Consider the following 91,632-nt stretch of genomic DNA (forward strand, 5'->3'; position numbering starts at 1 on the left):
AAACTGCTCTTAAGCTCAACGCAAAAGGTCATCATGTTATCATGCTCAACCGAAATGAGCAAAAGACTAAAGCGCTCCAAAAGGAGTTGGTTCAGCCGGCTCAAAGCACGTTTATATTTTGCGATTTAGCCGATCTCAAATCGGTGAAGAGTGCGGCTGAAAAAGTGAAAGTTGGCTTTGAAAGTGTAGATGTTGTCCTGAATAACGCTGGCGGAATTATCCCTGACAGGCAAACGACCAAAGATGGATTAGAACTAACTTTTCAAATGAATCATCTGGGTCACTTTTTGCTCACGAACGAATTGATTCCTCTGCTGGAAAAAGGCAAAGAGCCCAGGATAATCAATGTGAGTTCTGAAGCTCATAAGCAGGGAAACCCAAATTTTGACGATCTACAACTCGAAAATGGGTATTCTTCAATGAAGGCATATGGTAATGCTAAGCTTTTCAATATCTATTTTGCTCAATCGCTTCACGATAAACTAAAGGATAAGGGCATTGCAGCTAATGCTTTACATCCGGGAGTTGTTGACACAAAGTTTGGAAGTGACTTCAAAGGATTTTTAAAAGTTCTTTTGAAGCTATTCAAGCCATTCATGATCAAACCTGAAAAAGGAGCTGAAACCTCAATTTTTCTCGCTACAAGCGATGAAGGCTACGAGCAAAGTGGTTTGTACTGGAAAAAGAAAAAACCTGCTAAAACGGCTTCTATAGCTCAAAATGAAGAGAACCGCAAGAGGTTATGGAAAGAGAGCGATAAGTTGGTAAAACAGGTTCTGACCGAAAGTGATGCCGCATAAAAAGCCACACCTTCCGGTCAAAACGTGTCCAATTTGCGGCAGGCTTTTTACCTGGCGCAAAAAATGGGAAAAGAACTGGGAAAACGTTATTTACTGCAGCGAAAAGTGCCGCAGAAATAAAAATTAATCCTCATCATTTGCTGATGTTACACTGATATTCATGATGTCACGATCAAATAGATAAAGACCGCTTCCCTGCTTATCACCAATCAGTTTTAGTTTGTCGAGAACCGCTCTTGCGAGAGCCTCTTCTTCAATTTGCTCGCTCACATACCACTGCAAAAAGTTGTGAGTAGTGTAGTCTTTTTCCTCTAAGGTGATGTGAACCAGTTCGTTGATTCGGTTTGTTATTTCCTGTTCGTGCTCGAGAATATCACTAAATACCTGATGCATGTTCTCAAATTTAACAGGAGGTTTAGCCAGTTCAGGAACTTCTGCCACGCCACCGCGTTCATTGATAAACTTGAGAAGCTTGAGCATGTGCGTGCGTTCTTCTTCTGACTGCTTGTACAAAAAGCCTGAAACTCCTTCAAAACCTTCTACCTCTGCCCATGAAGCCATCGCCAGGTAGAGTTGTGATGAAGCAGCCTCTGCTGCTAATTGTTCGTTTAACTTTTTCTCTATGCTTTTCGAAATCATTGTTGACAACTTTTTATCTTGTGAACATTTAACTATACTAAGAATGCTGAATTTTGATTCAGCCTCAAAATAATAATTTTTCTTCGTTTATATGGCAAAGAATAAAAAGCCTAAGGGCAAACCCAAGAACTCGGGTAAATTTCCAAAGAAAAAACTTCAACGGGCTATAATTGATATTATCAGTCAGAACCCCAATAAACCACATAACTACAAACAAATTGCTGCTACTATGGGTGTGTCAGATCCACACACAAGATCACTCATCATGAAAACGATGAATGAAATGGCAGCGAAGGAAACGCTCAAAGAAGAGCAGCGTGGGAAATTCAAAATGGGAAAAAACAGTGCTTTCATCGAAGGCGTTGTGGATATGACTCAAAGCGGATCCGCTTACATCAAAACAGAACAACTCGATGAAGATATTTACATCCCGCCAAAGTTCGTGGGACATGCACTTCATGGCGATACTGTAAAAGTGTTTTTACTGGCTCGCAAAAAGCGGAGAAAGCCTGAGGGGCAAATCACTGAAATTGTAAAACGAGCCAAAACAGAATTTGTAGGAGTTATTGAAGTATCTAAAAACTTTGCGTTTCTCGTTCCCGATAATCGCAAAATGCTCGTTGACCTCTACATTCCGCTCGATAAATTAAAAGGAGCCGAAAACGGTCAAAAAGCAATCGCCAAAATGACCGATTGGCCAAAAGATGCCAGTAGTCCGTTTGGTGAAGTGATCGATGTATTAGGTGATCCACTCCAAAATGAAGTAGAAATGAGTTCTATTTTATTTGAATACGGATTTCCGCAAAAGTTTCCAGAGAAAGTAGAGCAGGCCGCAGCAAATATTCCGGTTGAAATTTCAGATGATGAAGTCAAAAAGCGCAGAGACATGCGCGATGTGGAAACATTCACAATCGACCCGCACGATGCTAAAGATTTTGATGATGCTATTTCATTCAGAGAACTCAAAAACGGGAACTACGAAATAGGCGTTCACATTGCTGATGTCACCCATTATGTGCAGGAAAACGATATGGTTGATAAAGAGGCTGTAGAGCGCGCAACATCAGTTTACCTGGTTGATCGCGTTGTGCCGATGTTGCCTGAAATACTCTCCAATAAAGTTTGCTCGTTGCGTCCCAACGAAGAAAAACTCACTTTTTCCTGTGTCTTTGAGCTCGATAAAAACGGCCATGTTCAGAACCATTGGATTGGCCGAACAGTTACCGAATCTGATAACCGATTCACCTACGAGGAAGCCCAGGAAGTTATCGAAAGTGGCGAGGGCAAGAACAGTGAGGCTCTGACCGTGATCAACAGCATGGCAAAGCAAATGAGAAACCGCAGGCTACAAGCCGGGGCAATTGCTTTTGATAAAGTTGAAGTGAAGTTTAAACTCAACGATAAAAATGAGCCGGATAGTGTTTTATTCAAAGTGCAAAAAGATGCTCACAAACTCATCGAAGAGTTCATGTTGCTGGCTAACCGCACGGTTGCAGAAGATATTGGAAAAATAACGAAGCAAAACCCCAAGCCCAAAACATTCGTCTACCGAATTCACGACACACCCGATCCTGAAAAGCTGGCTGATTTCAGTGCTTTCATCAAAAAATTCGGTTACAAATATTCGTTTGCAAAAGAGGATGAGGTTTCGAAAAATATCAATCAACTACTCGCTGAAGTTCAGGGAAAACGCGAAGAAACGATGGTTGAAACGCTCGCTATCCGCACGATGGCAAAAGCAGAGTACAGTACTGACAACATCGGGCACTACGGACTCGGTTTTCGCTATTACACGCACTTTACTTCACCCATCAGGCGGTATCCTGACATGATGGTACACCGTTTACTCGATCGCTATGCAAAAGGAGGAAATAACGCCAGCCAGGATCATTATCAAAACCTCTGTAACCATTCCAGCGAAAAAGAACGCGAGGCAGCGAATGCAGAACGCGACTCGATCAAATACTTCCAGGTGATGTACATGAAAGAAAGCGTTGGCGAAACGTTCAACGGTGTTATTTCAGGTGTTACCGAATGGGGACTTTACGTGGAAATAATTGAGAATAAATGCGAAGGGATGATCCGCCTGCGCGAAATCGATGGCGACTACTTTTATTTTGACGAAAAAAATCACCGAATTGTAGGCCATAATTACGGAAGAGTGTTACAATTGGGCGATGAAATTCAAATTAAGGTTAAAAATGCTGATCTGTACAACCGCAGGTTAGAGTTTGAATTAGTTGATGAAGATGATGAATAGACTTTTAGTTGCCGTTTTTTCCCTTTCGCTTTTGACATCCTGCCTCGATGAGCTGGGACCTACGGGAGATGAAAAGCCATTTGAGAACACGTATAATATCGCTCAGGATACAGCAAAACTCGTGAATCAAAATACAGATTTGTACAAGATTGCTGTGAGGGAAGGTAAAAGAGATACAGCGCTCATCGAAAAGCCTGATTGGAGCAAAGAGTTGCTCCCATTCATTGAAGCTGAAAATTTCAATACGCTGGGTAACAAACCAAAATACCAAATTGACTCAGCTTATTTACCGCTAAGTAAAATCAAAGTTTATCGCTATTATTCTGACAAAGAGAGTGCTAAAATCAAAGAAGCCGTTTACGAATATCAAAACGGCAAATTGAAACGCGCTCATTTTGAGGCGAACAAAGAAAATATCGTTTACAAATTTGATCAAAACCTCACTTACACAGCCGGCAGAGGCTACTCGATTACGTCATCTCAAAATGTGAAGAAGGTTTTGGACGAAGCTTTTTCTGTCAGATCCGTTTTCATGAACGACTCAAAACCGTTCAGGCTCACGTTTCACTTACCGGATGAGAAGAAGTTAATGGTCAGAGCCAGCCTCAAAGCAGACTCACTAGTGATTTTCAATAATCTCGAACGAATAGCTATTCCATTGACACAAAACGGAGACTCCACAATTGCGGAGTTGCCGGTTTTTCAAAGTGAACTTCACTTAAAGATAAGCGATAAACGAGTTGACGGCTATTGGCTCAACCTCGACAAAGGATCGGACTATCGAATTCCGGTTACAGGAGTTCTCGAAATGCCTGAACCATATCGAAAAGCAGAAGTTGATTTTTCCGGGAAGTGGGAATTGCAGATCATCGAAGAAGACACGACCATGCCGGCTATTGCATTGTTTGAACAATCGGGGTCTCAGCTTTACGGAACAATTAGGACAGAAGTTGGGGACTACCGCTATTTATCGGGAAGTGTAACGGGAGACTCGTTTAGGCTTTCCACTTTTGATGGCAGTCACGCCTTTTATTTTGAGGGTGCTCTTTCTGGATCTGACCAATATGAAGGCTCATTTTACAGCGGTATTCATTACAAGTCTGAACTTAAAGCCATCCGCAATGAGAATGCTGAGCTTCGTGATCCGGACGAGTTGACAAAGTCGACTGAAAAACAAATGAATTTTACTTTTCCCAATCTGGCAGGTGAAAAAGTATCGCTCGATGATGAGCGTTATAGTGGAAAAGCGGTTGTCGTAAATGTAATGGGAACATGGTGCCCGAACTGCATGGACGAAACGCGGTATTTGAAAAAGCTCTATGAGAAGTATAATGATCGCGGATTGGAAATTATCAGTCTGGCATTTGAGCGCGAGAGTTCTTTTGAGAAAGCAAAGCCGATTGTTCAAAAGGCAGTTCAGGACCTGGGAATTCCGTACGAAGTTTTGCTAACAGGATACACACCCCAAAACGCGGAGAAAGCTATTCCCGAATTAGATAAAATCATGAGTTTTCCCACGATGATTATTCTCAGCCGTGACCACAAGATTGTTCATGTACATACCGGTTTTAACGGCCCCGCTACAGGTAAAGCTTATGATAAGTTTGTAAAAGAAACAGAGGGTGTTGTTGAGAAAGCACTTAAATAATAAATCACTGCTTGTATTCAACAAGGTTTCGTAGCATTCCCCTGAAGATAAATGCATGAAAGGGTAACATAGTGTACCAGTAAAGTCTGCCGGCTAATCCGCGCGGACGAAATGTTGCTGTTTGTACGAGTTTTTCACCTTCCATATTGAATTCGAGCCAGGCTTCACCGGGTAGTTTCATTTCAGCGTAGAGTAGCAAGCGTCCTTTGTCTCTATTGGCAACGATCACACGCCAAAAATCGATTACATCGCCTTCATCTATTCGGGTTTGGTTGGTGCGGCCTCGCCTGAGTCCAACTCCGCCCACTAGTTTATCCAAAAGGCCACGAAGCTGCCACAATGAGTTTCCGTAATACCATCCGCGGTTTCCGCCAATGGCAAATACATTGTTGATCGTTTTTTTCCTGTTTGGAGCGGTTTTTTTCTTGATGTCCTTAAAGCATCCGTATTGAGGAACTTCAACAAAATCTTGAAGATCATAGGTGGCATTCCCGGCTACAAAGGAATCCTTCCAGCTGCTGGCTACAAGGTTCTGACCAATACGGGAAAAAGCTAAGTCGATACTTTCTTTGTAGGTAAGCAAGTCTGTTTGAATGATTTCTCGAATGCGGTTTTCCTCGCAAATGACCTCCACTTTCATACTGTCGACAAGATTTACTGCCAAATTGTAAGTGGTAGAGGTTACGAAATAGAGCCATTTGCTTGAAAGTCGCGGAGTCATAACTGGAACAGTAATTATTCTTCTGTTTAGTCGTCTCGATTTTGCATAGCCGAGCAACATTTCACGATAGGTGAGAACTTCAGGACCGCCAATATCGTAGCTGTTTCCCTTACACTCATCGTGCTCGATGACTCCTGTCAAATACTGAATCACATTTCGTATTGCGATTGGTTGGCAGCGAGTGTTGATCCACTTTGGCGCAACCATTACAGGGAGCTTTTCTACCAAATCCCGGATGATCTCAAATGAAGCGCTTCCGCTACCTACGATAATGCCTGCTTTTAATGTTGTGAGTGGAGTTTTTGCTTTTTTGAGAATCTGTTCCACCATTTTGCGTGACTCAAGGTGTTTAGAGAGCTTATCCTGGTTTGTGAGTCCGCTCAGGTAAATGATTTGTTTACAATTTGCTCTATCAGCTAATTCAGTGAAATTATGTGCACAGGTTCGTTCTTTTTCTTCAAATCCTCTTGTATTTCCACTCATTGAATGGAGTAGGTAGTAGGCCTTATCAAAATTGAGTGATTTGTTTTCTGGAAAGGGCTCTAAAAAATCGTGTTCTACAACCTCAATCTTTGATTCGTGCCCTGTTGGTACGATGAATCTACTTTTATCCCGCACTACACAAATCACCTCATGATCTTTTTTGAGTAGTTCGGGGAGTAATCTTTTTCCGATGTAACCGGTAGCGCCTGTTAGTAGAATCCTCATACTAATTGAAGGAGTTGGAGCATTAAAAGTTTAAAAATAGGGCATAAAAAAAGCGGGCCCTTTCACCAGCCCGCTTCAATCTGTCACAGAATATAAATTATTCTGCTGCCGCCACCTGGCGCTTTTCGATAGCCCAGGTGTGACTTCCTTTAAGTTCGTTGTTGTCGTATTCGATTTCTAACAGCGTGCTGCCGTTATCTTTCCAAACGAACCAAATACCATCCTTTTTACCGTTGTTGTAATGTGCCATTTGAGTCACATCACCATTTTCGTTATAGCTAATCCACTTTCCGTGTAGTTCGCCATTTTTTAGCGTTCCTTTTTCAGTAATGTTACCATTATCATCATGATAAGTAACTACCATTAAATCGCCATCCTGGCTCAATTCAAAATCTTCAATATCGTTGCAAACATAAAATTGGTCAGAACCATTTTGAAGGTTGTTTTCGCCAACAAATTTAGCGCTTACAACATCACAATCCTTTTGATTGTTTGGCCCTTGAGCCATTGCTTGCAATCCTACTACAACTAATAATCCTACTAAAATTCCACCTATCTTTTTCATAATCTTCCTTATTTCTCTTCAAATATACGAATAAAATTTACATTGAGTTAACATTGGGGTAACATTAGAGATGAGAAAACAACAGGCTTGGACCGTAGAGCTCTATTATACAGGCGTTTGCACCGTGTTAAGATTTGGATAATATTACATTAACAAAGGAAGTTCTTACTTTTTAAAAGGACACTCCTCTAAAGTAAGCTCGGAACCATCAAAAATGGCATAAGTGAAATCTGAGATCCAATCACCGAGGTTGATGTATCGGCTGTTTTCACCAACGGTCAGATCCAGGGGCAGATGACGATGGCCAAACACAAAATAATCGTAGTGTTTTTCCTGCAGTTTTTCTTTTGCATAGATAGCGAGCCATTCGTTTTCCTCACCCAGATAGGTTTTGTCATTGTCTCCAGTTGCAGCTCTGCTACTCTTAGAAAAGTAGTTTGCCAGCCCTATTCCAAAGTTTGGATGTAACCTCGCAAAAAGCCACTGACATAGTTTATTCCTGAAAACTTTCTTGATGAATTTATAGCCGTGATCTCCCGGTCCCAGCCCATCACCGTGACCGATGTAGAACTGCTTACCGTTGTATTCTCTTTCAATAGGTTCGTGATGTAGTTCCATCCCTATTTCTTCAGGGAGGTAATCGAAAACCCACATGTCGTGGTTACCGGTGAAAAAGTGAATTTTTATTCCGCTGTCTGACAGTTCTGCGAGCTTGCCCAATAGCCTTACATGTCCGCGTGGCACAACCGTTTTGTACTCAAACCAAAAGTCGAAGAGGTCACCAACGAGATACAGGATCTGACAGTCATTTTTGATTTTATCGAGCCACTGAATGAAGTGAGTTTCCCGCTTTTTGCTTTCGGCAGGATTTGGTGCCCCAAAATGTTGGTCTGAGGCGAAATATATTTTCTTTCCGGGCTCTAAATTCATCAGTTGTCATTGGCAAACCACTCGGCAAAACTGGTTTTGGTTTCTCTTAAACGTGCGCTGTGGAGTGAAACGTTTTTTATGCCTTTTAATTGGCTCTGAATGATTTCAACGTATTCGAGGAGCATCATTTCACAAGTTGGTTGATAATCTGTGAGGATGAGGCGTTCGTTATCATCTTCAGTTATTTTATCCAAAAAGCGAGAGTTGTTGCGGAGCACAAGTGCGTGATCAAATCGTTTTACGATGTTGTCTTTGACAATGGATTTGAGATCAGAAAAATCGATAACCATTCCGTCTTTTGGATTTCCGGGATCATCGATTGGAGTGCCCAGGAAAGTTACTGATAGCTCATATGTGTGACCGTGAATGTTGTGGCATTTTCCATCGTGCCCATCGAGGGCGTGCGCCATTTCCCAGTCGAACTGTTTGGTAACTCTAAGCCTAGCCATGAACTTTTGCTTTTTTCTCTAATGCTTCCTCTACGTAATCGAAAGTAGAAAGGATATCCGGTTTTCCGTCTACGATGGCTACATCGTGCTCAAAGTGTGCTGATGGTTGTTTATCACGCGTGATGATCGTCCAACCGTCATCGAGTTGCTTGATTGCTTTTGTTCCCATGTTGATCATCGGCTCAATGGCAACTACGAGTCCTTCTTTGAGTTTTTTGCCACGACCGCGTTTTCCGTAATTCGGAACCTGTGGTTCTTCGTGCATTTCTTTCCCGATTCCGTGACCAACGAGTTCACGCACGACTCCGTAACCGTGTTTTTCAGCATGGTTCTGAATAGCAAACCCAATGTCACCGAGGCGGCTTCCTGCTCGGCACTCTTCAATTCCCAGGTAGAGGCACTCTTTGGTGACATCTAACAATTTTTGTGTTTCATCATCTACTTCACCAACAGCAAAAGTAAATGCGTGATCTCCGTAGTATCCGTTGAGAATTGCGCCACAATCTATTGAAACGATGTCGCCTTCTTTGAGAGGTGTATTGTCAGGAATGCCGTGAACAACCTGCTCATTTTTTGAAATGCAAAGTGAGTTTGGAAAGTCATAAAGACCTAAAAATCCCGGAACAGCATTTTGCGAACGGATGTAGTCTTCAGCTAAACGATCGAGCTCTAGCGGAGTAACACCCGGCTCAATTTTTTCAGCTACTTTTCCAAGTGTGCGCGATACAACTTGTGCTGCTTTGCGGAGCAGTTCAATTTCCTCTCTTGTTTTGTATATAATCATTTCTTCTTTCGCTTCTTAAAGAGAGACATAATCCCTCTTTTTTGATTTTGTTTTTGAAGCATTTCCAATTGCTGTCCATTACCTTCAATTTCCTGGAATATCTTTCCCCATCCCGGGAAACCACCAAAGTTGCGGTCATCGATGAAAACATCAGCGTGAATCTTGCGGCTCGACTGGCTCTGATCGAAAACTTCCTCTGGAAAACTCTTGTTTACCGTGTGAAATTCGATGCCGTTTTCTCTGCAAAACTCAACTGCTTCATCGAGTCGTTTACCGTGCCTGTAAGTCCATAAAATGAGCTTGTGATGCTTTTGCTGGAGCATCTTTAGCGTATCAAAAGCAAACATTTTAGGCTTACCGATGCGCGGATAATCATCGTCAACGATGGTTCCGTCAAAATCAACAGCTATTGTTAGTTGATTCTCAAACATGGCGGCAAAGGTAATGAAGTAAGGGAAAAGAAAGGTTTTGGTAGAGGGCGAAAGATCTTCCGCCCTCTTTTATCTAAAATAAGCGATACAGTTCTTCAACTGCATCCTGAACATTATCGTGCACCTCAGTGATGGAAGCATCCATCATGTAACAGGGGGCAGTAACAATTTTGTTTTCTTTATCGGTCAGAACCTCACGGATGGTTTTCATCTCAACCGCTGCACCGGTTTTTTCCATTCCCTGCGAAATGCCGGCAATGTCGTAAGGAGATTTTTCTTTGTCGGTTCCTACTGTAAGTTTAGCGTGAACATCGCTTCCTTCAAGTGCTTTTGCGATTGTTGTTGGCCCCATGCACAATCCAAGGATCGGTTTTTTGTTTTCCACAAAATGCAGAATTGCTTTTTTTACTTCGGGTAGGATTTCACCATCAGGACCGCTAAACGCCCATTTTGTGTGGTTTTTGGCTGTTCCAAAACCACCCGGAATAGCCAATGCATCGAGTTGTGAAAGGTCAGCTTTTGCAACATCTTCTATTTCACCTCTCGCAATACGAGCAGATTCGATGAGTACGTTGCGTTTCTCATCCATTTCGTCACCATTTGTGTGATTGATGACGTGATGTTGGTCAACATCAGGAGCCAGACAAACAGTTTCTGCTCCCTTTTGAGCCAATGCCAGTAAAGTAAAACTGGATTCGTGAATTTCGCTTCCGTCAAAAACGCCATTTCCAGATAGTAGTACACCTATTTTCTTTGCCATAATTTTATTTTTTTGCGTATCCGTATGCTATGTATTTCCAGCTTTTTGGGGTGATGGAATTTAATAATAATCCATCGATTTTCCCAAATGCATTTTTCATGCTTTCGTTGAGCCCAAAAGCACCTGCAAAACCACCTCTTTTGATTTTCACTTGAGAGAATGGCTCAAAGTATTCACCTAGATCACGATGATCGAGATAGCGCCAGGTATCGCCCCATTTGCGTAATTTTTCCCGAGCTGTTAAGTGTAATTTTGAACCCATTAGGTTTTCAGCAAAAAGTAAATATCCACCGGGTTTTAAGGCTTTGTGAATCTCTTTTAAAATCTTTTTGTGTGATTCTTTGTATTCTTTATTGTCGCGATCAATTCCGCCTAAAATGGACTTGAAAATTACGACATCAAACTCATTTTCATAATGAATATTGAGTGCATCAAGGCTCTCGTATTTTACCCGATCTGAGACATTTTCTTTTTCGTGAAAGGCTCTGGCTTGATCGAGAAAGTCTTTATTGATATCTGTGCAGAGAACATCAAATCCTTTTGAAGCTAAATATAACGATGGACCACCGCGTCTGCCTCCCAGCTCAAGCGCTTTTCCGGGATTGATGTTTTTAAGTGCTTCATCCCATAGCTCGAATGATTTAGACCAGGATTCAGTATCCCATTCAAAGACTTTCTTTTTTAGCTCCTTTTCTTTCATTGCACCAAAAAGTTGAGGTTTTCAGTGGATTCAATTTCATAAGGCTGTTTGCCTTTTTCAAAAATCCTTACAGAATGATCTCCAAAGATTTTGATATCGTTCCCTTTTACGATCAGAGCAGAACCTTCTCGCAAACCAACTACCGGTTGATCGTTGTAAGCGTGGAATTCTTTAATTCTCGTTTCACGTGTTTCACCCATGTGTTTGCTCCCGGGATCGGGATCGAGGTAGTGCGGATTAATATTGAACGGAACGAGTTGTAGGGCATCAAATGTTGGCGGATACATAATGGGCATGTCATTCGTTGTGCTGATTGTTGTTCCTGTAATGTTTGATCCGGCACTTGATCCCATATATGGTTTCCCTGACTCAACTGCGTTCTGAATGTGTTCAATAAAACCGAGTTTGTAGAGCTGTGTGAGGAGAACGAATGTGTTTCCGCCTCCCGTAAAAAGGCCGTCAGCCCAGTTTACAGCTTCTCGTGCAGATTCAAATGTGTGTGCACCGCGCACTTCAACACCAATTTTATCAAATGCATCTGATGCTATTTTGGTGTATTCATCGTGCGAAATGCCGCCCGGTCTTGCAAAAGGGATGAATGTTACTTTTTTGCAGTTTTTGAAGTGTTCAGCTACCTGATCCTGGATGTACTCCATGTAGCCGCTTCCGTGAACTTTTGAAGTTGATACGATAAGTAGATTTCTGTTCGTCATCATTACATTTTTTGCCATTCCCAAAGTCCGTACTTTAGGTCGTTTGATAATTTTATTCCTGATAATTTGAGTGTCAAAAGAATATTACCGCGATGGTGAGCTTCGTGGTGAATAAAATATCCAAGAAGAGGAATTAATCCGCGTTTCCACCCTTTTTTCAGTTGACCTTCATTGTGTGCAGCATCGCTGAATACTTTACACAAAAAATCGGTTGATTGTTCGTGCAGGTCAACCAGCAATTCTTTTGTTTTTTCATCACTGGCTTTTACAGTGGTCAGATCCTGAATGAGCGACTTATCGAGGTTTTCGAGCTTCCAGTAACGCACATTGTACATGTGTGCCAGTTGATGACCAATTTTACCGCCACCGCGCTTTGAGGTTGTGAGATCGAGCCACTCATCCTCTAGCTCATTGATGAGTTTGAGGTTTGTTTTGTGGTTGATCATCCACGTATCGAGGACCTGTTTTTCGAGAATTTTGTCGCCTGTCATGCGGTCTGTTTGGTTCTGACCGAAATTACAACAAGCTTACGAAACCTCCCAACTAGTTCCTTCTTTACTGTCTTTGAGCTGAACGTTCATCTCCGTTAGTCGGTCGCGAATAGCATCGGCAGTGTCGTAATCTTTAGCTTGTTTGGCGCGGGTTCTGAGGTCAATGATGAGCTCCATGAGTCCGTCAACCAAATCGCTTGAATCGTTGCTGTCGGTATCAATACGTTTTAGTCCGAGCACGGTGAAAAGCATGTCTCCAACGAAGGTTCTGAACTGATTGAGATCCTCTTCATTGAGTGTTGCATTTCCCTGATCGAGCGCATTGATATGCTTTACAGCTTCAAACAAATGGGCGATTAAAACGGGAGTGTTAAAATCATCATTGAGTGCACTTAGGCAGTTCTCTTTGAACTTTTCGAAGTTTAAATCAGACTTTGATTCCTTTCCCGGCTCAGTTTTTTCCAGAATTGAATAGGCTTTCATTAATCTGCTAAACCCTTTCTCTGCCGCCTGTAATGCTTCGTTAGAAAAGTCGAGCGTACTGCGGTAATGCGCCTGAAGCATAAAAAAGCGGACAGTCATTGGATGATATGGCTGCTCGAGTAATTTGTGATCTCCGTCAAAAAGCTCTTTTAACGTGATGAAATTGCCGAGCGATTTACCCATTTTCTTGCCCTCAATGGTGAGCATGTTGTTGTGCAACCAGTAATTGCAGGGCTCTTCACCGTAAGATCCGTTGTTTTGTGCGATTTCAGCTTCGTGGTGAGGGAATTGTAGATCCATTCCGCCACAGTGAATGTCGAAGTGATTTCCCAAATATTTTGTGCTCATTGCTGTACACTCGAGGTGCCAGCCCGGAAAGCCCTTTCCCCATGGAGAATCCCATTGCATGATATGCTCCGGCTTGGCTTTTTTCCATATTGCGAAATCTACGCTACTGTGCTTCTCGGCCTGACCTTCGAGTTCGCGAGATCCTTCGAGCATGTCTTCCAGTTTTTTACCGGATAGCTCTCCGTACTTGAAGTCTTTGGCGTATTTCTGTACATCGAAATATACTGAGCCATTTGATTCGTAAGCGTAACCGTTATCGAGTATTTTCTTGACTATATTAATCTGCTCGATTATGTGTCCGCTCGCTGATGGCTCAATAGATGGTGGGAGCGAATTGAGTTCGCGCATGCGGTCGTGATATTCGATCGTGTAGCGTTGAACGATTTCCATGGGCTCCAGTTTTTCAACGCGAGCCTTTTTTGCCACTTTGTCTTCGCCTTCATCAGCATCGCTTTCGAGGTGTCCAACATCTGTAATGTTGCGAACATAGCGAACTTTGTACCCGAGGTATTGTAAATAGCGAAAAACGATATCAAATGAAACGTTACTGCGAGCATGACCAAGGTGCGGATCTCCATAAACCGTGGGACCGCAAACATACATTCCGATGTGTTCAGGGTTTATCGGTTTAAAAGTTTCCTTTTCCCGGCTGCGCGAGTTGAACATTTGAAGTTGTGACATAAATCGAAAAATTTTGGCTCAAAGATAAACCGCATTTTACACTTTAATGTTCGTGTCAATGATGAATCCTTCAGGTTTTTGCGTCATATTGCGCGGTAACTTTTCCAGAATCGTGTTTTTGAGCGAGTCAATCAGTCGTTTTTTGAGAAATTGACGACTCACAACCAGACTGATTTCTCTGTAAGGATTGACATCGGGAATTTTCTTGAGCATATCCATTTTTCGTTTTGGAATATTGTCTGCTGCCAATTCCGGAATGAGCGTCATGCCGTTTTTGATTTCGACAATTCGTTTTAGAGACTCTATCGAATGACTCTCGTAGCGAAAATGGTTTTTGAACTCCTGTTCTTCGCGGTCGCTGCAAATATTAATGACCTGATTCCTGAAACAGTTTCCTTCTTTCAAAAGCCATAATTCATCAACACGCAAGTCGTTTCTCGATAGTTCATCCTTGTAATAAGCGGGATGACTTGGCGATACATAAGCGTAGAATTTTTCGTAATAAAGTGGAATGAAAATAACGCCTTTCGTATCTACCGGAGTTGCAATAATTCCGGCATCCAAATCACCATTTTTGATTTTTGATATTGTCTCTTCAGTAATTTCTTCGCGAACATTGATGTTGACTTTTGGATGCTTGCTATTGAAATCGTTAATGAAATGCGGAATTAGATAAGGTGAAATTGTGGGGATTATGCCCAGTGTCAAGTTTCCTTTTATATCAGTGTTGAATTCTGAAACGATATCGGGAATTTTTCTCGATTGCTGAACCACTTCTTTGGCCTGTTCAATAATTTGAGCGCCTACTTCAGTTGGGATAATGGGCTTTCGAGTTCTGTCAAACAACACTACATCGAGCTCTTTTTCCAGGTTTTTGACTTGCGTGGTCAGAGCCGGCTGTGTCACAAAGCTCCTGTTTGCAGCTTCAACGAAACTACCTGATTCAGCTATGGCGATTACATATTCTAGTTGTACTAATGTCATAATGCATAAGATAAAATAATGGTGCGATAAAACTATTCAATTTCTTTTATACTTCAAGGATGGTTACCTTTGAAGTGAAATAAAAAAAGAAATTATGAAGCAGTATATTAACTTAAATGGCGACCATTCTAAAACAATTGAAAAACTGAATGAGTTGCTTTCAACTTACCAGGTGTATTATCAAAACATAAGAGGATTTCACTGGAACATTAAAGGACAAAACTTCTTTGAGTTGCACGTGAAATTTGAAGAGTATTACACAACAGCAGCCGCAAATATTGATGAAGTTGCTGAGCGTATTTTAACAGTTGGCGGAGTGCCTCTTCACTCATTTAGCGATTACATAAATACATCAAGTATTGAGCCTATCAAAGATTTAAACGATGGTCAAAAAATGATGGAAATCGTTTGGAACATGCACAACGAGCTACTAGGGTTGATGCGCTCAACTGTTGAGGTTGCCGATGAGCAGGACGATGAAGGAACTCAGGACTTACTCGCCCCAATGATTTCAGATCTCGAAAAAACGAACTGGATGGTTGGAGCCTGGTTGAAAAAATAATTTTTTCGGTCAGAGCCGGAATTGAAAGGTTTTCGGTTCTGACCGAAACTTATTGAATGACGAGTCGCGTTTTATCGATGCCGTAATTCGATGTGGTTTTCACGATGTAAACGCCTGCCTGCCATGCTGTGGTGTTGATTGAGAAGTTGCGGAAATTGCTCAATTCGCCACTTTCAAATATTAATTTCCCCGTTAAATCGTAAACTTCTACTTCCTGAAGTCCGCCACGGGGATTTCCGATTTTTATATTCAAACTTTCATCAGCCGGATTGGGAAAAACAAATGTTTTAGAAACATCCTGTTTTTGAACGATTTCGTGATCGGCTAAAAGCACGATTTCAGGATCAAATTCAATTTTTTGAACAGCAAACGGAATGTCTATTTCAAATGACGACAGTCGGGATTCGGGCGTAATTTTTATGATGGAATCAGATTGTGAACCAATCAACTTTAATTCAACCTGAGCTTCAAAAAACTCAACAGATTCATGCGAAGTGAATTGTTCTAAATCTAAACTCAGCACACTTCCATTTTGCTCCCATTCAATAACGTAAAACGGATAGCCTTCTCCATAAACCCAGTCATTGAAAAATTCAGTTAGATCGCATGAGCAGGAGTTTTCAAAATGGCGTTTTAAATCAGATGTATTCGCATAAGAAAAAGCAAGTGCAGTATCATTGAGGTAGTTGTTGAGCGCATCGAAATAAGTTTTGTGACCAATTTTGTTGCGGAGCATATGCAAGACAAAAGAGCCTTTGTGGTAACTCAGGCGAGTGTCAAAAATGCGTGATGGATTGAGAGAGTCCTGAACAATGAGGCTGCCATCGGGCTTTCTTAAAATACTTTTTCGGGTTACATCTTTCCATTGCAACCACAGCTCGCCATCGTAAAAGCGTTCAAATAGGAGTCCCTGAAAAAAAGTAGCGATTCCTTCATTCAGCCAAATGTGCTTCCACGATGAACATGTTATGTAGTTGCCAAACCACTGGTGAGCTAACTCATGCACATAAAGAGGAAAGTCGAAGTTTCCCATAAACGAGTTTGTTGAGTGCTCCATTCCGCCACCTCGCAACATTTGGGTGTGGCCGTATTTTTCATTGAGGTAAGGATAGGGAACATTGAGTAGCGTATCAAACCAGTTGAACGATCTTAACCCGAAAGTAGCATCTTCCCTAAATTTTGAAAACTCATTTTCCAGTATATAGTTTTCAATTTTCAGCTTTCCATACGGAACATTGATTTGCTGTTCCTGTATTTGATACGGTCCAACAGCAAAAGCGATCAAATATGCTGGTATGGGGTATTTGTGTTTAAACGAGAAAACAGTTGTTGAATCGAGCTCTTTTTGGTTGATGAGCAGTCCGTTAGAAGAAGCTGTAAGTTCATTGGGAACTTCAATTTTAAATGAAACACTATCGGCCTTATCATCGAGTGGTTCGTGAGTGGGCCACCAGTTTTTAGCTACAAGTGGCTGGCTTAGTGTCCAGTAAAGAGGTTTATTGTTGTGCTCTGCAATGACGAAAGGATCCTGAAAGTTGGTAGTGGCTTTTGCGGTGTAGTAGATTGTGATTGAATCGGTATTGGTCAGATCCGGAGTTTCGCTGAGTTGTATAGCTAATGTGTCGTTGAGATGGCTGAAAGATTGGCTCTGACCGTGAAAAATTGCTGAGTCAATATTCAGCGTTTTGTTCGATGCCTGAAGAACGAAAGAATTAATGGAGCTATCAACTTTAAAGTGGTGAGTAACATTTCCCTTTAGAAGGCTATCCTGCACGCTGAGATCAAAACGCCAATACGTGTAATCGATTGTGGAAGAGGTTTGACTCAAAACTGAGGAGCAAACAACCACCAGAAAAAGTGAAGCAAGTGCTTTTTTAATACCTTCCATCGATAATAATTGATTGACGACTAAACGATTGTGTCGGTTTTTGCGTTATATAACTAAAACGCGATGATGAATAAGGAAGGTAAAATTAATGAAATTATCGCGCAGTTTTTGAAGCGGCCCAAGATTAAGCCAAAAGATATAAAAGCTGCTATTGAGAAGCAGCTTAATATCAAAATTGACACTGCGGCTTTGAAAAACCGCATTAAGTCATTGAAGCTTCATTAATTGCGTGGGATCAACTCATTAGGAGGAAATCCAAAATAGTTTTTGAACGAAAAGGAAAAGTAAGAAATGCTGTTGAAGCCTACAGAGTAGGCTACTTCAGAGATATTTCCACCTTTTTGTTCCAGTATTTGTTTTGCCTGTTCCAGTCTAAACTCGCGTAAAAGTTGGTTGAAGGTTTTATCAGTTATGTTCTTTACTCTGCGCTGAATCGTACTTTTACTCAATCCCATTTCAGAAACCACATCTTCAATAGCAAAATGTGAATTTTCAATGTTTTCGAGGAAAAAGTCTAAAAGGTTACGCATGAAAATGTCATCAGTTGATTCAACTGTTGTTTGACGAGATTCGAGAAGAGCACGGGCTTTAATCTGTTTCCTTCTTTCTATCAGGTTGTTTACTCTTGCAAGCAACTCTTTACTTTCAAATGGTTTAGTGATGTAGTCATCAGCTCCAATTTCAAGCCCTCTGATTTTGGAATCAGTCATGGTTTTTGCCGTCAGCAGGATGACAGGGATGTCTTGAAGAGCATAATCTTCACGCATTGTCTTTACTAAATCGTAACCATCCATTTCAGGCATCATAATATCTGAAATAATAAGGTCAGGATTTCTTTTCTTTGCCATGGCCAAACCTTGTTGACCGTTTTCGCTTGAAATGACATTGTAGCCTTTGAAGGAAAGAATCTCTTCCAGGTTTTCTCTTACTACAGAATCATCTTCAATGACTAAAATTGTTGACATAAGTAAAATTTTGTATTTTACAGAGTTTCAGGTTGTGACAAAGATAGTATTATGGCGGAAAAGACAGTTTCGCAAGTTTACGAAGAAGCATTAGGAGATGGGGGGTTCTTGCAATCTAATGTATTGCAAAAACTTTTACGATTCTCATCTAATGGTGTCAACTGGAAAACATTTGTTCAAAATGCTCTTCAGGCATCTGCAGATGTTCTCGAAGCAGACGTTTCTGGAGTATATACGTACACTTTTTATCGTTTTGGGGAAGTCAAAATAAAACCACTTTTAAACTATTTTAGACTTGAAGATCCGCCAACTCTTAAATGGAACGCAGAGCTGGCTCAGGATGCAAGTGTTGCAAACGAGGTAATTCAACAGTTTCAACGAAATAATCCTATTCACGGTCCTGTCAAAAACCTGAGAAGCGAAGAGTTAAAAAAACTGCTGAGCTCATTGGGTTACAAGTCAATCCTCTATGTTCCCATCTGGTCCAATGACAGGCTTTGGGGCTGTATGTGTTTTCACGACAAAACGATTGAACGAATTTGGCCTGGTAGAGATGTAGACTTTTTACAGTCTGTTGCCAGGCTTATTGGTCAAAGTGTAACATTAGATCAACTCAAAGATGAAGTAAAGCGCAAGGATAAGGTTCTCAACATGGCAATGGAAAAGAGCCTTGATGGGACCTGGGAGCTGGATTTATCGAATAACGTGCTCACCTTTTCTGACAGTTTTAAGAGGATGCTCAATTATGAGCCTGCTGAACTTCAGGAAAGTATTGGGGCCTTTGAGCGGTTGATCCATCCTGATGAACGAAAAGAAGTTCTCGAAAAATTAGATCCTTTTGAAGTTGCAGAGACCGGTTCAATTGAGCTGCAATACCGTTTGCGAAATAAGTTTGGTAAATACATTTGGGTTCTGACCAAAGCCAGTGTCCTTTTTGATAAAGCGGGAAAACCACAAACTTTCAGAGCCTCAAATATCGATATCACGTCTAAAATCCTTTATCTCGATAATCTCAAAAAGAAAGAACAGGAATACCGGAATTTGGTAAACACTGTTCATGAAGTGATCTTTAGAGTTGACGAAGACGGTGCGTTTACTTTTGTGAATCCGGCCTGGGAATTATTGACAGGATTTAGCGCAGAAAAAAGTCAGGGTCAAAAATTCATCAATTACGTTCATTCTGAGGATCGGTTTACGATTAAGGAATTGCTGTTTTCAAAGAGCGATAGAGATCGATCAGCTTATGAAAACATGGAAATTCGCTTCTTAACCACGAATGGGAATTACCGCTGGATGGAGGTTTTTACAACCATCACGTACCACCCCAATGGGAAATACAAAGGTGCGTTTGGCACGATGACCGATATTCATAAGCGGAAGGAAGCAGAGTTGGCTCAAAAGGAAACGGAGGAACGCTTCCGGTTTATGTCTGAGTCGATGAGTGACCTCGTGAGTTTACACTCTATAAACGGGGCTGTTTATTATGTGTCGCCATCGATTAATGATATTTTGAATCTCGAGACTTATGATGTGATTGGTCACAATTCTTCTGAGTTTTTGAATGCGCGTGATTTGATCAAAATCAAAAATGAAATCATTGAACCGCTCAAAAAAGGAGAAATTGAAAAAGGTGTAACTCAAATTGAGCTCAGACGCAAAGATGGTTCTGCAGTTTGGTGTGAAACGGTTATTCAGCCATTGGGGAATGGAGAAAAGATAGACTCAGTGATGGCTGTTACACGTGACATTACTGAGCGAAAAAAGGCCGAGGAAGAGATGCAAAACGCGCTCATAAAAGAAAAAGAACTCAATGAATTCAAATCGCGTTTCATTTCAATGGCTTCTCATGAATTTCGCACACCGCTAACTTCCATAAAATCCAGTGTTGATATGATGGAAATGTACGCTGATGAACTGGATGTCAATCGCAATAAACCGTTTATCAAGCATTGCGATAAAATTGGTGTGCAAATCAGCCGACTCACAAACCTGATGAATGATGTGTTGATTTTAGGTCGCACCGAGGCGAATAAAATGCCGTTTACTCCTGAGCCTATAGATCTGGTTGCCTTTATCATGCATTTTATTGAGCAAAACTACCTCAACCTTGAAGATGGAAGAACGGTAACGCTTTCAGTTGAAGGTTCAAGGCGTGATGTACGTCTTGATGAAAACCTGTTTAGTCATATTTTGGGAAATGCTATTTCCAATGCTTTCAAGTACTCAAAAGACAGACCAAACCCTGAAGTTAAAATCCATTACGATGATGACTTTTACAGCATCACGATAAAAGATCACGGGATCGGAATACCCAAAAAAGAGCAGGCAAATTTATTTGAATCGTTTTTCAGAGCCGAAAACACAACCGGAATTGAAGGAACAGGCCTCGGCCTTGTTATCATGAAGCAATTTGTTGAAATGCATCAGGGAACTATCAAAATTGAAAGTGCTAAAGGAAAGGGAACCTCAGTAATCATCACATTTCCTTATCAACCGAGTTAAGCTTTGGTCAAATCCGATAATCCCTGTAGCAACTTATCGAGATCTGACTGAACGGTATATACATTGGGTGTAATTCTCACTCCATCAAATCCGCGGTATTCAATCGCCACGCAATGAATTCGGTACTTACTGAGCAAGTGTCTTTCGATATCCCTTCCGGTTTTTCCTTCTATAGATACATGTGCCAGCGCTCCTGATAATTCTGGCTCTGAAGGTGTGTTAATTGTAACGCCCGGCATCTCTTGTGCCTGAGAAGCCCAGTAATTTTTGAGGAAATAAAGTCTCTCGGCTTTTCGGTCAGATCCTATCATGTTGTGGAAGTCGATAGCTGAACCGATGGCTATTTCAGCCGGAATTGAGCGTGTTCCGAGATTCTCGAATTTTCTAATGTCGTTTCGTTTGGGGTCATGATCAGGAGTGAGCGGCCAGGTTTTCGTAATTCTTTTTTCATTCATGTACAACATACCAGTGCCAAACGGAGCGCAAAGCCATTTGTGCAAGGAAGTGCCAAAATAATCACAGTTGAAATCAGCAACTGAAAAGTTGAGGTGGGCAAAAGTGTGAGCGCCATCCACGATGGTGATAATGCCTCTTTTATTCGCTTCTTCACACAACTCTTTAACCGGAACTACCTGTCCGATCCAGTTGATCAAATGCGTAATGTGCAACACCTTCGTTTTTGAACTTACTAGGTCGAGATATTGCTCAATTATTTTTTGTTTATTGCTCTCAGGAAGTTTTAAGTCAACCCATTTGAGTTTAATGCCATCTCGCATTTCGCGTTGTTTCCAGGCGCTCATCATATTGGGGTAATCGAAGTGTGATAAAACGACTTCATCTCCTTTTTCCAAATCTAAACCAAAAATAACTGTGTCAAGGGCTTCTGTTGTGTTGCGGTTTATGGCAATTGTCTCAGGGCTTGTTCCTGCCAAATCAGCCAGTCCGGTTCTGACTGCCTCTCTGTCTTTATCCAAAACCCGCCACATGTAATAAGAAGGAGTTTCGTTACTAAATGAAGTGTATTTCTTAACTGCTTCCTGAACGACATCTGGTTGCGGGCTCACGCCACCGTTATTTAAATTTATAAGGTTGGGCGATACGGTATAAGCTAGCTGAATCTGTTTCCAGAAAACATCCTCTTTTTCCGGGTTTGGAGACTTTTTTATTTGATCAATTGCTGAACTCAAAGTTTCGGCTCTGCTGGCTATAGCACTTGCTGAGAGGAGTAATCCACCCGATGCGGTTAGGTTCTGAATGAATTTTCTACGAGATGTCATTCGCTAAAAATAAAAAAAGCCGGATAAATACCCGGCTTTTGAATCGTTACTTGAAAAGAGTGATTACATCTTGCTCTTCCACTTTTTAATATTCTCTTTATTGATTTTGATATATGGCTCATATTCAGCTTCCTCAGCTAATTTCATGGATTTTTCAGCAGTTTTAATAGCGTCTTTATAATTACCTGCAGCTGCGTAAGCCTCTGAAAGCGTTCTCATGTTCCAAAACTTTGGATTCATCTCAACAGACTTTTTAGCATATTCTACAGCCTTATCAATATCCATGTTATTTGCAATGTAGAAATCTGCTGCGTTATCGTAAAGTCTGTATTTGTTTTCATACTTTTTAAACTCAGCTTCGATGTTTTGCATCGCCAATTTCTTGTAATCAACTGTTACAGGAATAGAAATACCGGTCTCAGCCCAGCGAAGAATTAAATTAGCACTGCCGTCTTTTAACTCATCAAAGTAGAACATCATGTTTTCCATGTGTGGCATATCCATTGATTCAACTTCAATGCGTGCAACATCATTTTCTTCACTGTAATCTCCAGCTCCCCATGATTCAGTTGTTGTGTTTAAAATGACAGTCCATTCATCTTTTGACGGAATAGTGAAAATGGCGTAACTGCCCGCTTCAACCTTTTCTCCACCAAAAGTAACTGGTGTGTCAAATGTGATTTTTGTCGCTTTGTTGGCACCCGTTCTCCATACTTTACCGAATGGGACGAGACCGCCAAAAATATCTCTTTCCTTAACTCCGGGTCTTGAATACTCAATTGAAATATTGGTCAGACCCACAGTTTGAGAAACCTCTGCATGAGGACTCGGTTTTGGAAGGTCCTGCGCTTTTACTGAAAATGTTGCCAGTGCAAATAGCAAAACTGCTGATAGTGAATAAAGTGTTTTCATGATTTTATTTATTTGATTGGATCATCAAAACAACGAAAAAATAAATTGGTTTAATTGATTTAAAGAGGAATTTAACAACGAATGTCATTACACCTTTTTGATTCTTGTTGGAAAATGATATAATCAAACGATTACTATCGCGTAATAAAAATAATTTTACCTTTACCACACGTAGGGGATATATCAACTTTATTATTGCAGGAATGAAGCGTGTATTAGTTGTTGAAGACGATAAAATCAATGCTTTTATCATAAAAAAGTTTCTCAGTGCTGACTATGATATCATTATTATGCAGGAAAGTAATGATGTTTTGAATTCGGCTGAGAAAGGAGAAAGCTATGATGCGGTCTTGATGGATATTAATCTCGGTGAAGATGATATCGATGGAACAGAGTTGCTACATAAGATTAAGGAATTTGATCAATTTGCAAATACACCTGTAATTGCGACTACTGCCTATGCCATGTCTGGAGATAGAAAGCGGTTTATTGATGAGGGCTTTACAGATTATTTGGCAAAACCAATAAGCAAGCCCGAGTTGACAAACATGCTCGAATCTGTCACATAATTCTACACCAAACATCTTTTATACCTTTGAACTCAAATTCGAAAACAAAAAAACAGAGTTCAATGGCAGATAATTTTGGAATTCAAGAAGCCTTAAAAACCCTCGGTGTTGACGAGGTGAATGATGGAACATTTTCTGGAAAAGAACACTGGGCAAGTGGCGACCCTATCACTTCAGTTTCTCCTGTAAATGCAGAAGAAATTGCAAGTGTAAAGACCACTACTCGTGAAGACTACGAAAAAGCAATAGGTCAGGCACAAGAAGCCTTTCAATACTGGAGATCACTTCCTGCTCCGCAGCGTGGTGAAATAGTACGTCAATTCGGTAATAAACTACGTGAATACAAAGCACCACTCGGTAAGCTCGTTTCTTATGAAATGGGTAAATCTTACCAGGAAGGTCTTGGTGAAGTGCAGGAAATGATCGATATCTGTGATTTTGCAGTCGGTCTTTCTCGCCAGCTTTACGGACTTACAATTAAGTCTGAACGCCCGATGCACGCAATGCAAGAGCAATGGCACCCGCTCGGAATAGTTGGAATTATTTCAGCGTTCAATTTCCCGGTTGCCGTTTGGGCATGGAATACTGCAGTAGCGCTCGTTTGTGGTGACGTTACAGTTTGGAAACCATCTGAAAAGACACCTCTTACAGGAATCGCTTCTCAAAACATTTTAGCTGATGTTCTCCGCGACAATGATATGCCTGAAGGCATTTCAACTCTTGTTACAGGAGATTACACAGTTGGGGAAATGATGACTAAAGATAATCGTGTTCCACTTGTAAGTGCTACAGGATCTATCAGAATGGGTAAAATCGTTGGACAAACTGTTGCATCACGACTCGGAAAAACGATCCTCGAGCTTGGCGGTAACAACGCAATCATCGTTACCCCTGAAGCGGATCTGAACATGACACTCATGGGAGCTGTGTTTGGAGCTGTTGGAACTGCAGGTCAGCGTTGTACTTCAACTCGCAGACTCATCGTTCACGAAGATATTTACGATAAAGTAAAAGAATCTCTCGTAAGTGCTTACAAGCAAATCAAAATCGGAAATCCACTTGATGAAAATAATCACGTAGGTCCGGTTATCGATAAAGATGCAGTCAACAACTACCTTAAAGCTCTTGACAAGGCAAAAGAAGAAGGTGGAAACATCATTGTTGAAGGTGGCGTTCTCGAAGGAGAAGGTTTTGAAAGCGGTTGCTATGTAAAACCGGCAATTGTTGAAGCTGAAAACCACTTTGAAATTGTACAGGAAGAAACTTTTGCTCCTATCCTTTACCTGATCAAGTACAAAGGTAACGTTGATGATGCACTCGCACTTCAAAACGGAGTGAAACAAGGTCTTTCATCGGCAATTATGTCTAACAACATGCGCGAAACACAAAGATTCCTTTCTGAAGCGGGATCTGACTGTGGTATTGCGAATGTCAATATCGGTACTTCTGGTGCTGAGATTGGCGGAGCCTTTGGCGGTGAAAAAGAAACCGGTGGAGGTCGCGAAAGTGGATCTGATGCCTGGAAAGCTTACATGCGAAGACAAACAAATACCATTAATTACGGTTCAGAATTACCGTTAGCACAAGGTATTAAATTCGATATTTAAAATCACAAAAGCGCTCCTCAAAGGGGCGCTTTTTTAATGAAATAATTATGATAGAATTAAAGAACGAAGCAATAGGTGGAGGGCTTATTCTCATCGGTCACAGAAACGTGGAAATCCACCATGCCGATGATGAAGCCGCTTCATATTTTAAGCGAAGAATGGATGCGGATGAGCAGGGAATAGCGAATGTTCCTCACGGTGATGAATTCACATCTTTTTCATGGTACACGAATGAAGGAAGTCAATCTGTATTGCTAGAAAAGGCGAGAAAAGCAGGTGCTAAACTTCATCAGGCTGTGAATAGCGACAAGATTTCTCAAATAACGGTCAGATCCCTTGGTGATATTACCAAAGAAGAGGTTCTCGCCTTTGTTGAAGGAATCATTTTGCAGAGCTATTCTTTTGAAAAATACAAAAAGAACAAGGTCGAATCTTCACTCAAAGAAATAGGCGTTGTTGTCGATAATGTAGATCAGCAACTGCTCGATGAAGTTCGCAACACAGCAGAGGCCGTTTTCCTCGCTCGTGATCTGGTAAATGAACCGGTTATTACGCTAAACGCTCAGGAATTTTCACAACGCATAATCAGAGCCGGAGAGGACTCAGGGTTTGCGGCTGAGGTTCTGACCGAAGCAGTGATAAAAGAGCTCGATATGGGTGGACTACTAGGTGTTAACCGGGGAAGTATAGATCCGCCAACTTTCAATGTCATGGAATGGAAGCCTGAAAATGCGAAAAATGAACAACCGATTGTTCTGGTTGGAAAAGGAGTTGTTTACGACACGGGCGGAAATAACCTAAAAGGCGGCAAAAACATGTCTTCAATGAAAAGTGATATGGGTGGCGGTGCTGCCGTAACAGGTGCAATGTATGCGATTGCGAAAAATAAACTGCCTGTTCACGTAGTTGGACTAGTACCTGCTACTGATAACAGAATCGATAAAAATGCACTTGTCCCTGATGATGTTATTACGATTAGTGACGGGACTACAGTTGAGATCCAAAACACTGATGCTGAGGGACGTTTAATTCTTTCAGACGCGTTAGTTTACGCGAAAAAATACGATCCTCAACTGGTAGTCGATTTTGCTACATTGACTGGCGCTGCTGCGGCAATTACTGGTCCGTTTGGTGTAGCAATGGTGGGAACTGCAGATGACGACATTAAAAAGACACTCAACAAAAGTGGTGAACAGGTTTACGAACGCATTGCAGAATTACCTTTCTGGGATGAATACGGTGATTTACTCAAATCTGACATCGCAGATATGAAAAATGTTGGTGGTCCCATTGGCGGAGCGGTAACAGCAGGGAAATTCCTTCATCATTTTACTGACTATCCGTGGATTCACCTCGATATTGCAGGTCCGGCATTCCTTGATTCACCTGACGAGTACAAACCTGTTGGAGGTACTGGCGTAGGTGTAAGGCTTATGTATGATTTTGTGAAATCATTAGCTTGATTTTATTAAAGGCACAGCAAATCTTTGCTGTGCCTTTTTTCAAAACATTGATAAAACCTGAGCCGTTACTCGAATATGGAAAAGCTCAAAGTCACTTTAGTTCAGTCAGAGCTCAACTGGCATGATAAAGCTTCAAACTTCATGTTGTTTGATCATTTGCTGGAGAGCAACATCAGTGAAACAGATCTCATCATTCTTCCTGAAATGTTCACTACCGGCTTTACGATGAAAGCTGAAGACTATGCTGAGAAGATGGAAGGTGATACGGTATCATGGCTGAAAGATCAGGCAAAGCGGTTTGATTCCTGCATTACGGGAAGTGCTATAATTGAGGAAAATGGAAGTTATTACAATCGCTTGCTTTGGGTAACTCCTGATGGCAATGTCCAGCATTACGATAAGCGACACCGCTTTTCTTTAGCCGGTGAGCAAAACTATTATTCGGCTGGCTGTGACCGAAAAGTTTTTGAGCTAAAAGGTTGGAGGATCTTTCCACAAATTTGTTTCGATTTGCGTTTTCCGGTTTTTAGTAGAAACGACCTGGAATACGATTTAGCTTTTTACATAGCCAACTGGCCCGAGCGCAGATCACACGCATGGCGAACCTTATTACCGGCAAGAGCGATTGAAAATCAATCTTATGTAATTGGGGTTAATCGTGTTGGTAAAGATGGAAATGATGTGCTGTATCGTGGTGATTCTGCTTTAATTGATCCGTTGGGCAAAATGGTTTCCAAAATCAAGCCGCACGAAGAAATTGTTCAAACTTTCACGCTGGATGCTGAGGAACTAAAAAAGGTACGTGAAAAATTTAAGTTTCTCAACGATCGTGATCAGTTTGAGATCAAACTTTGATCTTCAACTGTCCAGTCGAGTTCAACTTCCCAGTTTGCTCGAACATCAGCAGTTTTAGGGTAATAAAAAACAGCCTCAGGTTGTTGTTTTTCAAAGAAGTTTCCCGTGTCCCACTTTCCGTTTTTGTTTTCATCCACGATGATTTTAAACTCGTATTTTCCAGGCTCTAAGAGAGGAAAAACAATTTTTTCATCGGGTTGTACAACCATTTTTTTCGCTACATTCTGTTTGTCATCGAGAAGTAGGTAAAGGTATTGTCCTTTTGTATCTGGAAGATTCAGGTTGAGTGCCAGCTTTCCGTAATCCTCAAATTTTTTGGTCTTTATTTGTATTTCCAGCGTGTCGTGAGAAAGTTCAAAAATGTCTTTTATCGAAGAATCGGGAATTGTAATTGAATAGGATGCAGCGGGTTTCCAGTCGTAGAGCAATGAAAAACTGCGCAGGCTGTCATCCGGGCTCTGACCGAAACGAATAATATCGTTTTTCAAAAGCGAATCCCATGAAAGGGTGTCATCATTTACACTGAAAACCCAATTTTTCTTGTCGATTGATTGAATTGGATGATCAGAGTAAAACCACAGAGTGTCAAAATAGCTGAAACGGCCCAAATCGTAACTGTTTTTGAGTCTGAATTTTACTGAAGGTTCATTCGTTTTTTTGTTGATGAATTTTTCTTTTGGTTTCAGGACAACCTCGGCTGTGTCTAAAATTGTATCGGTCAGAACCTGAAACCGGATGGTGTCGTGATCAGCGTAATCAGGGAACCACATCGTGAGGCTATCCTTTGTGTCATTCCATCGAGAAATGTAGTTGACAGTCTTGCCAATTGGTTTGAGCGTGATATTCTCAGCAGTTTTTTGAAATTTTAAAAACGCCTGACCGTAGTGAATTCCGCCAGTTTTGAGCAATCGCTGTGCGGTGTCTTGTTCAGTAAAAGTTTTCATTTCCAGGTTGACAGAATCTCCCGGATTTACAATGCCTTCAAGGTATGCAAACTCTTCAGCAAATGGGTCGTATTCATAGTCTTGATCTTTATCGCCCACCGCATAAATCTTAAAAGGTTTATTGGGCAGATAGGGAATCGTGAAGTTCCCGCTTTGGTCTGTTTTACCGATGTAATCTGGCCGCGTTTTGAGAACGGCAGAGTCATTATGGTTGAGATAAAGATAGAGTGAAATGTCTTTTACAGGCTCCAGTGTCCAGCCATCTTTTAGTTGGCCGCTTATCGTGAGTGAGTCGAGGACTGGGCCTGTAGAGAAAACGAAAAGATTACTGTCTAATGGGTTGCTTTCATTCAAATCGACAATTGCCTCGCCAAAATTGAAGTTATAAGTTGTATTTGGTTTTAGCGTGTCCTCGATGGAAATAATGACCGACTTTCCTTTGATGATATGCTCAAGCGGATATTCGAGTGGTGGCGAAACGATGACGTTTTGAGTGAGGCTTTTTACCTGAATAAACTCATCAAAAGTAAGAGCGATTTTATTGCCTTTGTAGTTGGTTGAAAAATTGCGCGGACTACTTTCTTCGATTTTTGGAGGAGTCGTGTCTTTTTCTCCGCCAGTTAGCGGCATTTGTTGAGCACAGCTCCAGGCCAGCAAAACCGATGCGATTAGGAGAACGGTATATCTGTTAATTGAGCGCTTCACGTATTTCGTTGAGTAGATTTTCTAAAAATTGAGAGTCGGTTTCGTCAAATGTCTCGAGTTGGTCACTGTCTATGTCGAGGACTCCTGCTATTTGGTTCTGACCGTTGTAAAAAGGCAAAACAATTTCACTTTTTGATTGAGCACTACAGGCTATGTGACCGGGAAACTGGTCAACATCAGGAATCAACATTGTTTTATTTTCGTTCCAGGCTGTTCCGCAAACTCCTTTGCCCTTCGCTATTCTGGTGCAGGCAACAGGGCCCTGGAATGGTCCCAAAACGAGTTGATCGTTTTCAACCAAATAAAAACCGATCCAAAAGAAATCAAAGACTTCTTTCAGAGCCGCACAAACGTTTGCCATGTTGGCGATACGGTTTGTTTCACCGTCAACCAATGCTTTTACCTGCGGAATAAGCTGGTTGTATTTTTCCTCTTTGCTGAGGTTGTTGACAACTGAAATTGTTTCTGCCATGCGTGCAAATATAGCAAGATTGAATGCGCTACTTGCGTGCGTGAGCAATTGTGAAAATATTTAACTCTACATTTTTTGCCTGTAGCAGTGTTTGGCCTGCTGCTTCTAGCGTAGCCCCCGTTGTTACAACGTCATCGATGAGCAATACGCGTTTTCCTTCAATATCTTGCGGACGCTCTAAATTGAATACCGATTTTACATTGAGCCAGCGATTGAATTTTGATTTCCTCGTTTGAGAAGCGGTATCATCTGTTTTGGTCAGAGCCACTTCATTCACTCCAGCATTGAGTGGCTCAGCAATTCCCTTAGCGATAAAAGTGCATTGATTGTAGCCTCGCTTTTTGCGCTTTCTAGGATGCATGGGGATAGGAATAACCAAATCTACTCCAGAGAAACGCTTTGAGTTGGCTAGCTGAAAACCTGCAATTTTGCCTAAATCAACACCCACTTCAGTCCGATCCTTATATTTGAGTTGGTGCATCATATTTTGAATGAGTCCGCGTTTGTAAAAGTAAGCTAGACAACTCGCTGCTTCAACCGGAACGCGACCCCAAAAGATCTTTTCGATCATATTGTGAGGGTCATCGTGAAAATGAGTAAAAGGGAGTTTGGTTTTACAGTGTAAACAAATTGTATTTTCGTGTTTTAGAAGCGGGCGTGAACAGCCCGAACACACATTTGGGTAAATTAGTGAAACAAAGTCGTCAAGCATAGTGGCGGTTTAGGATATAAAGTTAATAAAAGTCATGGAAAACAAAGAAGATAACAAAGACAACAAAAAGAATAACTCCAGTATTTCGATATTGATTACGCTGTTAGTCTTTGCTCTATTGGGAGCCGGATACTTGTTTTATTCCAATATGCAGCTGAAAGATCAACTGGCAGATTGCTCTTCTATGAAGCAAGATGTTCAGCAAGAGCGCGATCGTGTTGTGGGTGATCTCGAGAATATGCTTGTGAAATACGACTCTTTGGATACAGATAATGACTCCATTAAAACACAACTCGAGGAAGAAAAAGCAAGAGTGAAAGAACTCATTACCCAGGCCAAAAATAATGAGTGGACGATTTACAAGTTGCGCAAGGAAGCTTCTACTCTCCGTGACATCATGAAAGGCTATGTAAAAACTATTGATTCTCTGAATACGGAGAACATTGAGCTCAGAGCCAAAAATGCTGAGGTAACTCAAAAACTCACTGAAACGGAAAAGCGAAATGAAAACCTTGAAACGGAAAAAACAGAACTCGAAGAAAAAGTGAAAATTGGCGCAAAACTGAATGCGCTAAACATGGTTTCATTTGCTCAGCGTAGTAATATCATGGGCACGATGAAAGAAACGAGCAGAGCGGGACGTGCTGAAAAAATCAAGACTTGCTTTACGCTTGAGAAAAACGATATTGCCAAAGAAGGCGAACGAAACGTTTACATCAGGATTATCAGTCCAAATGGGCAAGTGCTAGCTGAACGTACTGATGAGTCAAACATGTTTGAATTCGATGGTACAAAAGGGCTTTACACTGTCAAGAAGATCGTTTACTACGAAAACCGCGAACTCGATGTTTGCATGTTTTGGGATGTAAAAGACGAACTCGATGAAGGCATTTACACCATCGAAGCGTATGCCGATAAAATGAAAATCGGTTCTACGACATTTGAGCTGAAATAGTTTTTAGCTGGTATATCTCAAAAACTCATTTCTGAGCGTGTCATTCTTTTTGAAGTCACCGCTGAAGTGAGATGTAATCGTTGAGCAATCTTTGTCTTCAATGCCACGCATGCTCACACACATGTGGTGTGCATCGATTACGACAGCCACATCTTCAGTTTTGAGAATGTTTTTGAGCGCCTCGGCAATTTGCTCAGTCAACCTCTCCTGAACTTGAGGGCGTTTTGAATAATAGCGAACGATGCGGTTTATCTTGGACAAACCTATAACATGACCATTTGAAATGTAGGCCACATGTGCTTTTCCGGTAATCGGAACAAAGTGGTGTTCGCAATGAGAATTCACGGTGATATTCTTTTCAACAAGCATTTCACCGTATTTGTATTTATTCTCAAAAAGTTTGATAAGTGGCTTATTCTCTGGGTTCAAACCCTCAAAAATCTCTTTGATATACATTTTAGCTACACGATGAGGTGTGCCTTTTAGACTGTCGTCATTCAGATCCATACCCATCGTTTTCATGATCTCTGTGAAGTGGTGTTCAATTTTTTGAATTTTCTCTTCATCAGTAAGATCAAAAGCATCACTTCTCAACGGAGTTTCTTTAGACGTACTCACATGCTCGTCACCAATACTCTCGATTTCCTCTTTCTCGTGTCCGTTTTTAGTCTCCGCTGTATTCAACAAAGTTTCTTGGAGTTTCATAAAGTGTAACTTTTAACGCGAGTTCACTTTTAAGTTTGTCGCGAAGTTTATTCCAAATCACCACTACAATATTCTCAGCGGTGGGATTTAAATCTTTGAATTCTTTCGTATCGAGATTGAGGTTTTTGTGATCAAAAGGCTCCTCAACCTCTTCCTTAATCAGGTTTTTCAGCGTCTTGATATCGATAACATAACCCGTTTCTTTATCAATTTCTCCTGTTACAGAAACGACCAACTCATAATTGTGACCGTGGTAGTTTGGATTGTTGCACTTTCCAAAAACCTCTTTATTTCGGTCAGATCCCCATTCAGGGTTATGCAGCCTGTGGGCAGCATTAAAGTGAGCTTTTCTGTTTACGGTAACTTTCACTGAATTATATTTTCACTTTTCAAGGTGGTTGTACACCTTTTCAATAGCCATCTTAAACCATTCGGTGTAAGAATCAGGCTCCTTATTAACGTCTTGCAACAAAGATTGTTGATCAATCCATTTATAATTTTCAACTTCTTCAGGATTGATGTTGGGACTCCCGTTGAATCGGCCTAAAAACACATGATCGTATTCATGTTCACTCAACCCTTTATCGAGCTCTGCTTTGTAAGCAAATTCAAACGCTTTTTCTATTTCACAGTCAAATCCCATTTCCTCAATTAACCTACGATGCGCTGCTTCTTCATTCGTTTCTCCTTTTCGCGGGTGACTGCAACAAGCATTAGTCCATAAACCACCGGAGTGGTATTTATGTTTAGCTCTTTGATGGATCAACATTTCCCCTTTGTCATTGAACACAAAAACGGAAAAAGCTCTGTGGAGTAAGCCTTTTTCATGAGCCTCCATTTTTTCCATCAAACCTATCTCTTCGTCATTTTCATTGACGAGAATTACTTTTTCTTGACTCAAAGCTCGATATGCATTAGCGTTTTGTGGGAAAAATCCCAATGCAAAAGAAACAAATTCGCTTGAAATTATAGAAGGTTGAAACTGTGCTGTACGTAAGATCTCAACAGCAGGGCTAATTTTTTACTGTTTTGGATTCTAACGCGTTTATTCAGAATAGTATTGGTTGGCGTGTTTTGTATTTTTTTGAGTAGCGAATAAAAATATACGTAAGCCACATAAACACCAAAACTCGATGATTTAGGGAGCTTTTTAATCCCCTCAAACCCTACTTGAAAATCTTGCTTGATGTCTTCTTCAATCTCTCTTTTGCATTCCTCGTTAAATTCCTTCATCTCAATACCCGGAAAATAAACTCTTCCCATTTCACAGTAATCTTCGTGTAAATCGCGGAGGAAGTTGATCTTTTGGAATGCAGAACCCAGTTTCATCGCATAAGGTTTTAGCTCATCATAAAGAGCTTTATCATTATTGACAAAAACCTTTAGGCACATCAAACCCACGACTTCCGCAGATCCTAAAATATATTCTTCGTACTTATCTTTTGAATATTGCTTTTTGTGCAAATCCATCTCCATGCTCTTGAGGAATGTGTCGATAAGTTCGAGGTCTATATCATAGGCTCTGACCGTTTGCTGGAATGAGTTGAGAATTGGGTTGAGCGAAATTCCTTCTTCAATTGCCTGATGTGTATCAGCCTTGAATTTGACCAGTAGATCATTTTTGTTGTAATCATGAAACGTATCCACGATTTCATCAGCAAAGCGAACAAATCCGTAAATTGAATAGATGGGGTCACGAAAATCCTTGTTCAAAAACAAAATGCCCAGCGAGAAAGAAGTGCTGTACTTCTTAGTCACCATTCGCGAACTCCTGATGCTGATTTCGTCAAATAAGGCTTTCATAATGTGTTAATTTATGCTCTTTGCAACTTCTTTGGCAACAACCTGCCCCGAGATTAAAGATGGTGGAACACCAGGCCCGGGAACTGTAAGTTGTCCAGTGAAGAGCAGGTTTTTTAATTTTTTACTGTGCATCGCAGGTTTTAAAATAGCAGTTTGCCTCAAAGTATTTGCTAATCCGTAAGCATTTCCTTTGAAGGCGTGGTAATCATTTTTAAAATCTTTGTGCGCGTAGCTTCTTTTATAAATAACAGAGTCGGCTATTTTTTGTTTTGTCAATCGCTCTAGCCTGTTCATTACCAGTTCGTAGTAATGTTCTCTCATTTCCTCGCTGTCTTCGAGTCCGGGAGCAGTGGGTATTAATATAAAAAGATTTTCCTTTCCCTCCGGAGCAACTGTTTCATCCGTTACGCTTGGGGCGCACACATAGAAAAGCGGTTTTGATGGCCATTTTGGATCATCATAGATTTCTTTGGCATGAATCGTAAAATCTTCGTCAAAAAATAAATTGTGATGATTTAAGTTTTTGAGCTTTTTGTCAACGCCCAAATAAAATAAGAGTGAAGATGGAGCCATAGTCCTTTTGTCCCAATAATCTTCAGAGTAATTGCGGTATTGTTTATCCACGAGCTTTTGCTCTATGTGGTGGTAATCACCGGCACCAATAAAAACATCAGCATCGTAATGGTCAGAGCCGGAAACAGCGGAAGTGATTTTTCCATTTCGGTATTCAAATCGATCGATCTCAACCCCGGTTTCAATTTTCACGCCTTGTTCGCGGGCAATTTTTTCCATTGCCTCAACGATCCTGAACATTCCACCTTTAGGATACCAGGTTCCAAGCTTTAGATCGGCATAGTTCATCAAGCTGTATAAAGCAGGAGTACTTTGTGGTTTTGCTCCAAGGAAGAGTACAGGAAATTCTAGGAGTTCTATGAGTTTAGGATTTTTGAAGAGTTTTCTTATTTCACTGCTAATACTCTTGAAAAGATCCATTTTGAAAACTCCGGAGACAATCCTCCAATCTAGAAATTCTGTAAGTGATTTGCTGGGTTTGTACACCAAATCGTTAATTCCAACCTGGTATTTGTACTCAGCCTGACTGAGGAATTTTTTGAGGTTCTGACCACTACCTTCTTCAATCGATTCAAATAAATCGACTAGCTGTTCAAATTTAGCAGGAACGTCAACGTGATCGTTTTCGCCAAAGTGCACTCTATATCCGGGATCTAAACGCTCTAACTCATATAGATCACTTGTGGTGTAGCCAAATAGATTGTAGAACTTTTCAAAAACATCGGGCATCCAATACCAGCTAGGCCCCATGTCAAATGTGAATCCGTTTACTTTGAATTGACGAGCTCTACCGCCAATTGATTCGTTTTTTTCCAGTATGGTTACATCGTAACCTTCTTTCGCCAGGCAGGCTGCAGAGGAGAGGCCGGCAAAACCTCCTCCAATGACGATTACTTTCTTATTCAATGTTATCGATAGTCTTTTAATACATCCATCAATTTCTTTCTAGCTAAAAAGATACGACTTTTTACTGTTCCGATTGGAAGGTTGAGTTCATCAGCAATTTCTTTGTATTTAAATCCCTGATAATGCATTTCGAAAGGTACTCGATACTCATCTTCTAAAGCGCTGACTTTTTTCTTGATCTCTTTGTATGCATAGGTTGTCTCCGGAGCATTTTTATCGCTCTTGGGAGCCGCATTCAAATAGTAAAGATCTTCAGTTTTATCAATAATTGTATTGGCTTTTACGGCTCTCCTGTAATTATTGATAAAAGTATTTTTCATGATGGTATACGCCCATGCCTTGAGATTAGTTCTTTCCTTGAACTTGTCTTTGTAAGCAATAGCCTTAACCATTGTTTCCTGAAGCAAGTCGTTTGCATCTTCTTGATTTGATGTTAACTGTAGGGCGAAATAGTTTAGTGGTCTTCTCAAAGAAAGAAGTTCTTTATTGAAATTATACTTAGACATAATCTATATTGTTTAATGTTTCTCTCAAAAGTTTAAACAAACATAGATAAAAATATTTGTCGCTACACAAGTTTGTTTAATTATTTTTAAAAATAGTTAAACAAAAATACTAATACTGTCTATAAGCTTTGATTATAGAGCCCTAAAGGAAATTGAGATTTACTTGATTAATTCCAGGAGCTTATCGATTGAATTGAGTATAGTGAGATTTGCCGGGAGGTCAACATTCTCAAGTAACTCAGGCCGAGAGCCAACCCACAGTTTTTTTGTTCCAAAATCGCTGTGAAGTTTTTCTATATACTCTCCGGCATTGTTAGGTTGAATGCTGGTAACAAAGAAAGTGAGTAATATATCAGGATTGGCGATTTTACTAACTTTCAGCAAATCAGTGTAAGGAACATTTTGTCCAAGATAATAGGTTTTGAAACCTTCTTTACGAATAAAATACTGTGCAACAAGGAGTCCTAATTCGTGCAATTCGTCTTCTGGCAAGAATAAAACAACCTTTTCTTCTCGCTCAGGTTTAGTGGGCAAACGGTCAATTTCAACAATGACTTTTTGCCTGATGAGATTTGAAATAAAATGTTCCTGAGCGGGGTTGATCTCATTAATGCCCCACATGATTCCAACTTTTTCTAAAAACGGATAAATGATTTTAGAAAGTGTTTGATAAAAGCCAACCTCGGTCAATGCCGAGATGTAGATATTGTTGAACCGCGATTCATCCAGTTCAATCATGGAAACTGTTAAGCCGTTAACCTTGTGCTCATTGGCCAGGTCACGGGCTTTGGATTGTTCGAGTAAGTGTTTTTCTATTTCACGATTTAGTTCGTCATCTGTCATGTGGCTGATACGGGATATTTTAAACCCCAATCCCAGCAAAATCGACACATTTAAGATAAACTTTAGTTGATCATCATCGTAAAATCTGATATTTGTATCGGTGCGTTGGGGTTCTAATAAACCGTATCGCTTCTCCCATATACGAATGGTGTGAGCCTTTACGCCTGATAGTTTTTCCAGATCTTTGATCGAATATCGTGACAAAACAATTGGTTTAATTTGTTTAACTAATGGAGCTGCAAACTTAAACAACGAGATTGATTAGGAATGGTTCTGACCGAAATAAAAAATGAACAAAACGGATAAAATAAAACGAACGCTTGAAAATTTACCTCAAAAACCGGGGGTTTACCAGTTTTTTGATGCAAATGGTAAAATCATTTATGTGGGCAAAGCAAAAAAGCTGAAAAACAGAGTTTCGTCTTATTTCAATAAAAACCGCTATGACAGCGGTAAAACGCTGCTTTTGGTAAGGAAAATTGATGCAGTTGATTACATCGTGGTAGATACTGAGTACGATGCTCTTTTGCTGGAAAACTCTCTAATCAAAAAGCACCAGCCACGCTACAACATTCAATTGCGTGATGATAAAACGTATCCGTTTATTTGCATTAAAAATGAGCCTTTTCCGCGAGTTTTTGCCACACGGAACGTCATTAAAGACGGTTCTGAATATTACGGGCCATACGCATCAGTGAGGATGATGCGCACTATTTTGGATCTCATTCACCGCATGTACAAAACGCGTACTTGCTCGTTGAATCTCACTGAGGATAATATCAAGTCAGGTAAGTTTCGTATTTGTTTGGAATATCACATTGGTAATTGTCTTGGTCCTTGCGAAAACAAGCAGAGCGAAGAAGACTACAACAAAAGCATTTCACACATTAGGCAAATCATTAAAGGAGATATTAAAAATGTGATTGGTCATCTCGAAGATCAGATGGAGGAACATGCTCAAAATCTGGAATTTGAACTTGCTCAGGAAACCAAAAAACGAATCGAAATATTAGAAAAGTACCAATCGCGTTCAACGGTTGTAAACCCCAGAATTCACAATGTAGATGTTTTTTCCATCATTTCAGATGGTGACTTCGGCTATGTCAATTTCATGAAAATCAATAGTGGTGCTATTATTCAGAGCCACACGGTTGAGGTGAAACGCAAATTGGATGAGTCACCGGCAGAGATGCTGGAACTCATAATCGGTTCAATGCGTGAGCGATTCAAAAGTACTTCACGAGATATTTATGTATCTGAACCGCTAGAGCTGGAAATTCCCAATGTTCAGATCCACGTTCCGCAGCGAGGTGACAAAAAGAAACTCGTTGATTTGAGTAGGAAAAACGCGCGGTATTACATGAAGGACAGGCACAAGCAAATTGAACGCGTAGATCCTGACAGGCACGTAAAACGCCTGATGGCTCAAATGAAAAAGGATTTGCGCATGACAGAAGAGCCTCGCCACATCGAATGTTTTGATAACTCCAATTTTCAGGGCTCTTTTCCGGTATCGGCCTGTGTTGTTTTTAAAGATGGCAAACCGAGTAAAAGAGATTACAGGCATTTCAACATCAAAACAGTTGAAGGCCCTAATGACTTTGCTTCGATGGAAGAAGCTGTTTACAGGCGTTACAGGCGATTGTTAGATGAAGGCGAAAAGCTTCCGCAATTGATTGTTATTGATGGTGGAAAAGGTCAGCTAAGTGCATCTGTGAAAGCATTGAAAAGACTGGGGATTGAAAAGGAATTGACCATTGTGGGGATTGCCAAAAAACTCGAAGAAATATTTTTCCCGGGAGATTCTATTCCCATCTTTCTCGATAAGCGATCAGAGACATTAAAAGTGATTCAAAACTTGAGAAACGAAGCTCACCGTTTTGGTATCACATTCCACAGGAACAAGCGCAGTAAAGCTGCTGTTGGATCTGAGCTTGAAAGAATAAAAGGGATTGGAGAAAAAACAGCCCAGGAATTACTTCGTGAATTTAAATCAGTAAAGCAAGTGAAAAAAGCCTCTTTGAGCCAATTGCAGTTTGTAGTTGGCGAGAGCAAAGGAAAAGTAGTTTACGACTACTTCAACTCTAAAAAATGATTTTTGGCGACTGCCAGGTGAAGGAAATAATGAGTTTGTTATTTGAAATCACTGGCTCTTCAAAACTACCGCCCTGCTTGGTTGCTAACCTTTGTGCGATCGAGAGCTGAGGTATCTTTTTACCATCATCGAGTGTGCGTACCCTGGTAAGATTGTTAGTTGTATCGGTTTTCCCTGATGGTACCTCAATGATAAAACGCAACAACTCTGTTTCAACAAGGCTACATCTTATTTTGATTGATCCCGGTTCACGGTGTTCGTATTCATTCAGTATAAAATGAATGATATTCGTGAAACAGGTGTAAAACTGAACTGTTGAAATTTGAGCAGTAGGCAATTCATCAAGCACTTCAAATGAATCTATTTCGTGTTTATTCTCTTCGATGATCTCGCCCAGTATTGTTGCTAGGTAAATGTTTTCAAGCTCAGTCTCTGAAGGCTCAAGATCGAGATTTTTAAGTTTTTTCAGCGTCTCTTTCAATTGTTCAACCCGAGATTTAAAAGAAGAAATCTCTTTTCCCTTCTCATTCCCCTGAGAAATGGACTTAACTTTTTCAGAAAGAGCTTTTACAGTTGGTGTCAAAACCTGTATCACGGCATTGACATAAATTGAAGTTTCCTGTCTCGATCTCGATAACTCTTCATTTTGTTCGCTGAGGCTATTGTAAACATTCGTCAACTTTTGATCGAGGAAACGCACTCTCTTCTCCGTTTTTTTGTGAGCTTGCTTTTCATCACCCAATTCAGTTTTGAGGTGCGTAAGTTCATCCTGTATAGTTCTCAACTTATCGGTTCTGTTGCTCAATTTTCTTGAAATCCAAACAATGACGATAATCAACAACCCCAATGTAGCTATAAATGAAACAGTCAGCAGGTTCCACAATGAATCGTGCATTTTCTCGCTCTCATCCTTAAGAATAGACTTGAGCTCTTTTTGCTTGTGAATCATTGATGTTTTTTCACGTGCAATTTGATCAAGAGCAATCATTTGGTCAGATCCTGAGAGCTCTTCATTGGTCAGAACCTGAAGAGCGCTGCTCACGAGTCTCAGGTTAGTTGATAGCGTATCCAGGTTTGACAGGTAAACTTCCCTGTTCTGTTTTTCAGATATAAAGGCGAGGTTAGATGTATCAACCGATAATCGATCGGGGATGGATGCTAGAGATTGGTCATTAACGAATTGCCTGGCTAACTTTTTGATTTTTGCTGTGTCTGTGTAGTGTATTGTTGTTAAAGGTGTTAGAGAGTTTTGGAAATTTTCAAGAGAGTAAACATTCTCTAATTGTTGATCGAGTGAGTCATGGTTTTTTTGGAAAGTGTTCAGTCTTGTCATCACTTGCCAAAAGATGAATCCAAGGGCTATAAATGTTATAGCAATTACAAGCGTTTCCGGATTGATGTATTTTCTTTTCATAGCTAGCAGTTGGCAAATTAGCTAATTGATTGATATCTGAACACGACTAATTAAATAAACATTTCTCAAAGTAATATCACAAATCAATTCGCTACTTTCGTTTTTATGGGAAAAATTGCTGTTGTCGATAGCGGTTCAACAAAATCAGACTGGGTTGTTTTTGATGATAATACAGAGGAACGGTATGTTTCTGAGGGTATGAATCCACGCGTGAGAACGCTGATTGAGCTTCAGGATATTGGAAAAAAAGCAATTCCCCGTGAAATTGCTGAAAACGTATCTGAAATCTATTTTTACGGTACTGCCTGTAGCGCAAAAGAGAATATTAAAAAGGTTGAAAGTGCTCTTCAGTCTGTTTTTCGAAATGCCGGAAAAGTGGTAGTTGATCACGATTTGATGGGAGCTGCTCGCGCTACGTGCGGCTCTGACCGTGGAATAACAGTGATTTTGGGAACAGGTTCAAACTCCTGTTTATTTGACGGGAATCAAATTGTCGACAATGTTAAATCGCTCGGCTACTACATGGGCGATGAGGGAAGCGCCACGCATATTGCAAAGCTTCTCGTTCAGGGCTATTTTTACCGTGAAATGCCTCGAGCAGAAAAAGCAGCTTTTGAAAAGTTTACAGATACTCAGTCTTTGATAGAGCGCGTTTATGCCAGCAGTAAACCCAATTTTGAACTCGCCATGTTGGCTGGTTTTGTTGCGCAGCAAGATGGTTCTGAATATGTTCAATCAATCGTGAAAAGTAGTTTTGAGGAGTTTGTATCAAGACAGTTGGGTCATTATAAAAACTTTAGTTCATCGGTAAGAAGTATAGGATCAGTAGCATTTTACAATAGGAAAATTTTGAGTGAAGTTCTCAATGAATACGGCTTTCAGCTCGACAAAGCTGTTCAAAAACCGATTGACGAACTGGTAAAATATCACAGAAATGAAGCAAATCAATAAGATTGGTGTATTTACATCGGGCGGAGATTCTCCGGGAATGAATGCCTGTGTGAGGGCTGTAGTGCGGACAGCTCACAAGCATGATGTTGAGGTCATCGGAATAAAGGAAGGTTACCGGGGAATGGTTGCCGGTTATTTTGAAACACTTACAAGTTTGGATGTAGCCGGAATCATTCAACGCGGGGGAACAATTCTCAGATCTTCTCGATGCCCGGAGTTCAAAACAAAAGAAGGTCGTCAACAAGCTTACGATAACTGTAAAAAGCACGGCATAGATGCTTTAGTCGCGATTGGCGGAAACGGCACTTTTACAGGTGCTCTCTATTTTGAAGAAGAATTTGGGATTCCAACAATTGGTTGCCCGGGTACTATCGATAATGATTTGTTTGGAACAGATTATACAATTGGATTTGATACGGCCTGTAATACGGTGGTAAAAGCGATTGATCAAATCCGTGAAACAGCAGCTTCACATAACAGGCTTTTTTTGGTAGAAGTAATGGGGCGCGATAGTGGTTTCATCGCTTTGAACGGATGTGTGGCTGGAGGTGGAGAAGCAGTCATGCTTCCTGAGCAACGTGATGATCTTCCCAGGCTCATGCAGTTTTTAGATGAAAAATCGCAGCACAAAATTTATTCGAATATCGTTGTGGTGGCTGAAGGCGATGAAGCCGGGGGAGCTATAGAACTCGAGAAAGTGATCAGGAAAGAATATCCTCAATATGATGTTCGTTCAACGATTTTGGGTCACTTGCAGCGGGGAGGTTCTCCAACCTGCCGTGATCGCATTTTAGCGAGCCGATTGGGTCATCATGCTGTTGAAGCTTTACTCAAAGGGGAAAGGAATATGATGGCAGGAGAAATAAACAATAAAGTAGAGCTCACTTCATTCCGCGATTCCATCGAAAAAACAAAAGCTCTCAATTCTGATTTGTTACAATTGAGCGAAATTCTCGTAGCTTAAATATGGATTTATCATTTCAGGAATTTGTTTCATCAATTTCAGCTAAGCTCAGTAATCCGTTACCGGGAGAGCAGAGCCAGCTCATCATGGCTCCTTACAACCGCAGCCGAAAAGAAGAGGCACTTGCAAAAGATCCCAGTCCGAGAAAAAGTGCTGTATTAGTGCTCTTTTTTCACAAATGGTCAGAGCCACATGTACTCCTCATGAAACGTTCCTCCTACAATGGCACGCACAGTGCTCAGGTCAGCTTCCCCGGTGGAAAAGTTGAAAAAACCGATACCGATCATTTCCACACAGCACTTCGCGAAGCCAATGAAGAAGTTGGAGTAGAACATAATTCGGTTGAGATAATTGGTGAATTGAGCGAATTATATATTCCGCCAAGTCGGTTTTTGGTGAATCCCGTTGTTGGGATTTATCAAAATAAACCAACCTGGCAACTCGATCCAAGAGAAGTGGAGGAAGTTATTGAACTTCCAATTTCTTTGCTCCTCGATGACTCGTGTTGTAAAAATGGAGAAGTATTGGCTTCTTCGATTAATCAAAAAATTAAAGCTCCTTATTTTGATGTTTACGGACATCGTGTTTGGGGAGCCACAGCAATGATGCTCAGTGAACTAAAATATATTATCAATGCGTATTAAACTCATTTTTGCTTTTTTATTTGTAGCCAACTTTCTCGCGGCTCAACCTTATAAAAACATTAAAATTCATGAAGGTCCATCAGCTGGCGGACCAGAAGAACCATCTATCTTTATTTCTCCAAAAGACACGAATATCGTGGTGGCCGGAGCGAATATCAACAACGTTTATTACTCTAAAGACGGTGGCAGAACATGGGTAAATGACAAACTCGAATCGCGCTACGGAGTTTGGGGAGACCCGGTGATAATTGCCAACGAAAAAGGACATTTTTTCTTTTTCCACCTGTCAGATCCAACAGGAGAAAACTGGGACAGCGAAGAAATACTCGATCGGATTGTAGTACAGCGATCAAAGAATGGCGGAGAGTCCTGGAATCGAGGTTGGGATATTGGTGAGAATCATCCAAAAGATCAGGATAAGGAATGGGCCGATGTTCATCCAAACTCAAATAACCTCATATGCACATGGACAGAGTTTGACGATTACGGTAGCAAAGACACAGCAGATCACTCACGCATTTTATTTTCAAAATCGTGGAGCAATGGTCGTTGGTGGTCAAAGCCTGTAACTATCAGCGATAACCTGGGCGATTGCCTCGATGACGACAACACGACTGAAGGAGCTGTGCCGGCCTGGGGTTTGAACGAAGAAGTTTACGTTGCCTGGTCTTATGACAACAAAATTTGGTTTGATCGCTCCCTCGATGGCGGAAAAAACTGGCTCGAAAATGATAAAGTAATCGCGCAACAACCGGGAGGCTGGTCCCAGGAAATACCTGGTATTATGCGCTGCAACGGTTTTCCTGTAACAGTTGTAGATAGAAGCGAAGGGCCAAATCGCGGAACAGTTTACGTAACCTGGACTGACCAGCGAAACGGTGAAGACGATACCGATGTTTGGATTATCTCATCTGCCGATAGCGGCAAAACATGGTCAGATCCTGTTCGAATCAATGACGACAATGTTGCGGCCCATCAGTTTCTCACCTGGCTTGATGTAGACAACTCAACCGGCTACTTGTACAGCATTTTTTACGACAGGCGTAACCATCAGGACAACAAAACGGATGTTTACATGGCTGTTTCAAAAGATGGCGGCAAAACGTGGAAAAACCAAAAAATAAGTGAATCACCTTTTACCCCTAAAAAGGGCGTTTTCTTCGGTGACTACAATAACATTTCAGCTCAAGACGGCATGGTCAGGCCCATTTGGACGCGCTTAGAAAACAACAAAATAAGTGTGTGGACAGCCATTATTTACGGGGAAAAGTAAAAAAGAAGTGCTTTTCTTGTAAGTGACTTGTTGTGAGCGCTTTATTTTTCGTCTATGCACAAAGTGGGGGTGAATTCTAGCAAATCTTGTAACAGAGTGGGGGTTGTTTTTGTGAAAACGTGTAACAAAGTAGGGGGTGTTTGTTATTTACTTCAAATAACGAACACCTTCAGCTTTTTGTGCTAACCAGTTGAGCGAGTACTCGTTGAATTCAGCAGAACGTTCGATGTTTACCACATGTCCGCATTTTTCAATAATGTGCAAAAACTCCATTTTCCCGCGTTTAACCAACTCAGCAACCGGACCTAAAAACATGTGATCTTCGCTTCCCATGATGTAGAGAGTTGGAATATGCATGTGCTTTTCTTCCAGGTAACGCAAAATCGGGTTGACTTGTGCTGTTAGTTTGAACCAGCGTAGAAATTCTTTTTGACAGAGCTTTTTGGCTTCATTCACAAACGTGATGCGTGATTCAGTATGTGTTTTGTAAGGCATGATCACCCAGGCAAAAAGTTTGTAAAGCCACATGTAAGGGACAATACGTTTGAAGGCATTTCCCATGTTTACGAAAAACTGCGATTTGAAATTGAGTCTGCTGATGGCTCCTGTTAGGATCATCGATTTCACGAGGCTTTCACGCATATCGGCAATTTGCCTGATGATGATGGTTCCGAGTGAAACACCTACAAAGTGAGCTTTTTCAATTTGAAGATGATCCAGAACATTGATGACATCCTCAGCAATCGCACTGAAAGAATATGTTTTCTTAGCCCAGTCTTCAGTCTCGGCAGATTTTCCGTGACCGCGCAAGTCGATCAGTAACAAATTGTAAGCGCTCTTGAAAGGCTTGATTTGCTTGTGCCAAACGGCAGAGCTTCCTCCGGCACCGTGGACAAACACTACCCAATCTGCATTGGGATCTATTTCAAATTTCTTGTAAAAAAGCATAACAATAAGGCGGTTATCAAACGCCAATAATATTCTTTTTGTTTGTCACTATACCACCTTTTGATTGAAAAAGTTCGATAAATTTTTCAAAATCACCGTCATTTATCGCTTTCGTGCAGTCTTCAATCAAGATAGTTTTGAACCCTAAATCCAAACTGTCAGATGCTGTGGATTTCACGCAAACATCTGCCGCCAACCCGCAAACGTGAACTTCTTCTATTCCGAGTCCAGAAAGGTAATGACGCAAGCCTGTATCTCGTTTTCTCTTGTTGTCAAAAAAGCCACTGTAACTATCGACCAGTTCATCCATGCCTTTCCTGAAAATTGCTTTTACAGGTGCAGTATTTAAATCTGGGTGAAAGTTTGCTCCTTCAGAGTTCTGAATGCAGTGATCTGGCCAAAAAATTTGATTCTCTCCATCGAGTTTGCCATTTGAAAAAGGCTCAGCACCGTGTTGCGAGGCAAAGCTGCCGTGATTTGCAGGGTGCCAATCTTGTGTAGCAACTACAATATCGTAACTGTCAGAGCCGGCAAGCTCATTGACAGCCTGAATGATTGTATCTCCGTCTTTTACTTCGAGTGAGCCTCCCGGACAAAAATCATTTTGAATATCTACGATTAGCAAAGCGGTTTTCATGTGTCAAAATACGTGTTGTTGAACAGCTTGTTTAAATTAAAACTGACTTTCATAACGTGACTTGAGTTGATCGCGCTCACGCTTGAGTTTTTCACTCAGTCCAACTTTGTAAACATGTGGGTTTTCGAATCGTTTGTGTTCATCTGGAAGTTGCTCAAGTCTGTACTGTACAGTTTGCTTGATTTCTCTAACACTCTTTTTCTCGGCAGTTCGGCTCCCGTTTTTCACTACTAATTGGAAAAGGTGTTCTTGCCTGAAGTTTCCTGCATCGAAATGTTTTGATGGATCTGACGGGTGAACGACTTTAAAAGCAGCCGGCTCTTCGGTTTTGAGTACGACATCACCGTAAAACAAATTATCTTCACTGTAGAGGCGCATGACGTGTTTAGCTCCGGGAAGCGTCAGTTTTTCGGCATTGTCTGAGAGCTTCATTCGGTTCTGACCATCGACAGAACTCAACTTGTAAACGCCATCGAGCGCTGCATTTGGTTTTCCCGTTATCAAATTGGTGCCAACACCAAACATGTCGATTGGTGCACCCTGATCGAGCAGGCTTTTAATGAGGTGTTCATCGAGCTGGTTGGAGACTACGATTTTGACATTTTTGAGATCAGCATCATCGAGCATTTTACGCACTTTCTTGCTCAGGTAGGCCAGATCGCCACTATCGAGCCTTATCCCTACGAGGTGCTGCCCACGCAATTGCATTTCGCGTGCAACTTTAATCGCATTTTGAATTCCGGATTTTAAGGAGTCGTAGGTGTCAATAAGCATGATTGAGTTCTCAGGAAAGACATCGCTGTAAGCTTTGAATGCTTCGTGTTCGTCCTCATAGCTTTGGATAAATGAGTGAGCCATTGTTCCGGCCACAGGGAGGTTGAAAAGTTTTCCACTGTAAACATTGCTGGTTGATGATGCTCCGCCTATTATTGCGGCTCTGCTACCGTGAATACTGCCAAGTCCCTGGGCTCTTCGCATTCCAAAGTCACTAACGGCTCGGCCTTTGGCTGCTAATACAACTCTGGCCGTTTTTGTAGCGATTAGAGATTCGTAGTTGAGGATATTGAGCAATAATGTTTCGATCAGTTGAGCCTCAATTAGGTTTGCTTCAACCCGCAACACTGGTTCGTTGGGAAAGACGATTTCCCCTTCCTGCATGCTGTAGATAGAACCTGTGAATTCGAATTTTCGCAAAAAGGAAAGGAAATCTTCTTCGAATCCGTGATTTTGCAGGAACTCAATTGCCGATTCATCGAACTGAAAATTTTCAATCTCATCGATTAAGTCTTCTAGTCCGCAAAAAACCGTAAACCCCGACTCAAATGGGTTTTTCCTGAAGAAATAGTCGAAGGTTGCTGTGGCGAGATGTTTCTGCTTTTTGAAATACACCTGCGCCATAGTGAGCTGATAAAAATCAGTGTAGAGTCCGCTAAACGACTTGAGTTGTGAGGTGTTCATGAGAGCAAAGGTAAATAGTTAAGAACAGGGAATCAGGAATGAAAAACATTTCAGTAGTCGTTTAACAACACTTCAATTTGCTTTTTTAGTTCTGGAATATCTCTAGAGAGAATTCCCCAAATAATCACATTATCAACACTATCGTAACCATGAATTATCCAGTTTCTTAAATCTACAATCCTACGTGCTTGGGAAATTTCTATTTCAGGGTTGTATTTTAATACTCGATTTGTTGCTTCTCCTATATTTCAAGCTCACGCTCAACCCCTCTTCTAAGAAGTTTGTTTTGTTGATAATGAGAGAAGTCACGATTGTCTTTGAGAAATTCTTCAATAGAGTTAATTGATTCCCAAATGTCATGAAGGTATTTAGCAACTTTATGCTGCATAGAGTAGCGTTCTTGTTTTGTTGATGCTCTTAATGAAGTAAGGGTTTGATAGAGAGTTTTCAGTAATTAAATCAACTTTTCTATTAAACAGATCTTCAAGTTCATTGTGAAGGTCAAAGTAATTGTCAGTGTATTTTGCAACAGAGATGTTTGGCTTAAAGGAAATGAGTATATCTATATCGCTTGAGTCTTTAAAGTCATTTGCTGATGTTGCGGACCCAAATAGATACATAAATTCCACGTCATATTTTTGACATAGCCTTGATAACTCCTGTTTTTGGTCTTCTACTATTGGTTGCACAAGTGATATGATTTATTCAAAAATAATAGTATTTTTAAAAGGATATTGTAAAGTGAAAAACAGAAAAATTATTTCACGCCCAAAACAACACCTTTTTCTACCATCTTTTCTATGAACTCGATAGCTTTTTGCTCTATTTCATGGGTGATTTCCATTCCGAGAGATTGCCCCATTTCATTTAGGGCATGGCGGAGGGTTTTTGGGCTCTGACCAAGAGTGTCCAATAAAATAGCTGTAAAACCTGTCAGGTTCATAAATTTCACCAAATGGCTATCTAATTCGCGATAGATGAGCAGGTAATAATGTCCTTTATTGGCTTCCATTTCACTCGCACTTCTCAGGTGTACCGGATATTGAAACTGAGCGATTTCTAAATAAGGGTTGAGTACCAACGCTTCGTCAAGGTCAGATCCAAATTCCTGAGTGTTGGGTAAGGCTACATCTTGCATACCGTGAACCTGAATCTCGAGCCATTCAAAAAGCAAAAGTTCTGGTAAATATGGGAGCCCAATGGATTCCTGGTAATTTGTTTTGTCAACAAACTCAACGAGCTCTGATGGCATTTTCCAAACCTCGTTTTCCTGGCATTTGTGACGTTTGAAAAAATCAAAAACCAGGTCATCCCATCGTTCTTCACCCATGATTTCTTTCGCAATCGGGAATCCTTGATCTAAAACACCTTTTACGACATTGTAAACCAACCTGCGGTAGTGATGCAACCGGTCGTCACGTGCGCCTTCAATCTCTTTTTTAGAACCTGTGCGGGCGTACTCAGCGAGCTTGCTCTGTATGTCTTTTGTTTCATTCGTCAACGACATAAGCCTTATTCCATTTTTGGTTCATGATCTTTTTGAGGTTGGTCATTTCTCCCTGAAGCTCTTCCATCTCAGGAAAATTGAAATCGCGTTCTAACAAAACAGGAACCGGTTCGGTCAGATCCAGCGTATAGTTGAACAAATCGTAAACCGGATCGATAATCGGTTGGCCGTGGGTGTCGATAATCAAATCCTTTTCAACCTTTTCGTGACCTGCCATGTGCATGTAAGCTACCTGGTCGAGAGGAAGATTTTTGATAAAGTCTTTTGCGTTGTAGTCGTGATTGAATGCGTTGACATAAACATTGTTGACATCGAGCAGTAAATTGCAGCCGCTTTCTTTTACAATTGAAGAAATAAATTCTTCTTCGCGCATTTTGGCTGCTACGGGCGTGTAATAACTCACGTTTTCCAAAATGAGCGGGCGCTCCAAAATATCCTGTACTGTTTTGATGCGTTTGGAAATGTGCTTCACGGCATCTTCCCTGAAAGGAATAGGCAACAAGTCATAAATATGAGCATTGTCGCATTTGCTGTAGCTCAGGTGTTCAGAATAAATATCGATGTTGAATTCATCGAGGAACTTTTTGAGCTCCTTCACAAATTCAAAGTCGAGTTCGTCAGGACTGCCAATTGAAAGTGATAGCCCGTGAGCTGTAATGGGGAATCGTTCAGCTGCTTCGTGTAATTTACTGCGCCAGTAGCCTCCCATTCCCATCCAGTTTTCAGGAGCAATTTCTACAAAGTTTGGAGAACTGCCTTTCATCTGAATGGTTTCATCAGCAATAGACCGCCTGAATCCTAATCCAACTAATATGTCGTCATCGTTTGTCATAAACAGATTAAAAGGGCCACCACAAAAATGTGGTGACCCTGTATCAACTATGAAAAGGTTATCTTAATGACCACCGCATTTTCCTTCGCCACATTTATGTTCAGATGATTTACTCTCATCTGATTTTTTGGCATCTTTTTTATCACCACCACATTTGCCTTCTCCGCATTTGTGTTCTGACGATTTGCTGTCCTTGGCGCTGGCTTTTTTGCTCTTTTCGCCACACTTGTGCTCTGAAGATTTACTGTCCTTAGCATCAGCTTTTTTGCTTTTTTCGCCACCGCATTTACCTTCGCCACACTTTCCTTCTCCGCATTTTAATTCAACTTCACTATTGTTGAAAAGCGTATTGACTGAAGAATGATTTTTAGCTAAAAGCTCATTTCTCAATTCAGCACCAGAGCCCAGGTCTGATGTTTCGAACAAATTTGCCGCGTTGGCATTAAACGACCCAACAGCTACAGTTCCCACTGCTAACGCTGCAGATTTTAATACTTGTTGTTTTTTCATAACGAATTGGTTTAAAAATTTCTAAAGTAGAATTCAGCATACTTACGCTGAGGATTCTTTTTTGGATTTTGCCAGAGACGAAATTACTTTCCGATAGAGAGAATAAATGTCACCAGCATTGCAATTTACCAAAAAGATTAGCCCGTTTTATAAATGTGTTTTAAATTTAACAATTCAATTAAGAACGAAATTTACAATTCATGAAAGCGATATTAATAGCTGTAGCAGTCTTATTCTCAACTTCATTATTCGCCCAAAATGCTGATGCAGTATTAGGTAAATGGGAAACGAAGAACGGGAAATCACACGTTGAAATTTACAAAAAGGATGGTGAGTATTACGGCAAAATTGTGTGGTTAAAAGAGCCGCTCAACGAAGAAGGTAAGCCAAAAGTCGATAAAAACAACCCTGAAGAAGATATGCGCAGCAGGCCACTAAAAGGATTGGAGCTTCTCCGTGAATTTGAGTACGATGCTGATGATGAGATGTGGGAAGACGGAGAAATTTACGATCCCGAATCTGGTGATACTTACTCTTGTGAGATGAGTTTAGAAGGGGACAACAAACTCAAAGTTCGCGGGTACTTAGGGATTTCACTCCTCGGTCGCACCACTGTTTGGACCAGAGTCGAATAAAATGCCAATTCGCCTGTAAACGGTGTAGAAGTTTTCACGCAAGCGCTTTTTATCGGTCAGATCCTCGCGATAAGCTGAAATGGATAATCCAAGCAGCTCTTCGAGTTTTTCCATGTTGACGGTGACAACTGTTTTGGTTTTGCTCGTGATAGTTGGGCTCTGACCATTATCAATCAAAAAGCGGAATTCGCGTTTCGTTCGCTTGTCAAAAGCATGCTGACCAAACGAGTGTATTACAGCATTCCTAAATTGATACAACAACTCGAGCTGGCTGTTATTCAGGTTAGTGTATTTATCCCAGTACTTTTTGAGTCGCTTTGCAGATTGACCTTTTTTGAGTTCACCCCGGTAAAACTGAGCCAAAAGATCAAAGGCACTGAGCACACAAAAAGCTTTACTCATGTGAGCAGTTGAAGGAAGCGTTTCGAGTTCATTCAGGCAGGCGCTCAAGGGAGAATCGCCTTCAGAATCAAAAAACGCCTCGATTTGTTGATCGGTTTTTTCCATCAGAACATTGCTGCAACGAGATCGTCTTCGCTCACACCTTTAAAATATTCCTCAAAATTGAATTGGTTCAATATTTCACGAATCGCTTTTTCATCGTGCCTGATACCTTCCAGAGCTCTCTCGATTGGGTCGATGTCGCGGAGGTGAAAGAAATCGCCCTGTATTTTTACGTCTTTAATCGTTCCTTTTGAAACGTTCATGTTCATTTCGATGAGTCCGCCATCACTTTTCACTCCCTGCTTGAAGTTGTAATCTGGCGAATAACCAAAGTTCCACTCCCACTGGCTGTACTTTTCCTCTTTGATCTTTTCAATTGCAGCCAAATCCTCATCAGTGAATTCATACATGCGGGCATTGTCATAACTTTCGAGAATGTGCTCCATTATTTTGTCCGTGAACTCGTCTAAGCTGATTTTTTCATCGAGATGGTCGCTGATGTTGGTCACGCGTTTTGGTACTGACTTCACTGCTCTGTCTTTGTACTTGAGCGGGTTCACTTTCAGAGCGCCACTCACATCGCGCATTTCAGAGGAGAAAAGCAATGTTCCGTGGTGAAGAACCTTGTTTTTGAAGACGTGCTCCGCGTTTCCTGAAAACTTTCGCCCATCTATTGTGAGGTCATTGCGTCCCTCAAATTTCGCATTTTTCACTCCAAGATTCTGAAGAACTTCGAGAATAGGCTTTGTATAACGCCTGAAGTCTACCATATCGTGGCCGTCTTCACTTGTCCTGGTAAAAGAAAAGTTGAGATTACCCAGGTCGTGATAAACAGCTCCACCACCTGAAAGCCTGCGTACTACTTTTATGCCTTTTTCTTTGACGTATTCAGCATTAATTTCAGCGTTTGCATTTTGGTGCTTCCCGATGATAATGGCGTTATCATTTCGCCACAACATGAAGCAGTCCTCTTTAATGTGCTTGAAAATATACTCGTCTGTTGCGATGTTAAAGTACGGGTCAGTGCTATAATGTTTTATGCAGAGCATAATTGTCGTTTTTAAGTTCAATCAGGTAACAAAGGAAAGAAATTTGAGTTTACTTTCTCCGTTATTTACAATAGCTGACCTCTATCATTTTTTTACCTTTAAAGGCAATCTACTTTTGCCAAAACTCAAAGAGATGTACGAATCTGTATTACCCCAAAAAGCTGTTCAGGTAGTTAAAAGTCACGATCGTGTATTTGTTCACAGCGTTGCTGCAGCACCTGATGTTTTGCTCGATGCACTTGTTGAGCGAGCACCTGAATTGCGAGATGTTGAAATGGTTCATCTTCACATTGAAGGAAAAGCACCACATACAGCACCTGAGCTGAGAGATAGCTTTAAAACCAATAACCTTTTTGTGGGAGGTAATTCGCGATATACTCTAGTAGAAGGAAACGGATCGTATGTTCCGGTTTTTTTGAGTGAAGTTCCGCTTATGTTCAGGAGAGGAATTATGCCGTTGGATGTGGCGCTTATCCAGGTTTCTACTCCTGATAAACATGGCTATTGCTCGCTAGGTGTTTCAGTAGATGCATCAAAAGCAGCAATCGATTCGGCTAAGCACGTGATTGCACAAATCAATCCGCAAATGCCGCGGACACATGGTGATGGCCTGGTTCATATCAGTAAACTAGACAGTTTTGTAGAGGTAGATTATCCTATTCACGAGATGCCGGCTCATGAACCCAATGATGTTGAAATGCGAATCGGGCAGCATGTGGCCAGTTTGGTTGAGGACGAGTCCTGCCTTCAAATGGGAATAGGGGCTATTCCAAATGCGGCTCTGAAAGCTATGGAAAACCATCGCGACCTGGGAATTCACACAGAAATGTTCTCTGACGGAATCCTCGACCTCGTTGAAAGGGGTGTGATTACCGGAAAAGCGAAGCACCGCGACACCGGTAAAATTGTGGGTGGATTTGCAATGGGGACTCGCAGACTTTACGACTTCATGGATGACAATCCCGAGGTAAATATGCTCGATATTCAGTATGTGAACAACGTTGGGAAGATTAAACGCAATAAAAATACAGTTGCTATCAACAGTGCCATTGAAGTCGATTTCACAGGACAAGTTTGTGCCGACTCCATAGGAAACAGGATTTATAGTGGTGTTGGCGGTCAAATGGATTTCATGCGTGGAGCGAGCTTGTCTGAAGGAGGCAAGCCTATTATTGCCTTGCCCAGTCAAACGAACAAAGGGGTAAGCCGAATTTCTCCATTCCCTAAGAAAGCGGCCGGAGTTGTGACGACAAGAGCACACGCGCATTACATTATTACGGAATATGGAGTCGCAAATCTCTACGGAAAAAACATTCACCAGCGCATCAATGCCATGATCGATATCGCACATCCAAATCACCGCGAAGAACTGTTGAAAGAGGCTTTTGAGCTCTACAATTACAAGCAAAATATTTTTGGCGGATCTTGCTAAACGTACTCTGAAAGTTCGAGCCAGCGCATTTCTTTCTCTTCGAGATCACTCATGATTTCTTCGAGGCGTTCTCCCTTTTTGCGCAACTCATCGTGTTCCAGTGAGCCGCTGTTCATCGCCTCGGAGAGTTCTGCCTTTTCCGTTTCTAACTTTTCAATTTCCTCCGTCAGTTGTTCAAATTCGCGTTTTTCTTTGTAGCTCAGCTTTTTCTTTTCCTGAGGTGGCTTGTCGCGTTTTTCTTTTCGGTCAGAGCCGGTGGAACTGGCCTGCTTATTCTCTTCTTTCTTTTTTTGTGCCTCTTCGCGAGCACTCTGTTTCCGGTACTGGGAGTAATTGCCGGGGTAGTCACGGATCTGACCATTACCTTCAAACACGAACAGGTGATCCACTAATTTATCCATGAAATAGCGGTCGTGCGTCACGATGAGCAAGCAACCCTGGAAATCGACAAGGTAATCCTCTAGCACGTTGAGCGTGAGGATGTCGAGGTCGTTTGTGGGTTCATCGAGGATGAGGAAATTCGGATTTTTCATGAGCACCTGAAGGAGGTAGAGTCTGCGTTTTTCACCGCCACTCAGCTTTTCAATGTGGTTGTAGTGCATGCTGCGCGGGAAGAGGAATCGCTCGAGCAGTTGCGCTGCGCTGATATCACTTCCTTTGGGTGTTGGGATGAACTCAGCGATTTCAGTGACAGCCTCAATCACGCGCTGACCAGGCTTGAACTTTATTCCGCTTTGATGGTAATAGCCGAATTTCACTGTTTCGCCCACCACTATTTTTCCGCCTGTCGGCTTTTCAAGTCCCATGATCATGTTGAGCAAGGTGGATTTCCCGGCACCGTTTGGCCCAACAATCCCTATGCGCTCACGTCTTGCAAACTTGTGATTGAGTCCATCGATCAACACATTGTCATCATACTGCTTTTTGATGTTGTGAAGCTCCAGGATCTTACTTCCCAGGCGCTCCATATTCGTGGTGAGCTTGATCTTATCTTCCGATGCTTTTTGAGATGCTTTATCCTTGAGATCGTAAAACGAATCGATGCGTGATTTCGACTTTGTTCCGCGGGCTTTTGGCTGCCTGCGCATCCAGTCGAGTTCCTTGCGCAAAAGGTTCTGGCTTTTTTCCACTTCACTGGCCTGAACCTGGTAACGTTCATTTCGCTTTTGCAAAAAGTAAGAATAGTTTCCTTTGTATTTGTAGAGCGTTCCCTGGTCAATTTCAATGATCTCGTTGCAAATTCGGTCCAGGAAGTAGCGGTCGTGCGTAACCATGAAAAGCGTCATGTGTGATTGCCCTAAAAATTCTTCGAGCCATTCGATCATTGTTAAATCCAGGTGGTTGGTGGGCTCATCGAGGATCAGTAAATCAGGCTCGTCAATGAGTACGTGAGCAAGAGCCAAACGCTTCAACTGACCACCTGAGAGCGTATCTACTTTTTGATTGAGTTTACCGGTTTTGAGTTTCGTGAAAATTTGTCGCGCACGGACTTCAAAGTCCCAGCCATTGAGTCTGTCGAGTTTTTCAAAAGCACTTTGCATGGCTTCGGTGTCTTCCTCTTCCATGCTCCGCTGATATTCTTTGATCACTTGCACCAACTCATGATCGCTTGAAAATAAGGTGTCGAGAACGGTTTGGCCACTTTCAAACTGCGGTTCCTGGGGAAGGAATGATACGCGTAAATCGTTTCGGTAAACCACTGATCCTGTCTCGGGCGCTTCATTGCCGGCTAACACATTGAGCAAACTCGACTTTCCTGTTCCGTTACGGGCTACAAGAGCCACTTTTTGTCCCTTATCAATACCAAAGGAAATATTTTCAAAAAGCAGCTTTTCTCCATAGCGCTTGCTCAGGTTCTCAACCGATAAATAGTTCATGGGGCAAAGGTGATTATTTTAGGTGAAAATGTTGAATAAACTAAAAACGGGGAGCAAAAACTTTTGCTCCCCGTTTTTATTGTGCTCCCCTCATTAAACTAACCTACCTGATAACTACCTTTTTTGATTCAAGAACTGAATTGTTTTGAATCGTCAAAACGTACAAGCCGGGGACCATATCCTTTACAGGTAAAGTTAACCTGCCTCTATTTATATTTGTCCGTTTTACCTCTCTTCCTGAAACATCAGTTAAAATCAACTTACCGCTTTTCAATTTGTCGTTTTTAATCTGGATATTGAGGTTTTGAGATGTTGGGTTTGGGAAAACAGAAAAACCTGACTTTTTACGGCTGAGCTTTTGATAGCCTGTTGAACTGCAATTATCAGGATAAACAGCTTCAAAGTAACCGACATCACACGTGTTTTCATTGAAGCTCGCTTCAGTTGCAGATTGTACAACTTCCTGTCCGCCTTCTACAGTGTAAAGACTCCATTGTACACCTCTTCTTTGGTTTGCAGGGACTGTTTGAGTTACATCATCTTTCCACCACAATAACTCCTGTGGATCATTGACATGAGAGAGTAAATGAGCATGGCCCAGTTCGTGGGCGATTACGGCATAAAAGTCAGCTTGACCCTGCTGCTTATTTACCGTCATTGTTGTGTCGTACATCCATGAAGCTCCAGGGGAAATATGAGAGAGGTTTTCATACAGTTGAATATCCATTTCACCAGCAAACATGTAAAAAGTATCTTGCCCGGTGCAAAAAGTAGGGCTTTGGACAGTCGTCTCTGCTATTGCTACCTCACCTGGCTGCACAGTATTTGAATTAAAATAGATCATGGAAACACCATCCTGATTGCTGCTACTAATGTTAGTGTCACTTCCGATTTTGAAATTTACACCTGTTGCACAGTTCCAATCTTTTATAGCTTTTTCAATACATTTTACAGCATCGGGGTTATTGCGAACACTTGGATGAAGGTGAAATGTATATGACCCTCCATCATTAGCATTCGCGAGATCAAACTTTTTTTTATCACTGAGTTGACCAAAGGCAGGGCGTCTCAGGTTTTTAATAGCGTATTTTATTGTTAGTGGAGTTATGCTCGTTTCAGAAAACCCGTACCTGTTTTTTATAGTCACAGGTCCGCTTCCCGGATGATATGGTTTATCAGGGAGTATCGGATTAAATGATTTTAGGGTATCTACTAATTGAGGTAACATGATTTTAATTTGATTATCTGACCAACTGATATAGTCATAAGCGTCAAACGCTGTAATATCATAAGTGCCGCCTCTGTCAGAGTTTTTTAACTGGATTTGCCCGGTTCCGCGGGACTGTCCAAAAAAGTTGCCGTTTACTGTGAGGATTTTCCCGTTTCCCGCACTGATTGTGGATGGAGTAAAAGAAGTGATTTCAGGGACACAAAGTGTTTCTTTTATGCCGGGAGTATAGCTGATATTGTCATAACTCAAGAAATCTGGAGATCCTGTTTGAGAGTTTGAGTAAGATGAGACTATTTGAGTATTGTAAATACCGATTGAATCTATCTGTGAACTTTCATTGCAATTTGCTATTTGCATTTTCACAGTCATCATAAGTTTTTTCGAAGTTGTTATTTGCGTTCTGTTAAAAGGGCCATTTGACATATCTAAGCCAAAAGGTAAGATTACAACATTTTTGCCTGAAATTACTGTGTCTATAGGTCCAATTTGTGAAGAGGCACTGTAAACTCCTGGGTCAAAATCTGGCCCAAGCGTTATATTGATTTTATTATTGGCGGCAATTTGAGTACCAAAAGCATTGGAGTTGTACTCAAACCAAACAGGAGAGTTGTCGAGATAGGTGTTGTTTGAGTTTCCTTTGATCATGAGGTCAAACTCGAGATAGGATGGGTTGTTTCCTGTCATTCTCGGATTCTCGTAAGTGATGTCGAGTGATTCAGATGACCTGATAGCCCCCTGGCTTTTAACTGAGTCCAGGGCTTTTTCAATATACTCCTGCCTTTCCCTGTAATTTCTTTTTTTCTGTTCGTAATTTAATTCATTTGCTCCTTCTTCAATTGATTCTTTGACTTTTTGAAGTCTTTCAGGGTCTATTGGAGCTTTGTTTTGAATAGAAGGAGTGCAATTGGTGTGATTGAATCCTAAACTGTCAATGTAGCTATACAGTTCTTTATGATTGTCAAATACCTTGTAAAGTCCCCCAGCAGCAGGGAGGCCATTTTCTTCATACTCTTCATTTATTGTGATTGCAGAAGTCCCTGTTCCCAAATGTAAATCTATTTCGTTTTCCAAGCCGCTTCTAATACCATTGAAATCAGAAGGGTATAGCAGGAATATAGCTCTTAGGTCTGGCGATAAAGGACCACTTGGTCCAGGTGTAACGACTGCTATATCACCATCAATTTCACCGCCTTTTGTGATAACTTCAATTCTTCCACATCGAATTTCTTCTGATGGAATATCATCACCATAAAAGATTTTATCAATTTGAATGAGGTTTGAAGAAACGATAAGGTTTTCATCAGTTTTATAGCTTTCTCCTTCAATAACTGTTCCTTCAATGATATAGGGAGCATTATTCATGGCTTGTTGAGCTATATAATCTTCCCATTGCTGAAGTTGAGAAAAACCATTAAGGAAAAACAAGATTAAAACTGTTGTAAGTAATGTTAGCTTTTTCATAATGCAAGTTTTTAGTGTTAATGAAAAAATTGTGCCTAAAAATTTGTTCAGGACAAAGTTTAATAAAAATAGTTGAGGATGTGTGGTTTAAATGTTGAAAATGTAAACTGGGAGTTGTAATTCACAACTTTGTGTAATTTTGGCTGTCACGAAAGAAACAGGAAAATGACCCAAACAATAAAGGTAGGAAATAAGATCAGGAAAATAAGAGAGTTGAAAAGTCTTTCTCAAGAGCATCTTGCTGATAAGCTTGATATGACAGTGTCAGGTTACAGCAGGATTGAGCGTGATGAGGTTTCTGTATCACTTGATAAGCTTTCGGTTATAAGTGAGACGCTTGGGGTTTCGATAGAAGAACTCCTGTCTTTTGATGAGAAAACGGTATTCAATAATTTTGGAAATGCACATGATGATAGCTTTACCTACCGTTCAGATTCTGAAAAGCTAGTTGAGGCATATAAAAGCCAGATTGACTTTCTGAAAGAGGAAATAAAATACTTGAAGAGCCTTATTAATCAAGAGAAAAAGAGTGGTTAATTAACTTTTGGATGGCAATTGATGTTGCTAAATCCTAAACTATCAATGTAGTTGTACATTTCTTCATGAGTGTCAAATACCTGGTAGAGCCCACCGGCTGCTGGAAGCCCGTTTTCCTCATAGTCTGAATTAACACTTATAGTTGATTTACCCACAGGTAAACGCAAGTCTAATTCATTATCTAATCCGCTTCGTAAACCTTCAATAGTAGAAGGCCACAATAAAAAGATAGCTCTACCATCTGGAGGTAATGGTCCACTAGGGCCTGGTGTAACAACAGCTATGTTTCCGTTAACTTCACCACCTTTAGTGAGAATTTCAATTGTTCCGCAGTTTATCTTATTGAGGACAGAGTCGTTCTTAAAAAATATTTTGTCGATCTGGATTAGATTAGAAGAACTGATAAGCATATTTTTCTTGTAGCACTCGCTTTCAATGACAGTTCCCTCAATGATGTATGGAGCCTTATTCATAAACTGTACAGCTAAGTGATCTTCCCGTTCTTGCTCTGTAAAGTTTTGAGAAAAGCCGTTATAAAACAGTAAGACGAAGAACCAGGTAAGTAGTGTGTACATTCTCATAATGCGCAAAATACCAAATTTTTGGTCTTAAGAAAAGGGAGGGCTGTGAATCCTTTTTAAAATTGGTAATAACTGATTTTCTTTAATTACAAGTAGTCAAGACTTAGTTCCAAGATTTAACACGTTTAACATTTTTTCCAATTCCTGAACTTTATCTGCTTGATTACTGTTATTAAGCTTTTTTCTTAGAAATAGATACTCTCTGTTAAGCCTTTCATTTATTAGCATTTTTGAACTGTCGCAAATTGACTTTTCGCTGCTTGATAGGATCAACAAAAGAGAATATAAATTGTCGTAATAGTCTATAAGCTGTTGTTCACAGTATTCTTTAACATCTAAAAAGACTTTGCTAGCAACCAAAAACAACAAATGTAATGGCATTTGGTAGTATTCAGAATTGTCAAATTGTGAATACCTGTCTTGTTTTAAGATGTGATTAAGTAATCTTTTGAAAAATTGCTCTTTTTGAGACTTATCTTTAAAAGCTTCATCATTTTCAATTAGTAATGCGACACCACAACATACGAAAGATTCCTTTATTAACGGTGTCGTATCAATTTTTGAAGGATTCCAACCTTGATGAATCGTTTTGAAATTGTTGATTAACTCTTCTCCTTTTTGTATAGGGTTATCTTGCTTACTTAATATAAACCCTAGACCTTTAAAAGCAGAGAAATATGGTTCTGAATAGCTTTTATCCCAAAAGAATTTATCGGAAGAAATGTAGTTAGTTATAGCTTCGAGTAAGCTTGAAGCAAGTTCATTATCTTCTTTTTTTTGTGTAATTTCAATGTAGAAGTTGAATTTCTGTAAGTTAAATGATCTAAAGTCTGGCTTTAATAGGCCAGAATTTTTTCTATATGTTTTTGTTAATAGTTTTATCTCTGAATTATAAATTTTGTTTGGTTTAAATTGACGATTTGTAGTCCTTGGCTTGTAGCTAAAAATCCAGTCTTCAATCTCTGAATTTGACAGTTGTTTCTTGAGTAATTTAATTATTTTATCATAATACTGTTTTTTTTCTTTATTCCATTCTTTTTGTTGCTTAACACCCTTGTGAAAAAACTGTTTGTTTCTTTCATTTTTCCTTTCAGGACTTTCGTAAATTGAAAGTCTTTCTGTCAATCTTAATGATGCATCAAAAAAATTTTTAGCTAGAATAAATAACAGAACTTTTAATTTAGACTTGAAACTCTTTTTTTTATTGACAAGTTCATTAACTAACTCTAGATACTGATGTGGTCTAAAATCGGATAGAGAGTGAAATACAGAGTCTTGTATTATTGGAAGTTTTAGATTATCCCAAAACTCAATCCAAAGTGAAACGTCTTTTTTTATAAGGACTGAAGAAATGAAGCTAAATTCATGATTTAGCATTATATAATCAGAGTTGAGTGTTACTTCCTGAGTATAACTCCAAAGATTTTCTTTTGGTTGTATTTGAAGAGAGTCAATATAATTTTCAAAATATTCTTTACTATACACTCTCATAGATTCAAGTAGCTTTTCGGAACTAACAGTTACTTCAACCCATTTTGTTTTTTTACTTTTCACCCAATATTTAGGAATATTTAAGATAACATGATTGTAGAAAACATGGAGCATTTGGGTTTTATTCATTAAAGACCTTAATACTTCAAAAGAATTAAATCTTGAATCTTGAGTAATGTTCTGTGCCAATTTTTTCTCTAACCATGAATGAAAGTATCTTTGTATAGTATGGCTTTCATTATTATCACCATCTTGTTCAAATATTCTTTGTAGGAATTTATTAAATGTGAATCTAGATAAACTCTGTTCAGTATGATTTTTATATGATTTATAAAGTTGATTGTGAGACAAAGACCTTTCTAGTTCATCGGCAATATTTGGTAAATCAAAATCTGTAACTTTTATGGTGTTATTTTTTTTTATTGAATCATAAATTGAATTGGTCACATTATTAATGAAAGGGGTAATCAAATTATTTAACGCAGAAAATGTATCCAGAAGCTCAATGAACTCAAGTTCTGTATATTTCCACTCAAGTGTGTAAAGGTCATTTTTGTAAAAAATTTCTTTATTCATAGTTATAAGTGCAAATAAGTTACTGGTATTTCGTTTTGTCTAGAACTTCTCCAGTACTCTTGAAATATTGATATTATAAAAGCCTTTGTTTCGGTATTTGATATTTTTAAAATTCCAGTTGATTTTCTTGAATTCAAATGATAGTCAATAGAACTGCCAATCAAAAAAATATCAGCTCTGTCAATGATTAAAAATCTATCGTGAAAAAATCTTTCACCTTGATTAAAATATCACCCTCATTAATGACTCTTAATCCAAATCTACAATCTTTTGCAGGTGTTATCGTGGTTTTTAGTGCGTCTTGCACGTCTGTTAAATAAGATCGAGATCTATCTAGTCCCTTAGTAGTTAGTATTTTAATTGTAATGTTATTATTAATGTTTTGGAATATGTTTTGATCTGCATTTGGCGGCTTAACATTAAAGTAGGGATCCCATATAATTATTTCATCAGTAGCATTATTAATGAGTTTCTGATACAATAGGGGGTTTTCGTTGGGGTAAGTGCCTTTATGGTAAAACCAATATTCGTTTTGACCACATTCATGCATTCTAAGCCTAGGATTTTTAGAGTTTGTCAAAAAAGTATTAGACATTTTAAATGTTTTTAGCGTATTCAATAATGTTTTGAGAATAACTATCAGAGTTGTACCATTTCTCAATTTCTTTAATTATTAGCCTACCTGATGAGTCAGGGATTCTTGCAATACATGTAGCTCTATTGCCAAATTCGTTAAATGAGCTTCCAATAAACCAGACTTTCTCGTCTGTAATGATAAATCTATCATGAAGAATACTTTTACCTCTAAGTGAGTGTACCTCTATATCGCTAAATGGGTTGGAGTTGTATGTTTCTAATGTCTCGTTGATTTTTTGAACTTCTCCATTTATTTTCAGGATAGCTTCTTTACTATTAAGAATGTTAATTTTAATACCCGTGTTTTTGATATGAAACGCATAATCAACAATATCTATACTTCTAAAATATGGATCACATAAATAGCAAGTATCCTCAGCTTTGTTAATGATTTTTCTTATTTCAGATTTAGCTTTTTCTCTTAGCTGAGCTTTTTCATTCTCACTTTTTGCTCCTGGGAAAAAAATAAATTCGCTACGGTTGGCTAATTCAATATGTTCTCTAGTTTTATCCGCATTTTTAAAATAATGCTCAGAGTTGAAGTTTTTTGTTTCACCAATCAAGAGGGGCTTATCTCTAGAAAACTTTTCGATAACATATTTTTCACTCCCTTTTTCTGTTTCTTTATTGACTTGAAGGTCTGCTTGTTTCAGTGATATTCCTACTTTAATACTCTTTATAAAAGTTGATGGCCCCTGAAGAGCAATCAAGTTGTTGTCGCGATTATAAATCCTAAGTTCAAATGAATTTGGCTCGTGAGGGAGATTTATTAATCCTTCTTGGTCATTTATCTTAAAAGCTTTGTCTAAAGCTATCGCATCTCCATGCTTGTCGATAATTCTAAATGTTAATGGTTCAAAATGTTTTTTCCGTGTTAATATTTTATAAAAAATGCCAATTGGATTAGTTGAAAGAGATAAGTTTATTTCTCTAAAGTATGGGTTTGGAGCTGAAAGATAAACGTTCCCTATATGTTCTCTCTTTTGAATAATATCAAAGCCCAGCCAGTCTATTGTTAATTGCTGTATCGCTTGTGTTTCTTTTGATGTCGTTAAAGAAATAAATTGATTTTCAGTTTTTCGTTCATTATCAATTTGGCACCATATTAATAATCCTGATTTCCTAACAGGAACTATTGAAGCTACACCTTTTTCTGAGTAATAGTTAGAAGTGAAAACTAATGGGTATTCTCCAGATGGTTCTTTTATAAACGATTTATTAAAGAAGGATATTTCTTTCCCATCAATTTCAAAATTATTAATTGGGTTACTAAATACATTAAGGGCTCTATCAACTGATGAAAACTCATCAATAGCAAGGTAGAATGAATAACTATCTAAACCAGACTGTTTAGTTCTGACACAATTATCTTTCCATTTATTATTAGGGATATTATAAGGATATTCGTCATCAGTCTGTAATTCTATAACCGAAAATAAATGGTACCATTTTTTAGTTAGCTTGTCTTGAGCTAACAAAGTTGTTCGAAAGGCTTTTTTGTAGTGCGTTTTAAGTTTTTGTATCAATTCATTTTCTGTTTAGTGTAAGTTTCTCAAACTTAATAATTATTGTTTTACTTGATATTAAAAATATGATTTTAATATGTGTTCTACCTGCATCAAATAGCTGCTTCCAAACAGGTTGACATGTACCAAAAGCGGATATAAGTTGTAGAGTGGAAGTCTGCCACGCCATCCTTTTTCAAGCGGATTTTCTTTCATGTAAGCCTGGTAAAACGAACGGTCAAATCCACCGAATAATGTCGTCATTGCGATGTCAACTTCAGGATGGCCGTAATACACAGCCGGGTCGTAAATTGACGGATCTTCACTTGTGTTCATGGCATTGCCTCCCCAAAGATCACCGTGAACCAGCGAAGGTTTTGCAGGTGGAAAAAGCTCTTCCAGCTTGTAGTACAGTTTTTCAAATTGCCTGCTGTGCTCACTTTTCATATCGCCATTGTCACGGGCTATTTTGAGTTGAGGCTCTAACCGTTGCTCAATGAAAAATGGAGCCCATTCTGAATATTGCGTGTTAGATTGTTCGAGAGACCCCATGTAATTGTCAAAATCCAGCCCGAATTGATCAGTTTTTGTTTGATGCATTTTGGCGAGTAATCGACCCGTTTCTTCCTGGTCAGAGCCGGGGGCTTCATCGAGCCATTCGAGGATGAGATAGGCACGGTTGTTATTTTCAAAGTTGAGGATGGGTTTTGGTACAGCGAATTCAGAGTGTTTTGACAGAAGTGAAAGTCCTTTTGCTTCAGCTTCAAACATGCCGGGATGGCGGCTGGCTGAATTTACTTTGAGGAAAAAGTTTCGGTCGTCTGATTCGAGCTTGTAAGCATCATTGATACTTCCTCCACTTACGCTGTGTGTTGAGCTGATGGGATTTTGGATCTGACCGTGGTTTTGGAGTTTTTCATAGAGCAGTTTGATTTCTTGTTCGCTTACCATAAACCTTAAGGCTATTTTTGTGTTTAATTCCAAATGTAAAGAACGAAATTATGAAGACAGCAATAGCTTTTGTTTTAGTATTTGCGAGCTTTTTGTTCGCGCCAAGTACAGAGTCTGTTTACCAGTTCAATGTAAAAACGATTGATGGCGAAGAAATTTCACTATCAAAATATGAGGGAAAAGTGATGCTTATTGTGAATACGGCAAGTAAGTGTGGGTACACACCTCAATATGAAGGGCTGCAGGCTCTTTATGAGAAATATGAAGAAAAAGGCTTTGTGATTCTGGGATTCCCGGCTAATAACTTCATGGGACAGGAGCCAGGGACTGATAGCCAAATTCAAACTTTTTGTAAGAAGAATTACGGAGTCACCTTTCCCATGATGTCTAAGATATCAGTTAAAGGGAGCGACAAAGCAGCTCTTTACGAGTATTTGACAAATAAAGAAGCTAATGGCAAAGTTGGAGGAGAAGTAAAATGGAACTTTCAAAAATACCTTATCAATAGAGAGGGGAATGTCGTAGCGAAGTTTAATCCCGGCACTGAACCGATGGATGAAGAATTAATCAGCGCTATTGAAGCAGAGTTATAACCTGAGTTCGATTCATAGTTTAGGATTCAAACCACATATAAATAGTGAGTTTCGACTAAAAGCAAGGAAAGTATAGCGGGCTATATTGACGAGCTTTTAGGAAGAAAATGGCTGTTTATATGTGGGGTTTCCAAAGACGCCACTAATACTGCGTTTCTTTTGCTCAATTTAGCCCGCTAAATTTTCACAAAAGAGCCTTGTCTAATGGCTTCTTTTAATATTTGAATCTATAAATAATAATCGAAATCAGGTTTATAGTTTTTAGGTTAGAGTTGAAGTTTAGCTGAATCAAAAAAGCCCGGTGCGATCTAATCGTCCGGGCTTTTTTGCCTTAAACCTTCTATCCCTTATTTGGTTACTGACAAACGTACACTGATCTTGGTGTTATCTCGAGATTTATTGGTGTGAAGGGCACAAGTCGTAATTAAAGTGGTATAAAGGGTTGATTAACCGTTTTGAGAACCTTCTTAAAAATCAAAAAGGCCCAACGTTCTAAACGCTGAGCCTTTTTGTCCTTAAACCTTCTATCCCTTATTTGGTACTGACAAATGTACGCCTACACACCTTGAATTCTCCAGTATGCTTACCCCATTAACCACAAGAAGGAAATTTTTGGGTATAAGATGCATTTTTACGGTATGAGTAACTTTTCAGTTATGGTGTTCCCGTGTGAATTGTACTTCAGTAAATAGACACCGGTTACTTCAGGAGTTTCAATCTTATTCGCATTGCGTACAAATGAAATGTTTTTACCCTGCAAGTTGTAGAGTTGAATTTGACTGAAGTTTTTTTGCTTATCAGCTTGTAGCTTGATGAATTCTTCAGTTACGAAGACATTTACTTTCTCACTACTATTTGATTGGAGTTCTTTATTTGAAGAGAGAGGTGGAGCTTGTCCGTCAAGTTGGATGACAAACCTGAATTGGTCCTGGTTTTTGTCTAATTCAACTTCAGCTTGTGACGATGTGAGGTTGTATTTTACATCATCTTTTTTGTCGTAGAGGTAAACAGGTTGATCAATATTGCCTTTAGTGGAGAAAAGCTCAAAGCGGTAGGTACCGGAGCTATCTCCTTCAACTGACAAAGGAATGGATAGCTCTTCATAAAGTGAAGACTTTGACAATCCCTGAATAGCATATTTTGTGCTGTCATCTCCACTCATGAGTGTTCCCACTGTAATGTAGTTTTGTGCGCTGTTTTTTGGTGCGTCATAATCCGGGTCAAGTCCGTCTGTGGCATTTTCATTAAACGCGATGAGGACATCGTTTCTAACATCATTCGGATGGGTAACACGAACCCAAAATTTCGGGAAAGAGCCTTGGCCGTTGCTATTTTTATAAAACCGGTCGTTGTCTCCTACAACTCTCATCGAATTGTCAAAAGTGACATTTCCATCTTGTGATGCTGCAACCATAAAGCCTTGCCCTGCTGAAATGCTCGTGGGCGGAGTGCTGTATGTTTGATCGTTGGAATTGATAAAACCAGAGTTGTTGACTGTGACATAATCTGATTGGTTATAGCTTGCCGATTGGTTATCCCATAAATATACTGCTGAATTGCTGTCGAGAATAGAGCTGTTTGCCTCTCTAAAAGCTTCGATATATATTGCTGATGGATACGGATTACCGATCAGGTTCCAGTTTTTTCCATCCCAGCTACCTCCCGGGCTGACGTTGGGATTCAAAACACCTACTGATATTGGGCCATTGTGAACTTGCCCTTCAAAAATCCTTACGGGGTTTACAGAGTCTCCGGCAATAAAATAACCTTCCCCTGTATTGATCATGTTATCTCCACCACTGATAACATTATTGGAGTTAAATGTTACGGAGTTGCCTTTGCAGGTTGTGGAGTAGCCATCCGGAAAATCGTACTTCCAGGATTGAGAGGCAGCATCAAAATAGAGCATGTCACAGGGGTTGCTCCCCTGAAAAACACCACCTGATCCGGCAATTTGTTGGTTCTGAACGGGAGACGACCACGAATTGAAATAAGACATATTTGAGATTCCTTCTCTTTTATAGGTGTAATTACCTGATCCTGTATTCAGATCACTTTCAGAATATTGAACAAGCGCTCCATTGTTCTCAACGGTTAGCGATCCCGAATTGTCAATTCCACATTGAACGATAAGGCTCTGACTATTATTGACATTTATTGTGTTGCCGGAATTTACTGTGACAGATGAGGTTTTGAAATCTCCATCTACATTTATGTCGTGATTGATCGTTACAATTGCGCCAGCTGAGTTTGGTGCAATTCCACCAGACCAGGTGCTCCCAGCCGACCAATTTCCTGATGAGGCTGTACTGAAGTTTTGAATTTCCTGTTCAGATCCCAGCGTCATAAATGTCGATGGGTCATTTTGATTGTTGTAGTATGTGGCGATCCAATCGTCAGATTTTTTGACATTTAAAAAGTGTGCTTCATCAATTTTTCCGTCCCAATCACTTTGAGAGCTTGCTCCCAAAATGAATCGCTTGGTTTGGTTAATAGCGTTATTGAAGGTTGAACCATTGAAACAATTAAAACCGACCGGATTTCCGTTTACGTGAAGGTCTAATGGAGAGCCTGCCTGCCAACTAACGACAACATGTTGCCAGTTAATTGTTTGAATGTTGCTGTTCGATTCTCCGGTATACTTTGTTGAACCTCTGTTGATACCGTGTTTTATCACATTAGTTCCGCTGCAATTCGAACCGGTTTGATCGTAGCGCAAACTGAAGTATCGATCCATGTTTTGGTTGCGGTTGCCTCCGAAGAATACGCCTGCGTTGACACTATTTGATTGTGGCTTGAGCCAAATTGAAAAAGTGTATTCAGTTAAACCATCAATATAGTTTTCACCGTCACTATCGGTGTAGTAGTCTCCGTTTCCATCAAATAACTTGGCTCCGCCAACTTTACCGGTGGTGTTTTGAGGAGTTCCTTTAGTCATATTAAAATCGTGACTGTTGGCAGTGGCATCGAGTGTGTTTTCGAGGTGCCAAACACTTAAATATTCGCTATTCCATGCTGATGTGTTTTCCTGAGATGAGGAAATGGATGGGTTTCCGTAAATTATATAAATTGAAGTGTCTTTAATAGCACTAATTGTTGGGATTTGCACCCAGCCTGATAATTCTCCGGTGGCAGGATCATAGGATTCAATTTCGTGATGGATCTGACCACAAAAATCATTGGAAAAAACGATGTCGTAGCCGTTTGTACTTTCTACGTGTCCACCGTTTGATACGCTCCTGAGATCATTGTGAGAAAATGAAAAGTAAGCTGTAAATGGACTAATTTCCGATGAACCACTTATCTGTGAAGAGTTGATCGTTACTTTTTTAAAATAGTTGTAATTGCTGAATTGAGCACAACTAATTTGAACAATCAGCATGCTTATAAAAAGGGTGAATAACGTTGTTAGTTTTTTGGTCTGCATAAAATGATGTGTTTGCCTAATAATATATGAAATACCAGGCTAAATGTAAAACAGCTTTTATCGGGCCAACAAAGAAGAGGCTGATGAGTTCAGTTGGGGACGAGAAATGGTGCACTCTAAACTGATGAGTGAAAGTTAGATTTCCCCATATTGTTTATTGCCCGTTTTATAGACAAATCAGGTTTGAAGGATTGGTGGTAGGCTAAGAAAAAGGTTTTAAGACGGGGGTAGAAGGGTAAAAAAAGAAATAAAAACCAAATAAAGGATAAAGGTCAAAAGGGGTTTAAATCAAATTCAAGGTATTGATAAGGTTTTCCTTGTAAGTTCTGCTGAACGGAATATTGCGATCATTTACGATAACGATATTCTCAGACAACTGAACTGTGTTTACGTACTCAGTATTGATTACGTAATTGCGGTGTACACGAATAAATGTTGACTCCGGGAGTTTCTTGATGAAATCCTTGAGTGCAATTTTCACGTGAATTTGACGGTTTTCTGTAAAAATCGAGCAGTATTTTTCTTCTACTTCAATAAACTCAATTTTGTTGGTTTCAACGCGCTTGAGCTTGTTGCCGATTTTTACAAAGAAACTGTGATTCTCAACATTTCGATGAAGCGGTGCCTCGTTGATTGGGCTGCCGTTTTTCATCTTTTTGCGAAAATCCAAAACAGCTTTTTCAATGCTGTCTTTCAGCTTCTTTTTCGTCAAAGGATACTGAACGTAGTTTTTTTGAAACCCCGTTTTGTTCTTTTCAGAACCGTTGTTCAGTTCTTTGGGGTCTCTTAGGAAGAGGATTGGCACATCTGAGTGCTGACTCAGTTCGTTGGCTACATCGTAACCGGATGTACCTCCATTTTCCTTGGTGTCAATCAATACCACATCTGGTACCGATTCTTCAAAGGCGCGCAGGGCTTCCTGACCACTGCTCTCTACCGAAGTAAGGTTAATTTCATCTCCCTCGAAATAGGATTCGAGGTCCTGATTTTCATTAACCCCACTGTTCACAGCTAAAACATTGTATTTCCTCATACTATTGGGATTAAGTATTAAATTAATATGAGACAAATTTATTGACTTTCTATTTGCAAACTGTGACCCATTATTTGCATTTTATACCCAACCCGTTGTTAATTGTGCTCAAAGCCTTACAGATAGTAGGTTACAGCTGTTCATAAATATACCCAAAGCTGTATTTAAGTCTCAAAATGACACTTATTCTCTAAATCTGGTAACTCGTTCCAAAAGATTGCGAGTTATTAACAATTGTATAGACTGAAGAGGTTAAAAAGTGCAGTCTCATATTCTAAAAGACGTAAAAAGATGAAATAAAATGTGTTTTTGGTGGGTTTTTAAAATTGCTTTTCCATTTTTGCAATGCGGTATTTTTTATGTCTAAAAATAACCCGGGGCATTAGCTCAGCTGGCTAGAGCGCTACACTGGCAGTGTAGAGGTCATCGGTTCGACTCCGATATGCTCCACAAGAGGGGGTGTATCAAAACCGGAAATCAAAAGATTTTCGGTTTTAAAAGGCTGTCCTTTAAAGCATTAATACTCGAAAGAATTAGGTTGCTACGTTTTAGTCAACTTTTTTCCAAATTATTCAACGCCTTTTGATACACCCCCTTCTTCTTTCAAGCCTCCGTAGTTCAAGGGATAGAATAGGAGTTTCCTAAACTCTAGATCCAGGTTCGAGTCCTGGCGGAGGTACTTTTTATCTCAATACTTTTCCAAAAAGTACTTACCTGAACAATTATATATTTGAGTTCATTCAAAACTCAAATACCATGAAAAAACTGAAAACACTCTTAATTGTAGGAATTTTGCTCTTTGTTGGAAAAACGATGACCGCGCAAACTATTGACGGGAAGCCAATTGATGAAATCGATGCGCATTACGTAGTAATTAAAGGAGCAACAAAAGCGCTAAGTCCAAATTTTAATATTCAGATCCTAATCGGTCAGGCCCCGGAGTTTTTAAAACCTTCAAAGGAAACGGAAGTAAAAGATGAAAACGGCAAAGAGATCGAGTTTAACTCCATCACAAACGCGTTGAACTTTATGGCTGAACACGGTTACAGGTTGGTGGATGCTTATGCAGCATCAAAAGATGGATCCAGAACTGTTCATCATTACATCCTCTCAAAAAAAGAGTAACAGTTCAAACCTGACAGGTTCCCAAAGCATGTTAGGTTTTTTTAATAAACCAACCGGGACCGCCCGTTCAAGGGGTATTCACGGTTGTGGGTCTAAGCCCAGTGAACCGCTATTATTATTAGGACTTTAATATTAAAATAAAAAACTTGCTTTGAATATTAAGAACTAATGACGGATGAATAAAGTTTTGATAAAGAGGTGTTTTAAATGTGTGTAGAAATGTGTACATTTGTAGTACTATCACAATTGGGTGATAGGGATATTGTTTAAGTCTTCGGGCTCGAATAATAGTACATCGATTAATCGCTGCACAATTATTCTTATTAATGAGCAGAAGAATTGAATTAGTATTAACATATACGGATTCATTTCAATATTGTTGATTAACAGCATTCAGTTTACTTATGTAGGCTGTTGATGTTCAGTTTTTACTGGATGGGAAGAAGGTCTTATTTGGCTTTCTATAAAGTGCAAAAGGGTTGATATAAGTTTATGCTGGCTTAACCCTTTTGCTTTGCCGTTTCTTTATGATGGATGAAACTTTTGATAATTTATGGGAAGAATTTGTTAAAAAGGAGTTCTCTTCTTTAAAAAAGAGAAAGTATAAACATTTTGACTACCCAATAACTTTTTCTAAAAAGGTTTTTTCTAATTACAGTCTTTTTCGTGATCTCTTTACAGACAAGTTCAAACAAGCTTTTAAATCTAAACAGATTTTTGACAGAGGTTATTATCCATTTATTCATTATATTAAATACTCACCTAAGTTTAGGAACAAGAAAGACGGTAGTAGAGTTAAGTCTTTTAAAAAAAGGCATATATATTATTCATCACATTTGGATTCAATAAGGTTAAGTTGGTTTGCCTTAATTCTAGGTTTTTGTTACGAACAAAAGTTGTCCAGAAGTAAATTCAGCAATTCTGTTAAGGCGTACAGAAAATTTGATGATAAGTTAAATAATGTAGACTTTGCTATTGAAGCATTTCAAGAAATTGCAACCCGAGAAAATTGTGTTGCAGTGTGCCTTGATATATCAAAGTTTTTTGATAATATACCTCATAAAAAATTAAAAAAGAAATGGTTGGAGGTTATTAATTACGAATTTTCACAATATGATGAATTACCACAAAATCAGTATACAGCATTTAAGGTCATGACTAATTTCCACTTTGTTGAAAAGGATGTGATTAATGATGTTTTTTACTATAAGAATAAGTTTGGAAGTGATAATTTAAAATATTGTAGTCATAGTGACTTTAGAGATTTTGTTATTGGGACAGGAATGATTCAAAAAAACCATCTGCTTGAAAAACAAAAGGGGATTCCACAAGGTGCTCCAATTAGTGCAATTCTATCTAATATTGTGATGATTGACTTTGATAAAAGTCTTTTCGAAAAAGCTGAAGAAGTTGGTGGCAAGTATTATAGATATAGTGATGATATATTATTGATAATTAATGAAAATGATAAGGAAAAAGTTAAATCATTTGTTAGTGAAAGAATAGAGGAGTTAGGATTTAAACTTAATGATAAGAAGGAGCGTGTGGTTCACTTTAAGAAGCTAAACTCTAAAGTAAAATCATTCTCTTCTGAAAATAAAGAAAGTAGACTTCAATATCTTGGATTAGAGTTTGATGGAGAAGATGTGTTTATTAGATCTTCAACCTTGTCAAGATATCATGGTAAGATGAAAAAAGGAATTAAGCGAGCTTATAGTATCTTTAAAGGAAAGAATGGAAAGGGCGATAAGATATTTAAGTCAAAATTACATAAGCTTTACACAAATTCAACAAGTAATAATTTTATAAAATATGCACACAATATTGTAAATAATGAGACAATATTAAACACAAATAAGGCAAAGAATCAAATCTCAGCAAGGTACAAGAAATTAAATGAGAGGATCAATGATTGAAAGTTTTTTATTTTTCGTTCCCAAAACCTGTTAGGTTTTATTTTCGCCCTCTTCAATCACGAAAACCTTATCAACTTCCTTCATCAACCTGTCAGTTTCTGAAAGCGCTACAATAATTTTTTGATAGTGGCGAATATCGTCAATGGATAACTCACGGCCTTTGCGGTCTTTGAGCCATTTTTGGGCAGGTTGGTAGCCGCCTATGTGAAATTTCCACGCATTCAGCGGCACATTAGCAAAGTACTGGTTTTCATTGATGAAAACGTTTCCCTGTAAAATACCCTTGTCCTCATTTTTGGGAATTGGAACGTATTTTGGCTTTTCAACAATATTATCACCGGGTTCAGGGTACTGTGTTATAAACTCTTCAACCTTTGGGCTTTCCAGCAAGTGAATTTGACGTATTTCACCACCCAGCTTTACCAACTGCCAAAATACTTCTTTGTCTTTAGGGTACGGTACACGGGGGAAATCAATTTTGAGGAATTCCTCGTTTTTCTCGCGGTAAGTTGGGCTGTGCAATACAGCATAGATGTAATCCAAAATGTCAATGGGGGCAAAGGTGTTTTCGGTAGTTTCTTTTTCGTGGGTAAAAGTCAAACCTAAATTCGCTGCAATTTGATTTACTATTTCAGTTTTTAGATTTGGTGTTCGACCCTGCACTGAGCTTGTCGAAGTGTCTGATTGTTCAATTATTTGTTGTCCGTTGGTTTCAGGATAAAGGTAAAGAGGAAAAACACTTCCACCGCCACGATAATAAATGTTTTGGTCTGAAATCGTGTTAGTGATAAAAGATAAATTCCATTGCATACTTCCAACGGCTTGACCTTGTCTGCCTGATATTAATGCAAAATTTTTACCTTCTCGCATATTTTTCATAATGCGATTTTGGCTATATGCAAAAAAACCTTTTGGCTTGCCTGTGAAATATGTCCATCTGTTATCAAATGGACGATATGTAATCATTTTGAAATTATTTTCACTGCAACTTTCAGTTAAATCTTCCTTTGCTTTAGACAAAATCCAATCTCTACTATCGCTTTTTAAGTTATAGATTTTCCGTAATTCAGATTCTTCTAAATTTCTAAAGTTTTCAATTATTCCATTTAGGGTTGATTTTTCAAATTCGATAGTAACGCTGTCATTTTTTGACAAAACACCTAATGACGATTCTATAAACAACTCCTTTAATTGAAAACCTTTGTCATATTCGTTTTTATATTCAAAATCTTTAGGCATTAAAAAATATTCAGGAGCAGTTAGTTCAACTTCATTATAGGGTGTTGATTTCAGACTGTTTTCGGTTAGAAAATCATACTTTAAATCTCGTTTACCATAAAGGTCATAATGATAAACTTTGCCTAATTCGTTTGGTTTTTTCTTTCCTGTTTTTATAAAAAAATTGATTGAAACACCTTGTTCAATGTCAAAAACATTAACGTCAGCACTGCCATCTGGGGCAGTTTCTTTTTTCTTAGCATTACCGTGTAAATCAATCGTATAAATTTTGTCATAAGTTTTAAGCAAATACCAACGCATACCCCTGAAAGTTGGATTATCTAAGAACCCGTGTGGATTGATAAAAGCCAAAACACCACTTCCGTTTTTTTCTATGAAATGCTGACCGTATCGCAAAAACTTTACATAATCGTCATTGATGAATTTTGAATTTTGTTCTTTCAGTTTTTCTTTTCCTCCTGGTTCTTTTTTATAATCATCCATAAGGTTCATGATCCACTTGCCTTTATTTTGGCTTTCACCGCTATATGGCGGATTACCAATCACACACATTACGGGTGTGTCTCGTTTAATAAAGTTAGCTTCGTTAGCCTCGTTACTTAATGCGTTTGCGAAAAGAGATCCTGTATCAGGGTGGTGTTCTTCGAGGCTGTTGGTGAGGTAAACGCGAAAGCGTTGTTCTTTTTGGGGCTTAAAGCCAGTGGCAGAGAGGAGCAAATCGAGCTTGAGGTGTGCCATGGCGTAAGAGGCCATTAAAATCTCAAACCCGTTGAGCCTCGGTATCAGGTGGTCATCAACGTATTTACTCCAAATGCCTTCCTGTCCTTTAAACCGGCTGTGTATTTGCCTGACAACTTCTGCCAAGAAAGTACCGGTTCCTGTTGCGGGGTCCAGGATCTGAACTTTATGAACTTCTTTTTCAACTTCTTTGTAGCCCGTTTTTGAGCGCTTGTCGTCTGTGGCAACTTTGGTTTTGATTTTTGTTTTAGAGGTATCGGCAAGTCCGTCTTTTAAGCCAAACTCATCTTTGAGAATGTCGTCAACTGCTCTTACGATGAAATTGACAACCGGCTCTGGCGTGTACCAAACACCGCGGCTTTTACGCAATTTGGGATCGTACTCTGCCAGGAAGGTTTCGTAAAAATGGATGATGGGATCGTTCATGGCCGTTTTTTTGCCAAAATCTTTGAGGAGATCGGCAACGTTTGTGGCTCTGAATATGTCACTGAGATCATCTACGATCCAGGCTAAGCGATTATCGAGGTCATAACCGGCTATGTACTGGAAAAGTTTTCGCAAAAACGGGTTTGTTTGCGGGATGAGTGTAGCAGCTTCCTGCCGGCTAAAATCATCGAGGGTGGGGTCGTGGAGTCTTGCGGCAAACATGCCGTAAGCAATTGTTTGAGCATAGATATCGGCAAATCCTTTTGGTGTAATATCATAGATTAATATTTGCTTAAAGACGTTGTATTGTTCCTGCAATGAGGTGTTTGGATTGAGTTCATCGGCAATATCGGCATCCAGTGTTTTTTCAAACACTTCTTTCATGAGGCGGGCTTTGTTTGCCATCATTTTACTCAGCTTTTGGGCAGATTTAATGGTTTGGCCGTATGTTGAGATGAAATCGGCAATGAGGTTTTCAAAATCATGAAACTCATTGAGGTTTGGTTCAATGTTTTTGCCCGTAACAGTTCCAATACTGATCTTTTTTACCAGTTCACCATTTCGGTAGAGCCAAAAATCGAGATAATTGGTGATGATGAGGTTATCGAGAGAAGAGCTGTAGCGGTTAAATTGCTCTTTATAGGATTTGCTTCCCAGGTCAGCGCCAATATCTTTAGCTTCAATGTACCCGACCGGAATTTTTCCTTTAGTCAGAATGTAATCTGGTGCACCGCACTCAATACGAGCCGGCTCGTTTGTTACAACTATTTCAGGAGCGAGTTTTTCCAGTAAAGTTTGCAGGTCTCCGCGATAAGAGTGTTCACGGGAAATACCAGTTTTGTAACGTTTGTCGATGCTGGTGATGTAGTCTGTTATTGTCATGAGATATTGAGTTGATCTTTCAAATTAAAGGAAAAAGAGAGTGAATCTTTAAAATGGATTAAAATTTGTAGTTTTATATCTCTTTTAATTTTCATAATTCCCTTCTCTAAGGGAATGGAAAAAGCCGCCTTTAATGTGGCAGTTTTTTTAATTTTTTTAGATTTGAAGTATAATGAGAATAATAATTGGTTAGGTTTTTTATTGATTTGAGGCCATCCTTTACGGGTGGCTTTTTTTATAGATCATCTAAAAACTGAATAAACCCTTTGTCTCCCAAAACTTCAATGTCACTTTTTAAGCCCAAAACAAAGCGAGCCGGAGCTTTGTAACTTTGTACTTTCGTTTTAAAAAGGTATTGTTCAGAACCGAGAGGCTTGATAAAGGGGCTACTCAACGGATATTCTTCTTTGAGCAACAGGCGAGACCGCAGAGAAAGTTTTAACTCAACTTCCTTCTCCATTTTATTTCCCCTAAACCCAAAAACATCGGGCTTATAAAACTGATGCTGCTCTTCAAACTGAAAGTGCTTGTCGAGAATTTCAACTTCTGAGATGCGTTCTATGTTGAAAAACTTGTTCTTCTTAGTACCAACTTCAAACCCTGATATTGATTCGTAGTTATCTGTAAATTTTGTAGGCTCAATTAAACGGTTTGTTATTGATTGGCTGTTGGCTGAGTAATACTTTTTCAAAACAACCTGTTTCTCTTCAGCAATTGCCTGAGATAGTTTTTCAATAACCTTGCCCAGGTGAGCATTGAAAAGGTTTTCAGCGCCAACTTCCAGGTTTGACCAACTGCTGATTTTATTAAGCACACTATGAGCTAGTTTTGAACTTTTACCGGCAGTCTTCACCAGCTTTTTCAAAAAGTCAATTTCCTGTGGATTAAATTCAGGGGTATTTTCTTTATTCGGGATGAAAAATTTCCCGTACCGGTCCTTTTGCACATCAAAACCAAGTTGAATTAATAAGTCGATGTATCGATAAACTGAACGTTGGGAAATTTCTAATAGCGAAGATAAATTCCGGCAGCTCTTAGGAGGTTTAGCTTTGAGGTAATTAATCAATGAAAATACCCGGTATATGCGATTTTGATTAAACAAAACAAAAGTTTTGCGACAAATGAAGTCAATGTGAGGGTAACTTCCAACTTGTTGACTCTATTTGACAAATATGTTTTGCTGTTTTGTGAGGAATCAAAATAATCAAAACATGAAAAAAGGAATATTCATTTTATTAGTTGCTGTAATTACAGCTTGCTCATCACCACTTGACAGGACCTATACTGAAGAATCGTCAAAGGAAGATTTTAAAGTATTGAGTAAAGAACTCGATTCCAGTGACAAAAAATTATTGATCGGAACCGTAATGCGAAAGGCGTTTCAGCAGGAAAGCATTGAGGGGATGACATATCGCGAGATTTTAGAAGAAGGAAAGGAATGGAAAAGGAAGCAAGAGGAAAAAGAAGCGGAACAAAAAGCTATGGCTGAAAAAGCTGCTCGTGAAGAAGCTGAGCGTATAGAGAGACTTCAAAATGCCGTAATGGTGAGTTGTTTTGATAAAGGATTTTATGAAGCTCAGTACGAAGAATTTCTTACGTATGGTTTTGCAATTAAAAACAAGAGTGATAAAGACATAAGAGCTGTAAAAGGCGCAGTCGTTTTCAACGATGTTTTTGATGAAGAAATTTACTCACTTAATCTAACGTATGACCAGCCAATCAAATCTGGTGAGCAAATAAAATGGAATGCTCAAAGTGATTACAACCAATTTACAGATGAACACCAAAGGCTTAAAAATAAAGAACTAAAAGATATTAAAGTAGTTTGGAAGCCTGAAAAAGTCATTTTCACTGATGGCACTATACTTGAATAATAAAACAACCGCTGAAAATTAAGCCACCCCAAACCCGGCAGTTCAAGTTGATCTCTCGGGTTTCTTTTACTTAACAACTAAAATGAATAGACATGAAATTTTAAAGACAATTATAATTGTAGTAATAATCGCATTCACAAGTAATATAGGAAATGCTCAAACTGTTAATGGCTCACCAATTGATGAAATCGATGTGCAGTATGTCGAAATTGTTGGTGCATCTAAAGCATTTAGCTCCAAACTCAATATTCAAATAGATTTTGGTCAGGAAGTAAAGTTTCTCAAAGCTTCTAAAAACACCGTAATCAAAGACAAAGAAGGAAAAAATTTAGAATTTAACTCGATGGTAGATGCCTTGAACTTTATGTCTGCTAACGGATACGAGTTTGTGGATTCCTACGCTATTACTGTTTCCAATAGCAATGTATATCATTTTTTGCTTAGAAAAAGTGAATAATGTATATTCAAGCCAGTCAACCGACAGGAAGACTAAAACTCTTGCCGGGAGGTAAACGCGGCAAACCAGAAAGGTTTCCTAAACCTGTTAGGTTTTTTGTTTTATCAACTCCCTTTTTGATCTATTGAATCAATAGATAGTTTTTTAGGTGATTAGTAGATTAAAATGAAGCCGTCCATCGTGGCGGCTTTTTTTACAGCTAAAGTTTTTTTAAATTTAGGATAATGAAAAAATAGGTTTTTTCATTGTGTAAATAGTAGGTTTGAATAAGGAGCTGTCGGTAGATGGCTCCTTTTTTTGTGCCCAATTTTTTGCTTTTGAACAGTTCGATCTACGGGAAGAATAAAACTCTTGCCCGGAGGAGAAAATGGTAAACTTGTCAGGGTTTTCTTGTTATTCTGGTATTTTAGCAATAATTAAATCTAAACTATTCATTTTTGATTTTCCGCTAAAGTTTTTTAATTTTACAATGTGCTTGAGTAAAGCATAAATTGAAAAAGCTGTTATCATATACGGCTTTTTTGAAAAGTATTTTTACCTTAGTAGGTGAAAGTTAGTTTTTTTTAGTGTAGGGTTAGATTTGAAGGCCGCTCGATCAAGCGGCCTTTTTTACTGAGAATGTTATTTTATGACTGTATTTTGTTCTTGAGTGCAGCATGAGATTATATATACTATCACCTTTCCGCAATAACATACTTAATTCCCTCAATATGCGTTCATTTGCAACACTCGCCTAAACGGTGCGATGGATATGAAAAGGGAAATTCTTCGTTTACTTTTTACAGCGCTCATTGTCAGTGGCTTCCCTTTGTTGGTGAGCGGTCAGCTCTCCAATATCCGCACGGTAAAACGCCCGGTAACTGATACCATTCAAATCGATTCGTTGCCGGTGATTCCCAACTCGGTGGTCACAAAACCCAAAATTCAGTTTGAACTTTTGGCGGGCGAAAGCAAGCTCGTTCCCCAAAACGCCACAACCGATTCTATCGAAATTACGTACCGCATTTTTCCCACTGAGATGTTCAGAACCTACCAAAACAAAAACCCCAATACTTTCCGGCCCGATTACACGGGAAAGCAAAATCCGTTTTCTTACGTCAAAGCGCCCGATCCCGGTGAAGGATTCACGTTGAGCAGTCTCAACAAATCGGGCAGTATTTCGCGCGGAATCAATTTTGGTAACAATCAGAACCTGGGCGTGAACTCCAACCTCAATTTGCAGTTGAATGGAAAAATCACTGATGACGTGGGCGTTCGAGCAGCAATATCTGACGAGAATATTCCCGTTCAGCCAGAGGGGAACACGCAGCAACTCCAGGATTTTGACCAGGTGTACATCCAGGTTTATGGCGATAACAGCCAGCTCACGGCCGGAGATTACATGATCGAAGATCCCAATAGCTATTTCCTCGATTACCAAAAAAGGCTGCGAGGCGGAGCATTCGAGACCGAGTTTTCGTTCGGCTCTGACCGTGATAAAGACTACAAAAATGAAGTGGGAGCCAGTGCTGCCCTGTCTCGCGGTAAATTTGCCCGCAACATCATTCAGGGTGTGGAGGGAAACCAGGGACCTTATCGTCTCTCGGGATCAGACAATGAGCAATTCATCATCATTCTCAGTGGAACGGAAAAGGTGTACATCGATGGAAAGTTGCTCAAGCGCGGTGAGGATTACGATTACGTGATCGATTACAACAAAGCCGAAATTACGTTTACAGCTCTCCAGCCGATCACGAAGGACGAGCGTATTATCGTGGAGTTTCAGTACAGCAGCCAGGCTTATGCGCGCTCATTGCTCGAGTTTCACGACAACCTCGATTTGGGCAAGCTCAAACTCAACTTCAATGCTTATAGCGAGCAGGACAGCAAGAATCAGCCGTTTCAGCAGGATATCAACGACAACCAGCGAAATATTTTGGAAAACGTGGGCGATGACATTGAAAACGCGTTTGCGCCATCGGCCAATGCAGTTGGCTATCAACAGGGCGAAGTCCTCTACAAACGCATTCCAGATTCGGTAGAGAACAACGGAGTCGATTCCATTTACGTTTACAGCACCAATCCCGACAGCGCCATTTACCGCGTGCAATTCAGCGATGTGGGTCCCGGCAACGGAAATTACATCGAAGTACAATCCGGGGCCAATGGCCGCGTTTACGAATACATTGCGCCTGTGAATGGACAGCCCCAGGGACGGTACGAGCCAGTGATTTTGCTCGTCACACCCAAGCAGCGCCAGATGTTCACCTTTGGCGGAACGTACGATGTGAACGAACGAACATCTTCGTTTTTTGAGGTGGCCCTTTCTAAAACCGATCTCAACACGTTTAGCGATGAGGACTCGGGCGATGATTACGGTCAGGCTGTGAGAGCCGGCATTTCGACCAATCAACCTCTCGGTCAGAGCCAAAAACCGCTCACGCTCTCCGTAGGTGGTGATATTGAGTACGTAAACGACACCTTTGAACCCATCCAGCGATTCCGCTCAATTGAATTTGACCGCGATTGGAATATCCGGGACTTGGATCTGACCAAAACGCAGTTTCTACCAACTTTCAATCTTGGGCTTTTCAAAGATAGCCTGGGGAGCATGGATTACGCTTTCAAGAGTTTCATGGGCGGCTCTGAATATGAAGCGCTCCGCCATTCGGGAAAAGTAAATGTAGAGCGGAACGGATTTGACGTGGATTTTGATGCCAGCCAAACCACAACATCGGGCGAGTTGTCAAAATCAGAATATTACCGCCACAAAACGCTAGCTACAAAGGAAATCAGCTTTTTGGAAATCGGTTACCGCGATGATTTGGAAAACAATCTGCGCTACACGCCACAAACCGATTCGCTCAACAACACAGCCTACGGCTGGTGGGAGTGGGAGGCGTTTGTCCAAAAGGCAGACTCGGCCGAGAATTTTTACAAACTGGGTTACACCAACCGAACAGACAGAGGCGTGAAAAACGGTAATTTGCAAACGGCTACACTCGGGAACATGTACGCTTTCCAGTTTGCCCTCAACAAAAATCCCAACAGTACGCTCAAAGGAAAAGCCACTTACCGTACGCTTGAAGTTCAGGATACTTCCATTTACGATGGCGATCCGGAGCGCAACCTGATCAGTCGGCTCGAGTATTCGTTCAGAGCGCTTGAAGGAGCAATTTCGAGCACCAGTTTTTACGAGATTGGTGGCGGACTGGAAGAGGAGAAAGAATACGTTTACGTTGAGGTGGCTCCGGGTCAGGGAACCTACACCTGGACTGATTACAACGGGAATGATGTGCAGGAACAGGACGAGTTTGAAATTGCTCAATTTCAGGACCAGGCGAATTTTATGCGTATTTCTGTCACCACGAACGACTTTGTGAGAACGTATTCCAACCAGTTCAATCAACAGTTAAATCTAATGCCGGTCAGAGCCTGGCGTAACGAAGATGGGTTGAAGGAATTCCTGGCGAAGTTTTCCAATCAGTCATCTTACCGCATCAGCCGGAAAACGCTCCGAGATGAAGGCTTTGACCGATTCAATCCGTTTTACCGTGCTGCGAGCGACAGCGTGCTGATTTCCATGACCAACTCATTCAGGAACACGTTGTTTTTCAACAGATCAAATGAGAATTACGGAATGGAGTGGACGTACCAGGATTTGGTGAATAAAAACCTGTTGAGCAACGGCTTTGAATCGCGATCTGACCGTTACCACCTTACCGATTTGCGCCTGAACTTTATCGATAGTTGGCAAATAAACCTGATTGGCAGATTGGGGACAAAAAGTACTTCATCAGAGTTTTTTCAGAACCGCAATTACAACATCGAGTACTACCGCGCAGAGCCGGTTGTAACGTATCAACCCAGCGCTAAAGTTCAGGTTAAGTTGAGCGTTGAGTACGATGAGCAAAACAACACATTACCCGAGATAGATGGTGAAACGGCCACTACGCAAAGTGTCAACAGCGAGCTTAGGTGGAATCAGGTAGGCAAGGGAAGCGTGATTATGAAAGCCAGCTACATCGATATCGATTTTGACGGGCCCACTAATAGCCCGGTTGCTTATGAAATGCTCCAGGGGCTCAACTCGGGAGTGAATGGGACGTGGGAGGTAAGCTTCCAGCGCAGCATAGGTAAAAACCTCCAGGTCAACCTAACTTATGCCGGTCGCAAATCGACTGATGTAAAGACCATACACACTGGAAACATGCAAGTTAGAGCCTATTTTTAGGGATGGTTGCATCAAAAAAAAGAAAATCTTTCCACGTAACCGTGTTTGTAAAAAGTTAAGCTAAAAAGGGTTGTGTTGTTATTCTGCATCTATTAAAACATTACTTTTACCCCAGTTTAACCTAAAAATTAATGAATTATGAAAAGACTGAAAATTTCAATTCTGGCCCTTGCCGGAGCAGCTATAATGTTTACAAGCTGTGAAAAAGATGATCCCAAAGAAGTGAATGTTTCTACTTCTGCCACGATTACAGGAAATGTACAGGCACAACTCGACCTGCGCAATGACACAAATTTTGTGACAAATTTGGAAAACGTAGAGGGAATCAACATTTATGCACGTATCAGCACTGCAGATCTCACAACGAATGTTGATCCAAATTTCAACTACCCATCAAAAGTTTACACAGCAACAACCGATGCTGATGGAAACTACGAGCTCAACGTAAAAGCAGGCTCTAAAACGGTTGCTGTTGAAATTTATGGTGATGAGTTCAAAAGAGATGTTGTTCTCGACTCTAACAACAACACACAGAGCGTTAATTTCTCTATGATGACAGACTCAATCACAGTTACTCATCAGCAGACGAAGGTTTACGACATCATTTATCAATAAGAATCTCAAAAAGCTAAATTGATATGAAAAAGATAGCTTCATTAATAATAGCCGGGACATTTGTGCTTTCAGGTGCAATGGCTCAGAATGACGAGAGTGCAGATCAGCAAAATGATATGCAACTCAAAAGCAAAAAAGGAGTCCCTATCCTTCCTGAACAGGGCGATTGGGCACTCGGTGTAAATGCTGTTCCTTTTCTCAACTTTTTGGGAAACACGATGAACGGAACTTCAGGAAACACAACAGCCTTTGGATTCCTGAATAACAACCAAACTATTTTTGGAAAGTACTTCATGGAAGAAGACTTTGTTATTCGTGGTGCATTGCGCATTGGCGTTAACTCTACGAAGACTGACAACTTTGTTCAGGATATGGGCGCTTTATCTCCACAGGATGTGGTAGAAGATACTCGTGTTCAGAACACGGGAATCTATTTACTGAGCGGAGGTATTGAAAAACGTAAAGGGAACTCGCGTATTCAGGGTTACTACGGAGCTGAGCTCCAGTTAGGCCTTTCTACTCAGAGCACAGAGTACGAATACGGGAATGCGCTTACAGAATCAAACCCATCTGTTTTTTATACTGATGATTTTGATGCCGGTACATCAACACAGGGTTCTCAACGTCCTATCCTCTCAGAGGCAGGAACTACCTGGATGGTAGGAGCGAGAGCTTTTGTTGGAGTTGAGTATTTCGTGGCACCAAAGCTTTCAATTGGTGGTGAATTCGGCTGGGGCCCAATGTATCGCTCACAAGCTGATGGCGTATCACGCATCGAGAGAGCGAGCTTTACCGGTGTTGAAGAGGTAGAAACAGAACTCGGTGGAGAACGCGAGTTCGACATGGATACTGACAACATGCAGGGAGCACTAAAAGTGATGTTTCACTTTTAATTAGTATCCCAATAATTTAAAAAGCCCCGATAGCATTGCGCTGTTGGGGCTTTTTTGTTTGTGGGTTTAATACTCTTTGAATTTCCAGTTTTTATCAGCAAAGTCTTTAACTCAACGCTGCAATTATCACGCTACTGGGCGAACCATCAGGAAGAAAGATTTGGATTGTTTGGGGTTTGTTCATATGCTTTCTTTCAGAAGGGGATTATCATAATTATCTAAGTTATGAATTTGCAGATGGAGATGAACTTTGTTCATTTATTGATGAACGAATAAAGTCAAAGTTAAAAGAGAGGTTCTCTATTTAGAATACAATATCGCTTTTAGTAATCGTCTTTTGATATGATAAGACTCTAATATCAACTTTTCATTTTTAATGATTAGCCGAATTATAACTTAAAGCTTGGAGTAAGAAAGTAGTAGTGGCTTATATAATGTCTGTGTGTCAAAACTTATTGTTTTTCAATAAGTACAACTTGTCATTAACATGACATTTTTTTTTGCCCAAACGTATGTCAAACTGGCTGTTTTGTATTCAAAAACACATGTTTCAACGTTTGGCACTTTTCTTGTTAATTTCTGTTAACTGTGAAAAAAAGCAGTTGCCCGAAGAGAGCAACTGCTAGAATTTTTTATGAGCTGTTACAGTTTTTGCGGACAGGAACAGCTCATGAATTTTTCCAAATTTGAGATTGGAGGCTGCAAATGTAGAAATATTTTCAAATCTGCATCTCTCCCCTCATTTTTTCTCTTTCGGTATGACTAACACCGTTGTGATGTAGTCATCAGATTGCTTCCTATTCATTGTAGTAAATGGATAGCTATGTTTAAAAGTAGTTAATCAGCTGATAAAAAGGCAGAAATTATATGAACTAATGAGTTTTAAATATTATTACACAACACCGTTAATAGTAATTATACTGAGTCTTGCAGGACTCATAGATCTTATAATAGATGGTCTATTGTTTCCACTTATGAAAGATGCAAATATTGAATTTCTAAGAGCTCCTGGAAATGCTTCCTTAATTGCTTCTTTTCTGCTTTTGTATGATAGGGTATTGTGGAAACTACCCGTTTTTAACTTGTTAGTTGATGTGCCTAATATAAATGGGAGGTACGAGGGGAAAGTGAAATATGAGTTTCATGGTAGTCCTGGTGAAACTGAATGTTTTGTAGAGGTAAAACAGACTTCTTCAGCAATTAAGGTAAATTCATATTTTAAAAATGAAAATAAGCCTAGTACGAATTCAAAAAGTTTAGTTGAGAGTATAAAAAAAGAAGATGGATTTCATAGTATTTATTTATACTACTTTAATAATGGCAGTAAAGAAAATGCAGATCTTGATTGTCATGAGGGAGCAAATATGTTGAAATTCATACCAGCACATAATAATGAACCACAAAAATTGATTGGACATTATTTTACTAATAGAAAAGAACAGACACGAGGTATTATGGAAGTTGAATTTAAATCAAAAAAACTAAAAGGAATATTCTAACATTATAAATAATAATAATATGGCTAACTGTAACGAATTATTTAAACATTACAACTCTACAATTAAACTAAGTGATGATAAAAGAGAGTTATTACGACAGGTCAGGGATAATTTAAGAGATCGTATGAAAAGAAGATTTGTAGATCTTCCAGAAGACGAAATTGGCAATCATAAATTGGAGTTTCAAAGTCAAGGTTCATTTGTAATGGATACTATTATCACGCCTAAAGATGATGACTTTGATCTAGATGATGGAGTGTACTTTGTCGGGAAATTAAAGAAAGAAGAAAGGGCTACTATAGATACATTTCATAAATGGGTTGCTTTCTCTGTTGGAGAGAGTGAAAAATATGGGACTGTGAGTGATAAAGATACTTGTGTTAGAGTTATTTACAAAAAGGAGAAATTCCATATTGATCTACCAATATATTATGCGGATAATGACGAAGCAGCAGATCTTGCTCATAAAAAGAAAGGGTGGATATTAAGTAATCCTGTAGAGTTTATTGCTTGGTTTGAGGAGAAAATAGAGTCGGGGTTTCAAAAATCATATATTCTTGAGAGTAAGATGTATTCAGAATACGAACGTTGGTTAACAGATATTCGTAAAAATGATGTACAGTTGAGAAGAATAGTTCGGTATTTAAAAGGATGGGGAGATCACTTAAGAGGAGAAATGCCTCCAGGGATAATCATGACCATATTGGCAGCAGAAAATTATGTTGCAAATGAGAGAGATGACATCTCTTTGAGAGATACTTTGCAAAGGATACAGCAATATTTAAGTAACAATGAGTGCAAATGTCCTAGGCCGACTACACCGAAGGACGAGGATCTATTTATTGACTACTCAAATTCAAATAAAAATTATTTTCTTGAGAGGCTTGAAAGCTTTATAAATTCTGCTAATCAAGCTATAGCAAATAATAACCAGAAAGATGCTTGTCTTAAATGGCAGAAACATTTAGGTGATCGCTTTCCTTGTTCTTTGGCAAAGGACGGTATTGAAGGAGCGGAAAAACATTCTCAAAAGCCAATAATAGGGGATACAGCAAAAAGTGCCTAATGACTTATTTTGAGCTATTAAGAAAGCAATCTTTTGATAAACTCAGCAAAATTGAAAACGTTGAGGTTTTATCAGATAAGGAAAAAAAAGAAAGTAACAAATGGTTTGAAAAATTTGAAGAAGTATGGAGCATATCAAGGCCCGTAGAGACTCCTGAAGGTGGTCAGAAGGAACTTACATTCCTTCTTTGTTTTATGCATGATTTTCCTGTTAGCTTGCCAGATGTCTTTTTAAACGAGTCCAGTTACAAGGAAGTTAAACATATTCCTCATGTTGATACAAATCGATTTGTATGCACCATTGATAAAGCTCTAGCAACAACAAATATTGATAAACCATTTGAGATTATTGAAGAAGTTTTACTAAAAGCTAGACAAATAATTGAAAATGGTATCGCCCAAAAAAACTTCTCAGACTTTACAGAAGAGTTCCTTTCATATTGGGAAAATCAATATGGAAATGAAAATGATGTTAATACTGAGGTTTTGTCATTTATTACTGTTAATCCAAGTGAAATAAAAGTTACGTTGATTTCGCTTGAAAAGAGATTTAGAGGATTTAAACATATCTTATTTCAAAATAATAAAGAAGCACAAAGGTTTAAAGTATTTTTAGATGAACATAACATGAGGTATGTAGAAAATGATGTGTTTTATATAGATCAAGATTTATTAAATGATCGACCTCCGTATCATATTAACTGTCATGATTCAGTTGAAATTATCAAACATATTAGTGATGATATTTACCATGACTTTAAAAAGTATTTAAATAATAATTCTGCCTACAAGTTAATTTTGTTCAAAAAAAGAGTTAATAGGAAGGATCATTATTTGGGCTGGTTCTATCCTTCTCCTAAATCATCTGCTAAAGGATTTTCAGGTAAATTAAGTGCTTTAAAAGCAATGTCAACTAAGGGAATACAGGGGCATAAATATGTTTTTCGTATATCACCTAAAGATTTTACTCACGAGCGAGTTATGAGAAGGTCGAGTGGTTATACAAATGATGATCACGAGAAAAAGTTTGCAATTGCTGGTCTAGGGAGTGTTGGTTCACATTTGGTTCACTTTTTAAGTGGATTTCAAGGGTCAGAATTTATTTTGTTTGACCCGGATTTGCTTACGATCGAAAACACAGGTAGACATTTATTAGGTTTTGAACATGTAAGAGCAAACAAAGCAAAGGCGATTAAAGAATACTTAGTTAGGAAGAACCCAAAATTGAAAGTTAATTCGTATGATCAATCAGTATTAAATTATTGTAATAAAGAAACTAAACTATTGAATAATTCTGATTTCTTGTTTTTGGCTGTAGGAAAGCAAAATGTAGAAACATATATCGTTGATCTTATTAAGAAAGGAACTATTAATATACCTACATTCATATTTTGGGTGGAGCCATATTTAGCTGGCGGTCATTGTATTTATATTGATCCTGATAATGTGAGGTATGAAGAGTTTTATGAAACTACAGAAGAAAGGAAACTATTTAAATTCAATGTAATAAAAAAGAGTGAATATTTGAGAGGGAACGAACTATTTAAAATGAAGGAGGCAAGCTGTCAAAGTTCATATATGCCATATTCAGGGTCAAATGTAATTTACTTTTTGTCACAACTTTATCCATTTTTATGGAAAAAAATATCTAATAGTGATACACAAAAGAGTAAAGCATATACATGGGTAGGGGATTTTAATATGTTAGATAAAATGGGTATAGAATTATCTGATTACTATCAGGTAAAAGACAGTTTTAATATCATAGAACACAAATTGTGAGAATCTTCAAGTACAAAAAAACCAAGTTGATTATTACTAATAATGTTCAACAAATACTGGAGAACCACATTCAGGATAAATCTGCTAAAAATGAAGCTGGAGGAATTTTGTTGGGCCAAGTTATTGGCAATGAATTTTATTTGACTAAAGCTACGGAGCCTAATGACTTAGATAAGGCTACGAGATATTCATTTGAGAGAAATAAAGAAAATGCTCAGATAGTAGTTGATTATGAATATGTTAATAGTAATAAAAGAACTATCTATCTAGGAGAGTGGCATACTCATCCTGAAAAAATTCCTAGCCCATCAAAAAGAGATATAAAAATGATCAAAAGTCAATTTAAGCTTGGAGAGAATTTAGCCGCTGTGATTTTTTTACTTATTCAAGGGCAAAATGAATTCTATGTTGGAATTTGTAATGGAAAAAAAATACGTAAAATGGAAGAAGTCTAATCTTTTCTCTGTAAGAGAGTTTTTGAAATAAAAAACATCCTTACCCACTCCCATCACCACAAACCTCTTTTTGGAAACCTCCTGCATCAAAGGATGTACATTCGCCCTTCTTATTAAAATCAAAAGAATAGTAGCTACAGAAGTTTACTTTAGAAACAGAAGGATAACAAAACACTGTGAAGTAATAAAACCTTGCCACTCTTTTAGTTGACTTGTGTTTGGTTTTTACAATTTCATGAGGTGTTCCAAAAATCCTTTTAATCTCTTTTGGTTGCATACCAACTGCACAATCACTTATTCCTCCCATTCTTATTACCGAATGAAAAAGTGTAGAGTCTTCAACTAGTATGCTGTCGTGATTTGAGAATTTCCAATTCTCCTTGGCAAAATCCTTCAGCTTACGGTAGCACTGACGTTTTTCCTCCGGCATCAACAGCGCACACGAAGCGAAAATCAAAACAAGACTGAGCAGTGAAAAGCAGGTTTTTAAATTCATTTTAATGACTTTTTTCAACTGCTCCATTAACAAAGCCAATACAAGCTCCTTCTGAATTGAAATCAAAAGCATAATACTTGCAGTATTTTGCTTCGCTTATAGGATAACATGCTTCAAACATGAAGTAATAGTATTGGGTTACATTAGAGCGTGTTACCACAATTTCATGAGGCTTGCCGAATATTCGTTTAATATCCTTTTCAGACATCTTTTTAACACAGCTATCTATTTCTTTACTGTTTGCTGCTCTAAAAAGTTCGATACTTTCAACTAATAGAGTGTCTTTGAATTTCCAATGCTCATCAGCAAAATCCTTTAACGTACTGTAGCACTGCCGCTTTTCTGCTGGCATCAACAGGGTGCAGGAAGCGGAAATAAAGGCCAGCAACACCAGGAGTGCTGCCGGCCGTGGCTTGGATAGTTGTAGCTTTTTTGACATTATCGTTTGATTAGTTTCACGGGATACTCGTTGCTGCCAATGGCTAAGATAGCAATATACAGGCCACTGTGCAAATCGTTCCCGTTTATCTCGATCCGGTGTTTACCTGACGAGTACTGCTGGCCCGGTTTTGAGCGCACCAAACGTCCATCGAGGCTGTACAGTTTTAAGCCCACGTTTGCCTGTCGTTCCAGTTCAAACTCGAGTTTGGCAAAGCGCTCAAAGGGATTGGGGTAGGCCGTGAGATCGGTTTCCCGGGGTTCTTTGAGTTTGTCGGTGTACAGCGCCACGCTGCAGTTTTGTTTTTGGAGCGGAACCATTGTGTGATTTTGACCATTACAAAAACTAAAGTTTACCGATTGACTTTCATTGACAATGGCCTGACCACCATCAAGATTTGCAAGTGAAAAATATGTCATTCTTTCATTCCAGGGAAGAGAATTATTAGGGCTGTGCTTTGCTTCCCAGTACATCAGGTCATCGGTTTGGTTCACGTGCATCAACAGGTGGCCGTGACCTAGTTCGTGCAGAATAACAGAATAAAAATCAAATTTCCCTGCCGGTTGAGGCTGAGTGCCGGTACTGTCGTAAAACCAGTTGTGGTTGGGAGCATTGGAGAGAGTGATGTCAATATCAGGGTTATACCCCATTGGATTATTATTAGGGTCACTACAGTTTAAATACCACACACTTGTCTCGCCCAGAACATGTGAAGCTTCAGTTTGACCGAAGCGAATGGAAGAGTTTGTATCTCTAACATCTGGTAGAGCATAAGAACTATCATCCAGTTGCCACCTGATTTCTGTCGCGCATATCCAGTCGTCAATCGCTTTTCGCACACACCCCAGGGCGTTGCTGTTGTTGACGATGTTGGGGTTCGGAATAAGCGAATAGCCCAGTTGCTGGTTGGTGCTGTTTTCATCGTAAACACTGTCTATACCAGCTAAAAAAACTTTTGATTTACTAAAGTTAAGTGTAAATCCATTTTTCCAGGAATAATAGACTTCTAGAGTTGAGTCAGTTTGTGCACTCGAACCGGATTGGGTGATGACTTTTATTTTTCCTGAACCAGGTGTTTTTAATTGATTTGGGTTTGTTGCGTCAATCGGTAGCGTTGAAGGCACACGGATCTTGATCTCGTTGTCGGTCCACTGCGTGATGTCGTAGTCATCGAGCGGAATCCAGGATGCGCCCCCGTCATCAGTATTTCTCATCATGATTGTTCCTTTTGTGGAGCCGAAAAAATTCCCCGTGATGGTGACGATGTCGCCAGTTCCGCCATTTACCTGTAAAGGTGCCATGCCCGTGATGTTCATGGTACACAGGTCCCGGTTTTCTGTATCAGTAGCGGTGATGTTGTCAAACGAAATGAGGTTTGAACTACCCGGTGAGTTGGTGTAGAGCGAGAGCGTGAGCATCGTGGATTGATCGGTGAATTGCAAATCAGGCAGCTCGCTGCAGTCGCTGATTTCCATTTTTACATGGAGCAGTTGAGTTGGAGTAGAAGTGAGGTGGTATCTGTTGTACGTATTCAGCTCAGCTCCTACACCCACAGCAAATACATCAGTTGAAATGTCGCCCGGTGAAGGGGCGTAGTAATCGCCCATCGATGCGGTCACGGTTCCGCGCTGGGCCGTCACCTTGTTGTTGCCCACCACGTTTTGCCCGAATGCATCAGTGTTGTATTGGATGCGAACTAAACCGTTGTCAAAGTAAACATCAGTAGAAGATGAAACATAAATATCGTATTCAAAATAACTGGTGCCGTTTGATGAAGTAGTTGCGGCATTTTCAATCGTGTAGGTAATGTCAGCAGTTCCTGAGCTGGCTCCCTGCACCTTTTGATTACTGGCAGAGACGAACTCGTTGTATTTTTGGTTTTGTAGAATTCCATTGGGATACACTTGAAGACACTCGGCCACGTAACTGGAATCGATGGTTTCGTACAGCATCTCTACACACTCGAAGTTAACCTCAGAAAAGCGAGCCGAGATGTAGTGCTTGGAG

Annotated in this window: 85 protein-coding genes and 2 tRNA genes (1 of these 87 running past the window's edge); 34 read left to right on the forward strand and 53 right to left on the reverse strand. The window is 39.8% G+C overall.

The window, feature by feature from the left end; translation table 11 throughout:
- Together F3059_RS08250 and F3059_RS08255 are read left to right on the forward strand one after the other, a co-directional pair.
- Positions 1 to 800, forward strand: partial view of an SDR family oxidoreductase gene (locus F3059_RS08250; protein ID WP_151168107.1) — the 3' portion only. Its footprint begins 46 nt before the window's first position; 800 of the gene's 846 nt are visible here — the last part of the coding sequence; its start codon lies beyond the left edge, outside the window; its stop codon occupies positions 798 to 800.
- Entirely contained in the window at positions 790 to 927 is a 138-nt protein-coding gene (locus tag F3059_RS08255; protein WP_151168109.1) for a DUF2256 domain-containing protein, read from the forward strand. Before F3059_RS08250 ends, F3059_RS08255 begins: the two co-directional genes overlap by 11 nt.
- Here the strand turns inward: F3059_RS08255 and F3059_RS08260 are convergent.
- The gene (locus tag F3059_RS08260; RefSeq protein ID WP_151168111.1) at positions 924 to 1,439 is read right to left on the reverse strand and encodes a ferritin; all 516 of its coding nucleotides are present in this window, start codon (positions 1,437 to 1,439) and stop codon (positions 924 to 926) included. The two genes, F3059_RS08255 and F3059_RS08260, sit on opposite strands and share 4 nt — an antisense overlap.
- 91 nt (positions 1,440 to 1,530) lie before the next feature.
- On the opposite strand from F3059_RS08260, the gene rnr reads away from it, so the two are divergent.
- Together rnr and F3059_RS08270 are read left to right on the forward strand one after the other, a co-directional pair.
- Positions 1,531 to 3,699, forward strand: a complete 2,169-nt coding sequence (gene rnr, locus F3059_RS08265; protein WP_151168113.1) for a ribonuclease R — start codon at positions 1,531 to 1,533, stop codon at positions 3,697 to 3,699.
- A complete protein-coding gene (locus tag F3059_RS08270) occupies positions 3,689 to 5,347 on the forward strand; it encodes a TlpA family protein disulfide reductase (protein ID WP_170265131.1) in 1,659 nt (552 codons plus the stop codon). Before rnr ends, F3059_RS08270 begins: the two co-directional genes overlap by 11 nt.
- A 4-nt stretch (positions 5,348 to 5,351) precedes the next feature.
- Here F3059_RS08270 and F3059_RS08275 read toward each other — a convergent pair whose 3' ends face one another.
- From F3059_RS08275 to F3059_RS08330, 12 genes are all read right to left on the reverse strand, one after another.
- Positions 5,352 to 6,776: an SDR family oxidoreductase gene (locus tag F3059_RS08275; protein ID WP_151168117.1), complete on the reverse strand. Its 1,425-nt coding sequence runs from the start codon at positions 6,774 to 6,776 to the stop codon at positions 5,352 to 5,354.
- 97 nt (positions 6,777 to 6,873) lie between these two features.
- Positions 6,874 to 7,341, reverse strand: a complete 468-nt coding sequence (locus F3059_RS08280; RefSeq protein WP_151168119.1) for a toxin-antitoxin system YwqK family antitoxin — start codon at positions 7,339 to 7,341, stop codon at positions 6,874 to 6,876.
- Positions 7,342 to 7,506: 165 nt separating this feature from the next.
- Positions 7,507 to 8,271, reverse strand: coding sequence for a UDP-2,3-diacylglucosamine diphosphatase (locus F3059_RS08285; RefSeq protein ID WP_189683216.1), 765 nt, complete (start codon positions 8,269 to 8,271; stop codon positions 7,507 to 7,509).
- Complete coding sequence (locus F3059_RS08290; RefSeq protein WP_151168122.1) at positions 8,271 to 8,720, reverse strand: 6-pyruvoyl trahydropterin synthase family protein; 450 nt, start codon at positions 8,718 to 8,720, stop codon at positions 8,271 to 8,273. The genes F3059_RS08285 and F3059_RS08290 overlap by 1 nt, the downstream gene beginning before the upstream one ends.
- Positions 8,713 to 9,504: a type I methionyl aminopeptidase gene (gene map / locus F3059_RS08295; protein WP_151168124.1), complete on the reverse strand. Its 792-nt coding sequence runs from the start codon at positions 9,502 to 9,504 to the stop codon at positions 8,713 to 8,715. The genes F3059_RS08290 and map overlap by 8 nt, the downstream gene beginning before the upstream one ends.
- Positions 9,501 to 9,935 carry a BT0820 family HAD-type phosphatase gene (locus F3059_RS08300; RefSeq protein WP_151168126.1) on the reverse strand — a complete coding sequence of 145 codons (435 nt, stop codon included), beginning with the start codon at positions 9,933 to 9,935 and terminating at the stop codon, positions 9,501 to 9,503. The genes map and F3059_RS08300 overlap by 4 nt, the downstream gene beginning before the upstream one ends.
- Positions 9,936 to 10,008: 73 nt before the next feature.
- On the reverse strand, positions 10,009 to 10,695 hold the full coding sequence (elbB, locus tag F3059_RS08305) for an isoprenoid biosynthesis glyoxalase ElbB (RefSeq protein WP_151168128.1): 687 nt from the start codon (positions 10,693 to 10,695) through the stop codon (positions 10,009 to 10,011).
- Between the two features lie 4 nt (positions 10,696 to 10,699).
- On the reverse strand, positions 10,700 to 11,395 hold the full coding sequence (locus F3059_RS08310; protein WP_151168130.1) for a class I SAM-dependent methyltransferase: 696 nt from the start codon (positions 11,393 to 11,395) through the stop codon (positions 10,700 to 10,702).
- A complete protein-coding gene (gene pepE / locus F3059_RS08315) occupies positions 11,392 to 12,126 on the reverse strand; it encodes a dipeptidase PepE (protein WP_223274578.1) in 735 nt (244 codons plus the stop codon). The genes F3059_RS08310 and pepE overlap by 4 nt, the downstream gene beginning before the upstream one ends.
- Complete coding sequence (locus F3059_RS08320) at positions 12,111 to 12,599, reverse strand: DinB family protein (protein ID WP_151168132.1); 489 nt, start codon at positions 12,597 to 12,599, stop codon at positions 12,111 to 12,113. The genes pepE and F3059_RS08320 overlap by 16 nt, the downstream gene beginning before the upstream one ends.
- A gap of 36 nt (positions 12,600 to 12,635) precedes the next feature.
- Positions 12,636 to 14,111, reverse strand: a complete 1,476-nt coding sequence (gene cysS / locus F3059_RS08325) for a cysteine--tRNA ligase (protein WP_151168134.1) — start codon at positions 14,109 to 14,111, stop codon at positions 12,636 to 12,638.
- A 36-nt stretch (positions 14,112 to 14,147) separates the two neighbouring features.
- On the reverse strand, positions 14,148 to 15,095 hold the full coding sequence (locus tag F3059_RS08330) for a hydrogen peroxide-inducible genes activator (RefSeq protein ID WP_151168136.1): 948 nt from the start codon (positions 15,093 to 15,095) through the stop codon (positions 14,148 to 14,150).
- Between the two features lie 94 nt (positions 15,096 to 15,189).
- Here F3059_RS08330 and F3059_RS08335 point away from each other — a divergent pair, with 94 nt between their 5' ends.
- On the forward strand, positions 15,190 to 15,657 hold the full coding sequence (locus tag F3059_RS08335) for a Dps family protein (protein WP_151168138.1): 468 nt from the start codon (positions 15,190 to 15,192) through the stop codon (positions 15,655 to 15,657).
- Positions 15,658 to 15,706: 49 nt separating this feature from the next.
- Here the strand turns inward: F3059_RS08335 and F3059_RS08340 are convergent, their stop codons facing one another.
- On the reverse strand, positions 15,707 to 17,545 hold the full coding sequence (locus tag F3059_RS08340) for a M1 family aminopeptidase (protein WP_151168140.1): 1,839 nt from the start codon (positions 17,543 to 17,545) through the stop codon (positions 15,707 to 15,709).
- Positions 17,546 to 17,608: 63 nt separating this feature from the next.
- Between F3059_RS08340 and F3059_RS13680 the strand changes: the two genes are divergently transcribed.
- On the forward strand, positions 17,609 to 17,770 hold the full coding sequence (locus F3059_RS13680) for a hypothetical protein (protein WP_170265132.1): 162 nt from the start codon (positions 17,609 to 17,611) through the stop codon (positions 17,768 to 17,770).
- Here the strand turns inward: F3059_RS13680 and F3059_RS08345 are convergent.
- Positions 17,767 to 18,510: a response regulator transcription factor gene (locus F3059_RS08345; RefSeq protein ID WP_151168142.1), complete on the reverse strand. Its 744-nt coding sequence runs from the start codon at positions 18,508 to 18,510 to the stop codon at positions 17,767 to 17,769. The genes F3059_RS13680 and F3059_RS08345 overlap by 4 nt on opposite strands.
- A gap of 51 nt (positions 18,511 to 18,561) precedes the next feature.
- Here F3059_RS08345 and F3059_RS08350 point away from each other — a divergent pair, with 51 nt between their 5' ends.
- Positions 18,562 to 21,012, forward strand: coding sequence for a sensor histidine kinase (locus tag F3059_RS08350; protein ID WP_151168144.1), 2,451 nt, complete (start codon positions 18,562 to 18,564; stop codon positions 21,010 to 21,012).
- Here F3059_RS08350 and F3059_RS08355 read toward each other — a convergent pair.
- Complete coding sequence (locus tag F3059_RS08355) at positions 21,009 to 22,289, reverse strand: aminotransferase class V-fold PLP-dependent enzyme (protein ID WP_151168146.1); 1,281 nt, start codon at positions 22,287 to 22,289, stop codon at positions 21,009 to 21,011. The two genes, F3059_RS08350 and F3059_RS08355, sit on opposite strands and share 4 nt — an antisense overlap.
- Before the next feature lie 63 nt (positions 22,290 to 22,352).
- Positions 22,353 to 23,201 carry a DUF2911 domain-containing protein gene (locus F3059_RS08360; RefSeq protein ID WP_151168148.1) on the reverse strand — a complete coding sequence of 283 codons (849 nt, stop codon included), beginning with the start codon at positions 23,199 to 23,201 and terminating at the stop codon, positions 22,353 to 22,355.
- A 203-nt stretch (positions 23,202 to 23,404) separates the two neighbouring features.
- Here F3059_RS08360 and F3059_RS08365 point away from each other — a divergent pair, with 203 nt between their 5' ends.
- The 4 genes from F3059_RS08365 (at position 23,405) to F3059_RS08380 (ending at position 27,695) form a co-directional block, all read left to right on the forward strand.
- Entirely contained in the window at positions 23,405 to 23,770 is a 366-nt protein-coding gene (locus F3059_RS08365; RefSeq protein ID WP_151168150.1) for a response regulator, read from the forward strand.
- Between the two features lie 62 nt (positions 23,771 to 23,832).
- Positions 23,833 to 25,377, forward strand: coding sequence for an L-piperidine-6-carboxylate dehydrogenase (gene amaB / locus F3059_RS08370; protein ID WP_151168152.1), 1,545 nt, complete (start codon positions 23,833 to 23,835; stop codon positions 25,375 to 25,377).
- Between the two features lie 47 nt (positions 25,378 to 25,424).
- A complete protein-coding gene (locus F3059_RS08375; RefSeq protein WP_151168154.1) occupies positions 25,425 to 26,840 on the forward strand; it encodes a leucyl aminopeptidase family protein in 1,416 nt (471 codons plus the stop codon).
- 75 nt (positions 26,841 to 26,915) lie between these two features.
- A complete protein-coding gene (locus tag F3059_RS08380; protein WP_151168156.1) occupies positions 26,916 to 27,695 on the forward strand; it encodes an amidohydrolase in 780 nt (259 codons plus the stop codon).
- Here F3059_RS08380 and F3059_RS08385 read toward each other — a convergent pair.
- Genes F3059_RS08385 through F3059_RS08395 form a run of 3 tightly spaced genes read right to left on the reverse strand, consistent with a single transcriptional unit; the run spans position 27,674 to position 30,387 of the window.
- Positions 27,674 to 29,344: an Ig-like domain-containing protein gene (locus F3059_RS08385; RefSeq protein ID WP_151168158.1), complete on the reverse strand. Its 1,671-nt coding sequence runs from the start codon at positions 29,342 to 29,344 to the stop codon at positions 27,674 to 27,676. The two genes, F3059_RS08380 and F3059_RS08385, sit on opposite strands and share 22 nt — an antisense overlap.
- Positions 29,328 to 29,816, reverse strand: a complete 489-nt coding sequence (locus F3059_RS08390; protein ID WP_151168160.1) for a GAF domain-containing protein — start codon at positions 29,814 to 29,816, stop codon at positions 29,328 to 29,330. The genes F3059_RS08385 and F3059_RS08390 overlap by 17 nt, the downstream gene beginning before the upstream one ends.
- 28 nt (positions 29,817 to 29,844) lie before the next feature.
- Positions 29,845 to 30,387 carry a ComF family protein gene (locus F3059_RS08395; RefSeq protein WP_170265133.1) on the reverse strand — a complete coding sequence of 181 codons (543 nt, stop codon included), beginning with the start codon at positions 30,385 to 30,387 and terminating at the stop codon, positions 29,845 to 29,847.
- 175 nt (positions 30,388 to 30,562) lie between these two features.
- Between F3059_RS08395 and F3059_RS08400 the strand changes: the two genes are divergently transcribed.
- On the forward strand, positions 30,563 to 31,483 hold the full coding sequence (locus tag F3059_RS08400) for a hypothetical protein (protein ID WP_151168164.1): 921 nt from the start codon (positions 30,563 to 30,565) through the stop codon (positions 31,481 to 31,483).
- 3 nt (positions 31,484 to 31,486) lie between these two features.
- Here the strand turns inward: F3059_RS08400 and folE are convergent, their stop codons facing one another.
- From folE to F3059_RS08435, 7 genes are all read right to left on the reverse strand, one after another.
- Positions 31,487 to 32,188 (reverse strand): GTP cyclohydrolase I FolE, encoded by a 702-nt coding sequence (gene folE, locus F3059_RS08405; RefSeq protein WP_151168166.1) that lies wholly within the window; start codon positions 32,186 to 32,188, stop codon positions 31,487 to 31,489.
- A complete protein-coding gene (locus F3059_RS08410; protein WP_151168168.1) occupies positions 32,148 to 32,558 on the reverse strand; it encodes a 6-pyruvoyl trahydropterin synthase family protein in 411 nt (136 codons plus the stop codon). Before F3059_RS08410 ends, folE begins: the two co-directional genes overlap by 41 nt.
- A gap of 12 nt (positions 32,559 to 32,570) precedes the next feature.
- Positions 32,571 to 33,089, reverse strand: coding sequence for an isopentenyl-diphosphate Delta-isomerase (idi, locus tag F3059_RS08415; RefSeq protein ID WP_151168170.1), 519 nt, complete (start codon positions 33,087 to 33,089; stop codon positions 32,571 to 32,573).
- Between the two features lie 65 nt (positions 33,090 to 33,154).
- On the reverse strand, positions 33,155 to 33,991 hold the full coding sequence (locus F3059_RS08420; RefSeq protein ID WP_151168172.1) for a phytoene/squalene synthase family protein: 837 nt from the start codon (positions 33,989 to 33,991) through the stop codon (positions 33,155 to 33,157).
- A 6-nt stretch (positions 33,992 to 33,997) separates the two neighbouring features.
- A complete protein-coding gene (locus tag F3059_RS08425; protein ID WP_151168174.1) occupies positions 33,998 to 35,470 on the reverse strand; it encodes a phytoene desaturase family protein in 1,473 nt (490 codons plus the stop codon).
- 2 nt (positions 35,471 to 35,472) lie between these two features.
- The gene (locus F3059_RS08430; protein WP_151168176.1) at positions 35,473 to 35,976 is read right to left on the reverse strand and encodes a sigma-70 family RNA polymerase sigma factor; all 504 of its coding nucleotides are present in this window, start codon (positions 35,974 to 35,976) and stop codon (positions 35,473 to 35,475) included.
- A gap of 159 nt (positions 35,977 to 36,135) precedes the next feature.
- Complete coding sequence (locus F3059_RS08435) at positions 36,136 to 37,023, reverse strand: MerR family transcriptional regulator (protein ID WP_151168178.1); 888 nt, start codon at positions 37,021 to 37,023, stop codon at positions 36,136 to 36,138.
- A gap of 85 nt (positions 37,024 to 37,108) precedes the next feature.
- Here F3059_RS08435 and uvrC point away from each other — a divergent pair, with 85 nt between their 5' ends.
- Complete coding sequence (gene uvrC / locus F3059_RS08440) at positions 37,109 to 38,914, forward strand: excinuclease ABC subunit UvrC (RefSeq protein WP_151168180.1); 1,806 nt, start codon at positions 37,109 to 37,111, stop codon at positions 38,912 to 38,914.
- Here uvrC and F3059_RS08445 read toward each other — a convergent pair.
- A complete protein-coding gene (locus tag F3059_RS08445) occupies positions 38,904 to 40,328 on the reverse strand; it encodes a hypothetical protein (protein ID WP_151168182.1) in 1,425 nt (474 codons plus the stop codon). The genes uvrC and F3059_RS08445 overlap by 11 nt on opposite strands.
- 105 nt (positions 40,329 to 40,433) lie before the next feature.
- Between F3059_RS08445 and F3059_RS08450 the strand changes: the two genes are divergently transcribed.
- The 4 genes from F3059_RS08450 to F3059_RS08465 are packed head-to-tail and all read left to right on the forward strand — an operon-like array spanning position 40,434 to position 44,160.
- Entirely contained in the window at positions 40,434 to 41,279 is an 846-nt protein-coding gene (locus F3059_RS08450; RefSeq protein ID WP_151168184.1) for a BadF/BadG/BcrA/BcrD ATPase family protein, read from the forward strand.
- Positions 41,263 to 42,243 (forward strand): 6-phosphofructokinase, encoded by a 981-nt coding sequence (gene pfkA, locus F3059_RS08455; protein ID WP_223274579.1) that lies wholly within the window; start codon positions 41,263 to 41,265, stop codon positions 42,241 to 42,243. Before F3059_RS08450 ends, pfkA begins: the two co-directional genes overlap by 17 nt.
- Positions 42,244 to 42,245: 2 nt before the next feature.
- Positions 42,246 to 42,887 carry an NUDIX hydrolase gene (locus F3059_RS08460; RefSeq protein ID WP_151168186.1) on the forward strand — a complete coding sequence of 214 codons (642 nt, stop codon included), beginning with the start codon at positions 42,246 to 42,248 and terminating at the stop codon, positions 42,885 to 42,887.
- Positions 42,877 to 44,160, forward strand: coding sequence for a sialidase family protein (locus F3059_RS08465; protein ID WP_151168188.1), 1,284 nt, complete (start codon positions 42,877 to 42,879; stop codon positions 44,158 to 44,160). The genes F3059_RS08460 and F3059_RS08465 overlap by 11 nt, the downstream gene beginning before the upstream one ends.
- A 147-nt stretch (positions 44,161 to 44,307) precedes the next feature.
- Here the strand turns inward: F3059_RS08465 and F3059_RS08470 are convergent, their stop codons facing one another.
- From F3059_RS08470 to F3059_RS08505, 9 genes are all read right to left on the reverse strand, one after another.
- The gene (locus F3059_RS08470; RefSeq protein ID WP_317132362.1) at positions 44,308 to 45,135 is read right to left on the reverse strand and encodes an alpha/beta fold hydrolase; all 828 of its coding nucleotides are present in this window, start codon (positions 45,133 to 45,135) and stop codon (positions 44,308 to 44,310) included.
- Positions 45,125 to 45,745: a bifunctional nicotinamidase/pyrazinamidase gene (gene pncA, locus F3059_RS08475; protein WP_151168190.1), complete on the reverse strand. Its 621-nt coding sequence runs from the start codon at positions 45,743 to 45,745 to the stop codon at positions 45,125 to 45,127. The genes F3059_RS08470 and pncA overlap by 11 nt, the downstream gene beginning before the upstream one ends.
- 36 nt (positions 45,746 to 45,781) lie before the next feature.
- Positions 45,782 to 47,203: a nicotinate phosphoribosyltransferase gene (locus F3059_RS08480; RefSeq protein WP_151168192.1), complete on the reverse strand. Its 1,422-nt coding sequence runs from the start codon at positions 47,201 to 47,203 to the stop codon at positions 45,782 to 45,784.
- A gap of 50 nt (positions 47,204 to 47,253) precedes the next feature.
- A complete protein-coding gene (locus F3059_RS13875; RefSeq protein ID WP_394349549.1) occupies positions 47,254 to 47,448 on the reverse strand; it encodes a HepT-like ribonuclease domain-containing protein in 195 nt (64 codons plus the stop codon).
- Positions 47,445 to 47,591 carry a ribonuclease HepT family protein gene (locus F3059_RS13790; protein WP_223274580.1) on the reverse strand — a complete coding sequence of 49 codons (147 nt, stop codon included), beginning with the start codon at positions 47,589 to 47,591 and terminating at the stop codon, positions 47,445 to 47,447. The genes F3059_RS13875 and F3059_RS13790 overlap by 4 nt, the downstream gene beginning before the upstream one ends.
- Positions 47,581 to 47,892, reverse strand: a complete 312-nt coding sequence (locus tag F3059_RS08490; RefSeq protein ID WP_151168194.1) for a nucleotidyltransferase family protein — start codon at positions 47,890 to 47,892, stop codon at positions 47,581 to 47,583. Before F3059_RS08490 ends, F3059_RS13790 begins: the two co-directional genes overlap by 11 nt.
- A 68-nt stretch (positions 47,893 to 47,960) precedes the next feature.
- A complete protein-coding gene (locus tag F3059_RS08495; protein WP_151168196.1) occupies positions 47,961 to 48,710 on the reverse strand; it encodes an HvfC family RiPP maturation protein in 750 nt (249 codons plus the stop codon).
- A complete protein-coding gene (locus tag F3059_RS08500) occupies positions 48,694 to 49,542 on the reverse strand; it encodes an HvfB family MNIO-type RiPP peptide maturase (protein ID WP_151168198.1) in 849 nt (282 codons plus the stop codon). The genes F3059_RS08495 and F3059_RS08500 overlap by 17 nt, the downstream gene beginning before the upstream one ends.
- 63 nt (positions 49,543 to 49,605) lie before the next feature.
- Positions 49,606 to 50,052, reverse strand: coding sequence for an HvfA family oxazolone/thioamide-modified RiPP metallophore (locus F3059_RS08505; RefSeq protein WP_151168200.1), 447 nt, complete (start codon positions 50,050 to 50,052; stop codon positions 49,606 to 49,608).
- A gap of 200 nt (positions 50,053 to 50,252) precedes the next feature.
- On the opposite strand from F3059_RS08505, the gene F3059_RS08510 reads away from it, so the two are divergent.
- Positions 50,253 to 50,687: a DUF2147 domain-containing protein gene (locus F3059_RS08510; protein ID WP_151168201.1), complete on the forward strand. Its 435-nt coding sequence runs from the start codon at positions 50,253 to 50,255 to the stop codon at positions 50,685 to 50,687.
- Here the strand turns inward: F3059_RS08510 and F3059_RS08515 are convergent.
- Both F3059_RS08515 and F3059_RS08520 read right to left on the reverse strand, forming a co-directional pair.
- Entirely contained in the window at positions 50,646 to 51,194 is a 549-nt protein-coding gene (locus tag F3059_RS08515) for a hypothetical protein (protein WP_151168203.1), read from the reverse strand. The two genes, F3059_RS08510 and F3059_RS08515, sit on opposite strands and share 42 nt — an antisense overlap.
- The gene (locus F3059_RS08520; RefSeq protein WP_151168205.1) at positions 51,194 to 52,180 is read right to left on the reverse strand and encodes a lipoate--protein ligase; all 987 of its coding nucleotides are present in this window, start codon (positions 52,178 to 52,180) and stop codon (positions 51,194 to 51,196) included. Before F3059_RS08520 ends, F3059_RS08515 begins: the two co-directional genes overlap by 1 nt.
- A gap of 133 nt (positions 52,181 to 52,313) precedes the next feature.
- Here F3059_RS08520 and F3059_RS08525 point away from each other — a divergent pair, with 133 nt between their 5' ends.
- Complete coding sequence (locus F3059_RS08525; protein ID WP_151168207.1) at positions 52,314 to 53,612, forward strand: acetyl-CoA hydrolase/transferase family protein; 1,299 nt, start codon at positions 52,314 to 52,316, stop codon at positions 53,610 to 53,612.
- On the opposite strand, the gene F3059_RS08530 is transcribed toward F3059_RS08525, so the two are convergent.
- Both F3059_RS08530 and F3059_RS08535 read right to left on the reverse strand, forming a co-directional pair.
- Complete coding sequence (locus F3059_RS08530) at positions 53,609 to 55,489, reverse strand: ABC-F family ATP-binding cassette domain-containing protein (protein WP_151168209.1); 1,881 nt, start codon at positions 55,487 to 55,489, stop codon at positions 53,609 to 53,611. The genes F3059_RS08525 and F3059_RS08530 overlap by 4 nt on opposite strands.
- A 103-nt stretch (positions 55,490 to 55,592) precedes the next feature.
- Positions 55,593 to 58,181, reverse strand: a complete 2,589-nt coding sequence (locus tag F3059_RS08535; protein WP_151168211.1) for a T9SS type A sorting domain-containing protein — start codon at positions 58,179 to 58,181, stop codon at positions 55,593 to 55,595.
- A 165-nt stretch (positions 58,182 to 58,346) separates the two neighbouring features.
- Here F3059_RS08535 and F3059_RS08540 point away from each other — a divergent pair, with 165 nt between their 5' ends.
- Positions 58,347 to 58,718 (forward strand): helix-turn-helix domain-containing protein, encoded by a 372-nt coding sequence (locus F3059_RS08540; RefSeq protein ID WP_151168213.1) that lies wholly within the window; start codon positions 58,347 to 58,349, stop codon positions 58,716 to 58,718.
- Here the strand turns inward: F3059_RS08540 and F3059_RS08545 are convergent.
- From F3059_RS08545 to F3059_RS08565, 5 genes are all read right to left on the reverse strand, one after another.
- Positions 58,715 to 59,308 (reverse strand): hypothetical protein, encoded by a 594-nt coding sequence (locus tag F3059_RS08545; RefSeq protein ID WP_151168215.1) that lies wholly within the window; start codon positions 59,306 to 59,308, stop codon positions 58,715 to 58,717. The two genes, F3059_RS08540 and F3059_RS08545, sit on opposite strands and share 4 nt — an antisense overlap.
- 87 nt (positions 59,309 to 59,395) lie before the next feature.
- Positions 59,396 to 61,366, reverse strand: a complete 1,971-nt coding sequence (locus F3059_RS08550; RefSeq protein WP_151168217.1) for a hypothetical protein — start codon at positions 61,364 to 61,366, stop codon at positions 59,396 to 59,398.
- Positions 61,367 to 61,553: 187 nt separating this feature from the next.
- Positions 61,554 to 61,961, reverse strand: a complete 408-nt coding sequence (locus tag F3059_RS08555) for a hypothetical protein (protein ID WP_223274581.1) — start codon at positions 61,959 to 61,961, stop codon at positions 61,554 to 61,556.
- 1 nt (position 61,962) lies between these two features.
- Positions 61,963 to 63,528 carry a VPA1262 family N-terminal domain-containing protein gene (locus F3059_RS08560; protein WP_151168219.1) on the reverse strand — a complete coding sequence of 522 codons (1,566 nt, stop codon included), beginning with the start codon at positions 63,526 to 63,528 and terminating at the stop codon, positions 61,963 to 61,965.
- A 57-nt stretch (positions 63,529 to 63,585) separates the two neighbouring features.
- A complete protein-coding gene (locus F3059_RS08565) occupies positions 63,586 to 64,458 on the reverse strand; it encodes a fructosamine kinase family protein (protein WP_151168221.1) in 873 nt (290 codons plus the stop codon).
- A 50-nt stretch (positions 64,459 to 64,508) separates the two neighbouring features.
- Between F3059_RS08565 and F3059_RS08570 the strand changes: the two genes are divergently transcribed.
- A complete protein-coding gene (locus tag F3059_RS08570; RefSeq protein WP_151168223.1) occupies positions 64,509 to 65,051 on the forward strand; it encodes a glutathione peroxidase in 543 nt (180 codons plus the stop codon).
- Positions 65,052 to 65,682: 631 nt separating this feature from the next.
- Here F3059_RS08570 and F3059_RS08575 read toward each other — a convergent pair.
- Complete coding sequence (locus tag F3059_RS08575) at positions 65,683 to 68,433, reverse strand: DUF2341 domain-containing protein (RefSeq protein ID WP_170265134.1); 2,751 nt, start codon at positions 68,431 to 68,433, stop codon at positions 65,683 to 65,685.
- A gap of 328 nt (positions 68,434 to 68,761) precedes the next feature.
- Positions 68,762 to 69,511, reverse strand: coding sequence for a LytR/AlgR family response regulator transcription factor (locus F3059_RS08580; RefSeq protein WP_151168226.1), 750 nt, complete (start codon positions 69,509 to 69,511; stop codon positions 68,762 to 68,764).
- 376 nt (positions 69,512 to 69,887) lie between these two features.
- Between F3059_RS08580 and F3059_RS08585 the strand changes: the two genes are divergently transcribed.
- From F3059_RS08585 to F3059_RS08600, 4 genes are all read left to right on the forward strand, one after another.
- Positions 69,888 to 69,961 (forward strand) — tRNA-Ala (locus tag F3059_RS08585).
- Positions 69,962 to 70,118: 157 nt separating this feature from the next.
- Positions 70,119 to 70,190 (forward strand) — tRNA-Arg (locus F3059_RS08590).
- A 77-nt stretch (positions 70,191 to 70,267) separates the two neighbouring features.
- Positions 70,268 to 70,636, forward strand: a complete 369-nt coding sequence (locus F3059_RS08595) for a hypothetical protein (protein WP_151168229.1) — start codon at positions 70,268 to 70,270, stop codon at positions 70,634 to 70,636.
- A gap of 527 nt (positions 70,637 to 71,163) precedes the next feature.
- Positions 71,164 to 72,552 carry a reverse transcriptase domain-containing protein gene (locus tag F3059_RS08600; protein WP_151168231.1) on the forward strand — a complete coding sequence of 463 codons (1,389 nt, stop codon included), beginning with the start codon at positions 71,164 to 71,166 and terminating at the stop codon, positions 72,550 to 72,552.
- A 30-nt stretch (positions 72,553 to 72,582) separates the two neighbouring features.
- Here the strand turns inward: F3059_RS08600 and F3059_RS08605 are convergent, their stop codons facing one another.
- Complete coding sequence (locus tag F3059_RS08605; protein ID WP_151168233.1) at positions 72,583 to 75,837, reverse strand: type ISP restriction/modification enzyme; 3,255 nt, start codon at positions 75,835 to 75,837, stop codon at positions 72,583 to 72,585.
- A 235-nt stretch (positions 75,838 to 76,072) separates the two neighbouring features.
- A complete protein-coding gene (locus F3059_RS08610; protein WP_151168235.1) occupies positions 76,073 to 76,939 on the reverse strand; it encodes a helix-turn-helix transcriptional regulator in 867 nt (288 codons plus the stop codon).
- 109 nt (positions 76,940 to 77,048) lie between these two features.
- On the opposite strand from F3059_RS08610, the gene F3059_RS08615 reads away from it, so the two are divergent.
- The 9 genes from F3059_RS08615 to F3059_RS08655 all read left to right on the forward strand — a co-directional run bounded on the left by F3059_RS08615 (position 77,049) and on the right by F3059_RS08655 (position 88,690).
- Complete coding sequence (locus F3059_RS08615; protein WP_151168237.1) at positions 77,049 to 77,711, forward strand: hypothetical protein; 663 nt, start codon at positions 77,049 to 77,051, stop codon at positions 77,709 to 77,711.
- 82 nt (positions 77,712 to 77,793) lie between these two features.
- Positions 77,794 to 78,168, forward strand: a complete 375-nt coding sequence (locus F3059_RS08620) for a hypothetical protein (protein WP_151168239.1) — start codon at positions 77,794 to 77,796, stop codon at positions 78,166 to 78,168.
- Positions 78,169 to 78,919: 751 nt separating this feature from the next.
- The gene (locus tag F3059_RS08625) at positions 78,920 to 82,381 is read left to right on the forward strand and encodes a hypothetical protein (RefSeq protein ID WP_151168240.1); all 3,462 of its coding nucleotides are present in this window, start codon (positions 78,920 to 78,922) and stop codon (positions 82,379 to 82,381) included.
- A 138-nt stretch (positions 82,382 to 82,519) separates the two neighbouring features.
- Positions 82,520 to 82,996, forward strand: coding sequence for a carboxypeptidase-like regulatory domain-containing protein (locus F3059_RS08630; protein ID WP_151168242.1), 477 nt, complete (start codon positions 82,520 to 82,522; stop codon positions 82,994 to 82,996).
- 23 nt (positions 82,997 to 83,019) lie between these two features.
- On the forward strand, positions 83,020 to 83,889 hold the full coding sequence (locus tag F3059_RS08635) for a hypothetical protein (protein ID WP_151168244.1): 870 nt from the start codon (positions 83,020 to 83,022) through the stop codon (positions 83,887 to 83,889).
- Between the two features lie 875 nt (positions 83,890 to 84,764).
- The gene (locus tag F3059_RS08640; protein ID WP_151168246.1) at positions 84,765 to 85,388 is read left to right on the forward strand and encodes a Cap15 family cyclic dinucleotide receptor domain-containing protein; all 624 of its coding nucleotides are present in this window, start codon (positions 84,765 to 84,767) and stop codon (positions 85,386 to 85,388) included.
- A 19-nt stretch (positions 85,389 to 85,407) separates the two neighbouring features.
- The gene (locus tag F3059_RS08645) at positions 85,408 to 86,454 is read left to right on the forward strand and encodes a cyclic GMP-AMP synthase DncV-like nucleotidyltransferase (protein WP_151168248.1); all 1,047 of its coding nucleotides are present in this window, start codon (positions 85,408 to 85,410) and stop codon (positions 86,452 to 86,454) included.
- On the forward strand, positions 86,454 to 88,235 hold the full coding sequence (locus F3059_RS08650) for an E2/UBC family protein (RefSeq protein ID WP_151168250.1): 1,782 nt from the start codon (positions 86,454 to 86,456) through the stop codon (positions 88,233 to 88,235). Before F3059_RS08645 ends, F3059_RS08650 begins: the two co-directional genes overlap by 1 nt.
- Positions 88,232 to 88,690, forward strand: a complete 459-nt coding sequence (locus F3059_RS08655; protein ID WP_170265135.1) for a Mov34/MPN/PAD-1 family protein — start codon at positions 88,232 to 88,234, stop codon at positions 88,688 to 88,690. The genes F3059_RS08650 and F3059_RS08655 overlap by 4 nt, the downstream gene beginning before the upstream one ends.
- A 40-nt stretch (positions 88,691 to 88,730) precedes the next feature.
- On the opposite strand, the gene F3059_RS08660 is transcribed toward F3059_RS08655, so the two are convergent.
- From F3059_RS08660 to F3059_RS08670, 3 genes are all read right to left on the reverse strand, one after another.
- Positions 88,731 to 89,186 carry a hypothetical protein gene (locus F3059_RS08660; protein ID WP_151168254.1) on the reverse strand — a complete coding sequence of 152 codons (456 nt, stop codon included), beginning with the start codon at positions 89,184 to 89,186 and terminating at the stop codon, positions 88,731 to 88,733.
- A 1-nt stretch (position 89,187) separates the two neighbouring features.
- Positions 89,188 to 89,625, reverse strand: a complete 438-nt coding sequence (locus F3059_RS08665) for a hypothetical protein (protein ID WP_151168256.1) — start codon at positions 89,623 to 89,625, stop codon at positions 89,188 to 89,190.
- Positions 89,625 to 91,632, reverse strand: a 2,008-nt coding sequence (locus F3059_RS08670) for a T9SS type A sorting domain-containing protein (protein ID WP_151168258.1), incomplete at its 5' end; no start/stop codon positions are given. The genes F3059_RS08665 and F3059_RS08670, both read right to left, overlap by 1 nt.

This window comes from Salibacter halophilus (genome assembly GCF_008806325.1).
Lineage (GTDB): Bacteria > Bacteroidota > Bacteroidia > Flavobacteriales_G > Salibacteraceae > Salibacter > Salibacter halophilus.

What these genes read in the sequence shown, in the direction of transcription:
- F3059_RS08535 (WP_151168211.1), bottom strand. Translation starts at nt 58,181, where the DNA reads ATGAAAAAGCTAACATTACTTACAACAGTTTTAATCTTGTTTTTCCTT.
- F3059_RS13790 (WP_223274580.1), bottom strand. Translation starts at nt 47,591, where the DNA reads ATGCAGCATAAAGTTGCTAAATACCTTCATGACATTTGGGAATCAATT.
- F3059_RS08580 (WP_151168226.1), bottom strand. Translation starts at nt 69,511, where the DNA reads ATGAGGAAATACAATGTTTTAGCTGTGAACAGTGGGGTTAATGAAAAT.
- F3059_RS08390 (WP_151168160.1), bottom strand. Translation starts at nt 29,816, where the DNA reads ATGGCAGAAACAATTTCAGTTGTCAACAACCTCAGCAAAGAGGAAAAA.
- F3059_RS08280 (WP_151168119.1), bottom strand. Translation starts at nt 7,341, where the DNA reads ATGAAAAAGATAGGTGGAATTTTAGTAGGATTATTAGTTGTAGTAGGA.
- F3059_RS08665 (WP_151168256.1), bottom strand. Translation starts at nt 89,625, where the DNA reads ATGTCAAAAAAGCTACAACTATCCAAGCCACGGCCGGCAGCACTCCTG.
- F3059_RS08635 (WP_151168244.1), top strand. Translation starts at nt 83,020, where the DNA reads ATGAAAAAGATAGCTTCATTAATAATAGCCGGGACATTTGTGCTTTCA.
- F3059_RS08495 (WP_151168196.1), bottom strand. Translation starts at nt 48,710, where the DNA reads ATGTCGTTGACGAATGAAACAAAAGACATACAGAGCAAGCTCGCTGAG.
- F3059_RS08260 (WP_151168111.1), bottom strand. Translation starts at nt 1,439, where the DNA reads ATGATTTCGAAAAGCATAGAGAAAAAGTTAAACGAACAATTAGCAGCA.
- F3059_RS08500 (WP_151168198.1), bottom strand. Translation starts at nt 49,542, where the DNA reads ATGACAAACGATGACGACATATTAGTTGGATTAGGATTCAGGCGGTCT.
- F3059_RS08340 (WP_151168140.1), bottom strand. Translation starts at nt 17,545, where the DNA reads ATGGAAGGTATTAAAAAAGCACTTGCTTCACTTTTTCTGGTGGTTGTT.
- F3059_RS08480 (WP_151168192.1), bottom strand. Translation starts at nt 47,203, where the DNA reads ATGAACACCTCACAACTCAAGTCGTTTAGCGGACTCTACACTGATTTT.
- F3059_RS08650 (WP_151168250.1), top strand. Translation starts at nt 86,454, where the DNA reads ATGACTTATTTTGAGCTATTAAGAAAGCAATCTTTTGATAAACTCAGC.
- F3059_RS08375 (WP_151168154.1), top strand. Translation starts at nt 25,425, where the DNA reads ATGATAGAATTAAAGAACGAAGCAATAGGTGGAGGGCTTATTCTCATC.
- F3059_RS13680 (WP_170265132.1), top strand. Translation starts at nt 17,609, where the DNA reads ATGATGAATAAGGAAGGTAAAATTAATGAAATTATCGCGCAGTTTTTG.
- F3059_RS08330 (WP_151168136.1), bottom strand. Translation starts at nt 15,095, where the DNA reads ATGACATTAGTACAACTAGAATATGTAATCGCCATAGCTGAATCAGGT.
- F3059_RS08310 (WP_151168130.1), bottom strand. Translation starts at nt 11,395, where the DNA reads ATGAAAGAAAAGGAGCTAAAAAAGAAAGTCTTTGAATGGGATACTGAA.
- F3059_RS08450 (WP_151168184.1), top strand. Translation starts at nt 40,434, where the DNA reads ATGGGAAAAATTGCTGTTGTCGATAGCGGTTCAACAAAATCAGACTGG.
- F3059_RS08530 (WP_151168209.1), bottom strand. Translation starts at nt 55,489, where the DNA reads ATGAACTATTTATCGGTTGAGAACCTGAGCAAGCGCTATGGAGAAAAG.
- F3059_RS08510 (WP_151168201.1), top strand. Translation starts at nt 50,253, where the DNA reads ATGAAAGCGATATTAATAGCTGTAGCAGTCTTATTCTCAACTTCATTA.
- F3059_RS08550 (WP_151168217.1), bottom strand. Translation starts at nt 61,366, where the DNA reads ATGAATAAAGAAATTTTTTACAAAAATGACCTTTACACACTTGAGTGG.
- F3059_RS08400 (WP_151168164.1), top strand. Translation starts at nt 30,563, where the DNA reads ATGGAAAACAAAGAAGATAACAAAGACAACAAAAAGAATAACTCCAGT.
- F3059_RS08365 (WP_151168150.1), top strand. Translation starts at nt 23,405, where the DNA reads ATGAAGCGTGTATTAGTTGTTGAAGACGATAAAATCAATGCTTTTATC.
- pfkA (WP_223274579.1), top strand. Translation starts at nt 41,263, where the DNA reads ATGAAGCAAATCAATAAGATTGGTGTATTTACATCGGGCGGAGATTCT.
- F3059_RS08565 (WP_151168221.1), bottom strand. Translation starts at nt 64,458, where the DNA reads ATGGTAAGCGAACAAGAAATCAAACTGCTCTATGAAAAACTCCAAAAC.
- F3059_RS08525 (WP_151168207.1), top strand. Translation starts at nt 52,314, where the DNA reads ATGTACGAATCTGTATTACCCCAAAAAGCTGTTCAGGTAGTTAAAAGT.
- F3059_RS08335 (WP_151168138.1), top strand. Translation starts at nt 15,190, where the DNA reads ATGAAGCAGTATATTAACTTAAATGGCGACCATTCTAAAACAATTGAA.
- F3059_RS08505 (WP_151168200.1), bottom strand. Translation starts at nt 50,052, where the DNA reads ATGAAAAAACAACAAGTATTAAAATCTGCAGCGTTAGCAGTGGGAACT.
- F3059_RS08380 (WP_151168156.1), top strand. Translation starts at nt 26,916, where the DNA reads ATGGAAAAGCTCAAAGTCACTTTAGTTCAGTCAGAGCTCAACTGGCAT.
- uvrC (WP_151168180.1), top strand. Translation starts at nt 37,109, where the DNA reads ATGAACAAAACGGATAAAATAAAACGAACGCTTGAAAATTTACCTCAA.
- F3059_RS08595 (WP_151168229.1), top strand. Translation starts at nt 70,268, where the DNA reads ATGAAAAAACTGAAAACACTCTTAATTGTAGGAATTTTGCTCTTTGTT.
- F3059_RS08460 (WP_151168186.1), top strand. Translation starts at nt 42,246, where the DNA reads ATGGATTTATCATTTCAGGAATTTGTTTCATCAATTTCAGCTAAGCTC.
- F3059_RS08395 (WP_170265133.1), bottom strand. Translation starts at nt 30,387, where the DNA reads ATGATCGAAAAGATCTTTTGGGGTCGCGTTCCGGTTGAAGCAGCGAGT.
- F3059_RS08620 (WP_151168239.1), top strand. Translation starts at nt 77,794, where the DNA reads ATGAATAGACATGAAATTTTAAAGACAATTATAATTGTAGTAATAATC.
- cysS (WP_151168134.1), bottom strand. Translation starts at nt 14,111, where the DNA reads ATGTCACAACTTCAAATGTTCAACTCGCGCAGCCGGGAAAAGGAAACT.
- amaB (WP_151168152.1), top strand. Translation starts at nt 23,833, where the DNA reads ATGGCAGATAATTTTGGAATTCAAGAAGCCTTAAAAACCCTCGGTGTT.
- F3059_RS08270 (WP_170265131.1), top strand. Translation starts at nt 3,689, where the DNA reads ATGATGAATAGACTTTTAGTTGCCGTTTTTTCCCTTTCGCTTTTGACA.
- F3059_RS08570 (WP_151168223.1), top strand. Translation starts at nt 64,509, where the DNA reads ATGAAGACAGCAATAGCTTTTGTTTTAGTATTTGCGAGCTTTTTGTTC.
- pepE (WP_223274578.1), bottom strand. Translation starts at nt 12,126, where the DNA reads ATGGCAAAAAATGTAATGATGACGAACAGAAATCTACTTATCGTATCA.
- F3059_RS08660 (WP_151168254.1), bottom strand. Translation starts at nt 89,186, where the DNA reads ATGAATTTAAAAACCTGCTTTTCACTGCTCAGTCTTGTTTTGATTTTC.
- F3059_RS08290 (WP_151168122.1), bottom strand. Translation starts at nt 8,720, where the DNA reads ATGGCTAGGCTTAGAGTTACCAAACAGTTCGACTGGGAAATGGCGCAC.
- F3059_RS08430 (WP_151168176.1), bottom strand. Translation starts at nt 35,976, where the DNA reads ATGTCTAAGTATAATTTCAATAAAGAACTTCTTTCTTTGAGAAGACCA.
- F3059_RS08625 (WP_151168240.1), top strand. Translation starts at nt 78,920, where the DNA reads ATGAAAAGGGAAATTCTTCGTTTACTTTTTACAGCGCTCATTGTCAGT.
- F3059_RS08605 (WP_151168233.1), bottom strand. Translation starts at nt 75,837, where the DNA reads ATGACAATAACAGACTACATCACCAGCATCGACAAACGTTACAAAACT.
- rnr (WP_151168113.1), top strand. Translation starts at nt 1,531, where the DNA reads ATGGCAAAGAATAAAAAGCCTAAGGGCAAACCCAAGAACTCGGGTAAA.
- F3059_RS08275 (WP_151168117.1), bottom strand. Translation starts at nt 6,776, where the DNA reads ATGAGGATTCTACTAACAGGCGCTACCGGTTACATCGGAAAAAGATTA.
- F3059_RS08575 (WP_170265134.1), bottom strand. Translation starts at nt 68,433, where the DNA reads ATGCTGATTGTTCAAATTAGTTGTGCTCAATTCAGCAATTACAACTAT.
- map (WP_151168124.1), bottom strand. Translation starts at nt 9,504, where the DNA reads ATGATTATATACAAAACAAGAGAGGAAATTGAACTGCTCCGCAAAGCA.
- F3059_RS08355 (WP_151168146.1), bottom strand. Translation starts at nt 22,289, where the DNA reads ATGACATCTCGTAGAAAATTCATTCAGAACCTAACCGCATCGGGTGGA.
- pncA (WP_151168190.1), bottom strand. Translation starts at nt 45,745, where the DNA reads ATGAAAACCGCTTTGCTAATCGTAGATATTCAAAATGATTTTTGTCCG.
- F3059_RS08255 (WP_151168109.1), top strand. Translation starts at nt 790, where the DNA reads ATGCCGCATAAAAAGCCACACCTTCCGGTCAAAACGTGTCCAATTTGC.
- F3059_RS08630 (WP_151168242.1), top strand. Translation starts at nt 82,520, where the DNA reads ATGAAAAGACTGAAAATTTCAATTCTGGCCCTTGCCGGAGCAGCTATA.
- F3059_RS08520 (WP_151168205.1), bottom strand. Translation starts at nt 52,180, where the DNA reads ATGCTCTGCATAAAACATTATAGCACTGACCCGTACTTTAACATCGCA.
- F3059_RS08350 (WP_151168144.1), top strand. Translation starts at nt 18,562, where the DNA reads ATGGCGGAAAAGACAGTTTCGCAAGTTTACGAAGAAGCATTAGGAGAT.
- F3059_RS08320 (WP_151168132.1), bottom strand. Translation starts at nt 12,599, where the DNA reads ATGACAGGCGACAAAATTCTCGAAAAACAGGTCCTCGATACGTGGATG.
- elbB (WP_151168128.1), bottom strand. Translation starts at nt 10,695, where the DNA reads ATGGCAAAGAAAATAGGTGTACTACTATCTGGAAATGGCGTTTTTGAC.
- F3059_RS08540 (WP_151168213.1), top strand. Translation starts at nt 58,347, where the DNA reads ATGACCCAAACAATAAAGGTAGGAAATAAGATCAGGAAAATAAGAGAG.
- F3059_RS08285 (WP_189683216.1), bottom strand. Translation starts at nt 8,271, where the DNA reads ATGAATTTAGAGCCCGGAAAGAAAATATATTTCGCCTCAGACCAACAT.
- F3059_RS08345 (WP_151168142.1), bottom strand. Translation starts at nt 18,510, where the DNA reads ATGTCAACAATTTTAGTCATTGAAGATGATTCTGTAGTAAGAGAAAAC.
- F3059_RS08420 (WP_151168172.1), bottom strand. Translation starts at nt 33,991, where the DNA reads ATGAAAGCCTTATTTGACGAAATCAGCATCAGGAGTTCGCGAATGGTG.
- F3059_RS08600 (WP_151168231.1), top strand. Translation starts at nt 71,164, where the DNA reads ATGATGGATGAAACTTTTGATAATTTATGGGAAGAATTTGTTAAAAAG.
- F3059_RS08445 (WP_151168182.1), bottom strand. Translation starts at nt 40,328, where the DNA reads ATGAAAAGAAAATACATCAATCCGGAAACGCTTGTAATTGCTATAACA.
- F3059_RS08360 (WP_151168148.1), bottom strand. Translation starts at nt 23,201, where the DNA reads ATGAAAACACTTTATTCACTATCAGCAGTTTTGCTATTTGCACTGGCA.
- F3059_RS08645 (WP_151168248.1), top strand. Translation starts at nt 85,408, where the DNA reads ATGGCTAACTGTAACGAATTATTTAAACATTACAACTCTACAATTAAA.
- folE (WP_151168166.1), bottom strand. Translation starts at nt 32,188, where the DNA reads ATGAAACTCCAAGAAACTTTGTTGAATACAGCGGAGACTAAAAACGGA.
- F3059_RS08300 (WP_151168126.1), bottom strand. Translation starts at nt 9,935, where the DNA reads ATGTTTGAGAATCAACTAACAATAGCTGTTGATTTTGACGGAACCATC.
- F3059_RS08615 (WP_151168237.1), top strand. Translation starts at nt 77,049, where the DNA reads ATGAAAAAAGGAATATTCATTTTATTAGTTGCTGTAATTACAGCTTGC.
- F3059_RS08555 (WP_223274581.1), bottom strand. Translation starts at nt 61,961, where the DNA reads ATGTCTAATACTTTTTTGACAAACTCTAAAAATCCTAGGCTTAGAATG.
- F3059_RS08465 (WP_151168188.1), top strand. Translation starts at nt 42,877, where the DNA reads ATGCGTATTAAACTCATTTTTGCTTTTTTATTTGTAGCCAACTTTCTC.
- F3059_RS08640 (WP_151168246.1), top strand. Translation starts at nt 84,765, where the DNA reads ATGAGTTTTAAATATTATTACACAACACCGTTAATAGTAATTATACTG.
- F3059_RS08515 (WP_151168203.1), bottom strand. Translation starts at nt 51,194, where the DNA reads ATGGAAAAAACCGATCAACAAATCGAGGCGTTTTTTGATTCTGAAGGC.